The 101409-nt window shown below is 31.9% G+C and carries 90 protein-coding genes and 1 other RNA gene; 46 read left to right on the forward strand and 45 right to left on the reverse strand.

The window, feature by feature from the left end; translation table 11 throughout:
- A partial coding sequence (locus HNV08_RS15430) for an Ig-like domain-containing protein (RefSeq protein ID WP_206677696.1) occupies positions 1–2494 on the reverse strand: 2494 nt, incomplete at its 3' end.
- Positions 2495–2826: 332 nt separating this feature from the next.
- Between HNV08_RS15430 and HNV08_RS15435 the strand changes: the two genes are divergently transcribed.
- From HNV08_RS15435 to HNV08_RS15450, 4 genes are all read left to right on the forward strand, one after another.
- The gene (locus HNV08_RS15435; RefSeq protein ID WP_173282261.1) at positions 2827–3318 is read left to right on the forward strand and encodes a SixA phosphatase family protein; all 492 of its coding nucleotides are present in this window, start codon (positions 2827–2829) and stop codon (positions 3316–3318) included.
- Positions 3311–5365, forward strand: coding sequence for a polyphosphate kinase 1 (ppk1, locus tag HNV08_RS15440; protein WP_173282262.1), 2055 nt, complete (start codon positions 3311–3313; stop codon positions 5363–5365). Before HNV08_RS15435 ends, ppk1 begins: the two co-directional genes overlap by 8 nt.
- 1 nt (position 5366) lies before the next feature.
- A complete protein-coding gene (locus tag HNV08_RS15445) occupies positions 5367–6272 on the forward strand; it encodes a Ppx/GppA phosphatase family protein (RefSeq protein WP_173282263.1) in 906 nt (301 codons plus the stop codon).
- A 96-nt stretch (positions 6273–6368) separates the two neighbouring features.
- Positions 6369–6899 carry a porin family protein gene (locus HNV08_RS15450; protein ID WP_173282264.1) on the forward strand — a complete coding sequence of 177 codons (531 nt, stop codon included), beginning with the start codon at positions 6369–6371 and terminating at the stop codon, positions 6897–6899.
- 52 nt (positions 6900–6951) lie between these two features.
- Here the strand turns inward: HNV08_RS15450 and miaE are convergent, their stop codons facing one another.
- From miaE to dnaX, 3 genes are read right to left on the reverse strand one after another with little or no spacing between them, the layout of a single operon-like run.
- Positions 6952–7533, reverse strand: coding sequence for a tRNA-(ms[2]io[6]A)-hydroxylase (gene miaE, locus HNV08_RS15455; RefSeq protein ID WP_173282265.1), 582 nt, complete (start codon positions 7531–7533; stop codon positions 6952–6954).
- Positions 7534–7535: 2 nt separating this feature from the next.
- Positions 7536–8120 carry a hypothetical protein gene (locus tag HNV08_RS15460; RefSeq protein WP_173282266.1) on the reverse strand — a complete coding sequence of 195 codons (585 nt, stop codon included), beginning with the start codon at positions 8118–8120 and terminating at the stop codon, positions 7536–7538.
- 7 nt (positions 8121–8127) lie between these two features.
- Positions 8128–9855, reverse strand: a complete 1728-nt coding sequence (gene dnaX / locus HNV08_RS15465; protein ID WP_173282267.1) for a DNA polymerase III subunit gamma/tau — start codon at positions 9853–9855, stop codon at positions 8128–8130.
- 511 nt (positions 9856–10366) lie between these two features.
- Between dnaX and rnpB the strand changes: the two genes are divergently transcribed.
- An RNA gene (rnpB, locus tag HNV08_RS15470) (RNase P RNA component class A) lies at positions 10367–10708 on the forward strand.
- Between the two features lie 36 nt (positions 10709–10744).
- Here the strand turns inward: rnpB and rsmD are convergent.
- From rsmD to HNV08_RS15485, 3 genes are read right to left on the reverse strand one after another with little or no spacing between them, the layout of a single operon-like run.
- Positions 10745–11290 carry a 16S rRNA (guanine(966)-N(2))-methyltransferase RsmD gene (rsmD, locus tag HNV08_RS15475; protein ID WP_173282268.1) on the reverse strand — a complete coding sequence of 182 codons (546 nt, stop codon included), beginning with the start codon at positions 11288–11290 and terminating at the stop codon, positions 10745–10747.
- Positions 11290–12099 (reverse strand): DUF3822 family protein, encoded by an 810-nt coding sequence (locus tag HNV08_RS15480; RefSeq protein ID WP_173282269.1) that lies wholly within the window; start codon positions 12097–12099, stop codon positions 11290–11292. The genes rsmD and HNV08_RS15480 overlap by 1 nt, the downstream gene beginning before the upstream one ends.
- A gap of 1 nt (position 12100) precedes the next feature.
- Complete coding sequence (locus tag HNV08_RS15485; RefSeq protein ID WP_173282270.1) at positions 12101–12826, reverse strand: hypothetical protein; 726 nt, start codon at positions 12824–12826, stop codon at positions 12101–12103.
- A gap of 155 nt (positions 12827–12981) precedes the next feature.
- On the opposite strand from HNV08_RS15485, the gene HNV08_RS15490 reads away from it, so the two are divergent.
- The 8 genes from HNV08_RS15490 (at position 12982) to HNV08_RS15525 (ending at position 19488) form a co-directional block, all read left to right on the forward strand.
- Positions 12982–14418: an ATP-dependent DNA helicase gene (locus HNV08_RS15490; RefSeq protein ID WP_173282271.1), complete on the forward strand. Its 1437-nt coding sequence runs from the start codon at positions 12982–12984 to the stop codon at positions 14416–14418.
- Positions 14419–14430: 12 nt separating this feature from the next.
- Positions 14431–15078, forward strand: a complete 648-nt coding sequence (locus HNV08_RS15495; protein WP_173282272.1) for a DUF2459 domain-containing protein — start codon at positions 14431–14433, stop codon at positions 15076–15078.
- A gap of 43 nt (positions 15079–15121) precedes the next feature.
- Positions 15122–15688 carry a DUF4126 domain-containing protein gene (locus HNV08_RS15500; RefSeq protein WP_173282345.1) on the forward strand — a complete coding sequence of 189 codons (567 nt, stop codon included), beginning with the start codon at positions 15122–15124 and terminating at the stop codon, positions 15686–15688.
- Positions 15689–15763: 75 nt separating this feature from the next.
- Positions 15764–16492 carry a 3-deoxy-manno-octulosonate cytidylyltransferase gene (gene kdsB / locus HNV08_RS15505; protein WP_241697243.1) on the forward strand — a complete coding sequence of 243 codons (729 nt, stop codon included), beginning with the start codon at positions 15764–15766 and terminating at the stop codon, positions 16490–16492.
- The gene (locus tag HNV08_RS15510) at positions 16483–17187 is read left to right on the forward strand and encodes an HAD family hydrolase (RefSeq protein ID WP_173282273.1); all 705 of its coding nucleotides are present in this window, start codon (positions 16483–16485) and stop codon (positions 17185–17187) included. The genes kdsB and HNV08_RS15510 overlap by 10 nt, the downstream gene beginning before the upstream one ends.
- 3 nt (positions 17188–17190) lie before the next feature.
- Complete coding sequence (locus tag HNV08_RS15515; RefSeq protein ID WP_173282274.1) at positions 17191–17814, forward strand: CatA-like O-acetyltransferase; 624 nt, start codon at positions 17191–17193, stop codon at positions 17812–17814.
- A gap of 41 nt (positions 17815–17855) precedes the next feature.
- A complete protein-coding gene (locus HNV08_RS15520; protein WP_241697244.1) occupies positions 17856–18938 on the forward strand; it encodes an iron-containing alcohol dehydrogenase family protein in 1083 nt (360 codons plus the stop codon).
- Between the two features lies 1 nt (position 18939).
- Positions 18940–19488, forward strand: coding sequence for a 1-acyl-sn-glycerol-3-phosphate acyltransferase (locus HNV08_RS15525; protein WP_173282275.1), 549 nt, complete (start codon positions 18940–18942; stop codon positions 19486–19488).
- Between the two features lie 106 nt (positions 19489–19594).
- On the opposite strand, the gene HNV08_RS15530 is transcribed toward HNV08_RS15525, so the two are convergent.
- Positions 19595–20068: a nuclear transport factor 2 family protein gene (locus HNV08_RS15530; protein WP_173282276.1), complete on the reverse strand. Its 474-nt coding sequence runs from the start codon at positions 20066–20068 to the stop codon at positions 19595–19597.
- 175 nt (positions 20069–20243) lie between these two features.
- Positions 20244–21341 (reverse strand): heparan-alpha-glucosaminide N-acetyltransferase domain-containing protein, encoded by a 1098-nt coding sequence (locus HNV08_RS15535; RefSeq protein ID WP_173282277.1) that lies wholly within the window; start codon positions 21339–21341, stop codon positions 20244–20246.
- Between the two features lie 269 nt (positions 21342–21610).
- Here HNV08_RS15535 and HNV08_RS15540 point away from each other — a divergent pair, with 269 nt between their 5' ends.
- Positions 21611–22996, forward strand: a complete 1386-nt coding sequence (locus HNV08_RS15540) for an alanine/glycine:cation symporter family protein (RefSeq protein WP_173282278.1) — start codon at positions 21611–21613, stop codon at positions 22994–22996.
- Between the two features lie 75 nt (positions 22997–23071).
- On the opposite strand, the gene HNV08_RS15545 is transcribed toward HNV08_RS15540, so the two are convergent.
- Complete coding sequence (locus HNV08_RS15545; protein WP_173282279.1) at positions 23072–23998, reverse strand: AraC family transcriptional regulator; 927 nt, start codon at positions 23996–23998, stop codon at positions 23072–23074.
- A 174-nt stretch (positions 23999–24172) separates the two neighbouring features.
- Here HNV08_RS15545 and HNV08_RS15550 point away from each other — a divergent pair, with 174 nt between their 5' ends.
- The 4 genes from HNV08_RS15550 to HNV08_RS15565 all read left to right on the forward strand — a co-directional run bounded on the left by HNV08_RS15550 (position 24173) and on the right by HNV08_RS15565 (position 29595).
- Positions 24173–25672 (forward strand): aldehyde dehydrogenase family protein, encoded by a 1500-nt coding sequence (locus HNV08_RS15550; RefSeq protein ID WP_173282280.1) that lies wholly within the window; start codon positions 24173–24175, stop codon positions 25670–25672.
- A 67-nt stretch (positions 25673–25739) separates the two neighbouring features.
- Complete coding sequence (locus tag HNV08_RS15555) at positions 25740–26096, forward strand: DUF779 domain-containing protein (protein ID WP_173282281.1); 357 nt, start codon at positions 25740–25742, stop codon at positions 26094–26096.
- Positions 26097–26130: 34 nt separating this feature from the next.
- Positions 26131–28038: an acetate--CoA ligase gene (gene acs / locus HNV08_RS15560; RefSeq protein ID WP_173282282.1), complete on the forward strand. Its 1908-nt coding sequence runs from the start codon at positions 26131–26133 to the stop codon at positions 28036–28038.
- 87 nt (positions 28039–28125) lie between these two features.
- Entirely contained in the window at positions 28126–29595 is a 1470-nt protein-coding gene (locus tag HNV08_RS15565; RefSeq protein ID WP_173282283.1) for a T9SS type A sorting domain-containing protein, read from the forward strand.
- Between the two features lie 11 nt (positions 29596–29606).
- Here the strand turns inward: HNV08_RS15565 and HNV08_RS15570 are convergent, their stop codons facing one another.
- Positions 29607–29774 (reverse strand): hypothetical protein, encoded by a 168-nt coding sequence (locus tag HNV08_RS15570; RefSeq protein WP_173282284.1) that lies wholly within the window; start codon positions 29772–29774, stop codon positions 29607–29609.
- Between the two features lie 83 nt (positions 29775–29857).
- Here HNV08_RS15570 and HNV08_RS15575 point away from each other — a divergent pair, with 83 nt between their 5' ends.
- Complete coding sequence (locus tag HNV08_RS15575) at positions 29858–30517, forward strand: HAD family hydrolase (protein WP_173282348.1); 660 nt, start codon at positions 29858–29860, stop codon at positions 30515–30517.
- 106 nt (positions 30518–30623) lie between these two features.
- Positions 30624–33215, forward strand: a complete 2592-nt coding sequence (locus tag HNV08_RS15580) for a zinc-dependent metalloprotease (RefSeq protein ID WP_173282285.1) — start codon at positions 30624–30626, stop codon at positions 33213–33215.
- Between the two features lie 76 nt (positions 33216–33291).
- Here HNV08_RS15580 and HNV08_RS15585 read toward each other — a convergent pair whose 3' ends face one another.
- From HNV08_RS15585 to prfB, 4 genes are all read right to left on the reverse strand, one after another.
- Complete coding sequence (locus HNV08_RS15585) at positions 33292–35796, reverse strand: outer membrane beta-barrel family protein (protein WP_173282286.1); 2505 nt, start codon at positions 35794–35796, stop codon at positions 33292–33294.
- Positions 35797–35930: 134 nt separating this feature from the next.
- Complete coding sequence (locus tag HNV08_RS15590; RefSeq protein WP_173282287.1) at positions 35931–36410, reverse strand: hypothetical protein; 480 nt, start codon at positions 36408–36410, stop codon at positions 35931–35933.
- 10 nt (positions 36411–36420) lie between these two features.
- A complete protein-coding gene (arsC, locus tag HNV08_RS15595) occupies positions 36421–36762 on the reverse strand; it encodes an arsenate reductase (glutaredoxin) (RefSeq protein WP_173282288.1) in 342 nt (113 codons plus the stop codon).
- 19 nt (positions 36763–36781) lie between these two features.
- A protein-coding gene (gene prfB, locus HNV08_RS15600) for a peptide chain release factor 2 (RefSeq protein WP_173282289.1) occupies positions 36782–37886 on the reverse strand; the annotation gives its coding sequence in 2 pieces (ribosomal slippage) (positions 36782–37822 and positions 37824–37886; 1104 coding nt in all).
- Positions 37887–37996: 110 nt separating this feature from the next.
- Between prfB and HNV08_RS15605 the strand changes: the two genes are divergently transcribed.
- Positions 37997–39013, forward strand: coding sequence for a threonine aldolase family protein (locus HNV08_RS15605; protein WP_173282290.1), 1017 nt, complete (start codon positions 37997–37999; stop codon positions 39011–39013).
- Between the two features lie 83 nt (positions 39014–39096).
- Here the strand turns inward: HNV08_RS15605 and HNV08_RS15610 are convergent, their stop codons facing one another.
- Positions 39097–39420: a YbaB/EbfC family nucleoid-associated protein gene (locus HNV08_RS15610; protein ID WP_173282291.1), complete on the reverse strand. Its 324-nt coding sequence runs from the start codon at positions 39418–39420 to the stop codon at positions 39097–39099.
- Between the two features lie 78 nt (positions 39421–39498).
- Here HNV08_RS15610 and HNV08_RS15615 point away from each other — a divergent pair, with 78 nt between their 5' ends.
- From HNV08_RS15615 to HNV08_RS15625, 3 genes are all read left to right on the forward strand, one after another.
- Complete coding sequence (locus HNV08_RS15615) at positions 39499–41562, forward strand: S9 family peptidase (RefSeq protein ID WP_173282292.1); 2064 nt, start codon at positions 39499–39501, stop codon at positions 41560–41562.
- 71 nt (positions 41563–41633) lie between these two features.
- Positions 41634–42671: a PLP-dependent cysteine synthase family protein gene (locus tag HNV08_RS15620; protein WP_173282293.1), complete on the forward strand. Its 1038-nt coding sequence runs from the start codon at positions 41634–41636 to the stop codon at positions 42669–42671.
- Positions 42672–42888: 217 nt separating this feature from the next.
- The gene (locus HNV08_RS15625; RefSeq protein ID WP_173282294.1) at positions 42889–44148 is read left to right on the forward strand and encodes an aminotransferase class I/II-fold pyridoxal phosphate-dependent enzyme; all 1260 of its coding nucleotides are present in this window, start codon (positions 42889–42891) and stop codon (positions 44146–44148) included.
- A 69-nt stretch (positions 44149–44217) separates the two neighbouring features.
- Here the strand turns inward: HNV08_RS15625 and HNV08_RS15630 are convergent, their stop codons facing one another.
- Both HNV08_RS15630 and HNV08_RS15635 read right to left on the reverse strand, forming a co-directional pair.
- A complete protein-coding gene (locus HNV08_RS15630; RefSeq protein WP_173282295.1) occupies positions 44218–45336 on the reverse strand; it encodes a GTP cyclohydrolase in 1119 nt (372 codons plus the stop codon).
- A gap of 20 nt (positions 45337–45356) precedes the next feature.
- Positions 45357–46328, reverse strand: coding sequence for a transporter (locus HNV08_RS15635; protein WP_173282296.1), 972 nt, complete (start codon positions 46326–46328; stop codon positions 45357–45359).
- Positions 46329–46478: 150 nt separating this feature from the next.
- Between HNV08_RS15635 and HNV08_RS15640 the strand changes: the two genes are divergently transcribed.
- From HNV08_RS15640 to HNV08_RS15655, 4 genes are all read left to right on the forward strand, one after another.
- Positions 46479–46751, forward strand: coding sequence for a DUF4834 family protein (locus HNV08_RS15640; RefSeq protein WP_173282297.1), 273 nt, complete (start codon positions 46479–46481; stop codon positions 46749–46751).
- An 83-nt stretch (positions 46752–46834) separates the two neighbouring features.
- Positions 46835–49300, forward strand: a complete 2466-nt coding sequence (locus HNV08_RS15645; RefSeq protein ID WP_173282298.1) for a YfhO family protein — start codon at positions 46835–46837, stop codon at positions 49298–49300.
- Positions 49301–49380: 80 nt separating this feature from the next.
- Positions 49381–50670: a glycosyltransferase family protein gene (locus HNV08_RS15650; protein WP_173282299.1), complete on the forward strand. Its 1290-nt coding sequence runs from the start codon at positions 49381–49383 to the stop codon at positions 50668–50670.
- Between the two features lie 101 nt (positions 50671–50771).
- A complete protein-coding gene (locus HNV08_RS15655; protein ID WP_173282300.1) occupies positions 50772–52235 on the forward strand; it encodes a lipopolysaccharide biosynthesis protein in 1464 nt (487 codons plus the stop codon).
- Between the two features lie 105 nt (positions 52236–52340).
- Here the strand turns inward: HNV08_RS15655 and HNV08_RS15660 are convergent, their stop codons facing one another.
- A complete protein-coding gene (locus HNV08_RS15660) occupies positions 52341–53537 on the reverse strand; it encodes a hypothetical protein (protein WP_173282301.1) in 1197 nt (398 codons plus the stop codon).
- 180 nt (positions 53538–53717) lie between these two features.
- Between HNV08_RS15660 and HNV08_RS15665 the strand changes: the two genes are divergently transcribed.
- Positions 53718–54779, forward strand: coding sequence for a DUF3667 domain-containing protein (locus HNV08_RS15665; protein WP_173282302.1), 1062 nt, complete (start codon positions 53718–53720; stop codon positions 54777–54779).
- On the opposite strand, the gene HNV08_RS15670 is transcribed toward HNV08_RS15665, so the two are convergent.
- On the reverse strand, positions 54776–55438 hold the full coding sequence (locus tag HNV08_RS15670; RefSeq protein ID WP_173282303.1) for a hypothetical protein: 663 nt from the start codon (positions 55436–55438) through the stop codon (positions 54776–54778). The two genes, HNV08_RS15665 and HNV08_RS15670, sit on opposite strands and share 4 nt — an antisense overlap.
- A gap of 1 nt (position 55439) precedes the next feature.
- Positions 55440–58229: an excinuclease ABC subunit UvrA gene (gene uvrA, locus HNV08_RS15675; RefSeq protein ID WP_173282304.1), complete on the reverse strand. Its 2790-nt coding sequence runs from the start codon at positions 58227–58229 to the stop codon at positions 55440–55442.
- Between the two features lie 375 nt (positions 58230–58604).
- Here uvrA and HNV08_RS15680 point away from each other — a divergent pair, with 375 nt between their 5' ends.
- Both HNV08_RS15680 and HNV08_RS15685 read left to right on the forward strand, forming a co-directional pair.
- Positions 58605–59189, forward strand: a complete 585-nt coding sequence (locus tag HNV08_RS15680; protein WP_173282305.1) for an RNA polymerase sigma factor — start codon at positions 58605–58607, stop codon at positions 59187–59189.
- A gap of 57 nt (positions 59190–59246) precedes the next feature.
- Positions 59247–59393 carry a hypothetical protein gene (locus HNV08_RS15685; RefSeq protein WP_173282306.1) on the forward strand — a complete coding sequence of 49 codons (147 nt, stop codon included), beginning with the start codon at positions 59247–59249 and terminating at the stop codon, positions 59391–59393.
- A 42-nt stretch (positions 59394–59435) separates the two neighbouring features.
- Here the strand turns inward: HNV08_RS15685 and HNV08_RS15690 are convergent, their stop codons facing one another.
- Together HNV08_RS15690 and HNV08_RS15695 are read right to left on the reverse strand one after the other, a co-directional pair.
- A complete protein-coding gene (locus HNV08_RS15690; RefSeq protein ID WP_173282307.1) occupies positions 59436–59948 on the reverse strand; it encodes a hypothetical protein in 513 nt (170 codons plus the stop codon).
- Positions 59949–59997: 49 nt separating this feature from the next.
- Positions 59998–60654 carry an endonuclease III domain-containing protein gene (locus HNV08_RS15695; protein ID WP_173282308.1) on the reverse strand — a complete coding sequence of 219 codons (657 nt, stop codon included), beginning with the start codon at positions 60652–60654 and terminating at the stop codon, positions 59998–60000.
- Between the two features lie 44 nt (positions 60655–60698).
- Here HNV08_RS15695 and bcp point away from each other — a divergent pair, with 44 nt between their 5' ends.
- Together bcp and HNV08_RS15705 are read left to right on the forward strand one after the other, a co-directional pair.
- Positions 60699–61154 carry a thioredoxin-dependent thiol peroxidase gene (gene bcp, locus HNV08_RS15700; protein ID WP_173282309.1) on the forward strand — a complete coding sequence of 152 codons (456 nt, stop codon included), beginning with the start codon at positions 60699–60701 and terminating at the stop codon, positions 61152–61154.
- A gap of 76 nt (positions 61155–61230) precedes the next feature.
- Entirely contained in the window at positions 61231–61614 is a 384-nt protein-coding gene (locus HNV08_RS15705; RefSeq protein ID WP_173282310.1) for a hypothetical protein, read from the forward strand.
- Between the two features lie 65 nt (positions 61615–61679).
- Here the strand turns inward: HNV08_RS15705 and HNV08_RS15710 are convergent, their stop codons facing one another.
- The gene (locus tag HNV08_RS15710) at positions 61680–63134 is read right to left on the reverse strand and encodes a TonB-dependent receptor (protein WP_173282311.1); all 1455 of its coding nucleotides are present in this window, start codon (positions 63132–63134) and stop codon (positions 61680–61682) included.
- 89 nt (positions 63135–63223) lie between these two features.
- Between HNV08_RS15710 and HNV08_RS15715 the strand changes: the two genes are divergently transcribed.
- Both HNV08_RS15715 and HNV08_RS15720 read left to right on the forward strand, forming a co-directional pair.
- Complete coding sequence (locus HNV08_RS15715; RefSeq protein ID WP_173282312.1) at positions 63224–63985, forward strand: MBL fold metallo-hydrolase; 762 nt, start codon at positions 63224–63226, stop codon at positions 63983–63985.
- A gap of 2 nt (positions 63986–63987) precedes the next feature.
- Positions 63988–64494 (forward strand): hydrolase, encoded by a 507-nt coding sequence (locus tag HNV08_RS15720; protein ID WP_241697245.1) that lies wholly within the window; start codon positions 63988–63990, stop codon positions 64492–64494.
- A 1-nt stretch (position 64495) separates the two neighbouring features.
- Here the strand turns inward: HNV08_RS15720 and HNV08_RS15725 are convergent, their stop codons facing one another.
- The 5 genes from HNV08_RS15725 to HNV08_RS15745 form a co-directional block, all read right to left on the reverse strand.
- On the reverse strand, positions 64496–65140 hold the full coding sequence (locus tag HNV08_RS15725; RefSeq protein WP_173282313.1) for an alpha/beta hydrolase: 645 nt from the start codon (positions 65138–65140) through the stop codon (positions 64496–64498).
- A gap of 2 nt (positions 65141–65142) precedes the next feature.
- Positions 65143–65475 (reverse strand): hypothetical protein, encoded by a 333-nt coding sequence (locus HNV08_RS15730; protein ID WP_173282314.1) that lies wholly within the window; start codon positions 65473–65475, stop codon positions 65143–65145.
- Positions 65475–66728 (reverse strand): dihydroorotase, encoded by a 1254-nt coding sequence (locus tag HNV08_RS15735; protein ID WP_173282315.1) that lies wholly within the window; start codon positions 66726–66728, stop codon positions 65475–65477. Before HNV08_RS15735 ends, HNV08_RS15730 begins: the two co-directional genes overlap by 1 nt.
- Positions 66725–68650 carry a BatA domain-containing protein gene (locus tag HNV08_RS15740; protein WP_173282316.1) on the reverse strand — a complete coding sequence of 642 codons (1926 nt, stop codon included), beginning with the start codon at positions 68648–68650 and terminating at the stop codon, positions 66725–66727. The genes HNV08_RS15735 and HNV08_RS15740 overlap by 4 nt, the downstream gene beginning before the upstream one ends.
- A gap of 116 nt (positions 68651–68766) precedes the next feature.
- Entirely contained in the window at positions 68767–69774 is a 1008-nt protein-coding gene (locus HNV08_RS15745; protein WP_173282317.1) for a glycosyltransferase family 2 protein, read from the reverse strand.
- Between the two features lie 85 nt (positions 69775–69859).
- On the opposite strand from HNV08_RS15745, the gene HNV08_RS15750 reads away from it, so the two are divergent.
- Entirely contained in the window at positions 69860–71755 is a 1896-nt protein-coding gene (locus HNV08_RS15750; protein WP_173282318.1) for a M61 family metallopeptidase, read from the forward strand.
- Between the two features lie 71 nt (positions 71756–71826).
- Here HNV08_RS15750 and HNV08_RS15755 read toward each other — a convergent pair whose 3' ends face one another.
- Positions 71827–72591, reverse strand: a complete 765-nt coding sequence (locus HNV08_RS15755) for a TIGR02757 family protein (protein ID WP_173282319.1) — start codon at positions 72589–72591, stop codon at positions 71827–71829.
- Positions 72592–72686: 95 nt separating this feature from the next.
- Between HNV08_RS15755 and HNV08_RS15760 the strand changes: the two genes are divergently transcribed.
- Positions 72687–73277, forward strand: coding sequence for an ASCH domain-containing protein (locus HNV08_RS15760; protein ID WP_173282320.1), 591 nt, complete (start codon positions 72687–72689; stop codon positions 73275–73277).
- Between the two features lie 27 nt (positions 73278–73304).
- On the opposite strand, the gene HNV08_RS15765 is transcribed toward HNV08_RS15760, so the two are convergent.
- The 3 genes from HNV08_RS15765 to HNV08_RS15775 form a co-directional block, all read right to left on the reverse strand.
- Complete coding sequence (locus tag HNV08_RS15765) at positions 73305–74345, reverse strand: GMP reductase (RefSeq protein WP_173282321.1); 1041 nt, start codon at positions 74343–74345, stop codon at positions 73305–73307.
- A gap of 85 nt (positions 74346–74430) precedes the next feature.
- Positions 74431–74811 (reverse strand): RidA family protein, encoded by a 381-nt coding sequence (locus HNV08_RS15770; protein WP_173282322.1) that lies wholly within the window; start codon positions 74809–74811, stop codon positions 74431–74433.
- Positions 74812–74952: 141 nt separating this feature from the next.
- On the reverse strand, positions 74953–77721 hold the full coding sequence (locus HNV08_RS15775) for a putative LPS assembly protein LptD (protein ID WP_173282323.1): 2769 nt from the start codon (positions 77719–77721) through the stop codon (positions 74953–74955).
- 110 nt (positions 77722–77831) lie between these two features.
- On the opposite strand from HNV08_RS15775, the gene HNV08_RS15780 reads away from it, so the two are divergent.
- The 7 genes from HNV08_RS15780 (at position 77832) to HNV08_RS15810 (ending at position 84786) form a co-directional block, all read left to right on the forward strand.
- Positions 77832–78950 (forward strand): N-acetylmuramoyl-L-alanine amidase family protein, encoded by a 1119-nt coding sequence (locus HNV08_RS15780; protein WP_173282324.1) that lies wholly within the window; start codon positions 77832–77834, stop codon positions 78948–78950.
- 54 nt (positions 78951–79004) lie between these two features.
- On the forward strand, positions 79005–79952 hold the full coding sequence (locus tag HNV08_RS15785; protein WP_173282325.1) for an MlaD family protein: 948 nt from the start codon (positions 79005–79007) through the stop codon (positions 79950–79952).
- 12 nt (positions 79953–79964) lie between these two features.
- Positions 79965–81281, forward strand: coding sequence for a (Fe-S)-binding protein (locus HNV08_RS15790; RefSeq protein ID WP_173282326.1), 1317 nt, complete (start codon positions 79965–79967; stop codon positions 81279–81281).
- Between the two features lie 105 nt (positions 81282–81386).
- Complete coding sequence (locus tag HNV08_RS15795; RefSeq protein WP_173282327.1) at positions 81387–82169, forward strand: (Fe-S)-binding protein; 783 nt, start codon at positions 81387–81389, stop codon at positions 82167–82169.
- A 97-nt stretch (positions 82170–82266) separates the two neighbouring features.
- The gene (locus HNV08_RS15800; protein WP_173282328.1) at positions 82267–82668 is read left to right on the forward strand and encodes a hypothetical protein; all 402 of its coding nucleotides are present in this window, start codon (positions 82267–82269) and stop codon (positions 82666–82668) included.
- 196 nt (positions 82669–82864) lie between these two features.
- Positions 82865–83545: a hypothetical protein gene (locus HNV08_RS15805; RefSeq protein ID WP_173282329.1), complete on the forward strand. Its 681-nt coding sequence runs from the start codon at positions 82865–82867 to the stop codon at positions 83543–83545.
- Between the two features lie 602 nt (positions 83546–84147).
- Complete coding sequence (locus HNV08_RS15810) at positions 84148–84786, forward strand: suppressor of fused domain protein (RefSeq protein WP_173282330.1); 639 nt, start codon at positions 84148–84150, stop codon at positions 84784–84786.
- 197 nt (positions 84787–84983) lie between these two features.
- Here the strand turns inward: HNV08_RS15810 and HNV08_RS15815 are convergent, their stop codons facing one another.
- From HNV08_RS15815 to HNV08_RS15870, 12 genes are all read right to left on the reverse strand, one after another.
- A complete protein-coding gene (locus tag HNV08_RS15815; RefSeq protein WP_173282331.1) occupies positions 84984–85625 on the reverse strand; it encodes a DUF6266 family protein in 642 nt (213 codons plus the stop codon).
- Positions 85626–85751: 126 nt separating this feature from the next.
- Positions 85752–86192 carry a DUF6943 family protein gene (locus tag HNV08_RS15820; protein WP_173282332.1) on the reverse strand — a complete coding sequence of 147 codons (441 nt, stop codon included), beginning with the start codon at positions 86190–86192 and terminating at the stop codon, positions 85752–85754.
- A 249-nt stretch (positions 86193–86441) separates the two neighbouring features.
- On the reverse strand, positions 86442–86600 hold the full coding sequence (locus HNV08_RS15825; RefSeq protein WP_173282333.1) for a hypothetical protein: 159 nt from the start codon (positions 86598–86600) through the stop codon (positions 86442–86444).
- Between the two features lie 810 nt (positions 86601–87410).
- Complete coding sequence (locus HNV08_RS15830; protein ID WP_173282334.1) at positions 87411–87953, reverse strand: hypothetical protein; 543 nt, start codon at positions 87951–87953, stop codon at positions 87411–87413.
- A gap of 1 nt (position 87954) precedes the next feature.
- Positions 87955–88878 carry a hypothetical protein gene (locus tag HNV08_RS15835; RefSeq protein ID WP_173282335.1) on the reverse strand — a complete coding sequence of 308 codons (924 nt, stop codon included), beginning with the start codon at positions 88876–88878 and terminating at the stop codon, positions 87955–87957.
- A 16-nt stretch (positions 88879–88894) separates the two neighbouring features.
- The gene (locus HNV08_RS15840) at positions 88895–91723 is read right to left on the reverse strand and encodes a type I restriction endonuclease subunit R (protein WP_173282336.1); all 2829 of its coding nucleotides are present in this window, start codon (positions 91721–91723) and stop codon (positions 88895–88897) included.
- Positions 91724–91726: 3 nt separating this feature from the next.
- A complete protein-coding gene (locus HNV08_RS15845; RefSeq protein ID WP_173282337.1) occupies positions 91727–92962 on the reverse strand; it encodes a restriction endonuclease subunit S in 1236 nt (411 codons plus the stop codon).
- A gap of 2 nt (positions 92963–92964) precedes the next feature.
- Positions 92965–94566 (reverse strand): type I restriction-modification system subunit M, encoded by a 1602-nt coding sequence (locus HNV08_RS15850; protein ID WP_173282338.1) that lies wholly within the window; start codon positions 94564–94566, stop codon positions 92965–92967.
- Positions 94567–94655: 89 nt separating this feature from the next.
- Positions 94656–96938: a DUF3987 domain-containing protein gene (locus HNV08_RS15855; RefSeq protein WP_173282339.1), complete on the reverse strand. Its 2283-nt coding sequence runs from the start codon at positions 96936–96938 to the stop codon at positions 94656–94658.
- 11 nt (positions 96939–96949) lie between these two features.
- A complete protein-coding gene (locus HNV08_RS15860) occupies positions 96950–97243 on the reverse strand; it encodes a helix-turn-helix domain-containing protein (protein WP_173282340.1) in 294 nt (97 codons plus the stop codon).
- 132 nt (positions 97244–97375) lie between these two features.
- Positions 97376–98617 carry a hypothetical protein gene (locus tag HNV08_RS15865; protein ID WP_173282341.1) on the reverse strand — a complete coding sequence of 414 codons (1242 nt, stop codon included), beginning with the start codon at positions 98615–98617 and terminating at the stop codon, positions 97376–97378.
- Between the two features lie 3 nt (positions 98618–98620).
- Positions 98621–99838 (reverse strand): site-specific integrase, encoded by a 1218-nt coding sequence (locus HNV08_RS15870; protein ID WP_173282342.1) that lies wholly within the window; start codon positions 99836–99838, stop codon positions 98621–98623.
- A gap of 693 nt (positions 99839–100531) precedes the next feature.
- On the opposite strand from HNV08_RS15870, the gene HNV08_RS15875 reads away from it, so the two are divergent.
- Positions 100532–100765 carry a hypothetical protein gene (locus tag HNV08_RS15875; RefSeq protein WP_173282343.1) on the forward strand — a complete coding sequence of 78 codons (234 nt, stop codon included), beginning with the start codon at positions 100532–100534 and terminating at the stop codon, positions 100763–100765.
- Positions 100766–100767: 2 nt separating this feature from the next.
- Positions 100768–101163, forward strand: coding sequence for a hypothetical protein (locus HNV08_RS15880; protein ID WP_173282344.1), 396 nt, complete (start codon positions 100768–100770; stop codon positions 101161–101163).
- Positions 101164–101409: the final 246 nt, after the last annotated feature.

Consider the following 101409-nt stretch of genomic DNA (forward strand, 5'->3'; position numbering starts at 1 on the left):
CAACAGGATCACAAGACGATCCGTCCATAGTAACACTAACGGTATAGTTCCCCGCAGCGACATTAGAAATCGTACTAGTCGTAACACCAGCATCGGTATCGCCATTAGACCATGTAAAGGTAAAAGTGGCAGATGGATTTACTACAGAGCTTGCAGAGACTGTAGCTGCACCAGTAGTATCGTCATTACAAAGTACATTTGTAATGGTACCTGATGTGGTTGCAGTATCACAATCATCGGTACACGAAATAGTAATAGTTTGTGTCGCTGTACAATCATTGGCATCTGTTACTACAACGGTATGATTCCCTACAGTTAATCCACTCACAGAAGCATCTGTAGAATTACCAGCCGATGCGGACCATAAATAGGTATACGGACCATTTCCACCCGTGGTAGAGGCAGTCGCAGTGCCATCGTCACATCCTTGCGCAGAAGTAGCATTAACTTTATTAACAGACAGGCTTAAAGCACTAGGTTCTGTAATTTCAATTTCTATTTCAGCAGTACACTGGTTACTATCAATAACCGTGACGGTATAGTCACCAGCAGATAAGTTATAAAATATTTGGTCAGTTTGTGTAGTTGTACCACCATCTAACGAGTAGTTGTAAGGAGGTGTACCACCAGAACCAATAACTTTAAAATCGCCATCAGAACCTCCGTTACAGGAGACATTCTTTTTCCATTGCATTGTAATTTCTAATTCGTCTGGTTCTGTAATTTCTAAATCAACTGTTGATGTACAGCCATTTGCATCTATAATTGTAATGGTATATTCACCTGCATTATAAGGAGGTGCAAAATAATCATTGGATTGAGTAGTTACTCCACCATCATCAGAATATTGGTATGGCGGTGTTCCACCAGAACCTTCAACTTTAAAATCTCCAGAGTTGTTGCCAAAACAATCCACATGATTTATCCAATCTACTTCAACGGCCAATTCTTCTTCAGGTTGCTTAACTTCAAAACTTTCAGATTTAGTACATCCATATGCATCAGTTACGGTTAAAGTATATGTGTTTGCATAAATGTTACTTAAGTCTTCAGACGTTGCTGAATTACTCCAGCTATAAGAATAAGGAGCAGAACCACCAGATATAGAGATATCAATTGCGCCATCATTACCTAACTTACACGAAACATCAGAAATGTCTGCGGTAATTTCGATTTCAGATAACACAATTGGGTTGTTTAAATAAAACTTTTCACAACTAGTGTTCATGTTTTTTATAGATAAATTATAGGAACCATTAGGGACATCAAAAGTTGTTGATGTCTGGTAGGCTCCACCATTTAATCTATATTCATATTCAGATCCTAGAGGTGAAGTCACTTCAATGGTATATCCTTGAGAAGTGTTACAACTAACATCAAAAGATGGATCTGGAGGTAAATTCACAAATTCTAAATAAACTGTTGCCTGGTCACAAACTGATTGATTAGGTTCAGGTAAGCATAGTTGATAAACAAAAGAAACCTCTCCTGTAAATCCTTCCACTGGTTCATAAGTATATGTACCATCTGTATTTAATACAAAGGAATTACCTGTCTCAGTTGGACCAGAGACTAGCGAGTATGTTGAATTTTCTGGAGCATTATTTGTTTCAGATAAATTTCCAGAATAGCGTGTGTCAATACAATTAACTTGATGATTATCGATAGCATACTTTTGAAGAATTAAAAACTTCCCATCACCATGATCTACGGTAGACGCATTAAATTCTATTTTAGTAATTTTTGAACCAACAGGTACAATGTCACTTAAATAAAAAAGTGCCATTCCAAGTGATTTGTTATCTTCCACAGTTCTGTCAGTAAGCCAATAATCTGACGTTGCAGCGGGTTCTTGATTAGGAGGCTGATGAGCTCCTATGTATGTAACGCCATCTGTTCTCACAAATGTTTCACCTAAATAAACTTCAGAAGTTCCACCAACGGGAATTCCATAAACAGCAATATGAAAACAATTGTTTGCATTTCTTTCCGTAATTGCTAACACACCACCTTCATTTGCAGGTATATAAGGGGTGTAAAATATGGTTTGTTTTTGCGCATCCGTTGTACTTACAGCTGAAAAATCTGAACAAATATTTCGACCATTATTACCACAGGAGAAAAAGTGATTTAGGTTTTTGTCTTGAAAAGCAGATAGAGCAGCATCATGCCACAACGCGTTACTACTATTATTAAATATAGTTGTTGAATTTTCTTTAATATGGTTGGAGCCATGCCCATTAGGTCCTACCCTTGTCATTTCATAATCAGAAGGCACAGCAAATGTATTATACACTTGACCGTTTATAGTAACCGATTCAATAGTTGCAGGATGTGTACCATCAGGTTGAACGTCTGCCCATTGAAATGTCACACCAGTTCTAATAGATGGTGCTTGCTGAGCATTCAGTACACATGATAAAACCAAAAGTAAAGCCACAACAAGGGCTCCTGAGATTTTTTCTATAGAAATACAACTGTATTTATTTTCCATATTTTTTATCATAACTAATAATGTCTATGCTATTATTAACATACTATAGACTTTAACAGCAAACCGCATTTGCGTAAAAGCATACTAGTATTGTGAATAATATTATTATTCGTTTTTTGTTAAAATATAGAGGGAGATATTTTTATGTAATTGAAATATACTTAATGGATTAATATATTTTTTGATTTGGGATCAATTACATTAATTTTACAAAACAAAATAACCTATAACTTACATCATATACAAACTTTAGTGTTGAGGGGGCAATTTAGTCGTTAAAATGGACTCTTGCAACCTTTTGTCGGAAAAAAATTACATTTAATCGAGAAAATATGAAAAGTATTACATTTATGAGACATGGAAAATCATCATGGAAACATGATGTTATTGATTATGAGAGACCATTACAAAGTAGAGGAGAGAACGATGCTAAATTGGTTGCAAATGAGCTGGTTAGGTTGGGTTATGAGACAGAAAAAATATTTTCTAGTCCAGCAAAAAGAGCTTTAAGCACATGTGAAATTGTAGTAAAAACGTTAAATATTGCAAAAGAAGAAATTTCTATAATTGAAGACTTGTATGATTTTGACGGAAGAAATGTAATTGAATTCATTAAAAATGTTTCCGATACATTAAATAATATAATGATTTTTGGTCACAATCATGCTTTCACATCTATTTCTAATATATTTGGTGATAGATTTATAGATAATCTTCCGACGAGCGGATTAATCACTATAAAATTTAATATTGATAGTTGGCAAGATTTAAAAAAAGGAACAACAGAACTTATAATTATTCCTAAGGAATTAAGAAATGACTAAAGACAAAAATATATATATAAATAGAGAACTTAGTTGGTTAAAATTTAATGAACGTGTTCTTCAAGAAGCAGAAGATAAAAATGTGCCTCTAATTGAGCGCTTAAGATTTCTGGGTATATTTTCTAATAATTTAGATGAATTTTTTAAGGTAAGATACGCTACTGTAAAGCGTATATATGAAGCTGGTAAAGGTGGGAAAAGTGAGTTAGGCGGTATTAAGGCTGGAGATTTGTTAGAAGAGATTACACAGATAGTGATTGAACAACAAATTCAAAGTGTTGAGATTTTAGAGGATATTGAAGTAGAACTCAAAAAAGAAAATATTTATATCATTGATGAAACTGAAATAGATGTAAATCATCATGAATTTATCATGAATTATTTCTATCAAGAAATTAGTCCTGCTCTTGTCGTTATAATGCTAAATGAAGAAGTCGCTTTGCCAGAACTTATGGATATTTCTGCATACCTAACGGTAAAGATGTCTAGCGAAAATGCCAAAGATCAAGTTGCATTGATTGAAATTTCGTCAGCAATGGATCGTTTTGTGGTATTGCCTAATAAAGGCGATAGTAACTACATTATAATGCTAGATGATATCCTAAGATATTGTTTAGATGAAATCTTTAATATTTTTGATTATGATGCCATCAGTGCGCATATGATAAAAATTACAAGGGACGGAGAATTAGAATTTGATAGTGATTTAAGTAAAAGTTTTATAGATAAATTATCAGAAAGTGTTAAGGATAGACAAAGTGGCGCACCTGTTAGATTTGTATACGATAAAAATATAGATGAAGATACGCTAGAGTTTTTATTAAAGCTTATGGGAATTGATGAAAAGGAAAGTATTATTCCAGGTGGTCGATACCATAATAGAAGAGATTATATGAGTTTTCCTAGTTTAGGAAGAACCGATTTGCTTTATGAAAAAATTAAACCACTACCAGTTAAAGGCTTAAGTTTAGAAGAGAGTATTTTTAATACAATTGCTAAAAAAGATTACTTAGTTTATACACCATATCACACGTTTTCTTATATCGTAAAATTTTTAAGAGAAGCAGCTTTAGATCCTAAAGTTAAAACTATAAAAATTACGATTTATAGATTAGCGCAAATATCGCATGTTGCAAGTTCCTTAATCAATGCGGCAAAAAACGGAAAGAAAGTAACTGTATCTATTGAGTTAAGAGCACGTTTTGATGAAGAAGCAAACATAAAATATGCTGAGCAGATGCAAGCCGAAGGTGTTACCATGTTGTTTGGTGTTACAGGTTTAAAAGTACATTGTAAAATGTGTGTAATAGAACGTGAAGAGCAAGAAAAATTAGTACGTTATGGGTTTGTAAGTACTGGGAACTTTAATGAGTCAACTGCTAAAATTTATACAGATTTTACGTTGATGACCGCAAATCCGAAAATTTTAAAAGATGTTAATAAAGTATTTAACTTTTTTGAAGTTAACTATAAAGTAAACCGATATAAACATATAATTACATCGCCTCATTATACAAAAACTAAGTTTTTTGCTTTAATAGATAAAGAAATTGAAAGTGCTAAAAACGGAAAACCTGCGTATATCAAGTTAAAGATGAATAGCATTAGTAGCTATAAAATGATTGATAAATTATATGAAGCGAGTAGAGCAGGTGTAAAAATTCAAATGATTGTTAGAGGACTATGTTGTTTAGTTCCAGGTATAAAAGGGATGAGTGAGAATATTGAAATTATTAGTATCATCGATAAATTCTTGGAACATACGCGTCTGTATATCTTCTGTAATCAAAATGACCCAAAAATATACATATCCTCAGCAGATTGGATGACACGTAATATAGACACAAGAGTAGAAGTAAGTTGCCCTATTTATAACGAGGATATAAAACAAGAATTACAACATTTATATGATATTTGTTGGAATGATAATGTAAAATCTAGAGTGATCAATGAGAATCAAGATAATCTATACAGAAGAAATGAAAACCCAAAAGTGAGAGCTCAATTTGATACATATAAATATTATTTAAACAATTTAGAAGGATAGTATGCTGAAGATACAGAAATATGCGGCTATAGATATTGGATCTAATGCTGTAAGGTTATTAATTTCAAACATTATAGAGCAAGACGATGAGCCTGTAATTTTTAAAAAAAATTCGTTGGTTCGTATTCCAATAAGATTAGGTGCCGATGTATTTTTAAATGGGGAAATATCAGAGTATAACCAACAACGTATGTTAGATACCATGATGGCTTTTAGTTTAATAATAAAATCTCATGGCGTAATGCGCTATAAGGCCTGTGCAACCTCTGCCATGCGAGAAGCTAAAAACAGTGATGGATTAACTAAAAAAATAGCAGAGTCTTGTGGTATTAATATAGAAATTATTGATGGTGATGAGGAAGCTGCTATTATTGCAGCAACAGATTTACAATCCTTTATTAATCCAAATAAAACGTATTTATATGTAGATGTAGGAGGTGGTAGTACGGAGTTTTCTATCATTCATAATGGAGATAAAAAGCAATCAAAATCATTTAAAATAGGGACCGTTAGATTGTTAAATGATATTGTAAAAAATGAAACCTGGCTAGAATTAGAAAGTTGGATAAAGACGCATACAAAACAATATGAAAAAATAGAATTAATAGGGTCAGGTGGAAATATTAATAAAATATTCAAAATCTCAGGAAAAGATGCAGGTAAACCGTTAACCTATTTTTATTTAACGAGTTATTACAAAATGCTCCAAAATTATTCTTACGAAGAACGTATTACCAAATTAAATCTTAATCAAGATAGAGCAGATGTGATTATTCCTGCAACGAGAATTTATTTATCTGCGATGAAATGGAGTGGTGCCAAAGATATTTATGTGCCTAAAATTGGACTGTCAGATGGTATTATAAAAAGCATGTATTACGAGACTGTTTCTAGTGTGATTGTATAAAAAATAGGTTTAAATAGTGTAGTTTGTCGGATTTTTCTTTATAAAATATCATAAATATAGAATTTAATTTATCTTAGCTATCTCAAATTGATTATTATGAAAAAATATGTAATTGTTTTATTGTTCGTTTCATTTACAAGTGTAGGCTTATCACAAGATATCATTTACGGAGCAAGAGGTGCTGTAAATGTTTCTAACTTAGACTATAAGCCAGATGCGCAGTTTGAAAACAAGCATAGAAATGGTTTTGCATTTGCTGGTTTTGTAGATTTTGAGTTTAATGAAAAACTAGGATTAAGAACAGAATTACAATGGTCTGCAGAAGGCGGAAAAGCGCAAGAAATTAGAGCGGATTATCTGCATTTACCAATTTTATTAAATTTTTCGCTGTCAGAACGTTTTTCGTTTTTGGCTGGTCCTCAAGTAAGTTTAAAAACGTGGAATGATAAAGATGCTTTCACTACTTTTGCTTTATCTGGTGTAGTAGGTGTTGAATTTATGATTACGGATGAATTCTTTATAGATGCTAGAGCAGCTTATGGTTTATTAAATGTGCTAGACCAAGATTTAACAGCATTTGAAGCTAAAAATAATGTCTTACAGTTTGGTTTTGGAATGAAGCTGTAGTACAAAATAAATAATAAAAAAAAGTCTTAACATCGACGTTAAGACTTTTTTTTTAGCCATGTATGGTTTCTTTATGCCCTAAGTTTTTCATTATTTCGGCTTCGTAGGCTAAAAGTGCTTCCCATTTTTCATTTACATCCTTTCGGTCTCCATATTGCCTTGCAAAGTTTAAAAACATGGTGTAATGACCTGCTTCGCTAATCATTAGTTTACGGTAAAATTTTGCTAATTTTTTGTCTTCCAATGCTTCAGATAATAATCTAAAACGTTCACAACTTCGGGCTTCAATTAGCGCTGCATATAATAACCTATGAACGAGTTGTGTAGTTCTGCTTCCGCCTTTTGGAAAAAATTTTAGTAGTGCAATAACGTAATCGTCTTTACGATCTCTTCCTAGAGTCCAGCCGTTTTCTAAAATTTTGTCGTGAACCATTTTAAAATGACTCATTTCTTCATTGGCTAATTCAATCATTTCTTTAACCAAATCTGTATACTCGGGAAAACTAACTATTAGTGATATTGCTGTGCTCGCGGCTTTTTGTTCGCAGTACGCATGGTCTGTTAAGATGTCTTCAATATTTTTTTCTACGATATTTACCCATCTTGGATCTGTTGGTAACTTAAGTCCTAGCATATTTAATTTACTTCAGTTTGTACAATATTAGATTTTCCATTTTCATCAATAAACATACGATGAGATGCCTGCTTGTCTGTTTCTGGAATGCCATACACAAAATCAATTAAAACCATATTGGTATAAGACGGATCGTCATTAACTTCAATAGATTTTAATACTGCCAGTGTGTTAAAGTTATATAACTTAGATCCAGGAGACAAATTAGAATTGTAATTAAACGCTTTATTGACTTTCGCTTTATTAAAATGCTCATTGTAAATGACTACATTGTTTTTACTCACACTAATTTCAAATTTAAAATTCCTATAATGTGTCTGATGATTTATGGTATCTTTTATTTTTGAAAACCGTACAGCATTTGTACTATCAGAAAAGGTTTTTATTTTCACTCTAAATCCATTACTCAAAACGGTATCTACTTTTTGTTCTAAATAGGTTTCGGGAATGTAATTATGGGTCTCAAAATTCACTGTTTTTTTAAATTCTTCAATGCTTTCTGATAAGGCTTGATGTTGTGTTTTTCTGCCTTCACAGCTTATGGAAAGGCTTCCAACAAGGATTAAAAGTAAGATGAGTTGTTTCATAATATTTTTATATATCTAGTCCAAATGTTTGTCGTAACACTTCAATATTAGGATTTTTTTCTTTTAGTTTCTCGTATTTTTCTTGAGGTGTAAAAGCGTATTTTTTTGCAATTTCTTCGTTAACTGTTATATCTAATTTAAGGTTGTAGTTTAGTAGCTTTTTCTTTAAATATGCCATTAACGGAAATTCCGCTCGTTGTAATTCTATCTTGTTGGTGTTATTAGAATAGGTTAAATAAATGGTAGTCCCTTTTAATTTTGGTTGATCCATTTGTAAAATAGAGGCCATAATTTTTCCCCCTTTTTTATCCATTTGTTCCGTATAACTTTGCCAGGCTTCAGTTAACGCTTCTTGTGTTACGGGTTCTGTTGGCAAATCGTCTTCATCTATTACCACATCCATTTGTCTTAATAAGTGTTCTTTCTTTTTACGAATACTTTTTAAGGATAAGCCAGAGGTTGACTTTTTAGGGTTATTAATAGATATTTTAGGTATGTTAACTGCAGGCGCTTCAGCAGTTTCTAAAGTTTCCTTTTTATTTGCCTCTACGTTTGAAGAAACAGAACTTGTAGCAGACGGTTGTTCGGTTTTTTGTTTGGTAACAGGAATTGGTGTTATACCTCTCGCTTTAAAATATGAAGGCGGAATTATGAAGTGCCTAAAATTTTTTTTTTCTCCATCAAAAGTGATAGAGGCAAGTTGCATTAAAGTTAACTCAACTAATAAACGTTGATTTTTACTTGTTTTATATTTAAGATCACAGTCATTGGCTAGCTTTATGCCTTCCATTAGAAACGCATGCGTAGTTTTCTTTGATTGTTCTATATATTTCAAACTGGTATTTTCTCCAACCTCTAATAGTGGAATGGTTGACGGGTTTTTACAAACCATTAAATCTCTAAAGTGAGAAGCCAAACCAGCTATATAATGATGACCATCAAATCCTTTTGATAAGATAGTGTTGTATTGTACTAACAAATCAGGAATCTTATTTTCTAAAATTAAGTCTGTACTTGTAAAATAAGTTTCGTAATCGAGAACGTTTAAATTTTCAGTAACCGCTTGTCTGGTTAAGTTTTTTCCAGAAAAACTAACTACACGATCAAATATAGAAAGCGCATCTCTCATGGCGCCATCTGCTTTTTGGGCAATGATGTGTAAGGCATCGTCCTCTGCAGTTATATCTTGCTCTTTAGCAATATACTTTAAGTATTCTTTGGCGTCTGTAACGGTAATTCGTTTAAAATCGAAAATCTGACAACGCGATAATATTGTTGGGATTATTTTATGTTTTTCTGTAGTTGCTAAAATAAAAATACAGTGTTTAGGTGGTTCTTCTAACGTTTTTAAAAACGCATTAAAAGCACCTGGAGATAACATATGTACCTCATCAATAATATAAACTTTGTATTTGCCCACTTGTGGCGGAATCCTAACCTGATCGGTTAAACTTCTTATATCATCTACAGAGTTGTTAGATGCTGCATCTAATTCAAAAATATTAAAAGCATAATCTTCATCTTCTTTAGTGTTACCATCACTATTAATCATTTTGGCCAAAATACGTGCACAAGTAGTTTTACCTACACCACGAGGACCTGTAAACAATAAGGCTTGGGCTAAGTGATTGTTTTCAATAGCATTAAGCAAAGTATTTGTAATAGCTTGCTGACCTACAACATCCTTAAAGGTTTGTGGTCTGTATTTACGTGCCGATACTACGAAGTGTTCCAAGTTTTGTTGAATTTAATTCAGCATCTCTCAATGCTTAATCTTTACAAATTTAAAAAAAGAAGCTCAATTTAGAGTTTAAATTGAGCTTAGTTTATTTGAGTTATTAACAGAATTTAATTTAGTTCTTCTTTTAATCGCTCAAGATCTTTTTTATAAATGTCATGCAAAAATAATTCTTCAAAAAAATATGCAGGTTGATTAGCTTGATGTGTTACCTTAAAGTCTCTCTTTTTCCTTCTTTAGTAAATACAACTTTTATTGGTCTTTGTTGATTTTCATTAACATATGGCATGAACTCTTTTATTGTTTTTTTTGAGCAAAACTTGCTGAGCTAGTAAATATAAAAAGGACTAAAATTGAATAAATGGCATTTATGGATTACGTTTAGTATTGATAATTCTTATAATAAAAATTCAACCTATCTTTTTGATAATTAAATGTTTAATTTAAAATATGTTTGATTACATGTTTTGATAGAATTAATTTAGAATCAACATTGTATATTTGCGCTCAAGCAGATCGCCTTATCGATTCTAAATTTATTTAGGGTAGGAAAGTCCGAACACCATAGTGTAAGCATAGTGGCTAACAGCCATCCATCGTAAGGTGAGGAAAAGTGCAACAGAAAGAATGTACAGGTTATGCTGTAGTGAAACCAGGTAAACTCTATGTGGTGCAATGTCATGTATACTAACGTTTGAGCGTACACGCGCGATTGTTAGAGGGTAGGCAGCTAAAGTTTGCTAGTAATAGTAAACGTAGATAAATGATAAGGTAGTTTTGTTCTTGTAAAGAAGCGATTCTGAAACGAGTTCAGGACGAACAGAATTCGGCTTATAGATTTGCTTATTTAAACAAGCTTCATGTTTTACATGGAGCTTTGTTTGTTTTATTCTTCGCTATGTTCAAAAAAGCTAAACATATTACCACCATAACTTTTAGAGTAGCTATAATGTTCTATTTGGCTTAAATCTGTATGCTTAGAATGTTCTACAATGAGTACACCTTCATTGTGTAATAATTCATTATTAAATACTAATTGTGGTATTTTAGAAAAGGCTTCGAGATCAAAATCGTAAGGCGGATCTGCAAAAATAATGGTATGCTGTTGTTTGTTTTTTTCTAGAAATTTAAACACATCACTTTTTATGGTGTCTATGTGCATTTCAAACGCTTCGGCTGTCTCATTTATAAATTTAATGCATCCAAAATGAGCATCTACAGCTGTGATGTCGTTGGTACCTCGTGATGCAAACTCATAGCTTATGTTTCCTGTTCCTGCAAATAAATCTAAAACCGAGATGTCATCAAAGTAGTATTGATTATTTAATATATTAAACAAGGCTTCTTTAGCCATATCTGTAGTTGGTCTTACAGGTAGTTTTTTGGGAGCTAAAATTCGTCTGCCTTTATACAGACCAGATATGATACGCATTAAAAGGAGTTTAAGATTACATAATGTTGGTGTAGATAACGTCTATCTGTTTTTGCTACAATGTTAAAATTGTAGGTCTTATCTATAAATAATACGTTTCTAATATAGAGATAGAGCATTACAAAGTTTTCGTCACCAATAACAATATTTCCACAAAGTAATGTTGTTGTTGTTTCTACATCTAATTTTAATTGTTCAAACACAAATAAGACGTAGTAAATGAAATCTTCTTTACTGTGATATTCGAAAACATTAAAAAGTTGAAGCTCATTGTTTTCAATAACTAGAAGCTCCATTGAATTTTTATTTACATTGATGTATACAACGGGTTTTTCGTCTGGTGCTTGTGGCTTTTGTAAAAATGAATCTATTAGAATACTAGAGGAATGTTTATAGACAAACGCACCAAAAGTGTCAAAAATATAATTATTAATATTAACGTAAGGTACATAGACATTAACAGTTTGATTTACCGAAATATGATCTTCTGTTATATAATCGTTACTTAATATTTTAGAGTTAAATTTTAGGTAATCTACCTTGTTCTCATGATTAAATAATTTTTCTGGCACAAGTGCAGAGAGTTCATTTTGATGTATCACTAACACATCATTGAATTCGTCAGAAAAAACAGTGTTACTACTTAATTCTTTTTTGAGATGATTTAGTACAGCTTCTGGTAATTGTTTTTGTTCAAAATCAATAGTTTTAAGAAACTCTACTTTGTTTGTAGTTCTATTTAGTATGCAAAAAGAAAGCCCATTCAAATTAATTTGAATGGACAGTTCTTTAATATCGTTTTTTTTCAAACTATTCTTTGTTTGTATAACTTTTTGGCCAGTTTCCTTTTGTGAAAACTTCGTCCATAGATCCTACTGTTAAAGCTGATCCATTAACACCATCTACAGAAACTACTTGGTTTTCTTTAATGACTAAGTCTTTATCTTGGTCATCTAAAACTATAGATTTTTCCACACTTGCTTCAAATACTGGGTATTCTTCTAGCTTACCTGCTTTTAAAGTAAATTTTGCGCCTGGTTTACCAATACCAACAGTCATCATTTGTTTGTAGCGATCGCTTCCTCCAAATATAGAATCTTTCACAGAATAGAAACTTAAAGTGTCTATTAAGGTTAATGTTTTAAACGTTTCAACACCACCAAAAGCACGTGTTCTTTCTTCATCTAAAACTAAAGTATCACGTCTTTGCGTAATTGGCACTTTTCCTGTTTCTACAAAATTGATTAATTTATCAAAACTGTCCGTGTATGTTCCGTGAACATCTTTATATGCTAATTCTGAGTCTCTTATGTCTATTAGTTTTTCAATAACTACTTTAAAACGTTCTTCTTTTAATTGATTGAATTTAATTTCATCATAAACTAGATTAAACGTTATATAGCCTAGAAAAAATATTAATGCCCAAAGTAATAAATTAATTACTGGTTTAATTTTTTTAGGAACAAACTTGTCTATTGCCCAAACAATTCCAATGGTTAACAGTATGAGAGCTACAATTGCTAATATTACATTCATGTTGTTTATTTATTAATTAAGGTGTATACGCAAATCTACAATTTTTTTTTGTTGGTTAAAACTATCTAAATAAAATTAATTAAAAAACTATTTCTTATTAAAAAATAAACCTATTAAATATAGAATACTGTATATTGCTTTATAATTATTTCTTTATGATTTCTAATGCTTCTGCATTCTATTCTCTTTTAAAATCAAAATTTCCATTTACACCAACATCTAAGCAAGATATGGTGTTAATGCAGTTGTCACAGTTTTTATTTGACAGTAATAAAAATTCAATCTATCTATTAAAAGGTTATGCTGGTACGGGAAAAACAAGCATAATAGGTACAATTGTTTCTAATTTATGGCAGGCAAAAAAAAGTGCGGTTTTATTGGCGCCAACTGGTAGAGCTGCTAAAGTCATTGCAAATTATTCTAAAAAAGAGGCCTTTACCATTCATAAAAAAATATATTTTCCTAAAAAAGATAAAGGTGGAGGCGTCAATTTTGTAATGCAACCTAATAAGCACAGACATACTATTTTTATTGTAGATGAAGCGTCTATGATACCTGATACGCCTTCAGATTCTAAAGCAATTGATAGCAGTTCATTACTAGATGACTTAATGCGTTATGTTTATTCTGGCCATGAGTGTAAGTTACTATTAATAGGAGATAAGGCGCAATTACCTCCTGTGAAATCTGATTTAAGTCCGGCGTTAGATCAAAAGAAGCTGAGTTTAAACTATAACAAAGATGTAGTTGGTATAGAATTAGATGAAGTTGTAAGACAAGAGCAAAATTCTGGTATCCTTAGTAATGCGACAGAGTTAAGAGCTGTTTTAGAATCTAATTTTTATGATAGTTTTAAATTTGATCTAAATGGTTTTACAGATAGTGTTCGTCTTATAGATGGTTACGAGATTATGGATGCCATTAACGATGCATATAGTAATGACGGCTATGAAGAAACCGCTATTATAGTTAGAAGTAACAAACGTGCAAATGCTTATAATCAGCAAATAAGACAAAGAATACTCTTTAATGAATCTGAATTGTCCGCTGGAGATTACTTAATGGTGGTAAAGAACAATTACTTCTGGATAAAACCTACTACTGAAGCTGGGTTTATTGCAAATGGCGATATCATTGAAGTGCTAGAAATATTTAGTATTAAAGAATTATATGGTTTTAGATTTGCCGAAGTCAAAGTAAAAATGGTAGATTATCCTAATATGAAACCTTTTGAAACCGTTTTACTATTAGATACTATTGATGTAGAAAGCGCCTCATTAAGCTATGAAGCGTCTAATAGATTATACCAAGAAGTTTCTAAAGATTTTGAAGAAGAACCGTCTAAATATAAACGCTTTTTAGGTGTTAAAAATAATAAGTTTTTTAATGCCTTACAGGTTAAGTTTTCTTATGCTATTACTTGCCATAAATCGCAAGGTGGTCAATGGAATACTATTTTTGTAGAACAACCTTATTTACCAAATGGAATGGATAGAGATTATATTCGTTGGTTGTATACAGCCATTACAAGAGCCAAAGAAAAACTATATTTAATTGGGTTTAAGGATGAGATGTTTGTAGAGAAAGATTAATAGTAGATTGAGATGAAATTAATAAAGAGGATTTTTAAATGGATTGTTTATATACTATTAATCCCTTTTACTTATCTAATTATATCATTAATCCTGAGTTATATTACAATAGACAGAAAAGAACAGCAAGCAGATTTTAGTAAATCAATATACTTATCTACAAATGGTGTACATTTAGATATTGTAATTCCGAAAGAAAATTTAGATAGTTTAGTGTTAAAAGATTTAAAACACTTTGAACCTGAAGCGTATTTTTCTTTTGGTTGGGGAGATGAAAATTTTTATATAAATACACCTACCTGGAATGATCTTACGGTAAAAAATGCATTTAGTGCCTTAATTCTCAAGAGTTCAACACTTATGCATGTAACGAGATATAAAGAAAAGCGTTCAAATTGGATAGAAGTTAAAGTGAATGCTTCAGAATTAAAAAAGGTAAATGCTTATTTATTGAATACTTTTGAAACGAATAAAGATGGACAAAAAATAACACTTAATAATAAAGGATATACTTCTAAAGATGACTTTTACAAAGCTAAGGGAAGCTATTCTTGTATTAATACATGTAATAGTTGGGTAAATAATGGATTTAAGGAAGCAGGATTAAAAGCGTGTTTATGGACGCCTTTTGATTTTGTACTTTTAAAAAAGCATCAGTAATTTGAGCACAATGCCTTATTGATATAATTTAATAACTTATTAAATTTTTATGGAAACAATTCTAAGTATATTTTTAGGTATCGGACTTGCAGCTTCGGTTGGCTTTAGGGTGTTTTTACCCTTATTTGCGTTAAGTTTAGCTGCTTATTTCAATGTTTGGGAACTTAATGAATCTTGGGAGTGGATTGGGAGTACAACGGCTGTCATCACTTTAGGTATCGCCACATTAGTTGAGATAGTTGCTTACTATATACCTATTGTAGATAACGCATTAGATACTATTGCTATTCCATTAGCAACCATAGCAGGAACAGCAGTTATGGTCTCAACAGTTGCAGATTTAAGTCCTGTGATTACTTGGGCATTAGCCATAATAGCAGGAGGAGGAACAGCTGCTGCTGTAAAGAGTTCGGCAGGTGTAACGCGTGCTGGTTCTACGGTGTCTACAGCAGGTTTTGGAAACCCTATTGTCTCTACCATAGAAACAGGGTCGTCCATAGTGATGTCTATTGTGTCTATATTTTTACCAATTTTAGCAATACTATTTGTCCTTTTTATTTTTTATATCATCTATAAGATTTATAAAAAAATAAGACCAAGTTCCAGCTAAATATCAAAATATCAAATCAGTTTTTAAAGTCGATTTTAAATCTTATTTTTGAAAATACTCACACAATTCATATAGATGAAAATAATCTCCATGATTCCTGCACGATATAGTGCATCGCGTTTTCCAGGTAAATTGATGCAAAATTTAGCAGGAAAATCAGTAATTCTTAGAACATACGAGGCCACTGTTGCTACAAAATTGTTTAGCGAAGTATACGTGGTTACAGATAGTGAAATAATCTTTAACGAGATAGAATCTCATGGTGGTAAAGCAATCATGAGCGTAAAAACACATGAGTCTGGTAGCGATAGAATTGCCGAAGCCGTAGCTGATATAGATTGTGATATTGTTATTAATGTACAAGGTGATGAGCCATTTACTGAACGCGAAAGTTTAGCCAAGGTTATAGACGTGTTTAAAGATGACAAGGAAAAAGAAATCGATTTGGCGTCTCTTATGGTAGAAATTAAAGATTGGGAAGAAATTAGCAATCCTAATACTGTAAAAGTTATTGTAGATCAAGAAAGTTTTGCGCTTTATTTTTCAAGAAGTCCAATTCCTTTTCCTAGAGATAAAGAAGTGCGTACAAGATATTTTAAGCACAAAGGTATTTATGCCTTTAGAAAAGAAGCGATATTAGATTTTGCGGTTTTACCAATGCAATTTCTTGAAGCGACAGAAAAAATTGAATGTATAAGATATTTAGAATACGGCAAACGTATTAAAATGGTTGAAACCACAATAGAAGGTGTAGAAATTGATACACCAGAAGATTTAGAACGAGCAAAGAAGTTGTGGAAGTAAATTACAAAAACATAAAAGTTATTGGCTTTGATGCTGATGATACGCTATGGGTTAACGAAACCTATTTTAGAGCTGCTGAAGAAGAAGCAGGTCGGTTATTATCGCGTTTTGAAACTCCTAATAAAATAGATCAAGAACTCTTTAAAATGGAAATTAAAAACCTACCAACCTACGGTTATGGTGTAAAAGGTTTTATACTTTCTATGATTGAGTTAGCGCTAGATTTATCTAATAATACGGTTTCTAATGAAGTGATTGCAGAAATGCTAGCTATAGGTAAGGATATGATTAATAAACCTATTGAGTTGTTAGAAGGTGTAGAGGATGTACTTAAGGCTTTATCTAAAGATTACAAATTAATTGTAGCTACTAAAGGTGATTTATTAGACCAAGAACGAAAATTAGAAAAATCGGGTTTGCTTAAGTATTTTCATCATATTGAAGTATTAAGTGAAAAACAAGAATCAAATTACTCTAAGTTGTTAAATCATTTAGATATTGCTCCAGAGGCGTTTTTAATGATAGGCAACTCACTCAAATCAGATATTTTGCCTTTAGTAAAACTTGGAGCTAAAGCCATACATGTACCGTTTCATACAACTTGGCAACATGAAACTGTAACTAAAAATGAAGCCAATGGAACTGGTTACACTACAGTAACGTGTTTGTCTGAAATTTTAAACTTTTTTAAATAGCGTTTGAGAGTACTAGACAAACATACTTGGAATAGGCAGGCGCATTTTGAATTTTTCAACACATTCGTAGATCCCTATTTTGGTGTCACATTTAAGGTAGATGTGACAAAAGCTTACGCATTATCTCGTGCAAAGGACGTGTCGTTTTTTGTGAAATATTTACATGCAACAATGCAAGCAATTAATGATGTTGAAAACTTAAGATACCGAATAAACGAATTAAATGAAGTGGTGGTCTATGACAAAATTCATGCATCGCCAACAATTCTACGACCTAATAATACCTTTGGATTTACGTTTGTAAATTATGATGAGGATTTTTTTAAATTTCAAAATAATTTTTTGAATGAAAAGGATAGAGTATTTAATACAAACGATCTTTTTCCACCGATTAACTCTATAGATTGTGTGCATTGTTCATCTTTGCCTTGGGTTAATTTTACAGGCCATAAAGAACCGTTTAATGGTGCTAAAGATTCAGTTCCAAAAATAGCATTTAGTAAGATGGAAAGTAAGGGGTCTAAAAAAGAAATGCAAATTGCAATTAGTGTTAATCATGCCTTGGTAGATGGCTACCATATTGGGTTGTTTAATGAAAAATTACAATTTCATTTAAATAGGTCGTAAATATGAATGAAGTTGTTATTTTTGTTAAAGATATAAAGTAAATGATATATAAAAATTATCCAATGGTGTCTAGAGTCGTTTTTGGACGAGGGAGTTTCAATCAACTCGATGAAATTCTGGCTTCAAAACGTAAAGGACGAAATGCACCATTTATATTTTATGTAGATGATGTGTTTAAAGGCAATCATTGGTTAACCTCTAGAATTACGTTATCCTACAAGGATAAAATAATTTATGTACCAACAACAGAAGAGCCAAAGACAGGACAAATAGACCAATATGTAGAAGACCTTATACTAGAACATAGTGAGCTACCTTCTGGTATAATTGGTATTGGAGGTGGCATTGTTATGGATATTGCTAAGGCAGTATCTCTAATGCTAACAAATAAAGGTGAGTCTAAAGATTACCAAGGTTGGGATCTAATTAAGCAACCAGCAATCTATCATGTAGGCGTGCCTACCATTTCGGGAACAGGTGCTGAAGTATCTAGAACAACCATTTTAACAGGCCCTATACGTAAGTTGGGAATAAATAGTGATTATACACCATTTGATCAAGTTATATTAGATCCAGAATTAACAAAAGACGTACCAAAAGACCAATGGTTTTATACAGGTATGGATTGCTTTGTACACTGTGTAGAATCATTAAATGGCACCTTTTTAAATGCGTTTAGTCAGAGTTATGGAGAAAAAGCTTTTGAACTCTGTAAAGAAATCTTTTTAGAAGATACTTTATCTAAAGAAGACGCCCAAGCAAAATTAATGATGGCTTCATGGCATGGCGGAATGAGTATTGCGTACTCTCAAGTAGGTGTAGCACATGCTTTAAGTTATGGTTTAGGTTACCTTTTAGGAATTAAACATGGAATAGGTAATTGTATAGTGTTCGATCAATTAGAAGACTATTATCCTGAAGGTGTGGCTTTATTTAAACAAATGAAAGCTAAGCATAATATAGATTTACCTCAAGGTGTTTGTTCAAATTTAGAACCTTACGAATTTGAAAAAATGATTGATGTGGCCTTAAGTTTAGAGCCACTATGGGAAAACGCCATAGGAAAAAACTGGAAAACTATAATGACAAGACAAAAGCTTCTGGAGCTTTACAAAAAAATGTAATATGCGCTGGTTGGCTAAATTTATTTATTTCAAAGCTCTCGGTTGGAAAGTCGTAGGGAATACTAATTTTTCTAAGAACTCTATTAAAAAGGCTGTAATTATTGCGGCACCTCATACCAGTTGGAGTGATTTTTACATCTCGCTATTATTGAGAAAAGTTACACAGTTAAAAACGAGTTTTATTGGTAAAAAAGAACTTTTTACATGGCCATTTGGTTATTATTTTAGAGCTGTTGGAGGACAAGCATTAGATAGAACACCTGGTCAAAACAAAGTAGAAGCCATTGCTAAATTATTTGAAGGGAAAGAAGAGTTTAGACTTGTATTATCTCCTGAAGGAACAAGGAAAAAGGTAGATCAATGGAAAACCGGCTTTTACTATATAGCTAAAAAAGCAAATGTACCTATAATAATGTACACGTTTGATTTTAAAAATAAACAGAATAAAGTATCACAACCTTTTTATCCAACAGAAGATTTAGAAGCCGATTTTAAATTTATGAAAGCATTTTATAAAGGTGTAATAGGAAAGGTAGAAGCATATAGTTAATATTTAAATTTGGCACAAAATTTGAATTATTAATAATGCAATGAAACATAAAGTAAACTTTAAGTCCCTAAAAAGAAACATTGCCTCAAAAAGCTATCTAATTTTATTAGATAGCTTCTTTTTTTTGCAAAAATTTATCTAATAAAGTATTTGTAGATGATTGCAGTTTATTTTTAAAAAAGGCCATGCCGCCAAATAAATACCCTTTAATTCCCATAGCTTGTTTAGCCCAATTGTGTAGATCAAACACATCTGTATGTTTAATGATTAATCCATCTTTAAATTCAAATGAAGCGTCTATTTTATTATGTACTTTTCTGCCTGTTTTACTAAAAGTATAATAAGCTTCCCAATGAGCATTTCCTTGAGTATCGTTAGTCGTTATATGATTAAAAGTGACTTTAAAATCTTTGTCTTTTTGCGTAGAACATAGCATTTGCCACATACCTTTTGCTCGGTTACCTTTTAGAATTCCGAAGGCAGGATCTTCAAAAATTATCTCGTCATGATAGCAAGACGTTAAGGTTTCGCTATCACAATCATTTAATGCCGTATAAAATTTTTCAATTAGTTTTTCCATGTTTTCGTATTTATAAATAATTAATAAAACTACAAACTCTATTATTACGTAGATATAATGCTATTAATTTCTATTCCTTATATTTTTGAGGGAATTAATTGTTATGAAAAGGATGAGACCATCAATGTTTTGATGGTCTTTTTTTTGTCATATTGTTTTCTGTTTTAAAAAAAAATCACTGCGTATATCGTTTTATTTTGTCTAATAACTTAATAGTATTAGAATATACAAAGGCATTTGTTCTAACATAATAAAACGAAATTACACAAACTAATGATAAAAACATTAGAGCTCCTATAACGGCTTGCCATGGCACTAATGTTTGTCCTATAAGTTGACTTAAACCAAGACCTGTAAAACTTCCATAGATAATAATAAAATGAATCACATATATAGATAATGTCTTTTGTCCTATTTTTAAAATTATAGGTGGTTTTATAAAGTTTTCAAAGGCATAGAACAGTGCAAAAAGAATTAAAACATTTCCAAATCTTGTAAAAAGATAATTGTAATATGCTACATCTTTAAGCAATGAAATATCTAGCCAAAAATACAACTTCATAAATAGCCAAGAGGATTTGGTTATTAATGCAAATCCAAATAATAAAAAGCTGGAAACAATGAAAGATTTAAATTGTGGACGTTGCACATATCTGTAAAACAAAGTAGATATAAAAGCACCAAAAGCAACATAACCAAACCACGGAATAATGGTAAAAATTGAGCCGTTTACTTTTGTTAAATAATTAGAGAAAATTAATGGTGTATGTGGTAATTCTAAATAACGATATAGTGGTTCAGCAATAAATATAGATATACCTAATACGAGCATTATTATAGAGAACATTAAAGTTCTTTTAAAAGTAAGTTGATATATGATTACAATTAAAATTAACGATAAACCTATACATTGTAAAACATCTACAACTAAGAAATAGGAATCAAATTCGCCAATTAACCACCGAAAAACAGGAGCTCTGAGTAAATATCCAATACCTATTAGCATAAGACCTCGCATTACACCTTTGCGCATACGAAGTTTTACTTTTCCAATGCGTTTAGCTTTAATAAGTAAATAAGAAAAAATAAGTCCTGAAATAGTAAAAAAGGTTGGCGCTGTAATACCTCTTAAATATTCCCAAGCCTTAAAGATGGTGTTGCTTTGGTCTCTATATGACGGGTCTAACAAAGTGTCTATAAAATGACCTTGCAACATCATTAAGATGGCAAAAGCTCTTACAGAATCAATAAAATAAAGACGGCTAGGGTTCAAATGTTACTATGTTATTCTGCATTCATTTCTGATACTTAAATTAAAGCATCTGCAGATTGTTTTCAATGTGCTACAACATTTATAAGAATTAAATACGCTATAAATTAGAAAGACTTATATTGTTTGGTCGTTTGTTCTAAACACTTATTTAGTGTTGAGTAGCTAAGTTAGGTATTTAGAATTTTATATTCTAAAGATAAGAAGCGCAATTGAAAATTAATTATATTCCTGAGCATAAAAATACATGCTGTTTATTACATTTATCTACTATGAAAATCCTTGATGACATATTAAAGCAATTCTCAGATTTAGCTTGGGGTTTACCATTACTTATATTATTAATTGGTGGTGGATTGTATTTGTTAATTCGTTCACAGTTTTTACCTTTTAGATATTTAGGTCATGCATTAAATGTATTAAAAGGAAAGTATGATGACCCAAATGATTCTGGTCAGATTTCGCATTTCCAAGCCCTCACAACAGCGTTGTCGTCTACTATAGGTATGGGAAACATTGCAGGTGTTGCTTTGGCTATTTCGATTGGAGGACCTGGTGCAATGTTTTGGATGTGGGTAAGTGCTATTGTAGGTATGGCTACTAAATTTTTTACATCAACACTAGCAATTATGTATAGAGGTAAAGATTCTAATGGAGAAATACAAGGAGGTCCTATGTATTTTATTACAGAAGGTCTTGGTAGAAAATGGAAATTTTTAGCAGTTATGTTTAGTGTCTTTGGTATGTTAGGGGCTTTACCAGTTGTAAATGTAAATCAATTAAAACAAGCTATTAATGATATCATTCTAATTCCGAATGGCGTAGAAGTTAGCTTAATGTCTAATCTAATAATTGCGGCTGTGTTAGTGATTTTCACTTCTATTGTTATTCTTGGTGGTCTTAAAAGGATTAGTACCATTGCATCTAAATTAGTACCATCAATGGTCAGTTTATATTTTGTTTTAGTGCTAATTATTTTGGGTATAAACAATGCAGAAGTACCTAAATATTTTATTATGATTTTCACGGATGCCTTTGACGCCAATTATATCAAAGGCGATGCCGTTTTTGGAGGTGTTTTGGGTACTTTAGTTTTGTTAGGTATTAAACGAGGTGCATTTTCTAATGAAGCAGGTATCGGAACTGCACCAATGGCTCATGGTGCAGCCAAAACAGATGAGCCTGTTAGAGAAGGATTAGTTGCTATGTTAGGTCCTGTGATAGACACATTAATAGTTTGTACCTTAACTGCGTTAGCCATTTTAGTTACAGGTGTATGGCAAACCACATCTAACAATGGTGTTAGTTTAACGGCATCTGCTTTTGAGAATGCCATACCAGGCATTGGTCAATACCTTTTAATGATTTGTGTTTTTATATTTAGTATTTCTTCTTTGTTTTCATATGCATATTATGGCTCTAAGTGTATGTCATTTTTAATAGGTGCAGATAAAAAACATTATTATAATTATCTATATATTTCTAGTATTGTGGTCGCGGCAACTACAAAATTTGAAGCGATGATTAATTTTATCGATGGTGTTTTTGCTTTAATGGCTATACCAACAATGACGGCCACTTTAATACTTGCGCCTAAAGTTATTGAAGCGTTAAAAGCCTATATCAAACGATTAAATAAAAACGAGAATAAGCCGTAAATAAAATCTTAAAAGGTGATTGAAACGGAATACTATCTGAATACAATGTTTCTAACGTGTAGTTGCATTATTATTTTAGGTCTGATACGTTTTACTAATAGAAGCTTTAAACTGCTGAGGTGTCATATGCTCTGTTTTTTTGAATTGCCTATTAAAATAACTGGTATTATTAAATCCAGATTGATATGCAATTTCTGACATCCGTAAATGCTTAGATTCCTTTATAAGTTTTTTTGAAAATTTAATTTTTTCGGAATTGATATAATCAATAGGAGAAATGCCTAAGGTGTTTTTAAATTGTTTATGAAAGTGAGAGGCGCTCATATAAGCTTTTTTAGCTAACTGGTCTACTGAAATGTCCTTATTGGTTAAATTATCTTTTATAAATTTTATAACAGTACCAATTCTAGTATCATTAAATATATGAGTATCATTTATTATTAATGATTTTGCTTTGGTTTGAAGCAGTCTAACAATTAACTCTTGTATCATAAGATCAAGCAATACATCCTTAGATTTATTACTGTTTGTAAACGTATAGGTTAATCTCTCAATTAAGTGATTAACATCGGTATTGTTAATGAGGTGCGATGTAGTTTTGTCTAAGTCCCAATTGTTATTTTCGTTTTCTATAGCAACATGTTGATTAAATTTTTCTACAACTTCTTCAATTTTAGTGGTATCAATGCCTAAGGCTAAACACTGTGTTGGTTTGTCCATGGTAGCCAAAGGAAAATCAATAATCATTTCTTTATTAGTTGGCATTACAACAGATTCACCTGGAAAAAAATCAAAAGCTTCAAACCCATCGAGATGCATTATCTTTTTCCCAGTTAACATACTAGCAATTATAGGAAAGTCAAATGTTAAAGAAACCTTTTCTGCAAAAGCATGTGTTTCATATATATTAAGTTCAGCGTATTCTGCATTATAAGTTGTTCTGTTTTCTACAAGCGTAGTCAGTTTTCTTTGGCTTCTTTTATGATTAAATAATGCTTTCATACTCAATATTACAAAAATTTAATTTTAATTTTTCTTAATAAAAGTTAATAATAGATATGTTCAAAACTATAATAAATATGTTCAATTTATTTAGAATATCATAAAATACCTTTATCAAAACTAAGTATTAGTTAAAAAATAAGCTAAAAAAATAAACAATTAACAATTTAAGGTATGAGCTATTCTAAACCAAATTTTAAAGAAAAATATTACAATTTTATCAATGGGGAATTTGTGCCACCAGTAGGAGGTGACTATTTTGAAAACACGTCTCCAGTTGATGGATCCTTAATCGCAAAGTATCCAAGATCTCAAAAAGAAGACGTAGAGAATGCAGTAAATGCGGCAAATGCGGCAAAAGAAGCTTGGGGCAACACATCTGCTACAGAGCGCGCAACACTATTAAATAAGGTCGCAGACATTATTGAAGAAAATTTAGAAGCATTTGCAATAATGGAAACTTGCGATAATGGTAAGCCTATTAGAGAAACACTCAATGCAGATATTCCACTTTGCGTAGATCATTGGCGATATTTTGCAGCTTGTATAAGAGCAGAAGAAGGTAGTGCAACAGAGTTAGATAAAAATACGTTGTCTATGAATATCAAAGAGCCACTTGGCGTGGTAGGACAAATTATTCCATGGAACTTTCCGTTATTAATGTTATCGTGGAAATTACCTCCAGCATTAGCGACAGGAAACTGTGTGGTATTAAAGCCAGCCGAACAAACGCCATCTACTGCAACTCTATTGATGGAAAAAATTGCAGATGTTTTTCCTCCTGGTGTACTCAATATTATCCATGGATTTGGTCCAGAAGCAGGAAAACCTTTAGCTTCGAGCTCTAAGGTAGACAAAGTTGCTTTTACTGGAGAAACCACAACGGGTCAATTAATAATGCAATATGCCTCTAAAAACCTAAATCCTGTGACTATGGAATTAGGAGGAAAATCGCCAAATATATTTTTTAACAGTGTCATGGATGAAGATGATGCCTTTTTAGATAAGGCCATTGAAGGTGCTGTTTTGTTCGCTTTTAATCAAGGCGAGGTGTGTACGTGTCCTTCTAGAATTTTGGTGCAAGAAGATATTTATGATGCGTTTATGGAACGTGTCATTGCAAGGACAGAAGCCATTGTACAGACCAATCCTTATGATACGAATTGTATGGTAGGAGCACAAGCCTCAAACGATCAGTATGAGAAAATTCAATCGTATTTTAAAATTGGTACAGATGAAGGCGCAAAAGTGCTTACAGGTGGTTCTGCAAATAAATTAGAAGGCGATTTAGCTAATGGCTACTATATAAAGCCAACTTTATTAGAAGGACATAACAAAATGCGAGTCTTCCAAGAAGAAATATTTGGCCCAGTTGCTTGTGTTACCAAATTTAAAGATGAGGCAGAAGCATTAGAAATAGCTAATGATACACTTTATGGATTAGGAGCAGGTGTTTGGACGCGAGATGCTCATCAATTATATCAAATACCGAGAGCCATAAAAGCAGGTCGTGTTTGGGTAAACTGTTATCATGCGTATCCTGCTCATGCACCATTTGGTGGTTACAAAAAATCAGGATTTGGAAGAGAAAATCACGTTATGATGATGAGTCATTATAGACAAACCAAAAACATGCTAATTTCTTACGATAAAAATAAGTTAGGATTCTTTTAGAATTGAGTTAATAGCAATATGGCTGAATTATTACTATAATAGTTCAGCCTTTTTAATATAATAAAATATGAAGCGTATAGAGATTACAGATAAAGCAAGAGAAGTTGTAAAGCAATTAAAGGAAAAACATGGAGCATTAATTTTTCATCAAAGTGGAGGCTGTTGTGACGGAAGTGCACCAATGATTTTTGAAAAAGAAGATATGTATTTAGATGAAAGTGATATACTTCTTGGTCAAATAGAAGGGGTTAATTTTTATATGAATCAAGATCAATTTGAGTATTGGAAACATACACATTTAACAGTAGATGTTACCGAAGGACGAGGCGCTAGTTTTTCTTTAGAAATACCTTTAGGATTACGTTTTTTAATTCGTTCTAGATTATTAACTACAGAAGAAGCTTCTTTTTTTAATTCAAAATAACTACCTTTTTAATCTAAAATAAACTAATATCATAATGAGTAATTACCACATAAAACATTTAGAAGAATATTATCAAGTTTATAGAAAATCAGTGAGAAATCCTGAAGTGTTTTGGGAAGAAATAGCAGAAGAACATTTCTTATGGCGAAAAAAATGGGATAAAGTTCTTAGTTGGGATTTTAAAAAACCCAAAGTAAAATGGTTTGAAGGTGCAGAATTAAACATCACTGAAAATTGTATAGATCGTCACTTATACACAAGAGGAGATAAAACAGCCATTATTTTTGAACCCAATAATAAAGAAGATGAAGCGGAACATATTACCTATAAGCAATTGCACGAGCGTGTTTGTAGATTCGCAAATGTATTATTAGATAAAGGAATAAAAAAAGGAGATCGCGTATGTATTTATCTTCCAATGATTCCAGAATTAGCAATTGCAACATTGGCTTGTGCGCGTATTGGTGCAATTCATTCTGTCGTTTTTGCAGGTTTTTCTTCCACAGCATTGGCTACTCGAATAAATGATTCTGAATGTAAAATGGTTATAACAAGTGATGGTTCTTATCGTGGTCCTAAAACAATAGATTTAAAAGGAATTGTAGATGAGGCCTTAGAAGATTGTACAACCATTGAATCTGTTTTAGTTGCCAAACGCATTAATTCTGATGTTCAAATGAAAGCAGATCGAGATTATTGGTTACAACCACTTTTAGATGATGCTTATAGTGATTGTGTGCCAGAAATAATGAAAGCAGAAGATCCCTTGTTTATTTTGTATACATCAGGTTCTACTGGGAAACCTAAAGGGATGGTGCATACAACTGCAGGCTATATGGTTTATACCGCTTACACATTTAAAAATGTTTTTCAATATACAGAGAATGATGTGTATTGGTGTACCGCTGATATAGGCTGGATTACAGGACATAGTTATATTGTTTATGGCCCATTGTGTAATGGTGCAACAACGGTAATGTTTGAAGGTGTACCAAGCTATCCAGATTTTGGTCGATTTTGGGAGATAGTTGAAAAGCATAAAGTCAATCAGTTTTATACAGCTCCAACGGCCATAAGAGCACTCGCAAAAGAAGGTATTGATCATTTAGAAAAGCACAATTTATCTTCTATAAAAGTATTAGGTACTGTAGGCGAACCTATAAATGAAGAAGCTTGGCATTGGTACGATGATAATGTAGGGAAGAAGAAAGCACCTATCGTTGATACCTGGTGGCAAACTGAAACAGGAGGTATTATGATTTCTCCAATAGCGTTTGCGACACCTACAAAACCAACTTATGCAACCTTACCTTTTATAGGCGTGCAGCCTGCTTTGATGGATGAAAAAGGTACAGAGATAAAAGGCAACCAAGTAGATGGTAGGCTTTGTATTAAATTTCCTTGGCCAAGTATGGCTAGAACCATTTGGGGAAATCATCAGCGTTATAAAGAGACCTATTTTTCGGCATATGACAATATGTATTTTACTGGTGATGGCGCTTTAAGAGATGAAGTTGGTTATTATAGAATAACTGGTAGAGTAGATGATGTTATTATTGTTTCTGGTCATAATTTAGGAACGGCTCCCATTGAAGATGCCATTAACGAACATCCTGCCGTTGCAGAAAGTGCGATAGTTGGTTTTCCGCATGACGTTAAAGGCAATGCCTTGTATGGTTATGTGACATTAAAAGAAACTGGCGAAAGCAGAAATCACGATAACCTTCGTAAGGAAATTAACCAATTAATTACCGAGCAAATAGGACCCATTGCGAAGCTAAATAAAATTCAGTTTACAAACGGATTACCTAAAACAAGAAGTGGGAAAATTATGCGACGTATTCTTAGAAAAATTGCATGTAATGAAACGGATCAATTAGGCGATACAAGCACATTGTTAAATCCAGAAGTTGTTCAAGATATTATGGATAATGTTTTGTAAATAACGTTTTAGATAAAAAAGATAGGTAGTAGTCCAAATACTACATTTTACTCGTACATATTACAAGCCAAAAAAACAGCAGGTATTATGAAGTTACATCTACTTATCTTTTTTTCAGTATTCTTTTTTACTAATTATGCGCAAGATTTATCTCAAGGTTATATTGCAAATGATCTGGCGACGCATGCTATGCAACCGTTAGATAAACCAGATTACCTTTCAGGTGTAACAGATCCTTCTTTTCCAAGTACCACTATTGTAAGAATTTCTGATGCCGCTCCAGGAGGCTATATTACGCCAATGTATAGTACAATCCAAGCCTGGAATGCCAATGAAAGCTTGTTAATTTTATATTCTAATGCAAATGGTCATCAACTTTTAAACGGTACGGATTATACCTTAATTAGAAATTTAACAGACGTTTCACCAGATGATATAGAAACCATTATTTGGCATTTTACCAACCCAGAATTGTTGTATTATCATGAAAATTCTACAGACGATTTTATTGAATACAATGCCGTAACACAAACAAAAACTACACTATTTAACTTCAATACAATTTCTGGATGTAATGAGGGCATATCGTTAGGTAATAACATACAAATGATGTCGTGGGATAGCGATGTTGTTGGATTTAGATGTGGTAATTCTTCAGTGTACTATTATAGAATTTCTACAAGCACATTAACAGAGTTTAATATTTCAGATGTTGCGTACACCGCACCAATGCCATTTCCAAGTGGTAATTTGTTTTTTCATCAAGGCAACGTTTATGATATTAATGGAGATTTTGTGAGGTCATTTAATGTCAGTGGTCTAGAACATTCTTGTTTAGGAAAACTAAGTAATGGTGATGATGCCTATTTTGCTATTGGATTTGAAGTCGGACCAAATGGAGGATGTCAAGGAACTCTTGTGGCACATAATGCTACTAACGGAAATTGTTTTCCGGTAACGCCAACATCAGATTATGGTTATCCGCAATCTGGTACACATATTTCATCCTTAGCACATAAAAACACTGAAGGTGGTTGGGTTGCTGTAAGTATGATGGGTTATGACTTAGATGGACAAGACTTACTAGATCAAGAACTGTTTATTGCTAAAGTAAACGAAAATGATGCTAACGTTTATCGTGTTGCTCATCATAGATCTGATGAAGAAGACGTAGACTACTTTGGAGAGCCTCACGTTACCATCAGTCCTAGCGGAACACGTTTGTTATTTGGGTCGGATTGGAGTGGAGTAGAAGATGGTGTTTCTGTAGATAGTTATGTCGCTGAGTTAAATGCTTATACGTTGTCTCAATCTAATTATAGTTATGAATCTGTTTCAATTTATCCCAACCCAGTAAACGATGAGTTATCCATAAAACCTAGTCATTTCATATTAAACAGTTATAGAATTTACAATATACTTGGTGAAGATATATTAAGTTCAGATTCTGTTTTAGACAATGCTATTAATGTAGAAAATTTAAGACGTGGTATTTATTTTATACAATTAAATACACAAAATGAAAATCAGGTGTTGTTAAAATTTATAAAGCAATAATTCATAGTTCACTACGATGAGTTAGAAGCATCGTTCTTTGCTTTTGCTTTTTCAATAATTGCTCTTAATCTTGCCTTTCGTTCTGCATCTTTTGATTTAATTTTATTCTTTTTCTGAGCAATAAGTTTACTATGTTTCGCCTTGTTATTGGTGTTTTTTTCTTTACCCTTTTTTGCCATTATAGATTTTTCTTTAATAATGAAATTTCTCGTTGCACTCAAAAAGACACTTTACTATCTTCGTGGCTAAATTAATATATTTTATGCTCAAAGCTGTATTATTCGACATGGACGGTGTTATTGTAGACACAGAACCTTTACATCGTAAAGCGTATTTTCAAATGTTTAACGATGTTAATATAGACGTTGATGAAACGCTTTATGAATCATTTACAGGACAGTCTACCATTAATATTTGTAAGCGCTTGGTAGATCATTTTAATTGTGATACATCACCAGAGAATTTGGTTAAGATAAAACGCAAACATTTTAAGTTTTTGTTTGAACACGATTCTAGTTTAGTCTTAATTGATGGTGTTTTAGATCGTATAAAAGATTATTATGTCAATGGCGTGAAATTGGTTGTGGCATCTTCGGCATCCATGCCAAATATAGAGCGTATATTCAATCGATTTGATTTAAATCCATATTTTATGGGAAAATTTAGTGGCGCAGATTTAGAAAAATCAAAACCACATCCCGAAATATTTTTAAAAGCAGCCCAACATACAAAATGTGAAAAATCTGAATGTATGGTTATAGAAGACTCTACGAATGGTATACAAGCCGCACATGCTGCAGGTATTTTTTGTGCAGGATTTAAAAGTGAACATTCATCTGGTCAAGATTATACATTGGCTAACATTGTAGTCTCTAGTTTTGAAGAGTTGTCTTTCGATAAACAAAAAATATTTTTCAAATAATTGAAGTTATTGGTGCAATGTGAGTGCGGGATTTTAACAAAAAATTAAATATTCATTTCTGATTAATTCTATATCTTGTTGAAATTCAAACTAATCAATTATAATCATGAGTATCAAAAGACGAACTGTCTATAGAATTTTTTCTATAGCCTTAGTTGTTGGAGCTTTTATGGCACCACAAAATGTAGAAGCCCAAAAGAAAAAGAAGAAGAAAAAAGATAAAACGGAAGCACCTGCGCCTAAACCTAAATCAAAAAAGAAATCAATTAAAGATCTTACTAAATCTAGTGAAAAGATTGATGGACTATTTACAATGTATCGCGATACAATAACTGGTGCATTGCAAATGGTAATTAGTGAAGAGCATTTAAATAAAGATTATATACATTTTAATCAGATCTCAAATGGTGTTGTAGATGCAGGTCGCTTTAGAGGTGCTTATGGAGGTTCTAAAATTTTTAGAGTAAAAAAGTTTTATAACAAAATAGAATTTGTGACTCAAAACACATCTTTTTATTTCGATCCAGAGAATGCGATTTCAAAATCTAAAGATGCCAATACAAGTGAAGGCATTATGGCAACGGTAAAAGTTGAAGCACATGATGAAAAGGAAGGGTTATATTTAATTAAAGCAGATGGCTTATTTTTAAAAGAAACATTATCACAGATAAAACCACCTCGATTTCCTGGCTCGAGTCCTATGGCTTTTAAGCTTGGAAACTTAGATAAAACGAAATCAAAAATAAATAGTATCAGAAACTATGAAGACAATACCAATCTAGAAGTTGAGTATGTATATTCTAGTCCTTCTGTATTAAATGGAGGCTCTCAAGCGGTAACTGATGGAAGAAACGTAAGTATTAAGGTCTTTCATAGTTTTATAGCGATGCCAGAAAATGATTATGAGCCATTAATAGATGATCCTAGAGTCGGTTATTTTACAACGCAAGTTAATGACCAGACGGCAACACATTCTACACCATATAAAGATTTAGTGCATCGCTGGAATTTAGTTAAAAAAGATCCTAATGCGGCAATTTCAGAACCTGTGAAGCCAATAACTTGGTGGATGGAGAATTCAACACCAATAGAATGGAGAGAAACTATTACTCAAGGCGTACTGGAGTGGAATAAAGCTTTTGAAAAAGCAGGATTTAAAAATGCTATGGTCGTAAAATTACAGCCAGATGATGCCGATTGGGACGCTGGAGATATTAATTACAATGTATTACGTTGGACCTCGTCTCCAAACCCACCTTTTGGAGGTTATGGACCAAGTTTTGTGAATCCTAGAACAGGAGAGATTATAGGTGCTGATATCATGCTAGAATATGTGCATTTTACCAACCGTGTGTTCTACGACCAGTTATTTGATCTCGCAAAAGCAGATGTAGAGTTTGATGCTTCAGACTATTTAAAAAAGAATAAGGTCTTATGTTCTTTTGGGCATGTAATGCATGAAAACACAATGTTTGGTCAGACTGTATTGGAAGCTGCTGGAAGTTCAGATATTGAAATGGAACGTATGAAAAAAGAGGCCATGTTAGCATTAATTATGCATGAAGTAGGCCATACCTTAGGATTGAATCATAATATGAAAGCGAGTCAGTTATTTTCGCCAGAGCAGCTAGCTGATAAAGATTTTATTGAAGGAAAATGTTTAACAGGTTCTGTTATGGATTATGCAGGTATAAACCTAACGAACAACAAAGCCAATCAAGGCCAGTTTTATGATACGTCTGTTGGACCATATGATGTTTGGGCTATTCAGTTTGGTTATACACCATTTAAAACAGAAGCAGAAAAAGTGGCTTTGCTAAACCGTTCTACAGAACCAGAATTAATTTTTGGTAACGATGCAGATGATATGCGTGCTCCTGGTAAGGCTATTGACCCAAGAGTAATGATTGGCGATTTATCTAATGACCAAATAGGGTATTCAATTAATAGAATAAAACTAGTGGACAGTATGATGAGTAACATAAAAGCCAAGTTTGCCAAAGAAGGAGAATCTTATCAAGAATTAAGACGTGCGTATTATATTTTGAGTAGTCAGCGTGCAACGGCAGTTAATGTTATTTCTAGATTTATTGGAGGTGTTTATGTAGAGCGTTCAATGATTGGTCAAGATGGTGGAAAGCAACCTTATACACCAGTTAGTTTGGTTGACCAAAAGCGAGCAATGAATGCTTTAAAGACCTATGCGTTTGCGCCAGATGCTTTTAATGCGCCAAACGATTTATATAATTATTTGGCACTGCAACGTAGAGGTTATAATTTCTTTAGAGGTCCTGAAGACCCAAAAATTCATTCGCAGGTATTAACGTATCAACGTAATGTATTACGACATATTTTGCATAGTAATACTTTGCAAAGAATCTCTGATAGTGAATTATACGGAAATAAGTATGCATTGTCAAAATATATGACAGATTTAAATGCTGCCATTTTTAAATCTGATATCTATGGTAACGTAAATTCTTTTAGACAAAATTTACAAATAGCTTATACAGATATGTTAATAGCAATGTTAACAGGTAAGCAAAGTAGTAGATATACTAATACAGCTAAATCCATGGCCTTGTATAATTTAAAACAAATTAGAAATATGGCTGCACCAAATGGAAATGTTTCTAGTAAAGCTCACAAACAACATTTACGTACATTAATAGATAATGCGCTTAAAGAAGTGAAATGATAATAAGGTATTAATAATAAAAAAGGTGCAAATATATATTTGCACCTTTTTTTATGGCCTTAAAGACGTCTTGCGTTTAGCCTTCAAAATCGATATCATCGCCTCCATCAGAATTTCTTCCAGAACGTTCACGTTTATTTAATTGTTGATTAAACCTGTAGGTAAATGATAAATTTATTTGTCTTTGGCGTCGTTGGTATTCGTTATAACGGCTAAAGAAATCTGTAGTTGTTGTTGCTACATATTTTCTAGAATTAAATAAATCTCTAACATTTAGAGCAATCGTAGCTTTGTTTTTAAGTAATTCCTTACTAAACGCTAAGTCTAAAGAAAAAATACCTTCTACATCAGTCTGAGCTTCTTGTCTTGGTCCTCTATAAAATGCACTAGTTTGCCAATCGATTGCTAGAGGTAGTGTTACTTTAGAACTAAAACGTGCAAACCAACTTGTGTTTTTAGCACTATAATCTATGCCGTTAAAATCGCCTTCAGTTTCAAACTGAAAGAAATTAAAACTAGTATTTAAGCGTAACCATTTTGCAGGACTATATAAAGCGCCAAGCTCTGTACCTATACGTATGTTTGAGGATAAGTTTATTGGTATGGTTCTAATAATATCAATACCATCTGTAGTTTGGGTACCAGTGTTTTCTTGAATTCTTTCAAAGGCATCAGTTTCATATTGATAATACACTGATGAGGTTAAGGTAAATTTCTCCCATCGTTTTAAATAGCCTAAATCAAAAGTACTAGAAAACGCAGGATTTAAATCTGGATTTCCTTGCCATATATTTGTTCTACTAGATCGTGAAGGAAATGGATTTATGTATCTGCCTCGCGGACGATTAATTCTACGATTAAATCCTAAAGTAATACTTTCTTCAATATCGGAGTCCGCTTTATTAAGATTATAAATTAAGTTTACTGTTGGAAATAGACCTAAATAATTTTTATCAAAATCTAATTCATCTTCATCGATAGCATCAGTGTGTGATTCTATTTTTCCTTTTAACTGCGTGTGTTCTAATCTTAAACCAAGTAAAAAGGAAAATTTACCAAATTTGGTTCCATATTGGCTATAAAGCGCATTGACGTTTTCTGTATAATCAAAAATGTTTGATACGTCTTCATTTAATAAAAATTCGCCTGTGGTAATATCTTCTTGTAATAATTCGTAATCTGTATTACTGTTTTTAAAATTTCCACGATAACCAGCTTCGAATCGAGAATGATCTCCTAAGGGTAAAACATAATCGGTTTGAAACAAATATTCCTTTTGCTTTTCATCTGTAAATTCTTGTTCTATTTGAAAAGCTTCAGGATCTGTTTGATCTGTGAATACATAGTCTTCATTTAAATAGGTGTAACCTTCTTCTTCGTCATTTTCATATTGAAAATCTATGGTCAGCTTATGATCTCTATCGTCTCCAAATTGTTTCTGATAATTAAGAGCAATTTGGTAGCCATTATCCTTTTCTGTTTCTCTTTCTCTTCTAAGTGTGTTTTCTACAATGACATTATTATTAATACGCTCACTTGCATTTAGTGCTACATCTGCGTCATTTCCAAAATTATAAAATAAACTTCCGGTTAGTGATGAAGATTCATTTAAAAAATACTCCATACCAAGATTCGTATTGTAATTTCTGCTTAAACGATCTTCGTCTTTACTTTCTATGATACGTCTATATTCGGGCTCTACGGTTACACCATTTTCTATATCATCAAAGTAGTCTACATCTATAAACGTGGTTCCTGGTGAATTAGAATAGCGCCAGCCAAAATTAGAAAACAGATTGTAGTTTTTTGTTCTATAATTTAATGCTGCTGATACACCTGCATTGTCTGGGTTACCCGCTGTTAAAGTTAAAGAGCCATTAAACCCTAAGGTTTCCTTTTGTCTTAATATAATATTTAATATGCCTGCTGTTCCCTCGGCATCATATCTGGCTGATGGTGATGTAATCACTTCTACGCGTTCTATTGCTTCTGCAGGTAATTGACTTAATACATTACTATCACCAAAACCTGCCATAGCAGAGGGTTTGCCATTAATTAGAATACGTACGTTTTCATTACCTCGTAAACTTATAGCACCTTCTACATCTACGGTTACCGAAGGTACGTTGTTAAGTGCATCACTTACAGTACCACCTGCTGTTGTTAAATCTTTACCAATGTTATAAACTTTTTTGTCTAGTTTAATTTCTACGGTTGTACGTTCGGCCACAACCATAACTTCATCTAAAGATTCTTCATCTAAGGCTAAGCTTATGGTGCCTAAATTAATATCACTTGTTAATGTTTTTTCAGGAAAAGTTTTTGTCTGATAGGAAATGTATTCTACTGAAATGACGTAAGTTCCGGATGGTACTTCTACTTTAAATTTACCTTTAGTGTCGGTAATTCCACCTGTAATAATTTTGTTGTCAGATTTTGTTTTAATAACAACGGTTGCATATTCTAAAGGAATATTGGAACCTTCTTCTACAACAATGCCCTCAATTTTTATATCTTTTTGTGCAAAAGAAAATGAGATGGTAAAAATTAAAAATAGAGAAGCGAAAAAACTTAATTTCATTACAAATGGTTAAAGGTTAAAGGTTAAAGTTACTTAGACTCGCAAAAATACCTTTAGTTCAATTGTAATAGGTTAATCTTTTGTTAAAGCAATTCTACAAAAAACCTAGTTGTCATTTTAAGGATCAATAACGGTTAGTCATTGTCCTCATTTTCACCCTTTTTACGTTTTTTCTTCTTGCGTTTCTTTTTCTTTTCTTTTACAACTTCTTTTTCATTAAAACCACCTTTGATCATGTCTTTGATTTTTTTCATATCATTTTCTGATATAAGTTCTTCTAAATCTTTGAAATGGGTGTTTTCTAGGTGTTCTACCGCATTTTTTCGGTCAATACTATGTTCATACTGCGTATTGAAAATGGCAATTTTAGCTTCAAAAAAACTTTGAATATTTTGTTTAATTATATGTTTTTGAAACTCATCACCTTCTAGAGTTGAAATGAAGTTATTGATGTATTCTTCTTTTCGTTCTTCTAATTCTCTTGCATGTTTTTCAAGTTGTTCTTTAGAAGGTTCGCTACTAGCTTGAGGAATTCTGTTTTGGTTAGATCGTCTTTGTGCATGTAAATTAAGACAGATTAACGTTGTGAAAATAAGTATTACAATATGTTTCATGCTATGCGTTTTAGATTATTTCATTGATCGCTTCTGCAGGTCTACCAATAACCGCTTTTTTGTCATTGACAACTATAGGTCTTTCTATAAGTTTAGGGTTTTTTACCATAGCTTCAATAATTGCTTTGTCAGTTAGAGATTTACCTTTGTAATTGGTTTTCCAAATGGCTTCGTTTTGTCTTACCAAATCAATTGGTTTAATGTCTAATTTAGCGATTATTATTTCTAAGGCTTCAGTTGTTAATGGATCGTCTAAATATTTAACAACTTCAAATTCTTTGTTAGAAGCTTCTAATAGTGCTACGCCTTGTCTCGATTTTGAGCATCTTGGGTTATGGTATATTTTAATCATCTTAGTTTGTTAATTACAATTATAATGCCGAATCTTCTTTTTGGCCCATTAGCATCAAATAGGCTTTTAAAAAGGGCTCTATATCGCCATCTAAAACAGCATCTACATTTCCGGTTTCATGAGCAGATCTTACATCTTTAATCAATTTATAAGGATGTAGTACGTAATTTCTAATTTGGCTTCCCCATTCAATCTTCATCTTACCAGCTTCAATATCGTCACGTTGCGCCATTTGTTTTTGCAATTCAATCTCATATAATTGAGATTTTAACATTTGCAAAGCGCGCGTTCTATTGTCTTGTTGAGAACGTGTCTCAGAACATTGAATTTGAATACCAGAAGGTTTGTGTCTCAATTGCACTTTGGTCTCCACTTTATTTACATTTTGTCCTCCTGCACCACTTGATCGTGCGGTTGTGATTTCAATATCAGCAGGATTAATGTCTATTTCAATAGAGTCATCTACTAAAGGATAGACATAGACCGAAGCAAAACTAGTATGACGTTTGGCATTGCTATCAAACGGAGAAATACGGACTAATCGATGTACACCATTTTCGCCTTTTAGCCAACCAAAAGCATATTCGCCTTCAATTTCTATAGTGACTGTTTTTATACCTGCAACATCGCCATCTTGTAAATTGAGTTCCTTAACCTTAAAGCCGCTTTTTTCTGCATACATAAGGTACATGCGCATTAACATACTTGCCCAATCACAAGATTCTGTACCACCTGCACCTGCAGTGATTTGTAAAACTGCACTTAAACTATCACCTTCTTCAGAAAGCATATTTTTAAATTCAAGTTTTTCAATAGCATTAACGGATTTTTCAAAACGTGCTTCTACATTTTCCATAGGAGCTTCGTCTTCTTTGTAGAATTCGTAAATGACTTCTAAATCTTCAAAAAGGGATTTGGCGTTATTATAATCATTGACCCAACTCTTTTTCTCTCGGATGGATTTCATAACCTTTTCGGCTGCTTTAGAATCATTCCAGAAATTAGGGTCGAAAGTTTGTTCTTCTTCGTTAGAGATTTCTATGAGCTTAGCATCTAAGTCAAAGATATTGTCTAAGTATGTCTAGACGGGAATTAAGATCTTTTATGTGATCTGATGTTATCATATATCATTGTTATTTCTACAAATATATACAGTGGATTTAAAGTGCCATAATTTTGAATTGTTTTTTTAGTTTTTCCGTAGTTTTATAGATTTAAATTAGAGATGTAAGCCATGATTATAGATTTAAGAAGTGATACAGTTACAAAACCATCAAAAGGCATGTTAGATGCTATGATGTCCGCGCAAGTTGGTGATGATGTTTTTAGAGAAGACCCAACGGTTAATGTATTAGAAGAACGTTTGGCTAAAATGTTTGGTAAGGAAAAGGCGTTGTTTTTCCCTTCGGGTAGTATGGCTAATCAAATTGCGATAAAATTACACACCAATCCTGGTGAGCAGGTGATTTGCGATAAGTATGCACATATCTATAATTATGAAGTTGGAGGTGTCGCTTTTCACAGTGGAGCTTCTTGTAAATTAATAGATGGTAATCGAGGTATGTTTACAGCAGAACATGTTGAAGAAGCCATTAATCCATCAGAATATTATTATAGTCAAACCAGTTTAGTGGAAGTTGAAAACACAACCAATAAAGGCGGAGGAGCTTGTTGGGATTTTACGGAGTTTGAAAGGATAAAGGACGTTTGTAAAAGCCATAATTTAGGTTTTCATATTGATGGTGCACGAATCTGGAATGCTATGGTGGCTAAAAATGAAACGGCCTTACAATATGGTTATACTTTTGATACTATTTCGGTTTGCCTAAGTAAAGGTTTAGGTTGTCCTGTGGGTTCCGTTTTAATTGGTGACGAGGAGATTATGAAACAATCTTTAAGCTTAAGAAAACTATTTGGTGGCAATATGAGACAAATAGGTTATTTGGCAGCAGCAGGTTTGTATGCTTTAGATAATAACATAGAACGCCTTGCGGACGACCATAAGCGTGCCAAGGAAATAGGAGAGGTGTTGGCTAAATTATCCATTATTAAAAAAATAGAACCTATTGAAACTAATATCGTAATTTTTGAATTAAACGATGATGTGGATGAAACGCAATTCCTAAACAATCTTAACGAAAAGAATATTAGAATTATAGGCATGGGAAGCAATAAACTGCGAATGGTCACACATTTGGATTATACTGACCAAATGCATAACAAGCTATTGGAAGTTTTAAAGGCTTTATAATAAGTATAAACCTTTAAAAAAATTACTATTTCCATAGTATTTTTAAAGGATAAGTTTTCCCCTTCAGGGAATTAAAGGGGCTTCTATTTAAACATATCCATACCAGGAATGTTTGGCATGCCTTCTTTTGCAACAGCAGCGACTTCAGTCTCGTGCACGTTAGTTGCTTTTTCTATGGCTTTGTTAAGTGTAAGGATTAAGTAATCTTCAAGCATATCTTTATCTTCAAGTAATTCATCTGCAATATCAATAGACTTAATAGTTCTATTCGCAGTGATGGTTACTTTTAATTTATTATCGTTACTTGCTTCGTCAATTAAAACGGTGTGTAAACGTTCTTTAGTTTCTTCAACTTTTTTCTGAGCTTCTTTTAATTTGCTCATCATTCCCATCATATCTCCAAACATATATTGTGTCTTTTAAATTTTTACGATGTAAAATTAGTAAATTGCGCGACTTTTTAGATTAAAATTTTCTTAAAACAAATGACAAAAATTTCAGATATAAATCCACCCATTGCCAAAAAGATTCCGCATCAATTAGAAAAGCATGGAGACGTGCGCGTTGATAATTATTTTTGGATGAAAGACAGAGAACATCCAGAAGTTATAGACTATCTCAATGCCGAAAATGCGTATTGTGACGCGAAAATGGCACATACCAAAACGTTTCAGAAGGATTTATTTGAAGAAATGAAAGCCAGAATAAAGGAGGATGATTCTTCTGTACCTTATAAATATAATGGCTATTGGTACATTACTAAATTCGAAAAAGGAAAAGACTACCCAATTTATACACGTAAAAAAGACAGTTTAGATCATCCTGAAGAACTGTTATTTGACTGTAATAAAATGGCAGAAGGGGAATCTTACTTTAAATTAGCAGGTATTAGTATAAGTCCAGATAATAAAAAAGTGTCCTACGGAATTGACAACACAGGACGACGTAATTATACTATTTACGTAAAGGATTTAAAAACACATCAAGTTGCAGACGATAGGATAGAAGGCACAACAGGTTCTTCAAGTTGGGCAAATGATAATGCTACGTTATTTTACACTAAGAAGGATGAGGTAACACTTAGAGCATTTCAAATTTACAAACACCGTTTAGGCGATACATCAGAAGACGAACTTGTTTTTGAAGAAGGCGATGATACGTTTGGCGCAGCGGTTTACAAATCTAAATCTAGAAAGTATATCATTATTGCTTGTTATAGCACATTGACAAATGAGTATCATATTTTAGATGCGGATAATCCTGAAGGGAAATTTCAAGTATTTCAACCAAGAATAAGAGGTTTAGAGTATAGTATTTCTCATTATAATGACCATTTCTATATATTAACCAATAAGGATAAGGCTACCAATTTTAAACTCATGAAAACTTTAGAAAGCCATACTAAAGTAGAACATTGGGAAGAGGTAATTGGACATAGAAAAGATGTGCTCCTTGAGAGTATTGATATCTTCAAAGATTATTTAGTGGTCAGTGAACGTAAAAACGGACTCAATGAGATTAGAATAAAGCGTTGGGATAATACAGAAGATTACTATTTGCCATTTGATAACGAAACGTATACAGCCTATACAGGCACCAATGTAGATTTTGATACTGAATTATTACGTTATGGTTACAATGCTATGACAACGCCTTCGTCGGTTATTGAATTTAATATGCGCACAAAAACCAAAACGGTTTTAAAAGAACAAGAAGTTTTAGATAAGAATTTTAATAAGGATAATTACATTTCAGAAAGAATATGGGCAACAGCAGAAGATGGCACTAAAATCCCAATGTCTGTTATTTATAAAAAGGGCATTAAAAAAGATGGTACTAATCCCTTATTACAATATGCCTACGGCAGTTATGGATCTACCGTAGACCCTTATTTTTCAACCATAAGATTAACCTTGTTAGATCGTGGATTTATTTATGTGATTACGCATATTAGAGGAGGTGAATATTTAGGACGCGATTGGTACGAGGACGGTAAGTTGCTTAACAAGAAAAATACATTTTCAGATTTTATAGCATGTTCTGTGCATTTAATTAAGGAACGTTATACATCTTCTAAGCATTTATATGCCATGGGAGGAAGTGCAGGTGGTTTATTAATGGGAGCTATAACTAATGAAGCGCCAGAATTGTATAATGGTGTTATTGCAGCTGTACCTTTTGTTGATGTGATTACAACCATGTTAGATGATTCAATTCCATTAACAACAGGTGAGTATGATGAATGGGGAAATCCTAATGATAAACTTTATTACGAATACATAAAGTCATATTCGCCATATGATAATGTCCAAGCTAAAGCCTATCCAAACATGTTAGTAACCACAGGTTTGCACGATTCGCAAGTGCAATATTGGGAGCCAGCAAAATGGGTAGCCAAACTTAGAGAACTGAAAACAGATACAAATCAATTATTTTTAAAAACGAATATGGAAGCTGGTCATGGAGGCGCTTCCGGACGATTTGAAAGCCTAAAAGAAGATGCAGAAGAGTTTGCATTCTTATTAGATTTAGAAGGAATTACGTCCTAGTTGAAAAAAAATGTTACCTTTGCGAGGTTTTAGGTGTCTAATAATAATGACTACTGAAAATTTTTCATTTTATGAACAACAACAAAAATGTATTTGATAATGTGTTACAACTTATAGGTAACACGCCTTTAATCAAATTAAATCGAATGACTGCTGACTTCAATGGAGACTATTATGCCAAAGTAGAAGCGTTTAATCCAGGTCATTCTTCAAAAGACAGAATCGCTTTACATATTATTGAAGAAGCAGAGCGTCAAGGAATTTTAACTCCAGGTGATACTATTATTGAGACCACTTCTGGTAATACAGGATTTAGTCTTGCCTTAGTAAGTATTATAAAAGGGTACAACTGTATATTAGCAGTGAGTTCTAAATCTTCGGCAGATAAAATAGATATGTTAAAATCTATGGGTGCAAAGGTCTATGTTTGTCCTGCACATGTAAAAGCTGATGATCCACGTTCGTATTACGAAGTTGCAAAACGTTTACACGAAGAGAATAAAGGTTCAATTTATATTAACCAATATTTTAATCAGTTAAATATAGATGCACATTATAATTCAACAGGTCCAGAAATTTGGAATCAAACCGATGGAAAAATTACGCATCTTGTAGCTTGTAGTGGAACAGGAGGAACTATTTCTGGTATTTCAAAGTACTTAAAGGAGCAAAATCCTAATGTTAAAATCATTGGTGTAGATGCTTATGGTTCTGTATTGAAAAAATACCACGAAACGCGTGAGTTTGATGAAAAAGAAATTTATCCTTACAGAATAGAAGGCTTAGGGAAAAATTTAATTCCTACGGCAACAGACTTTGATTTAATAGATAAGTTTGTTAAAGTAACCGATGAAGAAAGTGCGCATACAGCGAGAGAGGTTTCTAATACAGAAGGTCTTTTTGTTGGATATACAAGTGGTGCAGCAATGCAAGCAATTAAGCAATTAGAAGAAGAAGGAGAATTTAAACCAACAGACAAGATTGTAGTTATGTTTCCAGATCATGGATCGCGATATATGAGTAAAGTATATAACGATAAATGGATGGAAGACCAAGGATTTTTTGATTCGAAATCTGAAGTACAAGCAACAATTGAGTACGTAAAATAATAAAATACAATTTTAAAAAAGCCTATCATAAAAGTTATGATAGGCTTTTTTTATTTAAAACTATGTTAATAGTCAATAGTTAGAATAAATAAATTATGCAGTCATAATATTATTAAGTAATTTTGCAGATACTAACTATATTGAATTAACTAAAGTTGATGATGTGTTTATAAGCTTATTTTAACCATAGACGCATAATTGATAGCAATTTTAAAGCATGAAGGATTTATTTGAAAAGATTTATAGAGACAAAGGACCTCTTGGAAAATGGGCTGCACAAGCAGAAGGCTATTTCGTTTTTCCCAAATTAGAAGGTGAGATCTCTAATAGAATGAAATTTCAAGGTAAGGATGTAATTACATGGAGTATTAACGATTATTTAGGTTTAGCAAATCATCCTGAAGTCAGAAAAGTAGATGGAGAGGCAGGCGTTAAATATGGATCTGCTTATCCTATGGGAGCACGTATGATGTCTGGTCACACAGAATTACACGAGCAATTACAAAATGAACTGGCTGCCTTTGTTAGTAAAGAAGCGGCTTACCTATTAAATTTTGGATACCAAGGAATGGTTTCTACCATTGATGCCTTAGTAGCCAAAGATGATATTATTGTTTATGATGTAGATTCACACGCATGTATTATTGATGGTGTGCGTTTACATATGGGTAAACGATTTACCTATAAACATAACGATATTGAAAGTTTAGAAAAAAACCTTGAGCGTGCTTCTAAAATGGCAGAGCAAACAGGAGGAGGTATTTTGGTTATCTCTGAAGGTGTGTTTGGTATGAGAGGTGAGCAAGGCCGTTTAAAAGAGATTGTAGCGCTAAAGAAGAAGTTTAATTTTAGATTTTTTGTAGATGACGCTCATGGGTTTGGTACACTTGGTGCAACAGGCGCAGGAGCAGGTGAGGAGCAAGGTGTGCAAGATGATATCGATGTGTATTTTGCTACTTTTGCTAAGTCTATGGCAAGTACAGGAGCTTTTATTGCTGCAGATCAAGAAATTATTGACTATTTAAAGTATAATTTACGTTCTCAAATGTTCGCTAAGTCTTTACAAATGCAACTTGTTGTAGGTGCATTAAAGCGTTTAGATATGTTGCGTACAATGCCAGAATTAAAGACAAAATTATGGACAATAGTTAATGCTTTACAATCGGGATTAAAAGATCGTGGGTTTGATATTGGTACAACACAAAGTTGTGTAACACCTGTATACTTAAAAGGAAGTATTCCGGAAGCCATGGCTTTAGTACGTGATCTACGAGAAAATTACGGAATCTTCTGTTCTATAGTAGTTTATCCTGTAATACCTAAAGGATTAATTTTATTAAGAATGATTCCTACATCAACTCATACATTAGAGGATGTTAAGGAAACTTTAGATGCTTTTGAAGCGATAAGAAGTCGACTTGAAAACGGAACTTACAAAAGAATGTCTGCGGCTCTAATTGCAGCTATGGGAGAATAACTTTTTTAAGTTTTTATAAAATAAAACGGTCATTACAACTTTGTAATGACCGTTTTATTTTGGAGTATGCTAAATGGCTTTTTTAAACGTTTTTCGCCTAGCGTAGACCTTTGGATCAAAATGTTTCCATATTTGCTTTATGGCATAATTGTCTTCTAATTCTGGCGTTCTGTAGCAGGTTTCAATGCCTTTTGCCTTAAAGGTTTCATAATATTCATTAAATATCACGGCATGTACACCTTTGTTTTGATAATCTGGATGAATACCTATTAAATAAAAGATAACATCTTTACTGTTCTTTTTAGCTTTAAGAATATGCGTAAATCCAAATGGAAATAATTTACCATTAGTTTTTTGAATGGCATCTGCAAATCTTGGCATTACAATAGCAAATCCAATAAGTTTATCGGATTCATCGGTAACAAATTTTATGTATTCGGGATTTATAAAGCTTATAAACTTCTTTTTAAAATAGTCCTTTTGAATATCCGTAATTTCTACAAATGAAGATAACGAAGCATAACTTTCATTAAATAAATCAAACATGCGGTCAGCATAAGGCATAACTTCTTTAGTTGTAGTTAACTGAAGCGCTTTAATCTTATATCTACGCTTTATAAGTTCTTGTGCCTTTTTAAAGAATTCAGGTTTTACATTAGAAAACGGAAATTTACTCTCCGAGTATTCTTTTTCAATTTGTAAATTATATGATTTATAATGCTTTATATAATACGGATGGTTGTACCAAGTAATCATTGTTGCAATATGATCAAATCCTTCGGTCATTACACCAACTTTATCTAAGTTAGAAAACCCAACAGGTCCTTCCATATAACTAAGTTGATGCTCTTTACCAATAGCTTCAACGGTATCTAAAAGCATTTTGCTAACGTCTAGGTCGTCAATAAAATCAAACCATCCGAAGCGCATTTTTTTTATATTCTGCTTTTTTACTTCTAGCCAATTAATAATAGCAGCTATTCTACCGACAATTTCTCCTTCTTTGTATGCTAAGAAAAAACGTGCATCAGCATCTTTAAAAATAGGGTTTTTGTCCTTGTTAAAGGTTTCTAATTCTTGTTTAATAATTGGTGGTACCCAATATTTTGAATTTTTATATAGAGAAAAAGGAAATGTAACAAATGCTTTTAAATCCTTTTTTGATGTGGCTTCTTTTATTGTAATCATGTAGTTAGGAAAACTGTTGGTTAAGAATCAAAATCTTCTTCTTTTTTCTTGTTCTTTTTCTTTTTGTTTTTTCTCATTTTTCCGTTTCCATCTTTTGCAGAATTGCCATTGTCTATTTTTTTGTCTTTATGGAAATCCAAGCGGTAAGAGGCTCCAAAAGCAATATTAAAAACAGTTGGTGTATCTTTTGTGTTAAATGCGATATTAGCATCTAGCTGAAAATCACGTGTCCAAAGATAAGCACCTCCAAATCTAAAAATGTTATCTGCATAAAAATCGCTTTGAATGCCCTGTGTTTCTCCAAAAACAACCCATTGCGGTGTAAATGAATGTGTTAAGGTTAGAATGTATGAAAAATCAGATTGATCTGTTCCAATTCTATCTTTTATTAAGTTCATTACAAAAACCCAACCACCATTAAAATTGTTTTGCGTTGCAATCATTATTTTAGGACTAATTCCTTCTATTCCAAAATCGGTGTATGGATTGCGTTCAGAGTCAAAATTCGCGCCAGCATAAATAGAGACTGCCGGTATTAAAGATTTCCAATTGAATTTTCTATTGGCATGATAGCTATAGAGATTTGGTTTAGCTTCTTCTGCATTTTTATAGGGATCGTAGACTAAATATTTCGCACCAATTGTAAAGTGTTTAAAATTAGATCGAGAATCTTCATCAGGTACTAATCCGTTATAATCAGTAAATGTATCATTTTGATAGATGCCATCTAGAGATAATTCTAATTGTTCAAACAATAGTCCGTATCGCAATGCAAAATCTAACCCAAATCCAGAAACCTCATAATTTCTTAAGGCATGTTCTTCTTTTACTGTATAAGCACCAGCTTCAAATTGTACAATACCTGTACCTACTGAAAATGCACTTTTGGAAACACCTGGTCGATTAGAATTTATTACTTCTGTATATTGAGCATGAGCAAAATGACATGCAAATGCAGTTAATACTATAAGGGTAGATTTGAGTATTCTCATGTTATATAGGATTTAAAACCGTTCTGTTTGTTGAAGATTTGAGTCAAATATATAGATTTTATACTTTTTTTAAGGAATAATAACGTAATATAAATACTGATAATTGTATTTTTGAATAATAATAAATTTTACTTACAAGAAGCTTAGTCCATGGGATTACTCAGAACTATATTAATTATTTTATTGGTTTACTTCGGTTTTAAAATTTTAGCGAGACTTTTTGCGCCTTTATTAGTGCGATTTGTGGCTAAAAAAGCGGAGCAAAAATTTGGACAACAATTTGGTGGATTCCAAAACCCAAACCAACAACGCGAACAACAAAAGCAAAGAGAAGGCGAAACAGTCATTGATAAAATGCCAAATCGTAATACCTCTTCTAAAGAAAAAGTAGGAGAGTATATAGATTACGAAGAAATAGATTAACGCATTCATTTCGGTTAAAGAATTTTAAATTTCTTTCGAAAAAAATATTTACTTTTCAAAATCGTTCAACTTAAAGCATTCTCATGTCATTTTCTATAAAACGTTTTTTGCCTCATGTACTTGTATTAATAGGGTTTGTTGTAATATCATTAGCTTATTTTAGTCCTGTTTTACAAGGCAAAAAAATTAATCAAAGTGATATAATGCATTATATTGGTATGGCTCAGCAACAAAAGGAGTTTGCCAAAACCACAGGAGAGGAAACCTATTGGACCAATAGTGCATTTGGAGGAATGCCAACGTATCAATTAGGCGCAAAATATCCACATAATTATATTAAAAAATTAGATTTAGCCTTACGCTTTTTACCAAGACCAGCCGATTATCTATTCTTATATTTTATTGGTTTTTATGGCTTGCTATTAGCATTAAAGGTTGATTTTAAACTCGCAGCACTTGGAGCTTTGACGTTTGGATTTTCAACGTATCTCATTATAATACTTGGTGTTGGTCATAACTCTAAAGCACATGCTATTGCTTATATGCCTTTGGTGTTGGCCGGAATTGTACTTGCCTTTAGAAAGAAATATATACTTGGTTTTTTACTCACAACGATTGCCTTAGGTTTAGAAATTGTTGCCAATCATTTACAGATGACCTACTATCTATTATTATTGGTTCTAGTTTTAGGATTGGCTTATTTAATAGATGCCATTAGAAAAAAAGAGTTGCCACATTTTTTTAAATCCGTTGGTTTATTAACTGTTGCTGCTGTTTTAGCTGTTGGACTTAATGCCACAGGTATTATGGCTACACAAGAGTATGCAAAGGAAAGCTCACGTGGACAGAGCGATTTAACTATAAATGCAGATGGTTCAGCAAAAGAAGTAACAACAGGTTTAGATAGGGATTATATTACCGAATATAGTTATGGGATTTTAGAAAGTTTTAATCTCTTTATCCCAAAGTTTATGGGAGGAGGGAATTACGAAAATGTAGGTAAAGATTCTAACACCTATGAGGCTTACATCAATTTAGGAGCTTCGCCAATAGAAGCTTTAGATGCCTCAAGAAATGCACCTATGTATTGGGGAAATCAACCCATTGTAGAGGCTCCTGCTTATGTTGGTGCTGTCATCATATTTTTATTTGTACTTGGTTTGTTTTTAGTTAAAGGTCGCTTAAAATGGTGGCTTGTAGGCGGAACCATTTTGTCATTGTTGTTGTCTTATGGTAAAAACCTTGGATTCTTAACAGATTTCTTTATCGATTATGTGCCATTTTATAATAAGTTTAGAGCCGTAAGCTCTATACAAGTGATCTTAGAATTATGTATTCCGGTTTTAGGAATTTTTGCTTTGTCTAGATTATTTAATGATTTTCAAAAAGATGAAGACAAATTTAAAGCATTGTATTATTCTGTAGGTATTACAGCAGGTTTGTCTTTGATATTTTTGTTGTTTAAATCGGTATTGTTTGATTTTGAAGGATTAAGAGATGATCAATATATTGGTGCATACGGACAAGGGTTTATAGATGCTATTATTGAAGATAGAAAAGCGCTTATGGCAACAGATACCATTAGAACCTTAATTTTAGTCTTACTGTCTGCCGGAACACTATTTTTCTTCTTAAAAAAGAAATTATCAGAACCCATAGTGGTTGTTGTTTTTGCTGTATTAATTCTTTTCGATTTGGTTTCTGTTGATAAAAAATATGTGAATAATGATGATTTTGTTTCAGCGATAAAAGTAGATCAACCTTATCAACCTAACCAAGCAGACAAAGAAATATTAAAAGATAAGAGCCATTTTAGAGTGATGGATATGTCTACTGATGGACAAAGAATGCCAGGAAAAGCGGCCTATTATCATAATTCATTAATGGGTTATAGTGCCGCAAAGTTAGGACGCGTAGAGGAGTTGTTAGATTTTCATGTGTATAAAAATAACATGAATGTTCTCAATATGCTTAACACTAAATACATTATTGCAGAAGAACAAGGTCAAATTTTTCCGTATACTAATACAGAAGCAAATGGTAATGCTTGGTTTATCTCAAAAATTAAAGTGGTTGAAGATGCAAATCAAGAAATTTTGGCTTTAGATAGTTTAAATACTAAGACAGAAGCCGTAATGAGTAGGTCTGTATTTAAAGCATTTACGAGTACTTTACATGCTACACAAGCTAATACAATTAAAGAATTTGTTTATAAATTAGATTCAACTTCTGTGATTAACCTAGAAACGTTTCAACCTAATTATTTAAAATATAATAGTAATAATAATAACGATGGATTCGCAGTTTTTTCCGAAATCTATTACAAGCATGGTTGGAATGCTTATTTAGATGGTGAATTAACAGATTATCAAAACGTAAATTATGTTTTAAGAGGTTTAAAAATTCCAAAAGGAAAACACACCATAGAATTTAAGTTTGAACCACAAGTTGTTGCCACAGGCAGTAAAATAGCATTGGCTAGTTCTACTATTTTGGGTATTTTGTTGCTTTTAGGTATATTCTATTCCTTCAAAAATAAGAACGACTAATTGTTATCATTCCTGTATAGACAGGAAACTGCATTTAGATGACTAGTTAATAGATTGCTGCCTTAGCAGGAATGACAGACATGAACAAAAACAAAATACTCATAATAACCTATTATTGGCCACCAGCAGGAGGACCTGGTGTGCAACGTTGGTTAAAATTTGTAAAATACCTACCAGAGTTTGGCATTGAGCCGATTGTTTATTGTCCTGAAAACCCAAATTATCCAATATTAGATGAGAGTTTGGTTAATGAAGTTTCAGAGAATATTACCATTCTAAAACAGCCTATTAGTGAGCCTTATGGTTGGGCAAGTTTGTTCTCTAAAGGCAAGTCAAATAAAATAAGTTCAGGCGTTATTCCTAAACCAAAAAAACAAACTATTGTTGAAAAAGCTATGCTTTATGTGCGAGGGAATTTTTTTATTCCTGATGCTCGAAAAAACTGGATAAAGCCTTCGGTAGAATTTTTGGCTCAATATATAAAAGAGCACAGCATTTCAACTATAATAACCACAGGACCACCACATAGTTTACATATAATTGGTTTACAATTAAAAACTAATTTGAGTGTAAAATGGTTTGCAGATTTTAGAGATCCTTGGACGACAATTGGCTATCATAAAGATTTAAAACTCACAGCTTCTTCAAAAGCGAAACATGTAGAGTTGGAGCAAAATGTTTTAAATACCGCAGACCATATTATTGTGACAAGTCATCATACTAAAAACGAGTTTCAAACCAAAACAAAACAGCCGATTACGGTAATAACAAATGGCTATGATAAACATAATAATAGCATAGAAGGGAAGGATGACAAATTTACGCTTTCTCATATAGGCTCATTATTATCTGAAAGAAATCCGCTGGTTTTATGGGAAACACTTTCAGAATTAATTGAAGAAAATACAGAATTTTCAGACGTGTTTAGGTTACAATTAATTGGTGTGGTGAGCGATGATGTAGTTGAATCTATTCATCAATTTGGGTTAAAAAATCATTTAGATGTCGTAGGTTATGTGAGTCATGATGACGCCATAAAGTTTCAAATGAAATCGCAATTATTGTTATTAATAGAAATTGATTCTGAAGACACCAAAGCGATCATTGCAGGTAAAGTTTTTGAATATCTTATTGCTGAAACTCCAATATTAGCATTAGGTCCTAAAGATGCTGATGTTGAAAAAATTATCACTACAACCAACACAGGTACCTATTTTAATTACAATCAAAAAGCGGAATTAAAATCGCAATTATTGACGTATTTTGAAGCATTTCAGAATAAAACATTAAAGGTAAATGCTATTGGCTTACAGCCATACAGCAGAAAAGCACTAACAGAAAAGTTAAGTCAACTTATAAAAGATAACTGATTTTCTCATCGAAAGTCTGAGATTGTGTCTTTGAAGGGATTTTTATTGTTTTTAAAAAACAGTATACAATTTGAACTTTTATAGTCGTATTTTGCCTCACTATGGGAATCGTATTAAATCAATCATTTAAAAACACAATTACCACCTACTTGGGCTTTGGTATTGGCGCGATTAATACGCTTTTTCTTTACACTAATTTTTTAACAGACGACTACTATGGTTTGGTGGCTTTTTTACTGTCTGCAGCTAATATTATGATGCCATTTATGGCATTTGGTGTTCATAATGCTATTGTAAAATTCTATTCAACGTTTAAATCTAAACATAGCATTAACAGTTTTCTTACATTGATGTTATTTCTTCCTGTTCTGTTTATTATTCCTGTGGGATGCATAGGTTATTTTGCTTATGATACTATTGTCAATTGGCTTTCTAACGAAAATCAAATCGTAGAAAATTATGTATGGCATATTTTTATTTTAGCCATCTCTATGGCCTATTTCGAAATCTTTTTTGCGTGGACTAAAGTGCAAATGCAAACGGTATTTGGAAATTTAATGAAAGAGATTTTTCATAGAGTGTGCATTATGCTTTTGTTGTTGGCAGTCTATTTTGGTTGGCTAACTATAGATAATTTTATTGTGGCACTCGTTGCTGTATACGTTATTAGAATGTTGATAATGAAATTGTATGCCTATTCGGTTAGATTTCCGAAGTTGAAATTCCAAAAATTAGAGAATCAATTTTCTATTTTAAAATATGCTGCATTAATGATAATTGCAGGTTCTGTTGCTACGCTTATTTTAGATATCGATAAATTTATGATTGGTTTAATGTTGCCAGATATTGAGCAAGTTGCGTATTATAGTGTTGCTATTTTTATTGCTACTGTCATTGCGGTTCCGCAACGTGCTATGCATCAAATTATGCTACCCTTGTCTGCAAAATATCTTAATGAGAATGATCATGTGGCATTAGAAGATTTGTACAAACGGAGCTCCATGACACTTTTAGTGGTCAGTGGGTTTATATTTTTATTAATTATTTTAAATATTAATGAACTGTACGAAATTCTTCCGGAGAAATTTACAGGAGGACTTTTTGTAGTTATAATTGTGAGTCTTGCCAAATTATATGATAATGGTTTAGGTAATAATAATGCCATATTATTTAATAGTGATTATTACAGAATGGTCTTGTTTTTTGGAGTGTTATTGGCTATAATGGCGATTTTGCTTAATGCATTTTTTATACCTATATATGGCATTGAAGGTTCTGCATTGGCTACATTTTTAGCCGTGTTTATTTATAATACTGTGAAAATTATTTTTGTAAAGCAGAAGTTTAATATGTTGCCCTTTACTAATGGTACGCTTAAGATTGCGATGATATTAATTGTATTAACTGTAGGATTTTATTTTTGGGATTTTCCATTTCAACCTGTGGTAAATATTTTATTAAAATCTATAAGTGTTTGCTTAGTATATGTAATTCTTATTTATCATCTCAATGTGTCTAAGGATATTACTGAGCAGATAAGAAAATATTTAAGAATAAATTCTTAGAGGTTTTTAGGATTCTATAACTTAAATCTGTAACATAAGAATGTCCCGAAAGGTGCAATTAAGCATACATCATTCGGGACATCCAACCAACCAAAAATATTATTTTTATCCTCTAGATCGTCTTGTACTTGTCTTTGTAGAAGCTTTTTTATTGCTTTGTCTACTTGTATTAGATCTTGTTGTGTTACTAGATCTAGTCGTACTTGTTCTAGGTTTACTTGTAACTGTTCGTTTATTAGACACAGCGTTGTTGCTTCTGGTCACTTTATTTGTGCTTCTTACTGTTCTATTTGTTGTCGCGTTACTATTACGTGTTGTCCTTGTAGGTACTTTTGTCTGTGTTGTAGTACGCGTGTTTATAGTTCTATTAGTACCAGTTGAACCTGTTGTTCTCACTCTGCTAGTCGTAGACGTTCTTGTTTGAGATCGCGTTGGCGTTGCATTTTCAGAAACTTTTCTGGTTCTCGTTTGTGTTGTACTATTTCTATTAGATCTTATCGTTCCAGTTTCATTTAAACGTGTCGCTCTTGTTGATGCAATTGTTTTGTTTTGACGTTGTACGCGAGTTCTAATATTTCTTTCTGCTCTATTTCTAGGTGTTTGTGCATAACTACGTATATTTCTTGTAGAATTAGCACGTCTTGTAACATGACCGTTGTTTCTTCTTACAATGTTGTAATGTCTTACATTATTAGTGTATGGTCTGTAATAGATATGTCTTACAGGTGAGTAAAATTGTCTATAAGGATTTACATGTACGATACAGAAATTAACATGAGGTATAGCATAAAATCTGTGCCATGGTCTGTATACATAAGCTCTGTTATATGTATTAATAAAACCGTCATATCTCCAATACACATTGTTTCTGTAATAGATGTTTAAACCTCCAATTCTATTTATTCTACCATTACCGTTGTAGTTAATGAAAATGTTTCCTATTTGATTAACACGTCCATAATAATCATAATATATAGGTGTGTTTTCTATTTGAATAATAGCACCATACTCATCATACTGAATATATGGATTGTAGTTGTATCCTGAATTGAAACTTAAACTGAATCCTGGAGTATCGATATCAACATCTACATTTGGTCCGTAATTTGGCATGTAAAAATCAAACTGACCATCTGCAAATACTGAAAATTCAATTCCTGCTTCAGTAAATATGAAAGACTTACCATAACCTCTCACATAGTTGTTAATTGAAGCTTCCGCTTCTGATGTTGTGTTAGTTGTTGCGAATGCAGTTGTGCTGATAGCGACTAAAGCTGCAAATAAATATAGTATTCGTTTCATAATAAATGGGTTTTAAATTAAACTCGTAAAGTAGTAAACAAACAGCGTGCCAAAATATTTAAATAACTGATTGTTAATGGTTTGATGTGATTTGTTTAGTCTAGTTTTTTTGTTTAAGTAACTTTCTTGATTTCTATTCTATAGAATTTTACTATTTTTAAAATTGATTCACTTATCGATATGAAAACCAACCAACAGAATTGTAAAAATTGCGAAGAACCTTTTGAGAAAGGTTTTCAATTTTGTCCGCATTGTGGACAAAAAACAAACGACGAATTAACCATTGGCGTTTTATTTTACAATACGATAAGTAATTATTTTTCATTTGATGCTCGCTTTTTAAAAAGCTTTATTCCTTTATTATTTAAACCTGGATATCTTGCTAAGGCGTTTATAAAAGGGAAGCGACTCTTGTATCTTCATCCTGCTCAGATGTATTTGTTTATTTCTGTTGTTTTCTTTTTTATATTTTCTTTTACGGTTAGAACACAAACTGAGCAACTAAACGAAGAATTAAAGAAAACATTAGATAATGGAAATGGTGTAATAGTTGATGCTTTAGAGGATAAGAAATTAGATTCGTTAGAACGCATAAAAATTAGAGAAACCTTAATTGAAAATCAGTTTTATACGAGGATGACAGATCGTGAAATTGATTCTATTGTTTCCTTAGAAAACTTACCTAAAAAAACGGATATTTCATTTGGCTTTAATGAGGCTCAAATAGATTCTTTAATTACTGTAAAAGTATCGGATTCTGAAATATATGAATCCATGGGTTTAAAAGAAGACGATGGTTGGCTTAAAAGAAAAATGTATGCTCAGGCACTAAAGTTTTATAAAGCTAGAGATGGTGGTAATATATTGCATGCATTTTACGATACTATACCAATTGCTCTGTTCTTTTTATTACCAATATTTGCATTTATCATTAAGTTACTTTATTTCAAAAAAGGACGTTATGCACATCATTTGGTGTTCAGTTTTTACTTTTTCTCTTATCTGTTTACGGTTTTCAGTATTATTTTTGGTTTAAATTTAATTTGGGATATTCCAGATTGGATAGACTGGCTTGTGGCCTTGTCTACATTCATTTACTTAATGATAGCCTTAAAACAATTTTACGGTCAAGGTTGGTTTGTAAGCTGGTTTAAATGTAGTGTAGCCACCTTCACATTTATGGCAATAGTATTACCAACATCTGTGGTTATAATACTGTTTTATGCCTTTTTGTTTTATTAATTGATGGCACCAGCATGCCAAATAGGTACGTTTAAAAATTTACTTATAATTTCGGCATCAATTATAATTGATTTTAAATTACCATGATCTACAACGTTTTTTCTAGAGCAATCATTTAGTACTAAGTTAAGCTCAAAACTTTTGTAAGATCCTTTGTCGCTTTTTACATGCTCGCCAATAATTTGTAGAGCAATTATAGTATTTAATGGAATATATTTTTTAGTAGTATCCTTTTTTATTTTGTGAATATCAATAGTATAAGCCTTATAATAAATTCCTAATTGTTTATCAAAAACACGAGGTTTATAAAAACTATAAAACAGAAAACTTCCCGCAGCAAAAAATATAAGACCAAAAAGTAATAAAAACCAATTTAAGGATTCTATTTCAGTTGTTGTTTTAAAGAATTGAAACAAGCCAAAGAATAAACATCCAAGACCAACAGCAAAAAATAAGAAACTAAAGATTGCTGCACCAATAGATGGTTTGTATAATAATTTAGAACTTGATTTTTCTACGAGTACGTTCGTTTTAAAATTTGAACCACCACGTTTCAATGGTGCTGTAGACACTTTAGATTTTACATCAATAAGGTTTGTCTGAAATGCATCTTCTCTAAAATCGATATAGACGTCCTCAAAATTATGACCTAATTCCATGTTACAATTTCTCTTTGAGGTAATGACCAGTTATGGAATGTTTGTTTTTTGAAAGTTCTTCTGGTGTTCCGGCAGCTACTAATTGTCCACCATGTTTACCACCTTCTGGGCCTAAATCTATGATGTAATCTGCACATTTAATCAGGTCAATATTATGTTCTATAACTAGTATTGAATGCCCTTTGGCAATCAATGCATTAAAAGATTTTAATAATTTTTTAATATCATGAAAATGTAGACCAGTAGTGGGCTCATCAAAAATAAATAACGCACTATTGCTTTTACTGCCTTTGCCTAAAAACGTCGCAAGTTTTATACGCTGTGCTTCACCACCAGATAGTGTTGATGACGATTGTCCTAAGGTTACATAACCTAAACCTACGTCTTGGAGCGGTTGTAATTTTCCTTGTATTTTAGTTTCTATATTAGATTTAAAAAATGCTATAGCATCGTCAATGGTTAAGTTTAAAATATCATCAATAGATTTACCATCTACTTTTACTTCTAAAACTTCTTTTTTAAATCGCTTTCCGTTACACGTTTCACAAGTTAAGTGTACATCTGCCATAAATTGCATTTCTATGGTCACTTCGCCTTCGCCTTTACACGTTTCACAGCGACCACCATCTACATTAAAACTAAAATGTTTGGCCGCGTAATTTCTAATTTTACTAAGTTTTTGGGAAGCAAATAATGTACGAATATCATCATATGCTTTTATATAAGTAACAGGATTAGAACGCGATGAACGGCCAATTGGGTTTTGGTCAACAAACTCAACATGTTTAATGTTGCTATGGTTCCCTTTTACCTCAGAGACTTGACCAATTTTATCACTAAAGCTTGTTAATTTCTTTTGTATCGCAGGAAATACAATTTTTTTTATCAAAGTACTTTTTCCACTTCCAGAGACACCTGTAATTACCGTAAGCATTTCAAGCGGAAAATTAACGTCAATATTTTTTAAATTGTTTTCACGAGCACCAATGACTTCAATGTTATATTTAGATGTTCTACGTGTTTTAGGAACTTCAATTTCAAGTTGACCATTTAAATAATTTGCCGTTAAGGTATTTGCGGCAAGAATGTCTTTAAAGTTGCCTACAGCCATGACTTCGCCTCCAAAGGTTCCGGCTTCTGGTCCTATATCAATAATGGCATCTGCTGCTTTCATTATATCCTCGTCGTGCTCTACTACAATTACAGTATTACCTAAATCACGTAACGATTTTAACACCTCAATTAGGCGTTCAGTGTCTTTTGGGTGAAGGCCAATACTTGGTTCATCTAAAATGTACATTGAGCCAACTAAACTACTGCCTAAGGATGTTGCTAAGTTAATGCGTTGACTTTCTCCACCAGATAATGTATTCGATTTTCGGTTTAGTGTTAAATAATTGAGGCCTACATTGGTTAAAAATTGTAATCTCGAATTAATTTCGGTTAAAAGACGTTTTGCGATCTTTGCGTCGTATGCATTTAACTTTAAATTTTTAAAAAATACCGTTAGTTCATCTAAGGGTAAGTCTACCAAATCGGTTATGGTTGCATTATTAATTTTTACATAGTTGGCTTCCACTCGTAATCGTTTACCTAAACACACATTACATTTTGTTTTTCCGCGATATCGAGAGAGCATCACACGATTTTGTATTTTATACGCTTTTGACTCTAATTCACTAAAAAATGCATTTAAACCTTCAAAGTACTGATTGCCTTCCCAGATTAATGCTTTATGTTTTTCACTTAATTGAAAATAAGGTTTGTGAATAGGAAAATCAAAATGATGCGAGTTGTTTACCAATTGATCTTTGTACCAACTCATGGATTCTCCTCGCCAAGGAAAAATGGCATTTTCATAAACTGATAATGCTGTATTTGGAATAACTAAATCGTCATCGATACCAATAACATCGCCATAACCTTCGCATTTAGGACAAGCGCCATAAGGATTATTAAAGCTAAACAAGTGTGCATTGGGTTCTAAAAATTGCATACCATCTAACTCAAACTTATTATTGAATATGGTCTGTTTTTTATCTGCTAAGGATTCAATGATACAGGTACCAAGTCCTTCATAAAAGGTTGTGCCAATAGCATCAGCTAATCTGTTTAAAAAATCTTCGTCATTTTTAAAAACAATTCTATCTACAACTAAGAATAGATTTTTATCTGCATTTAGTTTTGTTTTAAGCGCGTCATCGATTCTAACAACATCATCATTTATTTTTACACGAGCGTATCCTTGTTGCTGTAATGTGTTTAATTTATTTGCTATGGTTCTGCCTTCTTCTAAAATAATAGGAGCCAAGAGAAGTAGTTTAGATCCTTCTTTAAAATTAGATATAAAATTAATGACGTCATTGACTGTATGTTTTTTAACCTCTTCTCCCGAAATAGGTGAGAAGGTTTTGCCAATTCTAGCAAATAATAATTTTAAATAATCATAAATCTCAGTGGTAGTACCAACGGTAGACCTCGGATTTGTAGAATTAACTTTTTGCTCTATCGCAATAGCAGGTGCAATACCTTTAATATAATCTACTTTAGGTTTATTAAGACGTCCTAAAAATTGACGTGCATAACTACTTAAACTTTCTACATAACGTCGTTGACCTTCTGCATATAGCGTATCAAAAGCCAAACTAGACTTGCCCGAACCAGATAATCCTGTTATAACAACCAATTTATTTCTTGGTATTACAACATCTATATTTTTGAGATTGTGCAAATTTGCACCTTTTATAATGATATTTTCTTTAGGATTTACATCTAATACAGTAGTACTCATAGGAAATAATCGGTATCTAAGTTTGCAAAGATAATATAATAGGCAGTAAGGAATACATAATGTAATACTAATTCTTGTAGTTAGCTATAGCAATAAATGTTCTCCTTTTGGTGTGTTTTTATCAAGATTGAGAGGTTATTATTAAAAATGGTGCTTATTTTTAACTAAAAAGATCTGGTTTTATCCATAAAAGGAGCTCTTTATCCGACAAAATGTTAAAATTTACTGGTTTTTTTTGTTTTTTCGGAATGATTGTTGTTATATTTGACATCTATTCATCTAATTAAACTACTGCGTATAGCATAATATTACTTTAAAAAACAGCTTTTTAACCCCAAACTTAATAGGAGACTATTCAGTTTTAAAGTAATTATTATGAGAAGAGAACTTATCCAAGACGCAGAGTTGGTTACCAACTACATTAAGGGCAACGAAAATGCACTTTCAATTTTAATAGAAAGGCATAAGCAAAAAATTTACAGCTTTATTTATTCTAAAGTGTTTGATAGAGATGTTACTGAAGATATTTTTCAGGATACCTTTATTAAAGTGATTAGAACATTAAAACGAGGAAAATACAATGAAGAAGGTAAATTTTTACCTTGGGTTATGCGTATTGCTCATAATTTAGTGATAGACTATTTTAGAAAAAACAAGCGTATGCCTAAATTTCATAATACAGGTGAGTTTAGTATTTTTTCTGTGCTAAGTGATTCTAGCTTAAATGCAGAGAAGACCATTATAAAAAATCAGGTAGAATCTGATGTGCGTCGTATTATTGAGGAGTTACCAGAGGATCAAAAACAGGTGTTATTGATGCGTATGTATCAAGATATGAGTTTTAAAGAAATTTCTGAAAGAACAGGTGTAAGTATCAATACAGCATTAGGAAGAATGCGATATGCACTTATAAATATGAGAAAAGTAATTGAACAAAATAATATTATTTTAACAAATTGATACAATAAAGTAGTTCGTGTTACGTTTTTGCTATATATAAACTGATAAATTATAAAAATGGCAAAAATTTACTCTAACGCTTCTCAAACAAAAATGTATGACCTAAATCCAAAAGAGGAAACGATTAACTTCCTTTTAAATTACTCTAAGGCTTTGAGTGTTATAAATCATAATAAATTGAAGTTTGAAGCACTTCTAAATTAACTTAAACATAAAAAACTGATAAGAAATTATCAGTTTTTTTATTTAGTATGGACTATTTAAATATTCGTTTTGCAAAATTTGTAAATAGTCTAGAATTAGTTTTTGATCTTCATGGTTTGGTGCTAAACAATTTTTATCAAAAGCATCAAAAACAGTAATGGCTATAAACCAATGACCTTTACGTTGCACATAGTTATCATTAAAAAGAGGATCGCGATCATTCGCAAGGCGTGTGGCATCAATTGCAAGGCCTAATAAATTGAGTTTTTTATCTGGTATTTCGGATTCGTAATAAGTTAAATAATAGGTATTGTTGTCTATAACTAAAGGAACGTTGAGACCAACATCAGTATCATTTAGTAGAAATTTTTTATTTATGTAATTATAAAATTGATTGGCATCTTTTGGGTCTTCAAAAATGAAAGCTAATTCTTTAGGAAATTGACGTTTAAACTTTTTTGCTATTTCTACTTTATAAGTAAAATATTCGGGCGCTTTTCTTAAAGTAATACATGAGGAAATACATAAGAATAGTATTATTAATCGTAATTTCATAAGGGTTGAATGGTTTACTAAACGGTCACAATAATTATACCATTACCTCTTATTTTTTGTTTTTATAATACGCTTCAATAACGGTCTTTCTACCAATGGTTTTAGTAATGATATCTTTTTCTAAATCCCAACCTCGAGCAGGAGAATATTGTCTTCCATACCAAATAATTTGCAGATGTAAATCATTCCAAAGTTCTTTAGGAAATAAACGTTTAGCATCTTTCTCGGTTTGTACAACATTTTTGCCGTTGGTAAGATTCCAACGATACATTAAGCGATGAATGTGTGTGTCTACAGGAAACGCAGGAATACCAAAAGCTTGAGACAAGACTACAGCTGCGGTTTTGTGTCCTACTGCAGGTAAAGCTTCTAATGCTTCGTAGGTTTTTGGTACTTCGCCATTGTGTTTATCAATTAATATATGAGATAGGCCATGAATACCTTTACTTTTCATAGGCGATAAACCTACAGGTTTTATGATTTCTCTAATTTCTTCGACACTCAATTTTATCATGTCGTAAGGATTGTCGGCACGTTCAAACAATAAAGGCGTTATTTGATTTACACGAACATCTGTACTTTGAGCAGACATTAAAACGGCAATTAATAATGTATAAGGATCTTTATGATCTAGAGGAATCGGAATTTCAGGATATAATTTATATAAAGTATTTATAACGAAATTAACTTTTTCTTGTTTTGTCATTTTGTATTTTTACGATTAAGACATGATATACAAATTTACACAATATGACACACTTAAAAGTAGGCGATAAGGCTCCTAATTTTTCTGCCTTAGATGAACAAGGGAATACCATCTCATTATCAGATTATAAAGGGAAAAAATTAGTGGTATTCTTTTACCCAAAAGCAAGTACACCTGGTTGCACTGCTGAAGCCTGTAATCTTAATGATAATTTTGAGCGTTTTCAATCTTTGGGCTATGACATTATTGGCGTAAGTGCGGATAGTGCTAAGCGTCAGTCTAATTTTAAAACTAAATATGGATTTCAATACCCTTTGTTGGCCGATGAGGATAAGGCTGTTATTGAAGCTTTTGGTGTTTGGGGACCAAAGAAATTTATGGGAAAAGAGTACGATGGTATTCATAGAACCACTTTTGTAATTGACGAAAATGGTGTTTTAACAGATGTAATATCTAAAGTTAAGACTAAGGCTCATACTGAGCAGATTTTGGATGTTTAGATTTTTTTTTTTTTGAATAATTAAAATATCAACGCAACCTTTTATAGTGTTGTACATCTACTAAATAAATGGATATATGAAGAAATTAGTATATATCTTATTGGTAATCATAACGTTGGTGTCTTGTAGTGATGATGATACAGAAGATGCAGATTTAATTGGGAATTGGAAATTGATAGAAGTATTGTCAGATCCTGGAGATGGAAATGGAACATTTCAAGATATTGATAGTGAAAAAACGATTACGTTTTTTGAAGATGGAACATTTAGTAGCACTGAAAGTATTTGTAATAGTGCAACTACAGATGATTTATATATAGGAGTTTATACAGATTCTAATTTAACGCCAGATAATTGTTCAGATAGTGGTTGGGCTTATAATTTTGTTATAGATGGCAATACGCTAATTTTAAGCTACCCTTGCATTGAACCTTGTAAAGAAAAGTATATAAAGTTATAACAGAAGACGTAAAAAAAAAGCGTATTGAAAATTTCAATACGCTTTTTTTTAAAATATAACTTAGCTTAGTTTTTATGCAAAACCTCTTCGGATTCACAGCCAAATAAACTTTTTTCTTTAATTAGTTTTGCGACACCTTCTGGTAACATTTTTTCCCAGCCTTCATCATTATTTGCAATCATTTTTAGTACAATTCTAGAGAATACTGTTAAGTTAGACGTGTCAAAATCTGCAATGTCAACAACTTTACCATTGTACTTAAAGAATTTATATAATTCTTTCATACGTGGGTGAACTTTTAAGTTTTCGCTCGTTGTTAAGCTACCATCTTTGTTTTGCATTGGATAAAGATATACACGCAAATCTTTATAGAATAGCTTACCAAAGGCTTCTAAAATTCCACCACTTAAATGACGGTAATATTTTTCATCAAAAATATCAACTAGGTTGTTAACTCCCATGGCTAATCCCATTCTCGCTCTAGAATATTGAGAGAAATACTCCACTAATTTATAGTACTCTTGGAAATTAGATATTAATACCGTTTGACCTAGAGAACATAATAATTTTGCACGATCCATAAAATCTTGCTCATCAATTTTTCCTTCGGCTCTTAAATTAGATAAGGTAATTTCAAAAACAACCTGAGTTTTTTCTTTATCTACTTTATTTTCTTTAATGAACATTTCGTAAGATTTCTCTAACATGTCCATATTTACTTTAGTAACTGGTCTAAAACTTCCTCTTAAAGTTAAAATGTTCTTCTTATACAGAACTCTTGCTGGTAAAACATTGTTACCATCTGGAGCAAACATTACGGCATCAGTCATTCCGTTTTTAACCAATTGTAAACTCATTAATCGGTTATCTACATCTTTAAACACAGGTCCAGAAAAATTAATAGTGTCAATTTCTAGTTGATCTTTGTCTAAGTGATCGTATAAATATCTTAGAAGTTTTCTTGGCTGATTATACTTGTAAAAAGCACCATACACCAAGTTAGTTCCTAATTTACCTAAAGTTTCTTGTTGTAAACGTGCATCGGTTTCTTTAAATCTAACATGAAGAATAATATCATTATACTCCTCATTTGGTCCTACTTGGTATTTTATGCCTACCCAACCATGTCCTTTATATTTTTTAGCAAAATCAATAGTGGCTACTGTATTTGCATAAGAGAAAAATATTTTATTAGGATTAGTATCTCTGGTAATACGCTCTTCCATTAAGCGCACTTCATGGTTTAGCATTTTACGAAGCCTAGCTTCTGTTACATAGCGTTTGTCATCTTCAATACCGTAAATGGCATCACTAAAGTCTTTATCATAAGCAGACATTGCTTTTGCAATAGTTCCGGAAGCACCACCAGCTCTAAAGAAATGACGTACTGTTTCTTGTCCAGCACCAATTTCAGAAAAGGTACCATAAATATCTGCATTAAGATTAATACGAAGCGCTTTGTCTTTTAGCGATGGAATATTTTCAATTAAAGTATCACCTTTATACGTTATTTCCTTCATAGAATTGGGTTTACATCGTTTTCGCAAAGGTATTAATTTACTATTGCAAACAAAAAAATAAGTTTATTTTTGTTTTAAACCAATTTAGTTTGAAAATTACATTTTTAGGAACAGGTACGTCGCAAGGAATTCCTATAATAGGAAGTGATCATCCGGTTTGTTTAAGCAGTAACCCAAAAGATAAACGTTTGCGAGTTTCTGTATTAATAGAGTGGGATGATTATACATTTGTTATTGATTGTGGTCCTGATTTTAGGCAACAAATGCTAACGGCTAAAGTGACAAAAATAGATGGCATTATTTTTACCCACGAGCATGCAGATCATACCATGGGATTAGATGATATTAGACCATTTTTTTTTAGACAAGGCGATATAGATTTGTATGCACATCAGCGTGTTTTTGAATCCTTAGAAAAACGATTTGATTATATTTTCACAACAGGTGAGAAGTATCCAGGTGTACCAAGTGTAACCAAACATTATATTGAGAATGCTTCTTTTTTGGTTGGCAATATAGATGTGCAACCTATAGAAGGATTACATTATAAGCTTCAGGTGTTTGGTTATCGTTTTCGTAATTTTGCTTACTTAACAGACATGAAAACGGTTAGTGAGGAAGAGATTAAAAAACTAGAAAATTTAGATGTATTAGTCATTAATGCCTTAAGAATCAAATCGCATATTTCTCATTTTAATTTAGAAGAAGCCTTAGCGTTTATAAAGCAAGTAAAACCAAAACGAGCGTATTTAACACATATTAGTCATTTATTAGGTTTTCATGATGATGTACAAAAATCATTACCAGAAAACGTTTTTTTAGCATACGATAATTTACAAATTTCCATTTAAGCATGAAGAATAAAATTTTAATGTATCTATTTATTTTTACAGTATTGTTATTGATTTTTCAATATGTAAATTCAAAAAACATATTAGATAAATATGAAGAAGATATAGTAAATGTTAAATCACAACTCAAAGCAAGCGAACAGAAAATAAAGGACATGGAGGAGCACAATTTTGAAATGAGTTATTTCAATATTGATGGAAATGAAGACGCCTTAACATATTTTGAAGCCCAAGGTTATAATACAACACAGCTCATACCTGCGATAAAAGAAGGTTTGTATAATATGAATGATTATGAAGGCGATGATCATCCAATTGTACCATATGTTTCCATGACGAGTTCTAAATTATTAATAAATAATATTAGAATTTTAAACCACAAATGGATTATTGCCAATTTTACTGATGGCGAATTTTGGGGCGAAATTTTTGTGAGCTATGAGATTGACGAGGCCAATAATCTTAAATATAAATTGGTAGAATATTTAATGTATCCTTCAGTAAATTAATCTAAATATGCTTTTCTAGCCAAGCCTTTAAATCATAAAAATTCTGAGGTGCAACACCATGTCCTACAGGATATTCAGAATATACATGATTAATATCTAAAGCGTTTAAAAACACAGGTGCTTTTTGTGCCCAATCAACAGGAATAACTTGGTCTACAGAACCATGAGAACAAAAGAAGTTAAGATGCGAAACGTCTGCTTTATTTATAGAAGCCGGAATAATATCTTCATTCACATAACCACTTAAAGCCACAATGTTTTTTACTTTATCAGGATAAGTTAATGCTACAGCATAACTTAAAATAGTCCCTTGGCTAAATCCTAGTAAGGTTACGTTTTTAGAATCTACAGCATTGGTATTACAAGCATAATCAATAAACTCCGCAATTTTACCAACCGATTCTTTAGCCTGTTCGTTATCACTCCATTTGCCTTTATCAGCATCAAAATTTATAGCATACCACGCATTTCCGTATGGTTGCATAGCGTAAGGTGCTCGTAAAGAAATAATCATTAATTCTTCTGGTAATTCTGAAGCAAAAGAAAACAAATCATTCTCATCACTTCCGTAACCATGACACATGATTAAAAGAGGTGCGTTTTCTTTTAAAGAAGAAGGTCTTGTGATGTAGTGTAATTTCGACATAATTATTGGCCTATAGATTTAAATATAGTTTGAAACACATCTCCAATGAATGGAATTTTATTCATTTTCCCTGAAATCGCTCCTATTAAACCATAGAAATATAGAATTGAAAAAAAGAGCCAAAATGACATACTTACCATCATGCTATCCATGCTACTCACTCCAAAAGCAATAATCATATAAAGAATACCTAAGCCTAAACCTTGTCTAATATGAAAAGCCGTAAACGGATTCTTTTTGTCTTGGTTCATAAAAAACGCAATCAGCGTACCCAATAAGGTTAAGTAAGCTACTAAACCTAAAGTTTTGCCTTCGTCTATGGTATTTTGGTTCATTATTTTAATGCAATTTTATTGTTGGCAATAATGCCATAAGTATTCCCTTTTAATTGAGTTCCCAAAAACATACTGTTCTTAGAACGAGAGGTAATATCGCTCTTACTAAACTCATAAGACGTATCTGGATTAAATAAAGCTAAATCGGCTAATTCACCTTCGTTTATTGTGGTTTCAGAAATGCCAAACCTCGATTTTCCTTGGGTTAAAAGACTAATTGTTTTCTTTGTTGTAAATAGCGTTTGTAGCGCTCCAAAAGCAGATTCTAAACCAATAGTTCCGTATTTGGCATAATCGAATTCTATCTTTTTGTCTTCAATATCAATTGGGTTATGGTCTGTAGTAACCATATCAATAGTGCCATCTTTTAAACCTTCAATTAAAGCATCACAATCGGTTTGTGTTCTTAAAGGTGGCAATACCTTGTAATTGGTATCAAAACTGTGTAAAACGTCGTCTGTAAATAGTAAATTATGAATGGCAACACTACAGGTTACATTTAACTTTTTAGCCTTTGCTGCTCTAATCAATTCTACTGATTTTGCTGTAGAAATTGTTGGAATGTGCAGTTTACCTTCGGTATATTCTAACAAAAATAAATCTCTAGCGACTTGGAGTTCTTCAGCTAAAGCCGGATTTCCTTTTAAACCTAATTTGGTACTATTAATATGTTCATTGGCAACACCAAGACCAGAAATTTTAGATTCTTGTGGAAAAGAACACACCAAGCCATCAAAATTACTTGCGTATTGCAACGCAATTTTCATTAAGTTAGGATTGCAAATTGGCTTTTGGTAATCGTAAAAAGCAACTGCGCCAGCATTAGTCATATCAAACAATTCCGCTAAGTCTTCACTTTGACTTCCTTGCGTCAACGCACCAATAGGATAGAGGCTAACCGCATGATCTTGGGCTTTAGATTTTACAAACGTAATGTCTGCATAACTATCAATCACAGGATTAGAATTGGCATTTAAAGCCACACCCGTAAAACCAGAATTCGCTGCAGTTTTTAAACCATTGCTAATAATTTCGCGTTCCTCATAACCAGGTTCGCCAAAAGAGACACTACTATCAAACCAACCTTGCGACACATGCAAATTGTCCAGTTTAATTTCTTTGTAATTTTTGGGATTAGTAATGCGTTTTGAAATCTTGGAAATACGACCTTTTTCAATTAAAATATCAACCGTTTCATTGTGAAAATCACTTTTAGAATCAACGATGGTTGCAGATTTTATGAGTGCGTTCATTTAAGATATTTTAGAAGTAACATTTCAATTATTAGAAATAGTAGTGCAAAAATAACAAACCATTTCCATAACGCATTAATACTTGTGTTACTTTTTATATTATTAATTGCCGTTGACAAACGTGTATCTACATCTGTGTCAGTAAAAGCATTTAAATCGTAATAACTAAGGTTGCTTTCTGCTCTGTTGTAATTAAAACTGAGGTTTTCGAGTATGCTTTCTTTATTCTTAACGTTTAAAATTCCGGCTACATTAGGAAAATCTTCAGTTTCTAGCACAACCGATTTGCTGTATGTTTTTTGAAGCGGAATCACAGACGTTTCTTCAGAGTCTAAAGTTAAGATGTCATCTTGACCAATTGAAGCTTGAATAGCAATAGAATTTGGCTGACCAATAGTGTAATACAATTTTGAAAGTTTTAAACTCTGTAAACCTAAATTATACAATACAGGAATTATTAATTGTGAATTTTTAAAGTTTGAATTATCAGAATTTAAGGCCGAAGAAAACGCGTAAGTATGAGTGTTACCTACTAAAAAAGGCGAACCATCTTCATAGGATAAAACGGTGTTAGCATTTGAAGCAAAACGATATGATTTCTCAACCTTTGGATATTGAAAATTAGTCACTTTAGAATAAAAAGCATTAGCCAAAAGTGGATGATTATAGTTAATGCTAGTAATGCGTTTTTCATCAGAATTTGTTTTGGAAAAAGTCCTAAGTTTTAAATCTCTAAATATTTGATTATAAGAATTTAAGTCAATTTTAGTTGAAGGAATAATTAATAATTTTCCACCATCATTTTTAAACGCCATTAAAGCGGTTTTTAAAGCATTAGAAATGTTATTTATTTCATTGAGAATGATAAGGTTTTGTTCAGGAATTAAATTAAAATTAAGAGCGTTTAGTTTAAAACTTTTAAAGTTGAATTCATCTTCCGTATAAATCCGATTTAAAAACGCATCATCTGCAGCGTCATTAATCGCTAAAATTTTAATTTTTGGTTTTGAATTAATGTTAAAATAGAAGGTATTATCATATTGCAAACCTGCATCTTCAATCGTTATTTTTCCATTAATGGCTTTGTTATTGGCCATGGTAAAAATGGCTTCTGCTTCGTCTTCAATCGCTACTGCACTTTTTGAGAGTAAGACATTATCATTAAATAGTGAGATGGTAACGTTGTCAACTGGTTCCGCTTGGTTAGATAATCTTACATGTAAATCTAAAGTTTCAGAAGTAGCATTAGAAATAAATACACTGTCAATGCTAATATTTGAAACTAATGTCGATTTTGGTTGTACTAATTTTAGCTGAATCGTAGTGTCTTTTTCAAAATTTAAAAGCGATTCATTTTGCTGAAAATCGGATACCAATACCAAATTTTTTGTTGCGGCTGCTGCATTAGAAAACAACTGCTTTCCTTTTAAGTAAACGGCATCATAGTTGAGCTGGTTTGGTGAATGTGTTAATTGAATTAAATCATTTTTTAAGGCTTTAACCGTTGTGTTTCTAAAGGTTTTATCATTGGTGTAAAGACTTATGGTTTCGTCCTCAGGAATTGTATTTATGATATCTTGAATAGATTCATTGAGTAATGTTCCGTTATTTCCATTGGCTTGCATGCTAAAAGAATTGTCTAGATATATAACGGTTTCTTGGCTGTCATTATACGCTTCCGTGTTTGGAATAAAGGGTTGGGCAAACGCTATGATCGCACAGGCTAAAAGTAACATTCTCGTAAAAAGTGTTATCCATTTTTTAAGTTGAGAACTTTTACGTGTTTGTAGTTTTACAGATTTTAAAAACTTAACATTGGTAAATTCAACTTTTTGAAAACGACGAAGCTGAAATAAATGTATAAGAATAGGAATAACCAGCAGAAATAGTGCGTAAAGTAATTCGGGATTTTTAAACTGCATTCGTTGTTGTTATAGTTGCTAATTTAAAGACCTAGCAGATTTCAAAAAACTAGTAGGTATCAATTGTTCAAATATAAATAATCATTACAGATAACCTTGTTCAGCTTCTGAGAAATTTAACAGAAAAAGAAATAATCAATCATGGATTGCATATTTTGAATTTCAAAATAATTTGTTATTTCTTCTTGTGCTTTGGTGTTAGCAACAGTTACAATACTTTGAGGATTTTTAAGTTCGGCCAAATAATCAAAATTATAAAGCGCTTGGTCGTAAATATGTTTTCCTATTTTCTTTGGGTTATCACAAATCCAATAAAACGGAATCTGTTGTTTCAATAATATTTTGGCTAAGGTTTTGCCTTTGTGTCCTGCGCCCCAAATGGCTAATGGTCTAGAGGCATCGTAATTCAACTCTAAAAAATATTTCACTTTTAGGTCTAAAAATGAATTCTCTGCATAATGCTCGTGCGTTCTAGAGGTTCTTGTGCTGTAATCTCGCCAGTGTAGTAATACTTTATCGCAAGGAATGCAGGTATAATTTGCTTTATAAAATCGGAATGCTAAATCGTAATCTTCAGGATAAATCTCAGAATTAAATCCATTACAAGCATCAAAATCATCACGATGAAGCATCCAACAAGGCGACGGAATTACGCATTCTTTATAGATTTCAGAATAATTTGTGCCTTTAATTGTTAGTTGATTGAGCCAAGCTTCATATCGTGCAAACCCATCACTAAGTCCATCTGCTCTAAAATAGTTTACTTGTCCTACAGCTAAATGCCCTTTGCCATATGTTTCAAGGCTAGTAACCATAGTATCCAATCGAATAGATGTCATTTTATCATCACTATCCATTCTGGTAATATAGCTGCCTGAACTATAAGAATAAGCCGTTTGTAAGGCGTCTATAATTCCTGAGTTATTATTTCTGAAAACTTTAAGTCTAGAGTCTGTTTTGGTATAATTTTCGACTATTTTGTACGAATTATCATCGGAATTATCATCAATGAAAATAGCTTCCCAATTGTTGTAAGTTTGATTTAAAATAGACTGAATACACTCAGCAATAAAGGCTTCCGTGTTTTTAAAAGGGATTAAAATACTAACTAAAGGTTGCGACATATTGCGAATTTAACAAAACCTTTAGGTTTTTAATAGTAACACATTGTAGATTTGTGCGTCTTATAAAAAAATTAAAAATTTAAACATGAAGAATTATTTAGCCATGCTTGGCTTAGGTGTCGTTTTAGTAGGTTGTGGATCTGCAAAACAAACAGTAGATGATTTGGCCATTAGCAATCCTATTGTTACAGCGTTAGATTTAACAGCTGTAGATAATGATAGAGTACCTGTAACCATTAATCCAGGTCGTTTTACCGCAGAAACAGTAACTTACAGATTACCTAGAGTGGTACAAGGAACGTATTCGGTAAGTGATTTTGGTAAATATGTTGATGATTTTAAAGCCTTGGATTACGAAGGAAATGAATTAATTGTTACAAAGGTAGATACTAATACTTGGACTATAGCTGAAGCAACTAAATTAGATAAGCTTCAATATTATATCAATGATACTTTTGATATTGAAACAACAGGTGGCATAGGAGGTGAGCAACCTTTTTCTCCAGCAGGTACCAATATTGAAAATGAAAATTACGTGTTAAACCTACACGGTTTTATTGGTTATTTTGATTCTTTAAAAAACAATCAATACGCATTAGATGTTACAGCACCAGCAAATTTTGTTAGAACATCTGCATTAGAAGATAAGGGTGTTAAATCTAGCGAAAATGGTACTGTTATTACAAGCAGTTATTTTGCTCAACGTTATTTTGACATTACAGATAACCCAATGATGTATGGGAAATTAGATGTTGAAGAATTTATGGTTGGCGATATAAAAATTGTTTTAAGCTTGTATTCTCCAACAGGTAAGCATACTGCGGCAAGTTTAAAAGAAACTGTATATAAAATGATGGAAGCTCAAAAGAGCTATTTAGGTGATGTAAATAGTACACCACGTTATGATATATATGTGTATTTATCTAAAGGAGATGAAACGTCTCCAAAAGGTTTTGGTGCGTTAGAACACCATACATCTACAGTCGTTGTTTTTAGTGAAAACAGCCCTTTAGAAGCACTTAAAGCGTCTATGATTGATGTTGTAGCACATGAGTTTTTTCATATTGTAACACCATTATCTGTGCATTCTGAAGATGTACACTATTTTGACTATAATAAACCAACATTTTCTAAGCATTTATGGATGTATGAAGGTGTTACTGAATATTTTGCGCAACATTTTCAAGTTTATGAAGGATTAGTTGATGAAGCAACATTCTTTAACTCAATGCAGTCTAAAATTTCAATTTCGAGATCGCGTTTAGATGATGCTATGAGTTTTACTATTATGAGTGAAAACGTATTAGATGAACCTTATGCTTCTCAATATTATAACGTATATATGAAAGGTGCATTAATAGGTATGTGTATTGATATCTTAATGCGTAAAGAAAGTGATGGTCATAGAAGTATGTTAACTTTAATGAAAGAATTATCTGCAAAATACGGAAAAGAAAAACCGTTTGAAGATGATAATTTAATTGCAGAAATTACAGCAATGACCTACCCAAGTGTTGGTGAATTCTTAAAAACGCATGTAGAAGGAGATGTGCCAATTAATTACGAAGAATTTTTTGCAATGGCAGGTTTAAAAATGGGAGCATCTCAAGTAGAAACGAACTATATTTTTGCAGGAGGCCAAAATGTTATTTTTGATGGTGACCAAGAAAAAGGTATTATTTTCTTTTCGCCAATGGTAGAGAAAAATTCGTTTTGGAATGAACAAGGTGTAAAAGCAGGTGATGTTATTAAAAAAGTTAACGGAACAGATTTAACTTTAGCCAATGCGCAAGGTGTTATTGGTGGTATGTTTGGGTGGCAAGAAGGACAGGAAATCACTATGGATTTAGAACGTGATGGAACGCCAATTCTAATAAAAGCAACGTTAACCAAAGCGTACGCATCTGAGGAGAAATTGATGGATGATGAAAACGCAACTGAAAGTCAAAAAGCATTAAAGTCAGCTTGGTTAAAGGGCTAATTTAAAATACTTTAATTCATAAAAAAAAGGTTTCCACATTGGAAACCTTTTTTTATACGCTGTTCTTAGATTTAAAAACCTTCAAAAACACCTAATCCAAAAAGAGCAAAATCATACTTAACGGGATCTTTCGGGTCAAATTGCCTTAATGATTTGTCTAATTCTGCTAAGGCTTTACCATCATTTTGTTTGCGATTTAATAGTCCTAATTTTCTAGCTACATTTCCAGAATGTACGTCTAAAGGACAACTTAATTGCGATGGTGAGAGTGAATTCCAAATTCCGAAATCTACACCATTGTTGTCTTTTCTAACCATCCAACGTAAAAACATATTGATACGTTTAGCCGCTGAGTTTTTTTGCGGATCACTCACGTGTTTTTTAGAACGTTCTAAATGCGGCATTTCAAAAAACACATTTTTAAAATAATGGATACTATTTTGTAGCGAATTATTTTCAGCGTGTTTTGCAAAGACGGCTTCAAGACCTTGATGTTCTCGGTAAATATGCTGAAGGCTTTTTACAAATTGTTTTAAATCTTCACTGTTAAATGTTCTGTGAACAAATCCATCAAAACGCTTTAAGTCGTTTTGTTGGTGTTGCATAATAAACTCAAAAGGGGAGTGGTCTAGTAGTTGCATCATACGATGCGAATTTTTTATAATGCTTTTTCGATTTCCCCAAGCAATAGTAGCTGTTAAGAATGCAGAAATTTCTATATCTTCTTTTTTAGAAAATAAATGAGGAATTTGAATTGGGTCGCTGTCGATAAACTTTGGGTTGTTATAAAGTACAACTTTCTCGTCTAAAAAATCTTTTAAGTCTTGTTTGGTCATTAGAATTGTAAAAATATTAAAACTTTTAGAAACTCTAATATTGCGGTTTAAATTGTAACTTTCATTTTGAACCAAAGTGAATTAAAGCCAAAGTGATGAAAAAAATACTGATCTTACTAATTGTATTGCCATTTAGTTGTAAAGACGCAACGACATCGAACATTTCAAATGCATTAGATATTGAACAAGATACCTTGGCTGCGTCAAACTTACAAGACAACATTGATCAAAGTGTCATTGATATTTGGCAAGATTATTTGAAAGAACATCCAGAATTTAAATCGGATAGAATGCCAGAGTCATGGTTTTTTCATAATAATGAAGCCGATGCCAACCGTTTAGCAGAATTAGTTTTAAAGGGGAAAAAGAAAGCCAGTTCTGGTTTGTATTACATGTATAAAGCGGCCAATGTAGGATTGCCAGCCATTGGAACAAAGCATATTATTACTGATTTTTCGGGAAAAGCAAAAGCAATAATTCAAACTACTAAAGTAGATACAATACCTTTTAATAAAATTTCAGAAGCATATGCAGCTTTAGATATGGGAACTGATATTGAGCCTTTGGATGCTTGGAAAAAAGCGCATTGGGAATTTTTTTCCAGTGTATTTAATGAAAATAACACTGTGCCAACAGAGAATATGTTAGTCGTTTGCGAATGGTTTGAAATGGTGTATAAACAGTAAAAATAAAAGAAGTAATGTTAGTGTTTATTACGAATTATAAACCTGATTCTCTTGTTCTGCTACGCGAATAAATGTTGTACGTTTTGTTAATTCTTTTAAGCGTTCGGCACCAACATAGGTACATGTGCTTCTAATGCCTCCCAAAATATCTTGTAAGGTATGTTTAACGTCGCCTTTGAAAGGCACTTCAACCGTTTTGCCTTCGCTTGCTCTGTATTCTGCAACACCTCCTACGTATTTATCCATAGCAGTAGAAGAGCTCATAGCATAGAATTGTTTGTATTGTTCGCCATTTTTTGTAATTAATTCGCCGCCACTTTCTGTATGCCCAGAAAACATACCACCAAGCATTACAAAATCTGCACCTGCACCGAAAGCTTTTGCAACATCGCCAGGTGTGGCACAACCACCATCGCTTATAATTTGACCTCCTAGACCATGAGCAGCATCAGCACATTCTATAATTGCTGACAATTGCGGATAACCAACACCAGTTTTTACACGTGTTGTACACACACTTCCTGGTCCAATACCAACCTTTACAATATCTGCTCCAGATAGGAGAAGTTGTTCTACCATTTCACCAGTTACAACGTTACCAGCGATTATTACTTTATCAGGATATTGCGCTCTTGTATGCTGAACAAATTCTACAAAATGTTCTGAGTAGCCATTAGCAACATCAATGCAAATAAATTTTAATTGAGGATTGCTATTAAAAACAGCTTTTAATTTACTAGAATCCTCTGGTCCTGTACCTGTGCTAATAGCGATATAATCTTCTATGTTTTTTGGCGCATTGGCTAAAAAGGAATGCCATTGCTCTACAGCGTAATGTTTATGAATGGCTGTAAATAGTTTTTGTTTAGATAATTCTAGAGCCATTTCAAACGTGCCTACTGTGTCCATATTGGCTGCCATGATAGGAACGCCTTTCCAGCTTGCTGTACTGTTTAAAAAAGTGAAATCGCGTTCTAAAGACACCTGAGATCTACTTTTTAATGTAGAGCGTTTAGGTCTAATCATTACATCTTTAAAACCTAATTTAATATCATGTTCTATGCGCATTTTTGAAGCTTAAAAGGGGTTGGTAAAAATTACATTTCTTCATTCAAATTGTTTCCAAAGGCAATAAGAATGATGATTTTTGCGACTATTTAATAGCAATCATGCTAATTTCAACATTCACGAATTTTGGTAAATTAGCAACTTCAACCGTTTCTCTTGCTGGCGCAGTAGCTTCATCAAAATAGGTTCCGTAAACTTCGTTGATTTGCTTGAAGTTATTCATATCGCTAATAAATATGGATGATTTAATAACGTTTTCAAAGCTCATGTCTGCAGCTTCTAAAACGGCTTTCATATTTTCCATAACCTGTTTGGTCTCCGTTTTAATATCGTCTGTGACTAAGGCCATTGTCTCTGGGTGTAGAGCTATTTGTCCAGATGTGTATAATGTGTTACCAACTAATACGGCTTGATTGTAAGGTCCTATTGGAGCAGGTGCTTTAGGTGTATTTATTATTTTTTTCATAATATTTCTCAAAAATGAGAAGGCGTTTAAGTTATACAATACTTCAAATTTAATGTATTTTTTAAGAAAATTTAAAGTAAAGTTATACTTGTTTTAAATTAGCTAAAACTAAATATGGGCTTTTAAATAATGAGAAAGTAATTAATTTCCAACGCTTCTATCAGCACGTTTTCTTTGGTCGTATTTTAAGTCAGAAAGCATACTTGATTTAATACCAATAAAGAAATTCCATGAGCTTCGATCACTGAAAGGGATCCAAGAAAAATTCATACGCCAACTCAATAAATCACGTTCAAAACGTAATTGGGTATACGTAAACCCTTGATTTAAAAAATCATATCCAGAAGAAGCACCAACACTCCAACGTGGTGATAAGTCTACATCACCAGAAAACATTAATGAATGCGATGAAATTTCATTTTGGCGTTGCGTATTGTTATAGTTAGCCGAATAGGCTAATCTTAAACTCCAAGGCATTTTGTAGTTATAAAAATCGTTCTTTTCCTCTTTTTTATCTTTGTTTTTGTCTTGGTCAGAGAGGCGTTTGTCTGCGTAGTCTTCAGATCTTCCAAATAAATCATCAGTTCGTCCACCTGAACGCGCAGACTCTCTAGATGCTGCACTGTCTTCCGCAGATTCATCTCCAGAAAAACTATCATTAGATAAGGTGTAGCTCATCGTTAAATTTGCAGATGTTAGTCTAAATAAACTTCCGCCATTGTCAATATTAAATGTATTAACCACATTATTATTGCTATCGAGAGCATATGGATTTAACGTCATTCCAAAATTAATACTCATTTTATTATTGAGTATTTGAGTACCACCACTAACTCTTACAGGACTTATATTTAACGAATCTGCAGCCAAATCATATGCTGTAGAAAAGTTTAAATTATTTAGTATAAATACTTTTTCTGGCTCTGTTTTAGTAGAATCTTTAGCTCTGATTTTTGCTTCTAGATTATTACCAATAGATAAGCCAACACTGCTAGAGTAGCGATTACTAGGACTGCCGTAGAGGGAATTTTCAAAACGTGTATATTCTACTTCAGAGGTCGTACCATCTGCATCAACAACATCATAGGTTTCGTAATACTGATCAAAGGCTGGAGTAATAGAGTAGGACAAAGATGGTCTTATGACATGCCTAATGGCTTGAATTCTTGGGTCTTTTCCTTCTTTTTCAAAATTAAACATTCCGTAAATGGTTGTACCAATACTGGCACCAACATTATAGGTTAAGAAACGGTCGAATCCATTTTGGTCGATAGAAACTTCTTCTTCATTCGTTTGGTCGTAGTATTTTTTAACGGTTTTTAGCGTCCAATTTTCATCTAGGTTAGCATTTGCACTCACACTAAAATAATCAAACACTTTAAAATTAGTTGTAATAGGTAAGCTGTGTTTCATACCTACTTTGGCGTCATCAAACATTTCACTTTTACCAAAAATACTGTCGTTAGTAACGATTGAATATTCGCCACGTGATGTCACTTGAAAGTTTATATTTTGAATAACCCCTTTTTTTGAACCCGTTTTTGGAGCAAATGGATAAACTCTACCTATAGATGTTTGTAATGTTGGTAAGGTTAAATTAATGTCGCCCGTATTGGTGTTTTGACTATGTGAAGCTGTTAAGCTTAAATTAACCTGAGGTTCTCCAGCAAACGTTTTAGAATACGACACAGAAGAGGCTAAAGTGTTATTTAAAAAGTTAGATTGATTTAATTGGTTTACAGATTCTTGATAATAGGAGCTACTTCCTAAATTTACAGAAGCAGAAAAACGAGCATTTGGGTTCGCCTTAGAGTCTTGGCTATGTGACCATCTAAGGTTGTAAATAGTACTCTGAGTAAAGTCTGAAAAACCACGTTCACTATTCAGTAAGTTTTCATATCTAAAACTAACGTTTCCTCTATATTTATAACGTTTTGCATAATTGTTCTCTATGCGTAATCCATAACTACCATTTGTGTAATAATCTCCTAAAACTGCTAAATCTAAATAATCATTAATAGCAAAATAATAACCACCATTTTGAATAAAATACCCTCTGTCATTACCAGTGTCTTCACCAAAGGACGGAAATATAATTCCTGAGGTTTGTTTTTGTGTCATAGGAAAGAATGCAAAAGGTAATGCAATAGGTGTAGGTACACCATAGATTTCCATATATGTAGGTCCTACGATTACCTTTTTGTTAGGGACCAATTTCATTTTAGATGTCACAAACTGGTATTCAGGATCTTCTTCATCTTCGGCAGTAGTGAATTTACTGTTTTTCATAAAATAGACCGAGTCATTTTCCTTTTTGGTTATTGGCGAGTATACCTTAAATCCTTGCTGTTCGGTTTTAGAGTTAAAAACGATAGCTTTTTTAGTTTCCGTATTAAACACAATAGAATCTGGTTCAATAACATTTTCCCCTTGGGTAAACACAGGACGTTGCGAGTAACCTGTAGAGTCTTTTATTCGGCCAGCATATACAAGGTTTTTGCTATAATCAATTTCAATGATACCAGCTTTTATTTCCATATCTTCATACAGCACTTCGGCTTCATTGTACATATAGATTTTTTGCTTCTTTTGGTTCATAGAAACATAGTCTGCTGCTCTATATTTTACAATACCAGTTAAAAACTCTTTCTTTTTTAAAGAGTCTTTTTTTGTAGAATCAGTCTCTGTTGTGTTTACTGGGAGTTTAACAATTTCGCCTGCCGTTATTTTAGTGGTGTCTATAGGCTTTTTGGCAGGAATTGATACGCTAGATTTAGGTAATTCTTGTGCAAAGCTCAACGTGTTTATAAACACTGTAAAACTCAATAAAAAAAGTATGTTTATTCTATTTGTACGCAATCCTTTTAAATGTATTTTTGTAAAAGTATGGCTCGGTTTTTGAAACGCCAAAAGTACAGTTATTTTTTTGTGATTGATTTATTAAAATCATAAAGTTGAAAAATAGGCTGTAGCAATTATAACTATGTAATAAACCGAGATTATAAATCGTTAATAAAAATATGCAAACGAAGCAAAAACACTTAATAGTATTCTTACTACTTTTATTTATAAGTTCTTTAACATCTCAAAGTGATTTATATGGACAAGACGATAGATTTGTGGTTGTGTTAGACGCTGGTCATGGCGGAAAAGATCCTGGTCGACCTACTAAAAATGGTTATAAAGAAAAGGATATAGCGTTAAAGGTGGTTTTAGAATTGGGTAAACAACTCGAAAAAGATCCAGATGTTAAAGTCATTTACACCCGTAAAACAGATGTGTTTTTAGAGTTGCATGAACGTTCGGCAATAGCAAACAAAGCAGATGCAGATTTATTTGTTTCGGTACACTGTAATGCACATAATTCACAAGCCTATGGCACAGAAACTTATGTTTTGGGTGCCAAAAATGACGAACGAAATATGTCTGTGGCAAAAGCAGAAAATGAAGTGATTTTTTTAGAAGATAATCACGAAGAGCATTATGAAGGTTTTGATCCTAGTTCACCAGAGTCTGTAATAGCATTAGGAATTGAGCAAGAGTTTTATGTAGAGCAAAGTATTGTATTGGCTCGTAAGGTAGAAGATAATTTTTCAGGAAAATTAAAAAGAAAGAGTAGGGGAATTAAGCAATTAAGTTTATGGGTATTGCATAATACTTATATGCCAAGTGTTTTGATAGAAACAGGGTTTATAACCAATAAGACCGAAGGTGCTTTTTTAAATTCAAAAAATGGCCAAACAAAAATAGCCACAGCGATAAAAGATGCCATTATAGAGTATAAAAAAGAATTAGATTTAAATGTAGGCACCTCGTTATCAATTGGAGAAGGGGAAGGCGTCGTTCAAAAAAAGGATGAGACACCCAACATCGTTAAGGATGTAACCTTCAAAGTTCAAATTTCTGCGAGTTCTAGAGCATTAGAGCCTAAATCCTATAATTTTAAGGGTCTTAGTGATATAAGTAGAGAAAAGGCAGGCAATCTATATAAATATTATAGCGGTAAAACTTCAGACTACACTAAAATTCAAAATTTGCTAACAGAAGCAAGAAAAGCCTATTCAGAAGCTTTTATTGTCGCTTTTAAAGGCGGTAAAAGAATTAGCATGACGGAAGCGTTGAAATCCGCAAAGGATTAAGAATATTATTTATATATTTATTCATAATTTTGTTTTAAACCAAAGAATAGCCCATTGAAAATTTCAAGAGAAGTTAAAACAGCCGTACTGGTCATTGCTGGTATCGCTTTTTGTATTTATTTATTCACGTATTTAAAGGGTGAAGAATTATTTACAAGCACAAATACCTACTACACAGAATTCGATTATAATTCGTTGTCTATGGCTTCGCCAGTAACGGTAAAAGGTAATAAAATTGGAAAAATTAAAAACATTCAGTACGATTTTGAATCCGGAAAAACAAAAGTTGAATTTAAGGTTACACCAGATTTAAAATTTTCAAAAAACAGTATTGTAAGATTGTATCAAGATGGTTTAATGGGTGGAAATGGCTTGGCTATTATAGATGCCAATGATGGTGAGATTGCTAAAGATGGTGATTTTATAAAATCGGAGATAAAACCTGGTATGATTTCTTCTTTAGAAAAGAATTTTTCGGGAATTAGTGATGACTTAGGCGCAACACTTCGCTCTTCAGATACGTTATTAACCAACTTAAATGCATTGGTAAATGACGAATCTGATCATGGATTAAAACAGACCATTGCCGAATTAAATTCTACCTTAAAGACTTTTAAAAGTTTGGCCTTTTCTGCAAATAGATTGATACAACAAAATGACGAAAAAATTGCGGCGATGCTTAGTAATTTTGAAACGTCTAGCCAAGAGTTAACCAATTTAACAAAAGGACTTAACGAGGCTAACCTTGCGCAATCTATTAAAAACCTAGACGACACGGTTCTAAAATTTAAGCAATTAGCATCTGGTTTAGAAGCAGGTGAAGGTTCAATGGGTAAATTATTAAAAGATGAAAAGCTTTACGATAATTTAGAAAGTGCCACCAAAGAGTTAGAGCTTTTACTTTTAGATATAAAGTTACATCCAGCACGTTACAGACGTATTTTATCTAAAAAAGAAATCCCTTACGAGGAACCTACAGAAGCAGAATTAAACAACAATTAGATCTTTCCAACTATGGAATACTTACCAAATATCATTTTTGCTATAATATTAATAGCAGGTATTGGCTACTTTGCTAATAATGTAAAAAAGCTCATCCGAAATATAAAATTGGGTCATAAAGTTGATGCCAGTGATCATAAATCTGAACGCTGGAAAAACGTTGTAAATATTGCCTTAGGCCAAAGTAAATTGGTAAAACGACCAGTTTCAGGAATTCTTCATGCTATTGTTTATGTTGGCTTTGTGATAATTAATATGGAAGTCCTAGAAATTATAATTGATGGACTTTTTGGAACACATCGTATTGGGTTATCTGTATTACCAGAATCAGTTTATGGATTTCTAATTGGCGCTTTTGAGATACTAGCCGTTTTGGTTTTGGTTTCTGTTACTGTTTTTTGGATTAGAAGAAATGTGATAAAAATTAAACGTTTCTTAAGTTCAGAAATGAAAGGATGGCCAAAAAACGATGGTAATTTTATCTTGTATTTTGAAGTTGTATTAATGTGTTTGTTTCTAGTGATGAATGCGACAGATACCACATTTCAAAATCTAAACTCAGGCAATGTGATTTCGCAATTTATTGCACCTTGGTTTAGTGGCTTTGAACTAGAAACATTACATACCATTGAAAGCGTAGCATGGTGGTTACATATTGTAGGTATTTTAATTTTCTTAAATTACTTATATTTCTCTAAGCATTTGCATATTCTTTTAGCGTTTCCGAATGTGTATTACGGAAGTGTAGCGCCAAAAGGAAAATTCAATAATCTTGAAGCCGTAACGGCAGAAGTAAAATTAATGATGGATCCAGATGCAGATCCTTATGCCGCACCTCCAGAAACTGCAGAAGATGAAGTGCCAGCTAAATTTGGAGCAAGTGATGTAATGGATTTAACACAAGTACAATTGCTAAATGCCTATACATGTACTGAGTGTGGTCGTTGTACGTCATCATGTCCTGCAAATCTTACAGGCAAGAAATTATCGCCTCGTAAAATTATGATGGATACCAGAGATCGTTTAGAAGAAGTTGGTAAAAATATAGACCTTAATAAAGGTAAGTTTGTTGATGATGGCAAACAGCTTTTAGGCGATTATATAACCAACGAAGAACTTTGGGCATGTACCACGTGTAATGCTTGTGTAGAAGAATGTCCTGTGAGTATCAATCCTTTATCTATCATTATGGAAATGCGTCGATATTTAGTAATGGAACAGAGTGCAGCACCAATGGAATTAAATAACATGATGACCAATATAGAAAATAACGGAGCACCTTGGCCTTATAACCAAATGGACCGATTAAATTGGAAGGACGAAAACTAACAGAGCGTTTAAAGTTATAATGTTACAAAGTTGAAATATTATAGAGTAGGGAAGTAGATGTAAAAACTTTTATGCTTTTAAATATTTAACAAAAAAACGAATAGAATGAGCGAGCAACTAAATGTGCCAACGATGGCAGAAATGATGGCAGAAGGTAAGCAACCAGAAATTTTATTTTGGGTTGGTTCAGCCGGAAGTTATGATGATAGAGCAAAGAAAATCACTAAAGCTTTTGTAAAGATTCTTAATAAAGCAAATGTCAATTTTGCTGTTTTAGGTACAGAGGAAAGTAATACAGGTGACGTTGCTAAGCGCGCAGGAAATGAATTTTTGTTTCAGATGCAAGCGGTTATGAATATTGAAGTTTTAAACGCTTACGACGTAAAACGTATTGTAACCTGTGATCCGCATTCATTTAATTGTTTAAAAAACGAGTATCCTGGACTTGGCGGTAATTATGATGTTATTCATCATACACAATATATAGAAGAATTAATTAGCTCTGGTCGTTTAACAGTAGATGGAAATACCTTCAAAGGCAAACGCATTACCTTTCATGATCCATGTTATTTAGGAAGAGCAAATAGTATATATGATGCACCTAGAGACGTGCTTAAAAAAACAAATGCTACACTGGTAGAGATGAAACGACATAAAGGAACAGCGTTATGTTGTGGAGCAGGAGGTGCACAAATGTTTAAAGAGCCAGAAAAAGGAGATAAGGACATTAATGTGCTAAGAACAGAAGATGCTTTAGAAACCCAACCAGAAATTATAGCTACAGGTTGTCCGTATTGCAATACCATGATGACAGATGGTGTAAAGTTTAAAGAGAAAGAAGCCGATATTAAAGTAATGGATATAGCAGAATTGATTGCGGATGCATAGAAAACGTTTAAATTCTGTTGATTGATTATAAATATAAAAGGCGGATATAGTTAATAACTATATATAATTGTTGGTTACAATTGCCACGATAAACTAAATGAAACAAATCAAATTTCCCATAGCACAATTTCATCATAAATATGACACAATGGACTTTATGAATTATAAAGTTTTGATGGGAGATAAAAAATTTGTTGGTGAATGGCTTGCTGATATAATCGATTCAGATGGATATCTGTATAAACTGAAATCTGTAAAAGCAAAAGGTAGAACTAGGGTGCTTGATAGTATAAAATTAGTTGGGAACATTGTCGAATACGAACCTGTTTTGTGTGAACCTGAAAAACCAATAGATTTGGCTGAATTTAAAAATAAGGCAATTGATTTTCTAAAACGTAAGAATAGCTATTACAATGCATTGGATGATTATAAAAATCTAATTAATCAAATCAATTCTAAAAACGATTTTGAAGCAATAATGAAAATTTTTGTTGCTTAAAAAAACTGCAACCAACACCGTGTATAATTAATTGCTTTTTACTTACCTACTTGCGAAAATTCCTGCGGAATTTTCTCGGGTTCGTAAATGTTTGTTAACTTAGTTGCTTGACCACGCAACTAACCATACACAAACACGTTGGCAGTCATTTAACGCAACCAAACGGACAAAAGACCATCTACTAAAAAACAGTATTATGAAAAATTATATTTTAACTTTATTAATTGGAATTATATTAATTGGTTGCTCTAATGATGATGAAACTGAACCAGTACAAAGCAGTTGTGATTTTATAAACTTCAAATATTATAACGGAACTCAAGACTTTTTGGGAGAAATGTCAAATGAATATATTTTAATAGCTGTTGATACTACTTATAGTGATAATGAAATCGAAAATTTTATTTCAACAACAAACATATTTGACCAAAACTACAATTACACTATTCATAATATTACCCAATATAAATTTAAGGAAATACCTTTAAAACTTAACACTTCAAAAAATTGCGAAGAAATAACACAAATAATTTCGGACTTAAATGAAAATACCATTATTTCATATACACATTTCACAATGATAACCGATGATTGCAATAATGCGATATGGGAACCAATGGGAGATTTGTGCATAAATACTTATGGTAGTAATTTTTATGTAAAAGTTTTTGACGAAAACGATTTGACAGATTTAAACCAAATGATTTCTGAAACAAATACTGAATTGGTAGAGCAAAATCAATTTATGGAAAAATGGTTTGAACTGAGAGCAACTAAAGAATCTAATGGAGACGGATTAGCAATGGCTAACTATTTTTATGAATCTGGACTTTTTGAACATAGCGAATCTGGAATATCAAAATATCCTGTTGAATAAAAAACGAACTGCCAACACCGTGTATAATTAATTGCTAGGTCACTGCCGACTTACGAAAATTCCGCTGGAATTTTCTATCTGTGATTTGTTTGTTAACTTAGTTGCTTAACCACGCAACTAACCATACACAAGACCGTTAGCAGCAATAGGCACTCAAAATTTACCAGCTTCCTTTTTTCGCGATTTTTTTTAGATTTTTAAGTCAGATAAACCATAACTGGAAACCAAAAATTCCCAATTCTCACGCAGGACAGGTTCCTCGTCCGAGTAATTCGTGCGTTGCGAGTTCATTAAAGCCTATTTGCCTCACTACGCTGGACTTTTAATCTCTGCGACCAATCTAACCCTTTATTCTAAAAAAAACTGCTGCTAACAAGGTATATAATCCATTGCTTGGTATTGATTACTCACGAAAATTCCGCTGGAATTTTCTCTGGTTCGCAAAAGTTTGCTAAATTAGTTGCTTAACCACGCAACGTATTATACACGAACCGTTGCCAGTAATATGAGGAAACCGAAATCAAATGAAAATAATGAACTATAAAACTATCTTTCTGATTTTTGTTTCAACAATTATGTATTCCCAAAATGCCGAAAAAAATATGAGCGATAAAGTACCTAATAGTGTTGAAATTGTTGACAGTCATTTAGACCAATTCTTTGATGAAGATGCCGACATTGTAGTATTTGACGAAATAGAATCTGAATTAATTCACAGAGACATTTTTTTTATAAAAGCTACAGAAGATAGACCGTATCACATTTTATTGAGCTGTGGAATGAGTGCTTTACCAATGAAAGTTCCTGAAGACATAGAATCGTCTGAATTTGCAGAAGTTATGATTTTGCTACCAAAAGAATGGAATTTAAACTATGAGTCTTTTAGCGACGAACGTAATTATTGGCCAATTAGAATAATGAAGGAATTAATGATGTTACCACATCCAAATAAAACTTGGTTAGGTTTTGGACATACTTTTGGACACGAAGATGATGATGAACTTGCAGAAGGAATTGGATTTAATTCAGTAATGTTAGCCAGCTCAATGGAATTATCAGCTGATTTTACTGAAATTGAACTTGAAAACGATAAAACTATTGATATTTATACATTAATTCCTCTTTACAAAGAAGAACTTGAGTTTAAGAAACAAAATAGTGCGACTGATTTACTTGAGAAATTTGACAAATTCGGAATTAAAGAAATTGTGAAAGTTGGAAGAAAAAATGTCTGCAAATAAAATACTACTGGCAACACCGTGTTATATTAATAACATCTTTAAAGTATTGTATTTATTGACTTTAAATAAATATTATTAAAATAGGTACAACATAGGTATAACATTTTAAACTTCATAATTAAGTGATCTATAAGCATAAAAAAACCGCTTCTAAATTAATAGAAACGGTTTTTAATATGTATTTAAACTTAAAGTTATTAAGCTGCCGTACCAGAGCCTAAATACACACTATTTGATACTTGTGTACCATCAGCCGAAACAAACGCCATAAATAGCTCTACTGTATCTCCTGCATAGGTATTTGGTATTGTAACCACTTGCGAGCCTACAGTTCTATCAGCACCATCCAAAATGGAAATTGATTCTTTTTTACTTGGATTGTAAACTAATACCATCGCTTTATCAGTTGCATTTGCGTTGCCTTCTGCCGAGTTATCATCCCAATCAAAACTTACTTGTCCTGCGGTTGCTAAATCGGTTGTGCCATTTAATACACCAGATAAAGAACCTCTACTCAATAAAGCTAAAGAATAATCAATCGTAAAGTTGGGTGCAATACCTCCTACCGCATTATTTAATACATAAGACATTGCTGCATTAAATTCTGTTTTCTTGGTTGCAAATGACTTATAACCGATTTTAATAAAATCTTTAGTCGCTTGCAAATACTCCAAAGTAATAGTAAATTTATTACGCTGATTCACTTGTCCCTCTGTTCGAGGATTCGCCACACTTGCTGGCTTAATTCTGATGTAGTCGATACCTTTCCAACTACCTCCAATAATACTACCTACCTTACCCGATAAGCTTCCTAAAATACCCTGTGGAATTTTTCCCATCTCTATTACAATTTAAAATTAATATTTGTTCGGATTTGGTACGGACTTGATATTGCTTTTAAACTTTGTTTACTTGTCTAATATAGCTATAATTATACCGATTAAAAGCTTTACGATGCCTTTGCATTAGGCTTCTTTACTTTGCATTAGTTTGAAACAATTACGTATATATGCGACCTTTAAAACTGCCATTTTTTCAATGACATTTTGTAACTCTTTTTCTTTTTTACTGATAACCTCAACCGCTTTAATATGTTTTTGCATCATATCGTCTACATTACAATTTGATTTTAAACTACTTTTAAGCGTTTTTCTGCAATCATCTATTGAGATAAACGGAATAACACTTCCTTTTAAATAGTAAGCGTAAAAACCGCCTATTTGTAGCATCATAGATAAATGAAAAAGCGTGTTTTTTTCTTTTTCGGTTGAAGTTTGCAATACAAAACAATTAGGACAAGGATTTGAGAGCGGTTTTCCGCTGTTTAGTCCTTTGTTTAGGATGAAAAAATGAGGGTTTGAGTAAGTTTTTCCTGTACGGTGTGTTTTCAGTTCAAAAGTTGACATAGCTATCCAATTTAAAATTGCTCGCTACGCTTCGCTACATTATTTTTTTTGAAAAGAATAAAAAGATAGCCATAGTTGTTGTGGCGTGGGTAAGGCTGTCAAGGTTTTTGGATAAAAGTTTTTTGAGTTAAAAATTTTAATGAAAAAGAAGAAATATTGTGAAAAAAGTTTTATTCAAAACCCGTAGGGCTTGACCTTTATAGCCTTGTGCGGCTGGCAGAGGAAGCCACATATATTTGCTGCCTTTTTTTATTTTAAACCTATAAATGCGAATATTACTATAATTATCAGCATAACTATTGTGAAAACTTTTGTTGTATATGAATCGTCGCCTTTAGGATTGTCAATTTCAATACCGTTTTCATCTATATCTTTAGGAAAGAATAAATCAAATAAATCTTCAATCATTTTTTTCGTACTATAAATTTAACTTTTCTGGGGAAATAACACTTAAAAAAATAGGTTTTAATCTTTTACTGTGCGGTGGATGAAGCGTTTGTATAGGTATTGGTTTAAATAGTTGTTTGATAAAACAGCATTTAAATTAATACTTATACAGGACTTTTAGACGATAGCTTTTTGTTTTTTTGAGGTACGAGAAAAAGCAATATGCTATGGCGTAGTACTAACTTTCTTAAACCTATTTTTTTATATCCTATTTCTTGGGTGGTGGGGAAAAGTGGACTTTAATATTTGTTAACGAAATGAAACAAACAAAGACTTGAGTTAAGGAATACTTGGACTTAATGATGGTTTTGTGCAGTTGAATGAGATAACGAATATTATTTTCAATTATCTTAATCCTTTAATTGTTCGACTGTTTAATGTTTGTTCAAAATGTGGTTATATGTTCGGATGTGAGCGTTGGATAAGCGGATATTTTACATAATACCAGTTATAGCGACAAAAATATAATAAAACGCCGTAGGCAACCATTGAAAGGATTTTTGTTCCTATAACTTCTATTATGTAACTTAGCTTTGGGTTGGTTTTGTGGCGGAATAGTTGTTTTGAGCGTTGGCAATAGCTCTTTGCTTTTTTATTGTACTAATTTATTAAAATAGATACGTTTAAATAAAACAAGCAATGTGCTATTATAGCGTTGGCTACAACTATTGTGACATAAAACCAACTATGTGGTGGCGCGCGGAACAACACAAAAGACAGAGGATTTTGAGGTACGAAAAAACTGGGTTTTGGGTTGTGGGGAACTATAAATTATTTCTTTAATTGAAGCTTAATAATCTTATATAAGACAAGAACACTTCTAAAAATAGTCAACGTAATTAAAACTATTGGAATTATACAAATGAATGCATAATATTCTAAAGAAATTTTACTAATAAATAATTTCAAAAATGATAGCATCAAAAATAAACCTAAATAGATAAATACTGCCCAAGTAAAAACACCTACTATTCTACCATAATGCTTACTTGAAAAAAGCAAAGCTATACCACTTGATTTCACTTCCTTTTGATTGGTATCGTCATTCGTGACATCACTATTTATTACTTCTGTTTTTTGACTAATATTATCCTTAAACGTTACTATTATTGTTAATGAAGCTAATACAAAACCCGCTAATGATATACTAGTACTAATCAAATCAGAAAGTATTGATGTTATTATATTTATATCAAAATTAAAGCTTAGACAAAACTTCTTAACTAATAAACTGTATAAAAAACATATAGCTAAGGTGATAATTATATCCCAAAGCAAAGGTCTTTTTATATATGTATTTAGTATTGTTTTCATTTTAATTAGCAAATTCTTTTGTAAGTGCCATATTCATTTTTAATAAAATATCTGATGTTATAATAACTCTTGATTTTTCTTTTCTCTCAACACTTAAGCGAGTTTTTACCCATATATTTAATAAATCAAATTCTTTTAATTTATTGTTTAGATTTTCATCTTCTGCTTTAACTTTAAATTTAGCAAACACATTAAGCATCTTTTTATCCTTTACTAAAGTATCTATTATATGCATTACTTTATTTTTAATTTTAGAAGTTTCGGATAACTGTCTATAATCGTAATTTAATTGTAAAGTTACGTATTCTGCATCAGATAACCTTTCAGCCGTTTCGAATGCATCGAATAGCTCTGAATCAAACTCGTTTATTCTTTTAATATCGTTTTTATGAACTTTAGCAATAACTGATGACACCCTATTCATTCGCCCTCTATAGGTATCAAGCTCATCTCTTACGAATGGCGTAAAATTTATCTGTGAAGATACATTTAAGCGAATTGATAAGTTTTCTAAATAATTTACAAAATCTGTAATACGAGGTCCATATTGATTATACTCGAAAGATAGCACTAATTCTTCTTTTAAATAAGATAATATAAAATGAGACGTTTCTATAATACCCTCATCATCATCTGCTTCAATATCTCTAATTTTATCATCTGATGTTTTCATTAATTCTGGAAAACTATCCATTCTAATATTTAGAATTTTCCCCGAAATTCTTTTTTGATTCTCATTAAAAGACAAACCAGTAATATATAATCGTTTATCACCATTAACTACAAATCTATCTTTATCTTTAGTAGACGACAGCCTATCTATTTCTGTAAAAAGACCTATAAAGTCATTATAATCCTTATCATCAAAAAGTGAAGGTGATATTTGAAAATAGTTTATTGTACGTTTAACTTTTATAATACTCATTTGAAATTGTTATTGTTTAATTATCCACACCATTAATAAAAGTTTTTACGAAGTCTTTTATTTTTTCTGTTATTCTGGTGCTTATTGATTCTCTTTGTAGGACACTTGGTTGTTTTTCTAATGCTTCAATAACTTCATCTTCTGTTGCCATTCTTCCTGTGAAAAGAAAATCGTTTATGATGTCTTCTACTTTATCTGGTTTTAATGCTTCTGCTGTACTTAAATCTTGTAAGGCTTTTTTAGTTTCTTCTTGCCAATAGTTTTTAAATTCATCTTCAATAGCTTCACTATCATTTATTTTAGGAAGATTATTTTGAATGAACTTTTCTATTAAAACACGTTTACTTCTTAATTCAGATTCACCAGCAATTAAATCTATTATTTGTTTTTTCTGTTTTACCTGGTCTTTTGGTTTCGCATCTTTTAATTGTGCTAATAGCTTCATTATGTAAGCTACATTAATTTCATCACGATGTATTAACTCTAATTCAAAATCAATTTCATCTAAGATAGATACTGTTTCCTTTTGGTTATTTGTTTTTATCTTATCGTAAAGGTCTAAATATTTACTTGTGTAATCTGCAAACTCTTGGTCTTTCATATACGTATCATCAAAAGAAAATTCTACAAATGATGATAATATATTTTTTAATCGCATTATTTCTCTAAATGCTTTAGCAAATTCTAATTCGTCTTCTTCAGTAACTAAATCGTTTACACTATCTACAGTTGGCGCAATACCCATTAACACTTTATAAGCTTCATTAAATTTCGTTATTTGCTCATCGTATGGTGCTATAATTATAGTTTCTTGAGCGTTTTTATCAGAAAACAAAGCGATAGCATCGTCTGTGTTTTGTTTTAGATTACGGAATGCTAAAATATTACCTTGTGATTTCTTTTCGTTTAAGATTCTATTAGTTCGAGAATATGCTTGTATTAAACCGTGATAGTTTAAGTTTTTATCTACATATAGCGTGTTTAAAGACTTACTATCAAAACCTGTTAGAAACATATTAACGACTAATAATATATCAATCTGCTTGTTCTTAACACGTTTAGAAATGTCCTTTTTATAGTTTAGAAATGCGTTACCATCTTTAGCTGATTGTTTGGTACTAAACTGCTTATTATAATCTGCTATAAATTCATCTAACTTATCTCTTGTATGTTTATTTACAGGTGCATCATCATTTACATCTTCTTCTTCTATTTGACCGTTTGCATCCTTATCTGGTTCATTTACATTATAAGAAAAGATAGTTGCAATATTTAAACGGTGTTCTCCTGCTTCTTTTTTAGCTTTTAATAACTCATAATATTTAATTAGAATATCTACACTACTTACACAAAACATTGCTGTAAATGCTCTGTGATGTGTTTTTCTGTTATGATTTGCTATTATATAATTTGTAATAGCATTTAGATAATCTTCACTTTCATAGACTTCTTGTTTATTTATATCTTCTACTTTGGTATCATCTACACCTTCTTTAGATTTAAATACATTGTAATACTCTATTGAGAATTTTAATACATTTTCGTCTCTAATAGCATCTGTAATTACGTATTGATGTAAACACTCGTGAAATAGGTTTGCAGTTGTTTGTTTGATGCTCTTTTTACTAATCGCATTTTTTACAAATATGGGTGTTCCTGTAAAACCAAATAATTGGTGATTGGTAAAGAAGTTTACAATACGTTTGTGTGTATCTCCAAATTGAGAACGATGACATTCATCGAATATAAAAACTACTTTTTCATCTTTTAAAGCTTCAATCTGTTTTCTAAACTTTGCTTTTGAAATAGCACTATTTAGTTTTTGAATGGTTGTAACTAATAAAGGTCTGTTATTATCTAAAAATTGATTGATAAGCATTTTTGTATTTTCAGTACCATCAATACTTTCTTTGTCGAATGCTTGAAATTCTCTAACAGTTTGGTCGTCTAAATCTTGTCTATCTACAACAAACACCACTTTTTTTATTTTAGGGTTGTTTGTTAATATCTGACTTGCCTTAAATGAAGTTAGCGTTTTACCTGAACCTGTAGTATGCCATACATAACCGTTTTTATCAGAATTTTTAACTCTTTCAATAATAGATTCTACTGCATAATACTGATAAGGTCTAAGTATCATTAGTTTTTTATCACTTTCGTGTAAAACAGTATACTTTGTAATCATTTTAGCAATATGACAAGGCTCTAAAAAGATACTTGTAAACTTATCTAATTGTGTGATTTTTTTATTCTTTTCATCACTCCAAAAAGATGTAAACTTAAAACTTTGTTTTTGACTATTTGCGTAGTATTTGGTATCTACACCATTACTAATTACAAATATTTGCACATAATTAAATAGGGCATTATTAGATGCAAAAGATTCTTTTTGATAACGCTGTATTTGATTAAATGCTTCTTTAAGTTCAATTCCTCTACGTTTTAATTCTATTTGAATTAATGGTAACCCATTTATAAGAATAGTAACATCATAACGGTTTTCTCTTTTACCGTTAATTGTAATTTGATTGGTTACTTGGAATTGATTTTGACACCAGAAGTCTTGATTAATAAACTCTATATACGCTTTCTCACCGTTATCTTTATGTAATACATATTTATCTCTTAAAGATTTAGCTTTATCGAATATATTCCCCTTAGAAAGGTGTATTAGTATGCGCTCAAACTCGGATGCAGTAAAGGTTATTTTATTATGCTTCTCTAATTGTGATTTTAGATTGCTTAATAAATCCTCTTCTGTTTTTATAACAACTGATTTATGGCCTAATGCTATTAATTGACTTATTAAATTATTTTCTAATACTTGTTCTGGTTGTGTTGTCATATATTAAACGAACATCTTTTGTAAAAGACCTTTTTTAAAGGCTTTACTGTTTTCTATTTGGGTATTTAAAGCTTCAATTTTTATATCTATATCTGATAAGAAATTGGCTATTTTGGTTTGTTCTTCTAAGCAAGGGATTGATAATTTCAATTTCAATAAATCTTTAGTATAAATAGCAGCAACACTTGTCGTTCCTGTTGCATATCTTTTCAATCCTTTAATACCATCGTATGAATTAAGTCTATAATTCATAAAATAATTATTATTAAACTCAAACCTCATTAAATTAGAATTATAATATGCTAATGGAAGTTCATCCCTCCAAATAGCAACTTTACCTACTAAATCTAAAGTATTTCTTGTATTAAAAAATAAATCACCTTTTTTTATTTGATCATCTTCATCTACCACTTCACTATCATCGATATACTGAACCTTATTAGTAAGAATATTACCTCTTCCAAGATTCCCCATCTTTATTAATGGTCTATCTGTAATTTTATCCGAATTAGAATAGTTTCCTCCTAATTTAAAACTTATCAATAATTGTTTTAAGGATTTCTCTTCCCATTCAGGAAAGGCATTACCATTTTCATCTTTAAACCTTAGTTCTTGATTAAAGATTTTTTGCATTATACCTTTTTTGTATTGCTCTAAAAGGGTTTTCTTTTTAGTTAGTTTGGTAATTTTATCATCTACATCTGTAAGAAATGCTGCTATTTTTTGTTGTTCTTGAAGTTTTGGTATTGTTATTTTTATATGATTTATATCATTAGGTGACAAGTTAGGTGGATCACTACCTGCAATATTATTTTCAATAGACTTTATTAACCTATCTCCTTTTAGTAAATTATATATAAATGATGAATTATTATCTGTTATTAATTTAGCAACTCTTTGATTCAATAAAGAGTTATTAAAATATTCATCAATTCTTGCTATTTTTAAATTACCACTTAAAATTGGTCTTGTTAATGCGACTACATAATCGCCCTCATTTAAAACAAACTTTTTATATTTTTCAACATATTCATATGGTAAGTATGATAAATTATCTGTTTTCATTTTATCAATACCTACGTCTGCAATTTTAACCCATAATGCTCCATCAGAATTTAATGAATCAGAGCTTGAGAATGCATAACCATTAAAAAGTTTAAAAGTATCACCTATTTTACATTTCTTCCAATCATCACTAAACTCTGGAAACCTCAATTGTGGTGTTAATTGTTTTTCCATAATTAAAAAGGTGTTTTAATATTTAACTCCTCACAATATGAAGCAATGCGTTTATTTGTTTCTTCAATATCTACATCTAATGCTTGTATTTGTTCTGCAACAGCGTTAATATCAATAGGTTCTTCTTCTTCAAAAGTGTCTACATAACGTGGTATATTTAGATTATAATCATTATCTGCTATTTCTTGTAATGTTGCTCTGTGGCTGTATTTATCTATTATGGTTCTATTAGTATAGGTTTCTACAATTTGATTGATATGCTCTGGTAATAGCTTATTATCTTTACCTTGTTTTTCAAAATGGTTAGAAGCATCAATAAACAATACATCTTCATTAACTTCTCTACATTTTTTTATAACCAAAATACACGTTGGTATCCCTGTACCAAAAAAGATATTTGCAGGCAAACCAATAATTGCATCTATATAGTTTCTGTCTTCAATTAAATAACGTCTAATATGCGCTTCTGAAGAACCTCTAAACAATACACCGTGAGGTAATACGGTTGCCATTATACCGTTTTCATCTAAATGATGAATCATATGCTGTACAAATGCAAAATCTGCTTTTGTCTTGGGTGCTAATTTACCATACTGACTAAATCTATCATCTGTACTAAATATTCCTTTTGCAGACCACTTTGCAGAAAATGGCGGATTCGCTACAATAGCTTCGGCTTTTAAGTCGATAGCCATATGTTGTGGTTCTTCTAAGGTATCTTCTTGTTTAATATCGAACTCACGATAATTTACATCGTGTAGTATCATATTCATACGTGCTAAGTTATACGTTGTACGGTTTAATTCTTGACCGTAAAACATACCAACATCGTCTACTTCTTTAGCTACACGCAAGAGCAACGAGCCACTCCCACACGTTGGATCATACACCGATTTTAAACGTTTTTTACGCGTAGTTACTATTTTTGCTAATATGATAGATACTTCTTGAGGCGTATAAAATTCCCCTGCTTTTTTTCCTGCACTTGCAGCAAACTGCCCAATTAGAAACTCATAAGCATCACCTAATAAATCGCTGTCATTATCCTCTAATCTAAAATCAATTTCATCTAAATGGGTTATGATTTTTGCAATGGTTTCATTTTGTGCTTTTACAGTTCTTCCTAACTTACCAGAAGTTAAATCTAAATCTTCAAATAGTTTTACAAAATCATCTTCTGATTCTGTACCCATTGTACTTTGTTCAATATTGGTAAGAATACGCTCTAAGTCTTCAATAATAAAGAATTGCTTTGCTTCGTCATTATCGTTGGTTACTATTTCTGAAAGGTTATTTCCTTTTTGAGCAATAGAGGTAAATAATTCACTTGGTTTTAAGAAGTAACCTAACTCTTTAACGCAGGCTTTTTTAACTGCTTCAACATATATTTTACCATTTTCTGAATTTTCATCTAACTGCTCATAAGTTAAACCATCTGGTGCTAATATTTTATTAGCGTATAAGTGTAACTTCTCTGAAAGATATTTAAAGAATATAAAGCCTAAGATGTAGTTCCTGTAATCATCAGCATCCATTTTACCTCTTAGTAAATTGGCAATAGCCCACAATTGTTTTTCAAGTAGTTTTTTTTGTTCTTCGGACATTTAGTTTGATAGTGTATTTTGAATTGTTAAAAATATAAATCTTTTAAAGATAAATAGCAAGGGAAATGAGGAAAGTGAGGGAAATAATACTAAACATCCTCAGTTCCCTTATTCCCCTCATTATATTCTTTTGATGGGTTGTAATAATTACCTTGTGATTCTCTTACTATAAAACCATCTTTACATAACTGAGTAATATAACGTTCTGCTGTTTTTTGAGTAATATCATAACTCATTGCTGTTGTATAATATTGCTGTGTTGTAAAACGTAATGGTAAGCCTTCTATAAATTGCTCTTTTTTGTTTTTGTAATTAACCTTTGTATTATCTACAGGTAAACTTGAATACACTTTACTACTATGTTTAATTAATGCTTTAACCATTGTGAGCGTTGTTTGAAAATCGTTATCAGAACAATACAATTGAACAGATATATCTCCTGTTTCTAATATTCTAATTGCTGTTAAAATCATACTAATTCTAAATGCAATTATGCCTAACCTTTTTACTGTAGCATCATAATCTAATGGATTGACATTTAAATAATACAGATTTAGTTTAGGAAAAAACTCTAGAAACTCTTGTTGTTGTGTTTCTGTGTATGAAAATCTTATAGGTTGATTTGATTTTAACGTACTGTACAACTCGTAAAACTGTTCTCCTAAAACATCATAATACTCATTTAAACCACCCTTAGTACTATTTGCAAATACATTTCTCCACTTCGTATTACTTGGCATTTGATAGAACATAAAACGACTAAATAAACCGTTTTCTGCATTTGGCATTAATGACAAAACTTGTTTTGGTGTACCTGTTAATACACAAGATAAACAAGGCTCTTTCATTTCTATATATTCGCGTTCTGTTTTACGATAATATGATATTGGTTCGTGATGAAAAGCATTTCTAAAACCATCTGAATAATCGCCATAATCTTTTGCGAAATTTTTAGCCAAAGTATCTGCTTCGGTTTCAAATATTAGTCCTTTTCCTTTGTTTTCATACAATAATTGAAACATACCAGACGAACTATTATTTGCAGGAATGTACAACATTTTTAATGGTGGTTTTTGAGGCTTCTTTATTGATGCGTCTTTGCCTTTATTCTTATTATAGAGTGCTAATTGTGTATTATATTCCTCTTTCATTAGTTTTGATTCTTCCTGCATATTATTATGAATACGATTTACTAAACGTTTACAAAATTTCACTTTTCCTTTTCCTGAAGCCGCTGGTGCTGTTACGAATAAAAATAGGTTAGGATAAATTTTATCTCCATCGTAGACGCCATATAATTTAGGTAAACAAGCACTAATAGTTGTTATTGAACCTAATATCATTAAATCTTGTTCTTGTTCTGATTTAGTGTGCTTAACCATATCTTGAAGCAATTGCGGAAGTTGAGGAATTAAGGAATTTGAGAATGTTGGACTACTTTCAAATTCTTCTTTTAACTCCTCTTTTTTAGTTGTTAAAACTTCTTCTTCAATAGGTGTTTTATACGGTTTTATATTGTTTTGATGTGCTAAATAATAAAACGTAGATATACTAATCCCTGTACCTTTAGCTTTTAAGCATTTATTATACTGCTCATTACATTCTTGATAATTGTAGTTGATATAAAATCTGCTGATTCTGTGATAGTATTCTCTTCCTACTTCTCCATATTCTTCTGAAATTGCAAAGCCTAAGTTTCTCCACGTTTCGTAATTACCTGTAATATCTGTAGCAGTTTGTTCTATTTCGGATATATAAGTTTCTATATTATTACTTATTGGTTTGAATTGTTTTACTGCTGGTGCTATTTCTTTTGGTTTTGAAATTACCTCAAAAATGTCTGAATTATTATTGATAAAACAATCTTTATCATAAGACACAAAACAAAGTCTACAAATATCGCTTCCAGAAGTGTCTATATTTATACTTAAAGCTTGTTCGTAATAGGCTACAACTTGTTTGTAGGCTTCTTTATGTTGTTCTTTATTAGTATTTACTTTAACTATTACCTTTATACCATTACCACTTGGGCTAATAAATGAAGCATAAGTGTACGGTGCTAAATGTGTAAGATTTACTAATTCTTTTAATCGTGTTTCTGATAGTTTATCAATATCTAAAATTACATATTGGCTATACGTTTCTATTTTATCGATACTTCTACCATTGTTAAAAGTACCTGATACTGTAAAACCTTTTAATTGCTTTTTATGTTGGTCTGCGCTGTGTTTATTGTTATTAGATAATAGGTTTCTTATTGTGTTTATTTCGACTTTATAAGTCCCTATTTTGATGTCATTAAGGATTTTTTCTAAAGGCTTATCCTCAATCTTGTTTACGAAGTCTTTAAAAACTGATACGGCTGCTTGCATAACTTTAAGATTTAAAAATTACGCTTTTTGCTAGAAAAAGCTTGTTTGTAGTTTTTATCTAAAAGCTTTTGTACATCGCTCATCCTATAATAGATTTTTGAGCCTATTTGAGAGAATGATATTTTCCCCTCATCTCTCCAACTCTGGCACGTTCTTTTGCTAATATTCATTAGCTGTAAAAACTCTTGATTGTCGAGAAATGTGTCGGTTGGTGATTTCTGTTTTTCTTCTAGTTTTTTGTTTAGTGTGTCTAAACGATTTACTAATTCTTTGTACTGTTGTGCACTTAAAATGATTGCTTCCATTTACTTCTTTTTTTTAATGTTATTATTAAATTCTGAAGCAAATATTGGATAAGAAGTGAAGCAAAAACAGTTACATAGGGTTATATAACCCCACACAAAACCCTTATAAACATTGAGTTTTATAGAAATAAATTATTTTAATTTTCTTGATTCAGATATCATTGTACGTAGATGTTTTTCCCAAAATTCAATAGCTTTTAAATTTGGGGTATTAAATTCGTTTCTTAACTTTTGAGTACTAATTCCTTTTTCTGAAGATTTTTTGGTTTGGAAATTAGCAGATATGAAACGGAATAATTCGGCATCTGATTTTGTATTAAATATTTTAGGTTTTAAGTCATTTATCATTTTAAACAATAATGCTAATTGAGGAACAGAAAGGTCTGTTTTAAGTTTTGGTGTGCACTTAGTTTGAGGGTTTACAAGTTGTTCTTTTTCTTGAATTTTACTTAACTCTGCATTAATTAAACCTTGCAATTGATAAATAGGAAAAAACTCCAACGGAAAGAATAATTTTTCTTTATTGATATAATAAGTTGGAAGATTGGAATCATCCGACAATATTCTATTTTTAGGATATTTACTTATGTAGCCTAAACCTAACAAATCATCTTTAGTGTGCCCTTTAGCTTTTAAGTCTTCTATTGCTTGTTCCGCTGCATCTTCTGAATAATTACCTTCAAGGTCATCTTTTTCGCCAAACAAATACATCTCTATATCTTTATAGAAGTATTGTAAAGCATCTTTATTTAATTGTGTGCGTTCTTTTACTATATTATATAATTGTAAGTCTGTATGGTCTTTATTTCTAATAGTATTTAGTAAGGTATAAATCTCATTAGTATCTTCTGATTCGGTTTCTTCTTTATGATATTGTAAGAAGCTTTTGAAAGTGTTTAACCTTTCAGCTATTGCCATATATTTAACAAAATGACTTACAAATACATAGTCAATCCCATAATACCCTTCTACTGTTGCTTCTTCCCAAAACAATTCGTAAATATCATCTATCTCTTGAATGCTTTTGAATTTCATATTTAATACTTCTAGAACATCATTAAACTCTTGAAATAGAAAATTTTTAATTAACCTTTTTCTAAACTCATCTAATGAATCATCTTGCATATCAAACTCTGAAAGATTTATATAACATCTTATAAATTCTGCTATATCTGGACTACATTTTGTGAGCTTTTTTTGCATCTTCTTAATTTCAGCTTTAGTGTAATCGCTTTTTTCCTCTTCATTTACAAATGATGAGAATAGCATTTTATCTTTATCTGTTTGACCGTTGATTTTTAATGAAATAAATTCGTCAATTGTTACGATAAACTTATCTATTAATGCAATATCTATTTTTGAATATTCTTCCATTTTTTAATTAATATATTTGTCTACTGCGTTATCTAATTCACTACTAATAATTTTTGCATATACTTGCGTAATACCTATATCTGAATGGTCCATTAATTTAGATACGTGTTCTATACGCATACCTTTATTTAAAGCTCTAGTAGCAAAAGTATGTCTGCTAATATGGAATGATAGATTAAAAGGTAACTCTAACCGTTCTCCCATTTTTCTCAAATACATATTACTTAATGCTATAGCTCTGCCTGTTAATAAACTTCTATGTTCTTTATCTGTAAAATAAGCTTTATCAATTTTAGCAAATGGGAAAATTATATCTTCTTGCCTCTGGTCTTGTTGTTGGTATCGTTCTAATATTTCAACCGCTTTTTGACCTATTCTAACACTGTGCTGTCTGTTCGTTTTTCTAATGATTTTTGTAATTTTTCCATTTACTCTATCATAATTTTTCCATTTAAGTTCTATCATATCTCCGAATCTTAAACCTCCCGCAAAGACTGAAAAAATAAACATATCTTTAATAATCTGCGCTTTGTCTTTATTTGGAACTTCTAAATTCATAAAAGCCTCAAATTGTTCGTTAGTTAAATAGCGTTTTGTACTCTTTTCTTTTTTTACTGTGAACTTGTTAAACGGAAATAAATCTAAAGGTATCAAATCTTCTCTTTGTGCCTCTTTGAACATTATCTTCATAATCTTTAAAGAAAAATTGATAGTTGTATTATTATTACCTAATGTTGAACTGCAATAAGACGCATAATCTTTTAAAGTGGTTACTGTAATATCTTCAAACATTAATTCACGATGACCTACGAATTTTTCAAACTTATTTAAATATGTTCTGTAAGTCTTGTAAGTTGAATACGCTAAAGTGTCTTTTAGCTTCTCACAACGATTATTTGAATAGTCAAAGAAGTTTGTTAATGGTTTTCCTTTTATGGCTTCTTTTAGCTTCCTAGCTGTTGTAGATTGGTTTCTTCTTTCTAAATCTGCAATTTCTCCTTTTGCATCTGCTACCTTTTGAGATAGGTAAGCGTTTAAGCGTGTTGAATTACTGTGATTCTTTTTTACTTTTTGTTTATCTTCATCCCATTCATTAAGCTTTAGTTTTAGACTTAAAGAAATGAATTTAGTTTTTCGGTTTTTTATAACTCTTAAATAAAGAGGTGCTTCACCTGATTTATCTATCTTGTTATTTCTTAAAATTAGTTTTATTGAAGACATAAAGTACTGGTTTTAAAGGTATGCAAAGCGGTGCAACCGAGTACTAAGGTACAACATTAGGTATAACAAAACAAGCATTTTATTGCATTTTGATGCATTATCTTACTTTACTAAAAATCTGTAAAGTACTATACATAAAGGGTTTTGATGAAATTTAGAGTAATTGAGTGAATTATCTATATAACACCGTGTATAATTCATTGCTGGTACTCGCCTACTTGGAAATTCCTTCGGAATTTACTCTGGTTCGTTTTTGTTTACTAATTTAGTTGCTGAAACACGCAACGAAATCATACACAAACACGTTAGCAGCAATAGTCACTCAAAATTTACCAGCTTCCTTTTTCGCGATTTTTTTTAGATTTTTAAGTCAGATAAACCATAATTGGAATCCAAAAATTCCCAATTCTCACGCAGGACAGGTTCCTCGTCCGAGTAATTCGTGAGTTGAGAGTTCATTAAAGCCTATTTACCTCATTACGCAGGACTTTTTATCTCTGTGACCAATCTAACCCTTTATTCTAAAAAAAACTGCTGCTAACAAGGTATATAATCCATTGCTTGGTATTGATTACTCACGAAAATTCCTGCGGAATTTTCTCTGGTTCGCAAAAGTTTACTAAATTAGTTGTTTAACCACGCAACGTATTATACACGAACCGTTGTGCAACATTTGACAAACATATAGATAATATGAAAATATACCTTTCAAAATCTCATTCTGATGATGACGGATTTTTTCCTGATGAAGGAAAATCAGGAATTATCTTTTCATCAAAAGATGATATTTTAAAATTATGCGAATTTTTTGAGAAGGTCAAAAATCACATTGAAAATAACGACAATTGTCATATGCATTTTAGAGATAGTTTTTCGGAATGGAAAAAAGAAAAGCATATTGATTTAGAAATTAATATGGACAATTAATTATGAAAAATAATCTGAAAGAACATATCAAATTCATTCTAATTGATGCAATAAATGATAGTATTCAAGGAATTTATGAACTGCATAATTCTGTGAAAAAATATTATCCTGAATTAGAAACTAAAAACGTAACTGACTTTGTTTGTGGAAAAATATTGTCTGAACTGATTGCTGACAATTATGTACGAGTTTTCAAAATGACCAACCCTGAATTTGAAAAAATTGAATCTATTAATAACGAAATCGGACAAAAAATTGCATCGGAAAAAACTAATTGGACTGAATACCAAAATGACTGGATTTACGGAGTTGAAAGTGTGAATTTGAAAAAATCGGTTGAATTGGAAAATAAACTGTTCGAAAAAATAAAAACGTTGCACAACACAGTGTATAATTAATTGCTTTGGCAAGTGCTTATTTGGAAAATTCCTTCGGAATTTTCTCTGGCAAGTATTTGTTTACTAAATTAGTTGCTTAACCACGCAACTAACCATACACAAACACGTTGTGCAACATATTGACCCGTCCTGAATAAAGGCTACATAATTTTAAACATTATGTACAAAAATGACAAAGTAATTAGACGGTATTCAGAACCTTTTAAACTGAAAATTTTAGACGAACTTACAACTGGAAAATTAAAC

This window comes from Winogradskyella eckloniae, from assembly GCF_013249045.1.
Taxonomy (GTDB): domain Bacteria; phylum Bacteroidota; class Bacteroidia; order Flavobacteriales; family Flavobacteriaceae; genus Winogradskyella; species Winogradskyella eckloniae.

What these genes read in the sequence shown, in the direction of transcription:
- HNV08_RS15780 (WP_173282324.1), top strand. Translation starts at nt 77,832, where the DNA reads ATGCAAACGAAGCAAAAACACTTAATAGTATTCTTACTACTTTTATTT.
- HNV08_RS15705 (WP_173282310.1), top strand. Translation starts at nt 61,231, where the DNA reads ATGAAGAAATTAGTATATATCTTATTGGTAATCATAACGTTGGTGTCT.
- HNV08_RS15875 (WP_173282343.1), top strand. Translation starts at nt 100,532, where the DNA reads ATGAAAATATACCTTTCAAAATCTCATTCTGATGATGACGGATTTTTT.
- HNV08_RS15620 (WP_173282293.1), top strand. Translation starts at nt 41,634, where the DNA reads ATGAACAACAACAAAAATGTATTTGATAATGTGTTACAACTTATAGGT.
- HNV08_RS15530 (WP_173282276.1), bottom strand. Translation starts at nt 20,068, where the DNA reads ATGGAAAAACTAATTGAAAAATTTTATACGGCATTAAATGATTGTGAT.
- HNV08_RS15460 (WP_173282266.1), bottom strand. Translation starts at nt 8,120, where the DNA reads ATGAAACAACTCATCTTACTTTTAATCCTTGTTGGAAGCCTTTCCATA.
- HNV08_RS15880 (WP_173282344.1), top strand. Translation starts at nt 100,768, where the DNA reads ATGAAAAATAATCTGAAAGAACATATCAAATTCATTCTAATTGATGCA.
- HNV08_RS15685 (WP_173282306.1), top strand. Translation starts at nt 59,247, where the DNA reads ATGGCAAAAATTTACTCTAACGCTTCTCAAACAAAAATGTATGACCTA.
- HNV08_RS15735 (WP_173282315.1), bottom strand. Translation starts at nt 66,728, where the DNA reads ATGAACGCACTCATAAAATCTGCAACCATCGTTGATTCTAAAAGTGAT.
- HNV08_RS15860 (WP_173282340.1), bottom strand. Translation starts at nt 97,243, where the DNA reads ATGGAAGCAATCATTTTAAGTGCACAACAGTACAAAGAATTAGTAAAT.
- HNV08_RS15825 (WP_173282333.1), bottom strand. Translation starts at nt 86,600, where the DNA reads ATGATTGAAGATTTATTTGATTTATTCTTTCCTAAAGATATAGATGAA.
- HNV08_RS15795 (WP_173282327.1), top strand. Translation starts at nt 81,387, where the DNA reads ATGAGCGAGCAACTAAATGTGCCAACGATGGCAGAAATGATGGCAGAA.
- HNV08_RS15740 (WP_173282316.1), bottom strand. Translation starts at nt 68,650, where the DNA reads ATGCAGTTTAAAAATCCCGAATTACTTTACGCACTATTTCTGCTGGTT.
- HNV08_RS15845 (WP_173282337.1), bottom strand. Translation starts at nt 92,962, where the DNA reads ATGGAAAAACAATTAACACCACAATTGAGGTTTCCAGAGTTTAGTGAT.
- HNV08_RS15830 (WP_173282334.1), bottom strand. Translation starts at nt 87,953, where the DNA reads ATGAAAACAATACTAAATACATATATAAAAAGACCTTTGCTTTGGGAT.
- HNV08_RS15615 (WP_173282292.1), top strand. Translation starts at nt 39,499, where the DNA reads ATGACAAAAATTTCAGATATAAATCCACCCATTGCCAAAAAGATTCCG.
- HNV08_RS15820 (WP_173282332.1), bottom strand. Translation starts at nt 86,192, where the DNA reads ATGTCAACTTTTGAACTGAAAACACACCGTACAGGAAAAACTTACTCA.
- HNV08_RS15555 (WP_173282281.1), top strand. Translation starts at nt 25,740, where the DNA reads ATGAAGCGTATAGAGATTACAGATAAAGCAAGAGAAGTTGTAAAGCAA.
- HNV08_RS15765 (WP_173282321.1), bottom strand. Translation starts at nt 74,345, where the DNA reads ATGCGCATAGAACATGATATTAAATTAGGTTTTAAAGATGTAATGATT.
- rsmD (WP_173282268.1), bottom strand. Translation starts at nt 11,290, where the DNA reads ATGCGTATCATATCTGGTCTGTATAAAGGCAGACGAATTTTAGCTCCC.
- arsC (WP_173282288.1), bottom strand. Translation starts at nt 36,762, where the DNA reads ATGATTAAAATATACCATAACCCAAGATGCTCAAAATCGAGACAAGGC.
- HNV08_RS15870 (WP_173282342.1), bottom strand. Translation starts at nt 99,838, where the DNA reads ATGTCTTCAATAAAACTAATTTTAAGAAATAACAAGATAGATAAATCA.
- HNV08_RS15585 (WP_173282286.1), bottom strand. Translation starts at nt 35,796, where the DNA reads ATGAAATTAAGTTTTTTCGCTTCTCTATTTTTAATTTTTACCATCTCA.
- HNV08_RS15445 (WP_173282263.1), top strand. Translation starts at nt 5,367, where the DNA reads ATGCTGAAGATACAGAAATATGCGGCTATAGATATTGGATCTAATGCT.
- HNV08_RS15605 (WP_173282290.1), top strand. Translation starts at nt 37,997, where the DNA reads ATGATTATAGATTTAAGAAGTGATACAGTTACAAAACCATCAAAAGGC.
- HNV08_RS15540 (WP_173282278.1), top strand. Translation starts at nt 21,611, where the DNA reads ATGAAAATCCTTGATGACATATTAAAGCAATTCTCAGATTTAGCTTGG.
- ppk1 (WP_173282262.1), top strand. Translation starts at nt 3,311, where the DNA reads ATGACTAAAGACAAAAATATATATATAAATAGAGAACTTAGTTGGTTA.
- HNV08_RS15485 (WP_173282270.1), bottom strand. Translation starts at nt 12,826, where the DNA reads ATGAATGTAATATTAGCAATTGTAGCTCTCATACTGTTAACCATTGGA.
- HNV08_RS15570 (WP_173282284.1), bottom strand. Translation starts at nt 29,774, where the DNA reads ATGGCAAAAAAGGGTAAAGAAAAAAACACCAATAACAAGGCGAAACAT.
- HNV08_RS15670 (WP_173282303.1), bottom strand. Translation starts at nt 55,438, where the DNA reads ATGGAATTAGGTCATAATTTTGAGGACGTCTATATCGATTTTAGAGAA.
- HNV08_RS15645 (WP_173282298.1), top strand. Translation starts at nt 46,835, where the DNA reads ATGTCATTTTCTATAAAACGTTTTTTGCCTCATGTACTTGTATTAATA.
- HNV08_RS15730 (WP_173282314.1), bottom strand. Translation starts at nt 65,475, where the DNA reads ATGAACCAAAATACCATAGACGAAGGCAAAACTTTAGGTTTAGTAGCT.
- HNV08_RS15610 (WP_173282291.1), bottom strand. Translation starts at nt 39,420, where the DNA reads ATGTTTGGAGATATGATGGGAATGATGAGCAAATTAAAAGAAGCTCAG.
- HNV08_RS15630 (WP_173282295.1), bottom strand. Translation starts at nt 45,336, where the DNA reads ATGATTACAATAAAAGAAGCCACATCAAAAAAGGATTTAAAAGCATTT.
- acs (WP_173282282.1), top strand. Translation starts at nt 26,131, where the DNA reads ATGAGTAATTACCACATAAAACATTTAGAAGAATATTATCAAGTTTAT.
- HNV08_RS15790 (WP_173282326.1), top strand. Translation starts at nt 79,965, where the DNA reads ATGGAATACTTACCAAATATCATTTTTGCTATAATATTAATAGCAGGT.
- HNV08_RS15545 (WP_173282279.1), bottom strand. Translation starts at nt 23,998, where the DNA reads ATGAAAGCATTATTTAATCATAAAAGAAGCCAAAGAAAACTGACTACG.
- HNV08_RS15835 (WP_173282335.1), bottom strand. Translation starts at nt 88,878, where the DNA reads ATGAGTATTATAAAAGTTAAACGTACAATAAACTATTTTCAAATATCA.
- HNV08_RS15800 (WP_173282328.1), top strand. Translation starts at nt 82,267, where the DNA reads ATGAAACAAATCAAATTTCCCATAGCACAATTTCATCATAAATATGAC.
- HNV08_RS15725 (WP_173282313.1), bottom strand. Translation starts at nt 65,140, where the DNA reads ATGTCGAAATTACACTACATCACAAGACCTTCTTCTTTAAAAGAAAAC.
- HNV08_RS15520 (WP_241697244.1), top strand. Translation starts at nt 17,856, where the DNA reads ATGATATATAAAAATTATCCAATGGTGTCTAGAGTCGTTTTTGGACGA.
- HNV08_RS15575 (WP_173282348.1), top strand. Translation starts at nt 29,858, where the DNA reads ATGCTCAAAGCTGTATTATTCGACATGGACGGTGTTATTGTAGACACA.
- HNV08_RS15805 (WP_173282329.1), top strand. Translation starts at nt 82,865, where the DNA reads ATGAAAAATTATATTTTAACTTTATTAATTGGAATTATATTAATTGGT.
- HNV08_RS15865 (WP_173282341.1), bottom strand. Translation starts at nt 98,617, where the DNA reads ATGGAAGAATATTCAAAAATAGATATTGCATTAATAGATAAGTTTATC.
- HNV08_RS15810 (WP_173282330.1), top strand. Translation starts at nt 84,148, where the DNA reads ATGAGCGATAAAGTACCTAATAGTGTTGAAATTGTTGACAGTCATTTA.
- HNV08_RS15625 (WP_173282294.1), top strand. Translation starts at nt 42,889, where the DNA reads ATGAAGGATTTATTTGAAAAGATTTATAGAGACAAAGGACCTCTTGGA.
- HNV08_RS15760 (WP_173282320.1), top strand. Translation starts at nt 72,687, where the DNA reads ATGAAAAAAATACTGATCTTACTAATTGTATTGCCATTTAGTTGTAAA.
- HNV08_RS15720 (WP_241697245.1), top strand. Translation starts at nt 63,988, where the DNA reads ATGAAGAATAAAATTTTAATGTATCTATTTATTTTTACAGTATTGTTA.
- bcp (WP_173282309.1), top strand. Translation starts at nt 60,699, where the DNA reads ATGACACACTTAAAAGTAGGCGATAAGGCTCCTAATTTTTCTGCCTTA.
- miaE (WP_173282265.1), bottom strand. Translation starts at nt 7,533, where the DNA reads ATGCTAGGACTTAAGTTACCAACAGATCCAAGATGGGTAAATATCGTA.
- HNV08_RS15680 (WP_173282305.1), top strand. Translation starts at nt 58,605, where the DNA reads ATGAGAAGAGAACTTATCCAAGACGCAGAGTTGGTTACCAACTACATT.
- HNV08_RS15495 (WP_173282272.1), top strand. Translation starts at nt 14,431, where the DNA reads ATGAAATTAATAAAGAGGATTTTTAAATGGATTGTTTATATACTATTA.
- HNV08_RS15565 (WP_173282283.1), top strand. Translation starts at nt 28,126, where the DNA reads ATGAAGTTACATCTACTTATCTTTTTTTCAGTATTCTTTTTTACTAAT.
- HNV08_RS15640 (WP_173282297.1), top strand. Translation starts at nt 46,479, where the DNA reads ATGGGATTACTCAGAACTATATTAATTATTTTATTGGTTTACTTCGGT.
- HNV08_RS15695 (WP_173282308.1), bottom strand. Translation starts at nt 60,654, where the DNA reads ATGACAAAACAAGAAAAAGTTAATTTCGTTATAAATACTTTATATAAA.
- HNV08_RS15650 (WP_173282299.1), top strand. Translation starts at nt 49,381, where the DNA reads ATGAACAAAAACAAAATACTCATAATAACCTATTATTGGCCACCAGCA.
- uvrA (WP_173282304.1), bottom strand. Translation starts at nt 58,229, where the DNA reads ATGAGTACTACTGTATTAGATGTAAATCCTAAAGAAAATATCATTATA.
- HNV08_RS15490 (WP_173282271.1), top strand. Translation starts at nt 12,982, where the DNA reads ATGATTTCTAATGCTTCTGCATTCTATTCTCTTTTAAAATCAAAATTT.
- HNV08_RS15745 (WP_173282317.1), bottom strand. Translation starts at nt 69,774, where the DNA reads ATGTCGCAACCTTTAGTTAGTATTTTAATCCCTTTTAAAAACACGGAA.
- HNV08_RS15590 (WP_173282287.1), bottom strand. Translation starts at nt 36,410, where the DNA reads ATGAAACATATTGTAATACTTATTTTCACAACGTTAATCTGTCTTAAT.
- HNV08_RS15550 (WP_173282280.1), top strand. Translation starts at nt 24,173, where the DNA reads ATGAGCTATTCTAAACCAAATTTTAAAGAAAAATATTACAATTTTATC.
- HNV08_RS15770 (WP_173282322.1), bottom strand. Translation starts at nt 74,811, where the DNA reads ATGAAAAAAATAATAAATACACCTAAAGCACCTGCTCCAATAGGACCT.
- HNV08_RS15635 (WP_173282296.1), bottom strand. Translation starts at nt 46,328, where the DNA reads ATGAGAATACTCAAATCTACCCTTATAGTATTAACTGCATTTGCATGT.
- HNV08_RS15525 (WP_173282275.1), top strand. Translation starts at nt 18,940, where the DNA reads ATGCGCTGGTTGGCTAAATTTATTTATTTCAAAGCTCTCGGTTGGAAA.
- HNV08_RS15660 (WP_173282301.1), bottom strand. Translation starts at nt 53,537, where the DNA reads ATGAAACGAATACTATATTTATTTGCAGCTTTAGTCGCTATCAGCACA.
- HNV08_RS15815 (WP_173282331.1), bottom strand. Translation starts at nt 85,625, where the DNA reads ATGGGAAAAATTCCACAGGGTATTTTAGGAAGCTTATCGGGTAAGGTA.
- HNV08_RS15850 (WP_173282338.1), bottom strand. Translation starts at nt 94,566, where the DNA reads ATGTCCGAAGAACAAAAAAAACTACTTGAAAAACAATTGTGGGCTATT.
- HNV08_RS15665 (WP_173282302.1), top strand. Translation starts at nt 53,718, where the DNA reads ATGAAAACCAACCAACAGAATTGTAAAAATTGCGAAGAACCTTTTGAG.
- HNV08_RS15840 (WP_173282336.1), bottom strand. Translation starts at nt 91,723, where the DNA reads ATGACAACACAACCAGAACAAGTATTAGAAAATAATTTAATAAGTCAA.
- HNV08_RS15450 (WP_173282264.1), top strand. Translation starts at nt 6,369, where the DNA reads ATGAAAAAATATGTAATTGTTTTATTGTTCGTTTCATTTACAAGTGTA.
- HNV08_RS15435 (WP_173282261.1), top strand. Translation starts at nt 2,827, where the DNA reads ATGAAAAGTATTACATTTATGAGACATGGAAAATCATCATGGAAACAT.
- HNV08_RS15710 (WP_173282311.1), bottom strand. Translation starts at nt 63,134, where the DNA reads ATGAAGGAAATAACGTATAAAGGTGATACTTTAATTGAAAATATTCCA.
- kdsB (WP_241697243.1), top strand. Translation starts at nt 15,764, where the DNA reads ATGAAAATAATCTCCATGATTCCTGCACGATATAGTGCATCGCGTTTT.
- HNV08_RS15855 (WP_173282339.1), bottom strand. Translation starts at nt 96,938, where the DNA reads ATGCAAGCAGCCGTATCAGTTTTTAAAGACTTCGTAAACAAGATTGAG.
- HNV08_RS15655 (WP_173282300.1), top strand. Translation starts at nt 50,772, where the DNA reads ATGGGAATCGTATTAAATCAATCATTTAAAAACACAATTACCACCTAC.
- HNV08_RS15580 (WP_173282285.1), top strand. Translation starts at nt 30,624, where the DNA reads ATGAGTATCAAAAGACGAACTGTCTATAGAATTTTTTCTATAGCCTTA.
- HNV08_RS15755 (WP_173282319.1), bottom strand. Translation starts at nt 72,591, where the DNA reads ATGACCAAACAAGACTTAAAAGATTTTTTAGACGAGAAAGTTGTACTT.
- HNV08_RS15750 (WP_173282318.1), top strand. Translation starts at nt 69,860, where the DNA reads ATGAAGAATTATTTAGCCATGCTTGGCTTAGGTGTCGTTTTAGTAGGT.
- HNV08_RS15690 (WP_173282307.1), bottom strand. Translation starts at nt 59,948, where the DNA reads ATGAAATTACGATTAATAATACTATTCTTATGTATTTCCTCATGTATT.